At 49.1% G+C, this 115,343-nt stretch carries 106 protein-coding genes, 1 pseudogene and 1 riboswitch (1 of these 108 running past the window's edge); of the genes and pseudogenes, 36 read left to right on the top strand and 71 right to left on the bottom strand.

Annotated features, from left to right (window positions below):
• The 6 genes from C7R93_RS07445 to C7R93_RS07420 form a co-directional block, all read left to right on the top strand.
• Positions 1 to 2,141 carry the 3' portion of an S-layer homology domain-containing protein gene (locus tag C7R93_RS07445; RefSeq protein WP_106838217.1) on the top strand. 148 nt of this gene lie to the left of the window's left edge, so the window shows 2,141 of its 2,289 coding nt (coding positions 149–2,289); its start codon lies off the left edge, out of view; it ends in the stop codon at positions 2,139 to 2,141.
• A gap of 292 nt (positions 2,142 to 2,433) precedes the next feature.
• A complete protein-coding gene (gene rpsD / locus C7R93_RS07440; RefSeq protein WP_106838216.1) occupies positions 2,434 to 3,033 on the top strand; it encodes a 30S ribosomal protein S4 in 600 nt (199 codons plus the stop codon).
• 219 nt (positions 3,034 to 3,252) lie between these two features.
• Positions 3,253 to 6,393, top strand: a complete 3,141-nt coding sequence (locus C7R93_RS07435) for a penicillin-binding protein 1A (RefSeq protein WP_106838215.1) — start codon at positions 3,253 to 3,255, stop codon at positions 6,391 to 6,393.
• A 73-nt stretch (positions 6,394 to 6,466) separates the two neighbouring features.
• Positions 6,467 to 7,099, top strand: coding sequence for an N-acetyltransferase (locus tag C7R93_RS07430; RefSeq protein WP_106838214.1), 633 nt, complete (start codon positions 6,467 to 6,469; stop codon positions 7,097 to 7,099).
• A gap of 34 nt (positions 7,100 to 7,133) precedes the next feature.
• Complete coding sequence (locus C7R93_RS07425; protein ID WP_106838213.1) at positions 7,134 to 7,778, top strand: CBS and ACT domain-containing protein; 645 nt, start codon at positions 7,134 to 7,136, stop codon at positions 7,776 to 7,778.
• The gene (locus tag C7R93_RS07420; RefSeq protein WP_106838212.1) at positions 7,775 to 8,932 is read left to right on the top strand and encodes an acetoin utilization protein AcuC; all 1,158 of its coding nucleotides are present in this window, start codon (positions 7,775 to 7,777) and stop codon (positions 8,930 to 8,932) included. Before C7R93_RS07425 ends, C7R93_RS07420 begins: the two co-directional genes overlap by 4 nt.
• Positions 8,933 to 8,996: 64 nt before the next feature.
• Here C7R93_RS07420 and C7R93_RS07415 read toward each other — a convergent pair whose 3' ends face one another.
• The 4 genes from C7R93_RS07415 to C7R93_RS07400 form a co-directional block, all read right to left on the bottom strand.
• Positions 8,997 to 9,929, bottom strand: a complete 933-nt coding sequence (locus C7R93_RS07415; protein WP_106838211.1) for a 5'-methylthioadenosine/adenosylhomocysteine nucleosidase — start codon at positions 9,927 to 9,929, stop codon at positions 8,997 to 8,999.
• A 38-nt stretch (positions 9,930 to 9,967) separates the two neighbouring features.
• Complete coding sequence (gene ccpA, locus C7R93_RS07410) at positions 9,968 to 10,978, bottom strand: catabolite control protein A (protein WP_106838210.1); 1,011 nt, start codon at positions 10,976 to 10,978, stop codon at positions 9,968 to 9,970.
• Between the two features lie 116 nt (positions 10,979 to 11,094).
• Positions 11,095 to 11,403: a metal-sensitive transcriptional regulator gene (locus C7R93_RS07405; protein ID WP_016742100.1), complete on the bottom strand. Its 309-nt coding sequence runs from the start codon at positions 11,401 to 11,403 to the stop codon at positions 11,095 to 11,097.
• Positions 11,404 to 11,529: 126 nt separating this feature from the next.
• Positions 11,530 to 12,627, bottom strand: coding sequence for a bifunctional 3-deoxy-7-phosphoheptulonate synthase/chorismate mutase (locus C7R93_RS07400; protein WP_106838209.1), 1,098 nt, complete (start codon positions 12,625 to 12,627; stop codon positions 11,530 to 11,532).
• Between the two features lie 314 nt (positions 12,628 to 12,941).
• On the opposite strand from C7R93_RS07400, the gene C7R93_RS07395 reads away from it, so the two are divergent.
• Entirely contained in the window at positions 12,942 to 15,098 is a 2,157-nt protein-coding gene (locus tag C7R93_RS07395) for a cell division protein FtsA (protein ID WP_106838208.1), read from the top strand.
• Positions 15,099 to 15,226: 128 nt separating this feature from the next.
• Here C7R93_RS07395 and ytxJ read toward each other — a convergent pair whose 3' ends face one another.
• The 3 genes from ytxJ to C7R93_RS07380 all read right to left on the bottom strand — a co-directional run bounded on the left by ytxJ (position 15,227) and on the right by C7R93_RS07380 (position 16,794).
• Positions 15,227 to 15,553 (bottom strand): bacillithiol system redox-active protein YtxJ, encoded by a 327-nt coding sequence (ytxJ, locus tag C7R93_RS07390; RefSeq protein WP_106838207.1) that lies wholly within the window; start codon positions 15,551 to 15,553, stop codon positions 15,227 to 15,229.
• A 123-nt stretch (positions 15,554 to 15,676) separates the two neighbouring features.
• Positions 15,677 to 16,075: a hypothetical protein gene (locus tag C7R93_RS07385; RefSeq protein ID WP_106838206.1), complete on the bottom strand. Its 399-nt coding sequence runs from the start codon at positions 16,073 to 16,075 to the stop codon at positions 15,677 to 15,679.
• A gap of 485 nt (positions 16,076 to 16,560) precedes the next feature.
• Positions 16,561 to 16,794 (bottom strand): hypothetical protein, encoded by a 234-nt coding sequence (locus tag C7R93_RS07380; protein WP_106838205.1) that lies wholly within the window; start codon positions 16,792 to 16,794, stop codon positions 16,561 to 16,563.
• 226 nt (positions 16,795 to 17,020) lie between these two features.
• Here C7R93_RS07380 and C7R93_RS07375 point away from each other — a divergent pair, with 226 nt between their 5' ends.
• Both C7R93_RS07375 and C7R93_RS07370 read left to right on the top strand, forming a co-directional pair.
• Entirely contained in the window at positions 17,021 to 17,116 is a 96-nt protein-coding gene (locus tag C7R93_RS07375) for a YjcZ family sporulation protein (protein WP_106838204.1), read from the top strand.
• Positions 17,117 to 17,285: 169 nt separating this feature from the next.
• A complete protein-coding gene (locus C7R93_RS07370) occupies positions 17,286 to 18,398 on the top strand; it encodes an aminopeptidase (protein ID WP_106838203.1) in 1,113 nt (370 codons plus the stop codon).
• A 58-nt stretch (positions 18,399 to 18,456) separates the two neighbouring features.
• Here C7R93_RS07370 and C7R93_RS07365 read toward each other — a convergent pair whose 3' ends face one another.
• Complete coding sequence (locus tag C7R93_RS07365; protein ID WP_106838202.1) at positions 18,457 to 18,990, bottom strand: PadR family transcriptional regulator; 534 nt, start codon at positions 18,988 to 18,990, stop codon at positions 18,457 to 18,459.
• A 246-nt stretch (positions 18,991 to 19,236) separates the two neighbouring features.
• On the opposite strand from C7R93_RS07365, the pseudogene C7R93_RS31010 reads away from it, so the two are divergent.
• Positions 19,237 to 19,650: pseudogene (locus tag C7R93_RS31010) on the top strand (trypsin-like peptidase domain-containing protein); the annotation flags it as partial.
• Positions 19,651 to 19,708: 58 nt separating this feature from the next.
• On the opposite strand, the gene C7R93_RS07355 reads toward C7R93_RS31010, so the two are convergent.
• A complete protein-coding gene (locus tag C7R93_RS07355) occupies positions 19,709 to 20,803 on the bottom strand; it encodes a YheC/YheD family endospore coat-associated protein (protein WP_106838201.1) in 1,095 nt (364 codons plus the stop codon).
• A gap of 201 nt (positions 20,804 to 21,004) precedes the next feature.
• Here C7R93_RS07355 and C7R93_RS07350 point away from each other — a divergent pair, with 201 nt between their 5' ends.
• From C7R93_RS07350 to C7R93_RS07340, 3 genes are all read left to right on the top strand, one after another.
• Positions 21,005 to 21,325 carry a winged helix-turn-helix transcriptional regulator gene (locus C7R93_RS07350; RefSeq protein ID WP_106838200.1) on the top strand — a complete coding sequence of 107 codons (321 nt, stop codon included), beginning with the start codon at positions 21,005 to 21,007 and terminating at the stop codon, positions 21,323 to 21,325.
• Between the two features lie 112 nt (positions 21,326 to 21,437).
• Entirely contained in the window at positions 21,438 to 22,889 is a 1,452-nt protein-coding gene (locus C7R93_RS07345; protein WP_106838199.1) for a recombinase family protein, read from the top strand.
• Between the two features lie 22 nt (positions 22,890 to 22,911).
• Positions 22,912 to 23,190, top strand: coding sequence for a S1C family serine protease (locus tag C7R93_RS07340; RefSeq protein WP_007721243.1), 279 nt, complete (start codon positions 22,912 to 22,914; stop codon positions 23,188 to 23,190).
• A 29-nt stretch (positions 23,191 to 23,219) separates the two neighbouring features.
• Here C7R93_RS07340 and C7R93_RS30195 read toward each other — a convergent pair whose 3' ends face one another.
• Entirely contained in the window at positions 23,220 to 23,366 is a 147-nt protein-coding gene (locus C7R93_RS30195) for a hypothetical protein (protein WP_167402439.1), read from the bottom strand.
• Between the two features lie 63 nt (positions 23,367 to 23,429).
• The gene (locus C7R93_RS07335; protein WP_016742090.1) at positions 23,430 to 23,711 is read right to left on the bottom strand and encodes a DUF2325 domain-containing protein; all 282 of its coding nucleotides are present in this window, start codon (positions 23,709 to 23,711) and stop codon (positions 23,430 to 23,432) included.
• A gap of 330 nt (positions 23,712 to 24,041) precedes the next feature.
• Here C7R93_RS07335 and C7R93_RS07330 point away from each other — a divergent pair, with 330 nt between their 5' ends.
• The 3 genes from C7R93_RS07330 to C7R93_RS07320 all read left to right on the top strand — a co-directional run bounded on the left by C7R93_RS07330 (position 24,042) and on the right by C7R93_RS07320 (position 26,456).
• A complete protein-coding gene (locus C7R93_RS07330; RefSeq protein WP_106838198.1) occupies positions 24,042 to 24,641 on the top strand; it encodes an IMEF encapsulin system ferritin-like cargo protein in 600 nt (199 codons plus the stop codon).
• A gap of 37 nt (positions 24,642 to 24,678) precedes the next feature.
• Positions 24,679 to 25,527: a family 1 encapsulin nanocompartment shell protein gene (locus tag C7R93_RS07325; RefSeq protein ID WP_007721249.1), complete on the top strand. Its 849-nt coding sequence runs from the start codon at positions 24,679 to 24,681 to the stop codon at positions 25,525 to 25,527.
• A gap of 113 nt (positions 25,528 to 25,640) precedes the next feature.
• Positions 25,641 to 26,456: an alpha/beta fold hydrolase gene (locus C7R93_RS07320; RefSeq protein ID WP_106838197.1), complete on the top strand. Its 816-nt coding sequence runs from the start codon at positions 25,641 to 25,643 to the stop codon at positions 26,454 to 26,456.
• 70 nt (positions 26,457 to 26,526) lie between these two features.
• Here the strand turns inward: C7R93_RS07320 and C7R93_RS07315 are convergent, their stop codons facing one another.
• The 5 genes from C7R93_RS07315 to moaC form a co-directional block, all read right to left on the bottom strand.
• The gene (locus tag C7R93_RS07315) at positions 26,527 to 27,735 is read right to left on the bottom strand and encodes an aminotransferase-like domain-containing protein (protein ID WP_106838196.1); all 1,209 of its coding nucleotides are present in this window, start codon (positions 27,733 to 27,735) and stop codon (positions 26,527 to 26,529) included.
• Positions 27,736 to 27,931: 196 nt separating this feature from the next.
• Entirely contained in the window at positions 27,932 to 28,402 is a 471-nt protein-coding gene (locus C7R93_RS07310; RefSeq protein ID WP_106838195.1) for a hypothetical protein, read from the bottom strand.
• A 150-nt stretch (positions 28,403 to 28,552) separates the two neighbouring features.
• Positions 28,553 to 29,734, bottom strand: coding sequence for a pyridoxal phosphate-dependent aminotransferase (locus C7R93_RS07305; RefSeq protein ID WP_106838194.1), 1,182 nt, complete (start codon positions 29,732 to 29,734; stop codon positions 28,553 to 28,555).
• An 83-nt stretch (positions 29,735 to 29,817) separates the two neighbouring features.
• Positions 29,818 to 29,931: riboswitch (SAM riboswitch) on the bottom strand.
• A 60-nt stretch (positions 29,932 to 29,991) separates the two neighbouring features.
• On the bottom strand, positions 29,992 to 31,239 hold the full coding sequence (locus tag C7R93_RS07300; RefSeq protein ID WP_106838193.1) for an MFS transporter: 1,248 nt from the start codon (positions 31,237 to 31,239) through the stop codon (positions 29,992 to 29,994).
• A 3-nt stretch (positions 31,240 to 31,242) separates the two neighbouring features.
• Positions 31,243 to 31,725: a cyclic pyranopterin monophosphate synthase MoaC gene (moaC, locus tag C7R93_RS07295; RefSeq protein ID WP_106838192.1), complete on the bottom strand. Its 483-nt coding sequence runs from the start codon at positions 31,723 to 31,725 to the stop codon at positions 31,243 to 31,245.
• A 172-nt stretch (positions 31,726 to 31,897) separates the two neighbouring features.
• Between moaC and C7R93_RS07290 the strand changes: the two genes are divergently transcribed.
• The 5 genes from C7R93_RS07290 to C7R93_RS07270 all read left to right on the top strand — a co-directional run bounded on the left by C7R93_RS07290 (position 31,898) and on the right by C7R93_RS07270 (position 35,814).
• Positions 31,898 to 32,437, top strand: coding sequence for a methylated-DNA--[protein]-cysteine S-methyltransferase (locus C7R93_RS07290; protein WP_106838263.1), 540 nt, complete (start codon positions 31,898 to 31,900; stop codon positions 32,435 to 32,437).
• A complete protein-coding gene (locus tag C7R93_RS07285) occupies positions 32,430 to 33,143 on the top strand; it encodes a 2OG-Fe(II) oxygenase (protein WP_106838191.1) in 714 nt (237 codons plus the stop codon). Before C7R93_RS07290 ends, C7R93_RS07285 begins: the two co-directional genes overlap by 8 nt.
• Positions 33,144 to 33,155: 12 nt before the next feature.
• Positions 33,156 to 33,974, top strand: a complete 819-nt coding sequence (locus tag C7R93_RS07280; protein WP_106838190.1) for an SPL family radical SAM protein — start codon at positions 33,156 to 33,158, stop codon at positions 33,972 to 33,974.
• A 102-nt stretch (positions 33,975 to 34,076) separates the two neighbouring features.
• Positions 34,077 to 34,784 (top strand): molybdenum cofactor biosynthesis protein, encoded by a 708-nt coding sequence (locus tag C7R93_RS07275; protein ID WP_106838189.1) that lies wholly within the window; start codon positions 34,077 to 34,079, stop codon positions 34,782 to 34,784.
• A gap of 4 nt (positions 34,785 to 34,788) precedes the next feature.
• Positions 34,789 to 35,814, top strand: a complete 1,026-nt coding sequence (locus C7R93_RS07270) for a ThiF family adenylyltransferase (protein WP_106838188.1) — start codon at positions 34,789 to 34,791, stop codon at positions 35,812 to 35,814.
• Between the two features lie 63 nt (positions 35,815 to 35,877).
• Here C7R93_RS07270 and C7R93_RS07265 read toward each other — a convergent pair whose 3' ends face one another.
• From C7R93_RS07265 to C7R93_RS07255, 3 genes are read right to left on the bottom strand one after another with little or no spacing between them, the layout of a single operon-like run.
• A complete protein-coding gene (locus C7R93_RS07265; protein ID WP_106838187.1) occupies positions 35,878 to 36,936 on the bottom strand; it encodes a sensor histidine kinase in 1,059 nt (352 codons plus the stop codon).
• Positions 36,933 to 37,607, bottom strand: coding sequence for a response regulator transcription factor (locus tag C7R93_RS07260; RefSeq protein WP_106838186.1), 675 nt, complete (start codon positions 37,605 to 37,607; stop codon positions 36,933 to 36,935). Before C7R93_RS07260 ends, C7R93_RS07265 begins: the two co-directional genes overlap by 4 nt.
• 3 nt (positions 37,608 to 37,610) lie before the next feature.
• Positions 37,611 to 39,368 (bottom strand): ABC transporter ATP-binding protein, encoded by a 1,758-nt coding sequence (locus C7R93_RS07255; protein ID WP_106838185.1) that lies wholly within the window; start codon positions 39,366 to 39,368, stop codon positions 37,611 to 37,613.
• Positions 39,369 to 39,656: 288 nt separating this feature from the next.
• Between C7R93_RS07255 and acnA the strand changes: the two genes are divergently transcribed.
• From acnA to C7R93_RS07230, 5 genes are all read left to right on the top strand, one after another.
• On the top strand, positions 39,657 to 42,386 hold the full coding sequence (gene acnA / locus C7R93_RS07250) for an aconitate hydratase AcnA (RefSeq protein ID WP_106838184.1): 2,730 nt from the start codon (positions 39,657 to 39,659) through the stop codon (positions 42,384 to 42,386).
• Positions 42,387 to 42,627: 241 nt separating this feature from the next.
• Positions 42,628 to 43,809, top strand: coding sequence for an alanine racemase (gene alr / locus C7R93_RS07245; RefSeq protein ID WP_106838183.1), 1,182 nt, complete (start codon positions 42,628 to 42,630; stop codon positions 43,807 to 43,809).
• A 77-nt stretch (positions 43,810 to 43,886) separates the two neighbouring features.
• A complete protein-coding gene (locus C7R93_RS07240) occupies positions 43,887 to 45,479 on the top strand; it encodes an alkaline phosphatase family protein (protein WP_106838182.1) in 1,593 nt (530 codons plus the stop codon).
• Between the two features lie 110 nt (positions 45,480 to 45,589).
• A complete protein-coding gene (locus C7R93_RS07235; RefSeq protein ID WP_106838181.1) occupies positions 45,590 to 46,396 on the top strand; it encodes a DUF2785 domain-containing protein in 807 nt (268 codons plus the stop codon).
• Between the two features lie 70 nt (positions 46,397 to 46,466).
• Entirely contained in the window at positions 46,467 to 46,790 is a 324-nt protein-coding gene (locus C7R93_RS07230; RefSeq protein WP_106838180.1) for a DUF3892 domain-containing protein, read from the top strand.
• Between the two features lie 43 nt (positions 46,791 to 46,833).
• Here C7R93_RS07230 and uvrA read toward each other — a convergent pair whose 3' ends face one another.
• The 5 genes from uvrA to C7R93_RS29930 all read right to left on the bottom strand — a co-directional run bounded on the left by uvrA (position 46,834) and on the right by C7R93_RS29930 (position 52,723).
• On the bottom strand, positions 46,834 to 49,275 hold the full coding sequence (uvrA, locus tag C7R93_RS07225) for an excinuclease ABC subunit UvrA (RefSeq protein ID WP_106838179.1): 2,442 nt from the start codon (positions 49,273 to 49,275) through the stop codon (positions 46,834 to 46,836).
• A 341-nt stretch (positions 49,276 to 49,616) separates the two neighbouring features.
• Entirely contained in the window at positions 49,617 to 50,120 is a 504-nt protein-coding gene (locus C7R93_RS07220) for a DUF4188 domain-containing protein (protein ID WP_106838178.1), read from the bottom strand.
• 9 nt (positions 50,121 to 50,129) lie between these two features.
• Positions 50,130 to 50,762 (bottom strand): TetR/AcrR family transcriptional regulator, encoded by a 633-nt coding sequence (locus C7R93_RS07215; RefSeq protein WP_106838177.1) that lies wholly within the window; start codon positions 50,760 to 50,762, stop codon positions 50,130 to 50,132.
• Between the two features lie 576 nt (positions 50,763 to 51,338).
• Entirely contained in the window at positions 51,339 to 52,370 is a 1,032-nt protein-coding gene (locus tag C7R93_RS07210) for a radical SAM protein (protein ID WP_146142414.1), read from the bottom strand.
• Positions 52,355 to 52,723, bottom strand: coding sequence for a hypothetical protein (locus C7R93_RS29930; protein WP_146142413.1), 369 nt, complete (start codon positions 52,721 to 52,723; stop codon positions 52,355 to 52,357). The genes C7R93_RS07210 and C7R93_RS29930 overlap by 16 nt, the downstream gene beginning before the upstream one ends.
• Positions 52,724 to 53,059: 336 nt before the next feature.
• Here C7R93_RS29930 and C7R93_RS07205 point away from each other — a divergent pair, with 336 nt between their 5' ends.
• On the top strand, positions 53,060 to 54,022 hold the full coding sequence (locus C7R93_RS07205) for an NAD(P)-dependent alcohol dehydrogenase (RefSeq protein WP_106838175.1): 963 nt from the start codon (positions 53,060 to 53,062) through the stop codon (positions 54,020 to 54,022).
• 74 nt (positions 54,023 to 54,096) lie between these two features.
• On the opposite strand, the gene C7R93_RS07200 is transcribed toward C7R93_RS07205, so the two are convergent.
• Positions 54,097 to 54,843 carry an IclR family transcriptional regulator gene (locus tag C7R93_RS07200; protein WP_106838174.1) on the bottom strand — a complete coding sequence of 249 codons (747 nt, stop codon included), beginning with the start codon at positions 54,841 to 54,843 and terminating at the stop codon, positions 54,097 to 54,099.
• Between the two features lie 227 nt (positions 54,844 to 55,070).
• On the opposite strand from C7R93_RS07200, the gene C7R93_RS07195 reads away from it, so the two are divergent.
• Entirely contained in the window at positions 55,071 to 55,808 is a 738-nt protein-coding gene (locus C7R93_RS07195; RefSeq protein WP_106838173.1) for a YheC/YheD family protein, read from the top strand.
• A gap of 53 nt (positions 55,809 to 55,861) precedes the next feature.
• On the opposite strand, the gene C7R93_RS07190 is transcribed toward C7R93_RS07195, so the two are convergent.
• The 9 genes from C7R93_RS07190 to dpaL form a co-directional block, all read right to left on the bottom strand.
• On the bottom strand, positions 55,862 to 56,686 hold the full coding sequence (locus C7R93_RS07190; protein WP_106838172.1) for an aldo/keto reductase: 825 nt from the start codon (positions 56,684 to 56,686) through the stop codon (positions 55,862 to 55,864).
• 157 nt (positions 56,687 to 56,843) lie between these two features.
• A complete protein-coding gene (locus C7R93_RS07185; protein ID WP_106838171.1) occupies positions 56,844 to 57,482 on the bottom strand; it encodes a pyridoxamine 5'-phosphate oxidase family protein in 639 nt (212 codons plus the stop codon).
• A 74-nt stretch (positions 57,483 to 57,556) separates the two neighbouring features.
• Positions 57,557 to 58,897: a YjiH family protein gene (locus tag C7R93_RS07180; RefSeq protein ID WP_106838170.1), complete on the bottom strand. Its 1,341-nt coding sequence runs from the start codon at positions 58,895 to 58,897 to the stop codon at positions 57,557 to 57,559.
• A gap of 72 nt (positions 58,898 to 58,969) precedes the next feature.
• The gene (gene hutI / locus C7R93_RS07175) at positions 58,970 to 60,244 is read right to left on the bottom strand and encodes an imidazolonepropionase (protein ID WP_106838169.1); all 1,275 of its coding nucleotides are present in this window, start codon (positions 60,242 to 60,244) and stop codon (positions 58,970 to 58,972) included.
• A 5-nt stretch (positions 60,245 to 60,249) separates the two neighbouring features.
• Positions 60,250 to 61,920 carry a urocanate hydratase gene (gene hutU / locus C7R93_RS07170; RefSeq protein ID WP_106838168.1) on the bottom strand — a complete coding sequence of 557 codons (1,671 nt, stop codon included), beginning with the start codon at positions 61,918 to 61,920 and terminating at the stop codon, positions 60,250 to 60,252.
• A 163-nt stretch (positions 61,921 to 62,083) separates the two neighbouring features.
• Positions 62,084 to 63,580 carry a helix-turn-helix domain-containing protein gene (locus C7R93_RS07165; protein ID WP_106838167.1) on the bottom strand — a complete coding sequence of 499 codons (1,497 nt, stop codon included), beginning with the start codon at positions 63,578 to 63,580 and terminating at the stop codon, positions 62,084 to 62,086.
• A gap of 98 nt (positions 63,581 to 63,678) precedes the next feature.
• Positions 63,679 to 64,236 (bottom strand): signal peptidase I, encoded by a 558-nt coding sequence (lepB, locus tag C7R93_RS07160; protein WP_106838166.1) that lies wholly within the window; start codon positions 64,234 to 64,236, stop codon positions 63,679 to 63,681.
• Between the two features lie 101 nt (positions 64,237 to 64,337).
• Positions 64,338 to 66,119, bottom strand: a complete 1,782-nt coding sequence (locus C7R93_RS07155) for a sigma-54-dependent Fis family transcriptional regulator (RefSeq protein ID WP_106838165.1) — start codon at positions 66,117 to 66,119, stop codon at positions 64,338 to 64,340.
• A 116-nt stretch (positions 66,120 to 66,235) separates the two neighbouring features.
• Entirely contained in the window at positions 66,236 to 67,480 is a 1,245-nt protein-coding gene (dpaL, locus tag C7R93_RS07150) for a diaminopropionate ammonia-lyase (protein WP_106838164.1), read from the bottom strand.
• Positions 67,481 to 68,248: 768 nt separating this feature from the next.
• Between dpaL and C7R93_RS07140 the strand changes: the two genes are divergently transcribed.
• Positions 68,249 to 69,478 (top strand): hypothetical protein, encoded by a 1,230-nt coding sequence (locus C7R93_RS07140; RefSeq protein WP_208637795.1) that lies wholly within the window; start codon positions 68,249 to 68,251, stop codon positions 69,476 to 69,478.
• 122 nt (positions 69,479 to 69,600) lie between these two features.
• Here C7R93_RS07140 and C7R93_RS07135 read toward each other — a convergent pair whose 3' ends face one another.
• From C7R93_RS07135 to C7R93_RS07040, 20 genes are all read right to left on the bottom strand, one after another.
• On the bottom strand, positions 69,601 to 70,014 hold the full coding sequence (locus C7R93_RS07135) for a VOC family protein (RefSeq protein WP_106838163.1): 414 nt from the start codon (positions 70,012 to 70,014) through the stop codon (positions 69,601 to 69,603).
• Positions 70,015 to 70,092: 78 nt separating this feature from the next.
• On the bottom strand, positions 70,093 to 70,845 hold the full coding sequence (locus C7R93_RS07130; protein WP_106838162.1) for an RNA polymerase sigma factor: 753 nt from the start codon (positions 70,843 to 70,845) through the stop codon (positions 70,093 to 70,095).
• A gap of 120 nt (positions 70,846 to 70,965) precedes the next feature.
• Positions 70,966 to 71,835, bottom strand: a complete 870-nt coding sequence (locus C7R93_RS07125; RefSeq protein WP_106838161.1) for a putative RNA methyltransferase — start codon at positions 71,833 to 71,835, stop codon at positions 70,966 to 70,968.
• A gap of 312 nt (positions 71,836 to 72,147) precedes the next feature.
• A complete protein-coding gene (locus C7R93_RS07120; protein WP_106838160.1) occupies positions 72,148 to 73,107 on the bottom strand; it encodes an ATP-grasp domain-containing protein in 960 nt (319 codons plus the stop codon).
• Entirely contained in the window at positions 73,108 to 74,379 is a 1,272-nt protein-coding gene (locus tag C7R93_RS07115) for a type III PLP-dependent enzyme domain-containing protein (protein ID WP_106838159.1), read from the bottom strand.
• Complete coding sequence (locus C7R93_RS07110; RefSeq protein ID WP_106838158.1) at positions 74,372 to 75,544, bottom strand: DegT/DnrJ/EryC1/StrS family aminotransferase; 1,173 nt, start codon at positions 75,542 to 75,544, stop codon at positions 74,372 to 74,374. Before C7R93_RS07110 ends, C7R93_RS07115 begins: the two co-directional genes overlap by 8 nt.
• Positions 75,541 to 76,572 (bottom strand): GNAT family N-acetyltransferase, encoded by a 1,032-nt coding sequence (locus C7R93_RS07105; protein ID WP_106838157.1) that lies wholly within the window; start codon positions 76,570 to 76,572, stop codon positions 75,541 to 75,543. Before C7R93_RS07105 ends, C7R93_RS07110 begins: the two co-directional genes overlap by 4 nt.
• Entirely contained in the window at positions 76,541 to 77,188 is a 648-nt protein-coding gene (locus tag C7R93_RS07100) for a sugar transferase (RefSeq protein WP_106838156.1), read from the bottom strand. The genes C7R93_RS07105 and C7R93_RS07100 overlap by 32 nt, the downstream gene beginning before the upstream one ends.
• Positions 77,172 to 78,182, bottom strand: a complete 1,011-nt coding sequence (locus C7R93_RS07095) for a polysaccharide deacetylase family protein (RefSeq protein WP_106838155.1) — start codon at positions 78,180 to 78,182, stop codon at positions 77,172 to 77,174. Before C7R93_RS07095 ends, C7R93_RS07100 begins: the two co-directional genes overlap by 17 nt.
• Entirely contained in the window at positions 78,149 to 79,375 is a 1,227-nt protein-coding gene (locus C7R93_RS07090) for a glycosyltransferase family 4 protein (RefSeq protein ID WP_106838154.1), read from the bottom strand. The genes C7R93_RS07095 and C7R93_RS07090 overlap by 34 nt, the downstream gene beginning before the upstream one ends.
• Positions 79,344 to 80,546, bottom strand: coding sequence for an O-antigen ligase family protein (locus C7R93_RS07085; protein WP_106838153.1), 1,203 nt, complete (start codon positions 80,544 to 80,546; stop codon positions 79,344 to 79,346). The genes C7R93_RS07090 and C7R93_RS07085 overlap by 32 nt, the downstream gene beginning before the upstream one ends.
• On the bottom strand, positions 80,547 to 81,263 hold the full coding sequence (locus tag C7R93_RS07080; protein ID WP_106838152.1) for a phosphocholine cytidylyltransferase family protein: 717 nt from the start codon (positions 81,261 to 81,263) through the stop codon (positions 80,547 to 80,549).
• Positions 81,208 to 82,035, bottom strand: a complete 828-nt coding sequence (locus C7R93_RS07075) for a CDP-alcohol phosphatidyltransferase family protein (protein ID WP_106838151.1) — start codon at positions 82,033 to 82,035, stop codon at positions 81,208 to 81,210. Before C7R93_RS07075 ends, C7R93_RS07080 begins: the two co-directional genes overlap by 56 nt.
• 15 nt (positions 82,036 to 82,050) lie before the next feature.
• Positions 82,051 to 83,448, bottom strand: a complete 1,398-nt coding sequence (locus tag C7R93_RS07070) for a flippase (RefSeq protein WP_106838150.1) — start codon at positions 83,446 to 83,448, stop codon at positions 82,051 to 82,053.
• 23 nt (positions 83,449 to 83,471) lie between these two features.
• Positions 83,472 to 84,167, bottom strand: coding sequence for a CpsD/CapB family tyrosine-protein kinase (locus C7R93_RS07065; protein WP_106838149.1), 696 nt, complete (start codon positions 84,165 to 84,167; stop codon positions 83,472 to 83,474).
• The gene (locus C7R93_RS07060; protein ID WP_106838148.1) at positions 84,142 to 84,894 is read right to left on the bottom strand and encodes a YveK family protein; all 753 of its coding nucleotides are present in this window, start codon (positions 84,892 to 84,894) and stop codon (positions 84,142 to 84,144) included. Before C7R93_RS07060 ends, C7R93_RS07065 begins: the two co-directional genes overlap by 26 nt.
• Positions 84,887 to 85,975, bottom strand: a complete 1,089-nt coding sequence (locus C7R93_RS07055; RefSeq protein ID WP_106838147.1) for an LCP family glycopolymer transferase — start codon at positions 85,973 to 85,975, stop codon at positions 84,887 to 84,889. Before C7R93_RS07055 ends, C7R93_RS07060 begins: the two co-directional genes overlap by 8 nt.
• Positions 85,972 to 87,867 (bottom strand): polysaccharide biosynthesis protein, encoded by a 1,896-nt coding sequence (locus C7R93_RS07050; protein WP_106838146.1) that lies wholly within the window; start codon positions 87,865 to 87,867, stop codon positions 85,972 to 85,974. The genes C7R93_RS07055 and C7R93_RS07050 overlap by 4 nt, the downstream gene beginning before the upstream one ends.
• Positions 87,868 to 87,907: 40 nt before the next feature.
• A complete protein-coding gene (locus tag C7R93_RS07045; protein WP_244191467.1) occupies positions 87,908 to 89,188 on the bottom strand; it encodes a nucleotide sugar dehydrogenase in 1,281 nt (426 codons plus the stop codon).
• The gene (locus C7R93_RS07040) at positions 89,181 to 90,164 is read right to left on the bottom strand and encodes an NAD-dependent epimerase (RefSeq protein WP_106838144.1); all 984 of its coding nucleotides are present in this window, start codon (positions 90,162 to 90,164) and stop codon (positions 89,181 to 89,183) included. Before C7R93_RS07040 ends, C7R93_RS07045 begins: the two co-directional genes overlap by 8 nt.
• A 192-nt stretch (positions 90,165 to 90,356) precedes the next feature.
• Between C7R93_RS07040 and C7R93_RS07035 the strand changes: the two genes are divergently transcribed.
• Positions 90,357 to 91,895, top strand: a complete 1,539-nt coding sequence (locus C7R93_RS07035) for a glycosyl hydrolase family 28-related protein (RefSeq protein WP_106838143.1) — start codon at positions 90,357 to 90,359, stop codon at positions 91,893 to 91,895.
• Positions 91,896 to 91,952: 57 nt separating this feature from the next.
• Here C7R93_RS07035 and C7R93_RS07030 read toward each other — a convergent pair whose 3' ends face one another.
• Entirely contained in the window at positions 91,953 to 92,354 is a 402-nt protein-coding gene (locus C7R93_RS07030; protein WP_244191466.1) for a hypothetical protein, read from the bottom strand.
• 105 nt (positions 92,355 to 92,459) lie between these two features.
• A complete protein-coding gene (locus C7R93_RS07025) occupies positions 92,460 to 95,375 on the bottom strand; it encodes a DNA translocase FtsK (protein WP_106838260.1) in 2,916 nt (971 codons plus the stop codon).
• A 170-nt stretch (positions 95,376 to 95,545) separates the two neighbouring features.
• Between C7R93_RS07025 and C7R93_RS07020 the strand changes: the two genes are divergently transcribed.
• Complete coding sequence (locus C7R93_RS07020; RefSeq protein WP_106838142.1) at positions 95,546 to 96,820, top strand: hypothetical protein; 1,275 nt, start codon at positions 95,546 to 95,548, stop codon at positions 96,818 to 96,820.
• Between the two features lie 63 nt (positions 96,821 to 96,883).
• Here the strand turns inward: C7R93_RS07020 and cysC are convergent, their stop codons facing one another.
• From cysC to C7R93_RS06955, 13 genes are all read right to left on the bottom strand, one after another.
• Entirely contained in the window at positions 96,884 to 97,489 is a 606-nt protein-coding gene (cysC, locus tag C7R93_RS07015; RefSeq protein WP_106838141.1) for an adenylyl-sulfate kinase, read from the bottom strand.
• 38 nt (positions 97,490 to 97,527) lie between these two features.
• Entirely contained in the window at positions 97,528 to 98,667 is a 1,140-nt protein-coding gene (gene sat / locus C7R93_RS07010; protein WP_106838140.1) for a sulfate adenylyltransferase, read from the bottom strand.
• A gap of 45 nt (positions 98,668 to 98,712) precedes the next feature.
• A complete protein-coding gene (locus C7R93_RS07005) occupies positions 98,713 to 99,429 on the bottom strand; it encodes a phosphoadenylyl-sulfate reductase (protein ID WP_106838139.1) in 717 nt (238 codons plus the stop codon).
• Between the two features lie 22 nt (positions 99,430 to 99,451).
• Positions 99,452 to 100,963: a uroporphyrinogen-III C-methyltransferase gene (gene cobA, locus C7R93_RS07000; RefSeq protein ID WP_106838138.1), complete on the bottom strand. Its 1,512-nt coding sequence runs from the start codon at positions 100,961 to 100,963 to the stop codon at positions 99,452 to 99,454.
• 64 nt (positions 100,964 to 101,027) lie between these two features.
• Complete coding sequence (locus C7R93_RS06995) at positions 101,028 to 101,267, bottom strand: DUF3906 family protein (RefSeq protein ID WP_106838137.1); 240 nt, start codon at positions 101,265 to 101,267, stop codon at positions 101,028 to 101,030.
• A 31-nt stretch (positions 101,268 to 101,298) separates the two neighbouring features.
• A complete protein-coding gene (locus C7R93_RS06990) occupies positions 101,299 to 102,915 on the bottom strand; it encodes a nitrite/sulfite reductase (protein WP_106838136.1) in 1,617 nt (538 codons plus the stop codon).
• Positions 102,884 to 103,693 carry a sirohydrochlorin chelatase gene (locus C7R93_RS06985; protein ID WP_106838135.1) on the bottom strand — a complete coding sequence of 270 codons (810 nt, stop codon included), beginning with the start codon at positions 103,691 to 103,693 and terminating at the stop codon, positions 102,884 to 102,886. Before C7R93_RS06985 ends, C7R93_RS06990 begins: the two co-directional genes overlap by 32 nt.
• 423 nt (positions 103,694 to 104,116) lie before the next feature.
• Entirely contained in the window at positions 104,117 to 104,884 is a 768-nt protein-coding gene (locus C7R93_RS06980) for a potassium channel family protein (RefSeq protein ID WP_106838134.1), read from the bottom strand.
• Positions 104,885 to 105,032: 148 nt separating this feature from the next.
• Positions 105,033 to 105,470, bottom strand: coding sequence for a DUF350 domain-containing protein (locus tag C7R93_RS06975; protein WP_106838133.1), 438 nt, complete (start codon positions 105,468 to 105,470; stop codon positions 105,033 to 105,035).
• 21 nt (positions 105,471 to 105,491) lie between these two features.
• Positions 105,492 to 106,739: a glutathionylspermidine synthase family protein gene (locus C7R93_RS06970; RefSeq protein WP_208637794.1), complete on the bottom strand. Its 1,248-nt coding sequence runs from the start codon at positions 106,737 to 106,739 to the stop codon at positions 105,492 to 105,494.
• 4 nt (positions 106,740 to 106,743) lie between these two features.
• Positions 106,744 to 107,004: a hypothetical protein gene (locus C7R93_RS06965; protein WP_106838132.1), complete on the bottom strand. Its 261-nt coding sequence runs from the start codon at positions 107,002 to 107,004 to the stop codon at positions 106,744 to 106,746.
• A gap of 11 nt (positions 107,005 to 107,015) precedes the next feature.
• Positions 107,016 to 107,462 carry a hypothetical protein gene (locus tag C7R93_RS06960; RefSeq protein WP_106838131.1) on the bottom strand — a complete coding sequence of 149 codons (447 nt, stop codon included), beginning with the start codon at positions 107,460 to 107,462 and terminating at the stop codon, positions 107,016 to 107,018.
• Positions 107,463 to 107,605: 143 nt separating this feature from the next.
• On the bottom strand, positions 107,606 to 108,382 hold the full coding sequence (locus C7R93_RS06955; protein ID WP_106838130.1) for an inositol monophosphatase family protein: 777 nt from the start codon (positions 108,380 to 108,382) through the stop codon (positions 107,606 to 107,608).
• Between the two features lie 279 nt (positions 108,383 to 108,661).
• On the opposite strand from C7R93_RS06955, the gene C7R93_RS06950 reads away from it, so the two are divergent.
• Positions 108,662 to 109,039 (top strand): hypothetical protein, encoded by a 378-nt coding sequence (locus C7R93_RS06950; protein WP_106838129.1) that lies wholly within the window; start codon positions 108,662 to 108,664, stop codon positions 109,037 to 109,039.
• A 45-nt stretch (positions 109,040 to 109,084) separates the two neighbouring features.
• On the opposite strand, the gene C7R93_RS06945 is transcribed toward C7R93_RS06950, so the two are convergent.
• The gene (locus tag C7R93_RS06945) at positions 109,085 to 109,573 is read right to left on the bottom strand and encodes a PaaI family thioesterase (protein WP_106838128.1); all 489 of its coding nucleotides are present in this window, start codon (positions 109,571 to 109,573) and stop codon (positions 109,085 to 109,087) included.
• 220 nt (positions 109,574 to 109,793) lie between these two features.
• Here C7R93_RS06945 and ilvD point away from each other — a divergent pair, with 220 nt between their 5' ends.
• The 3 genes from ilvD (at position 109,794) to C7R93_RS06930 (ending at position 113,592) form a co-directional block, all read left to right on the top strand.
• Positions 109,794 to 111,470 (top strand): dihydroxy-acid dehydratase, encoded by a 1,677-nt coding sequence (gene ilvD / locus C7R93_RS06940; RefSeq protein WP_106838127.1) that lies wholly within the window; start codon positions 109,794 to 109,796, stop codon positions 111,468 to 111,470.
• A 138-nt stretch (positions 111,471 to 111,608) separates the two neighbouring features.
• On the top strand, positions 111,609 to 112,211 hold the full coding sequence (locus C7R93_RS06935; RefSeq protein WP_106838126.1) for a winged helix-turn-helix domain-containing protein: 603 nt from the start codon (positions 111,609 to 111,611) through the stop codon (positions 112,209 to 112,211).
• A 124-nt stretch (positions 112,212 to 112,335) separates the two neighbouring features.
• The gene (locus C7R93_RS06930; RefSeq protein ID WP_106838125.1) at positions 112,336 to 113,592 is read left to right on the top strand and encodes an MFS transporter; all 1,257 of its coding nucleotides are present in this window, start codon (positions 112,336 to 112,338) and stop codon (positions 113,590 to 113,592) included.
• Positions 113,593 to 113,734: 142 nt separating this feature from the next.
• Here the strand turns inward: C7R93_RS06930 and C7R93_RS06925 are convergent, their stop codons facing one another.
• On the bottom strand, positions 113,735 to 114,235 hold the full coding sequence (locus C7R93_RS06925) for a C40 family peptidase (RefSeq protein ID WP_106838124.1): 501 nt from the start codon (positions 114,233 to 114,235) through the stop codon (positions 113,735 to 113,737).
• 448 nt (positions 114,236 to 114,683) lie between these two features.
• Here C7R93_RS06925 and trmB point away from each other — a divergent pair, with 448 nt between their 5' ends.
• Complete coding sequence (gene trmB / locus C7R93_RS06915; RefSeq protein WP_106838122.1) at positions 114,684 to 115,328, top strand: tRNA (guanosine(46)-N7)-methyltransferase TrmB; 645 nt, start codon at positions 114,684 to 114,686, stop codon at positions 115,326 to 115,328.
• Positions 115,329 to 115,343: the final 15 nt, after the last annotated feature.

Below are 115,343 nucleotides of genomic sequence, written 5' to 3'. Positions count from 1 at the left end.
AAGCAAAGCTGTCCAAGGAAGCAGCCTTGGCTCTTGCTACAAAAATAGTTCCTACCGCCGGGATGACGGTGCAGAATGTGTCATTTCGTTCAGCGGATAGCTGGCGCCCATTTCCGGAATGGTCGTTTAGTTGGGTGAAGAAAGATCCAGAAAATGGTAGAACCCTTCTATCCTATAGCGTCAGTATCCACGCCAATACAGGCGAGCTGACTTCCTATTCGCATCAAGAGCAGGAAGCATCCCAGCTTCCCTATGCAAAACACATTTCCTATACAGAGGCGCAAGAACAGGCGAAGCGCTTTTTCGAGAAAAACAATGCAGGAAAAGCATCGGAAACAAGACTGTATACGCGCGATATGCCAGAGCCAAAAACGCCGCTGAACTCGGAAGTTTACTATAATTTCCGCTTTGTTCGTGACGTGGACGGCATTCTCTTTCCTGACAACGGCGCAGATATCACGGTAGATGCTTCTGGCAAAGTGACCAACTATTCTCTGTCTTGGAACGACGTGACTTTCGAGGACACGGATACGAAAATCTCAGAAGAAGAAGCCGAGAAACTGTTTAAAGAACAAGCGAATCCAAAACCAATTTACCTGCTGCCGTGGGATCGGGTGGAAACTCAAAATACCAAGCCATCTTTAGGGTATATGAATCCCTTCACATTCTACATGGATGCGGAGACTGGCAAACCATTGACACAATCGTTGACCCCGTATCAACCAACGAAAGATCCTGAGCCTGTTAGCAGCAAAGCCCTCCCTGCACGCCGCAGCGGACAACCGCTCTCTCAGGAGGAAGCTGTACAATGGGCATCGAAAGCATTGAATTTGTCCAACTATGAGCTTCGTTCTGCCAATTACAACGAAAGAGACTACCGCGGCAATCGTCCTGTCTGGGATCTCGAATTCGGCGAAAAAGGTAAAAGCGAAGACGGCTTTGCATATGTCTCCGTGGATGCTGTAACCGGGGACATCTACCGATTAAACAAGGACTTCCGTAGCCATAAAGAAAAAACAACCGCTTCTAAAAAACCAGACATAGAAAAATTCAAGGCAAAAGCGATGGAAACGATTCGTGATTTGGCGCCAACCATGGCCCACCAGCTTTACTGGACAGAGCCTATTGAAGAGGAAATCGAAAACCAACCTGTTGATTCCGAGCGGCAGCAGATCCGATTTGAGCGTTTTATCAATGGAATAGCTGCAGCTAGCGGCTCTGCCTACTTCACGTTTGACATAGAAACAGGCGATCTGTTGAATTACAGTGCTGAATTGGGCAGCGAAACATACCCGACACAAGTTCCCAAGCATCTGCCTGCTGCCGAAGCGAGCGAGAAGTGGTGGACTGAGACAAAAGCAGAGGAAGTATACGCCCTCGTTCCTCTTACTCCTGAGGATGCCAAACGTGCAAAAGAGCAGCCTTCCTACACACCGAAGCGAACGGCCAAGATCGTCTATCGCGCGACAATGACGCCGTTTGAGCAGCCTTATTACCTTGACGCTATAACAGGCGAGTGGAGCTCTACCTCTACTGGCAAAACGATTGCGCTGCATCGTCCGGCTCCTGCCGATTTGAAGGGTCATCCAGCGGAGAAGGAACTCTCGTTGATGTACGAATACGACGCACTATCGCTTGAAAACGGCAATATTATGCCGCAAAAACCAATCACACGTGGCGAAATGATTGAAATGCTCATGATCAGTCTCAACCAAGGCAGACACTATCCACAGTACTCTCTGGAACGCAAGGCCACTTATAGCGATGTGGCAAATGGTTCGCGCTACTTTTCAGCCGTAGAAGGTGCTGTTGATCGCGGACTTCTCGATAAAAATGCTTCCAAGCTGAACCCAAATGAGACGATTACACGTGAAGAGCTCGCGGATATGATTGTTCGTGCACTCGGTTACAAAAAACTGACGGACTTCCCTGGCATGTTCCAATCTGAGCTCTCAGACATTGCCAATTCGAAGTACCGCGGTTCGATCGTCATCGCGACTACACTCGGTATCGTGCCGACTGACAAACAAAAGTTCCAGCCGCAAAGCCTTGTCCCTCGTGCAGATGCAGCCATTACCTTTACCCGTTTCCTCGAAAAACGGGATAATCCAGACAGTACGGCTACTTTGTTGCGAAAATAATACCCAAAAAGCGCCATCCATCCCACTTCTTGCGGCGGATGGCGCTCTTCTTTTCCCTTGACTTTGCTATATCTCGCCTAGTATTATTGAATGTATGTGTACAGGGTAGCATTGATTGTAGGTAAAAACGGAAGGATGTACCCTCTTAGTTCCCTCCCTTGACAGACTGCGGCTGAACATCTGTGAGGAGCACGATGCGGAAACGCTACCGTCCGAAGTTCGTGTAGATAAAGTAGGAACTAACCTGCCGGAAGTAAACACCTGCGAATCCATATTAAAGGAGAATGAATACATGTCACGTTACACAGGACCTCGTCACAAACTTGCTCGTCGTCTGGGTATCTCCCTCGATGGTACAGGAAAAGACATCAAACGCAACTTCCCTCCAGGTCAACACGGTCACAACAACCGTCGTAAACTGAGCGAGTACGGAATCCAGTTGCAAGAAAAGCAAAAACTGCGCCACATGTTTGGCCTTAACGAAAAACAATTCCGCCGCACTTTCGACAATGCTAGCAAAATGGCTGGCGTAGTGGGCGAAAACTTCATGAAATTGCTGGAATCCCGTCTGGATAACGTGGTATACCGTATGGGCTTTGCTCCAACTCGCCCAGCTGCTCGTCAGTTGGTAAACCATGGTCACTTCCTGGTAAACGGCAAAAAAGTAAACATCCCATCCTACCGCGTACAACCGGGTGATGTAATCTCCATTCGTGAAAAGTCCCGTGGTCTGCAACTGATCAAGGACGCTCTGGAAAGCCGCACTTTCCTGCCGAACTACGTTACATTCAACGATGCTGCTGCTGAAGGTACCTTCACTCGTCTGCCAGACCGTGAAGAAATGCCAGCTGAAATCAACGAAGTTCTGATCGTTGAGTTCTACAGCCGTTAATCGTCTGAGGATAAAAAGAAAAAGAGTAGTGCCGCTTGTCGGCCTGCTCTTTTTTTTATGTATTTGTTGTGTTCCACGCTTTCGCCCGCTCCAACACCTCACGGAATCCTTTGACAACTTTCAACGGTTTTTGACACATTTTGCTATCTCCTTCGCATCTTCTATCCTCTAGGTTCCTCGTATGGTATAATCAGGTGGTATGCTAGGGGGTCGTAGACTATGTCGAATAACCACACATCTTCCTCTGAACCGACGAAGAAAAAGCGACGCAGAAGCCGTGGTAGAACGTTCTGGATCATCTTCCAAATCGTCTTCGTACTAGGGCTAATGGGAGCTGCATTAGCGGGAGGAATCGTGACAGGTTATGTTGCCGCACTCGTGAAGGACGAGCCTGTGCGCAGCAAGGAGGAACTGGAGAATAAAATCTTCACCAACTATCTGACTGGATTCGCCTACTACAACGACGGCTCTCTGATCGGCCAATTACGGGCCGAAGAAGGCGATCGACGTTTAGTGAAGAAAGCAGACGTTTCTCCCTATTTAATTAATGCCATCATCGCAACTGAGGACCATAACTACTACCACCACACCGGGGTTTCGCTTCAAGCTACCATGCGTGGAGCGATTCAGGAATTTACCAACCAGCCTGTCGTAACAGGTGGTAGTACGATTACACAGCAGCTTGTAAAAAATACGATCCTCTCTGCTGAAGTTAGCCACACCCGTAAGGCCCGTGAAATATTTACGGCAGTTCGGATCGAGCGCATGTTTTCCAAAGATCAGATTCTGGAAGCCTACATGAACGAAATTTACTTCGGAAAAAACGCCAACGGTTCAAACGTATACGGCGTTCAGGCTGCCGCAAAAGGAATCTTTGGCAAAGATGTAAAAGAGCTCGGGCTCGCTGAGGGCTCCTATCTTGCGGGCATGATTCAAAACCCAGGTGCCTACTCTCCATTCCGTGCAGAAAGTTATCAGCGCGGTAAGGAACGCCAAAAAATGGTGTTGGATCGCATGCTGGAAAATGGCTACATCACAAAAACCCAATACGATGGAGCTGTCATCAGTGATTTGAAGGAACAGCTAGCAAAACCGACGCAGCAAGCTTATCGAGAAGTGCCATTCTTGATGATGGAAATTGAAGATCGTGCCGCGCGTCAACTTGTAGATGCAGACCTCTTGGAAAAAGGTCGAGACAAATCAACTATCGGTCGCAACGAATACCGACAACTGGTTGAAGAGAAACGTCGCGACATCCTGCGAAAAGGGTACAAGATACATACCACAATCGACAAGAGCGTATATGACATCATGCAGGCTGTTGCAGCCGATCCGAAAAACTTCGGTAAGAATCGTACCTATACGATTCGTCGCTCAAACGGCAAAACAGAGAAAATCGAAAATGCTCTGGAAGAAGTCGGCGCAATGCTGATTCACAACAAAACAGGAGCCATCCTCGGCATGATCGGAGGACGTGACTTCAAGGTGGAACAGACGAACCACGCCACCGTACCACGCCAGCCTGGTTCGGCCATGAAGCCACTTGCAGCTTATGCTCCTGCTTTTGAACTGGGATTGCTCCAGCCAGCATCCCCAATCGATGACGCTCCGGTGCTACTCGCTGACGGCCAGAACGGTTCCCATTTACCTAAGAACTGGAACAACAAATGGCAAGGGATGATGAGTACCCGCGAAGCACTGCGGATGTCCTGGAACATTCCGGCGATCAAGACGTATTTGAAAGTTGGCATTCCAACGGCTCTCGAATACGTGAAGAAAATGGGAATCACAACATTGGTGGATGCTGACAACTATGCAGCCACTGGCGTAATTGGCGGTCTTACCTATGGAACAACTGTCGAGGAAATTACAAACGCCTATGGGACATTCGCAAATCACGGTTCTTTCGTGGATGCCTATCTGATTGACCGAATTGAGGATAACACCGGAAAAGTGATTTATCGCCATGAGAACAAACCTGTACAAGTGTACAGCGAACAAACGGCATACTTGATCACTGATATGATGCGTTCCGTCGTAAATAACGGTACAGGTACACACATCCGCAAATACGTGCCGCGCAAAGTCGATGTGGCAGGTAAAACCGGAACAACGAACAACAGCAACGACCTCTATTTCGTCGGTTACACGCCAGAGCTGTCCATGGGGGTATGGGTTGGTTTTGACGAGCCATATCCAATGCCAGACGCGGACAAATATGTTCCGATGGTTGTATGGGGTAAGGTCATGAAGGATGTCATTGCAAAGCATCCGAACCTTTCACCTCCTGATTCCACCTTCAAAAAGCCGGCAGGAGTTGTCAGTGCGACTGTTGACTCGAAATCAGGTCTATTGCCAAGTGAGCTTTCAAAAGAAGCTGGCCATTTGATTACCGATTTGTTCAACAGCAAGTTCGTTCCGACAAAGGTAGACGATACCCACCAAAAAGCACGCCTCATTACGTATAACGGCGAACGGTATTTGGCGAAGGAAGGAACACCGGAAGATTTTGTTACCGAAGGCGTCTTCTACCGCTCACCAGATCCGCTTCCTACCAAGGAGCAGATTCAAGCGAAAAACAGTAGGGTCGCCACCCAACCACCAGATTGGGAGCAACGCCTGCCTGACAAGGAAGATCCTCGTACAGAGCAAGGTGGAACGCCAGCTTCGCCAAGCGGTGTAACAGCTACGGGCTCAGGCAAGCAAATTACGCTTACCTGGCAATCAGCCAAAGAAGCTGACTTGGTCGGTTATCGTATCTACCGCGCGGATGTGCAGAATGGCTTTGTCAAAGTAGCGACTGTGAAAGATCCATCCGAATTGACTTTTGCAGATACGACTGCAGCCCACAGAGATTTAGGCTATTATGTCACTTCTGTGGATATCGCTGGCCATGAATCGCAGCCTTCCGCAATCGCTTCTGTCGGTTCCACGCAGACATGGCAGTTGCCTGATCCGAATCAAGGTACGGAAACAGGTAACTCGAATCCGACGGACAATAACGGGAATGGGCAAACAGAACCAGGTGGAACTGGCACTACCCCACCAGACGGATCGGAAGGCACGAATACAAACCCTGATTCGGCCACACCACCTTCTGCTCCGAAATCCTTGTCCATCAAGAATACGCCAAACGGCTGGCAGCTGCAGTGGAAAGGAAACAGCTCATCTGAGCAGATGTACAACGTATATTTTAGCCCCGACTCAGCAAGCGGCTATTTGCTACTCGGTACCGTTTCTAGCACAAGCTTTACACACGCAGCAGAAGTACCGAATGGCAGCAACTATTACATTACCGCAGTCAACAGTTACGGAGAATCGCCACATTCTAACATCGTAACTGCCAACACCACAGAATAAACTGAAATAACAACTGACAGAGATGGTTAGACGCCATCTCTGTTTTTCTACAAACGTAAGGGGGGGGGAACTGATGGAGCACGTCAAACGCTATCATTCATTGAGCCTAATGGTGAACAACAAAGAGCTGCTCATCGAAGGACCGATTACAGGAAGTCATCTGGCCTCATTACGCTTTGATGAGGGTCTGAAAGCTTTTCGTATACCTGAACAGCAGCATGAGGCTCTCATCGAAATCGCTGATTTACCGGAAGGGCGAATTATTATCGCACGCGAAGGTGACCTCGTACTTGGTTACACAACTTTTCTGCACCCCGATCCACTGGAACGATGGTCACAAGCGCAACTGCCCGATTTGCTGGAGCTGGGCGCAATTGAAATCAGTCATAAAGTTCGAGCAGGTGGCGTAGCCAAGAAGCTGCTGGAAGTCTCCTTCCTAGACGACGCCATGGAAGACTACGTCATTATTACAACCGAGTATTACTGGCATTGGGATCTGAAAGGAACAGGACTCGATGTATGGCAATACAGAAAGGTTATGGAAAAGGTCATGGGCAGCGCTGGCCTAAGCTGGATGGCAACAGACGATCCGGAAATCTGCTCACATCCCGCCAACTGTCTAATGGCAAAAATCGGCAAGCGTGTACCGCCAGAAACAATCGTCGCCTTTGACGCTATTCGGTTTCAAAATCGTTTTCTTTACTAGTTTGGATGCCTTTTGATTCCAGGAGGTCACTCTTATGCGTATCGAAGAGATTATGCGAAAAAAAATTGTCACGATCCAGACATCCACTACCATCGGAGAAGCGCTTCTCCTCCTCCGAGCAAACAGAATCAGGCATTTGCCTGTCATTGAAAATGACTCACTCGTAGGCATTATCTCGGACCGTGACCTGCGAGACGCGCTCCCCTCTCGCCTGCTGACGCATGACGATGACGACACCGTCCTGCACAAGCCTGTAGCCGATATCATGAATCAACAAGTCATTACTGCCCACCCTCTGGACTTCATCGAAGACGCAGCCCTCCAGCTATACGAGCACAAAATCGGCTCACTACCCATCGTCGAAGGGAAACGGCTCGTAGGATTGATCACGGAATCGGATCTTTTCTCTAGCTTGATCGAACTATTCGGCGTTAACAAACCTAGCTCCCATATCGAAGTCGAAGTAGACGACCGCGTAGGCATGCTGGCAGAAGTCAGTCAAGTCTTTCGCGAAGCCCAAGTAAATGTCACGAGCGTCGTAGTCTTTCCTGGGAAAAAGCCCGCGAAAAAGAACCTTGTTTTTCGGGTACAGACGATTGATCCGCGTATCGTGACCCAATTGCTCCTTGACAAAGGCTTTTCCGTGATCGGCCCTACGGAAGGAGGGATACTCCAGTGAGCCGAAATGCTCGTCTGATCTACTCTCCAGACTACACGCAATACTATTTTCATGATGATCATCCGTTCAACCAGCGTCGTCTGCTCCTCACACACGATCTGATGAGCAGTTACGGATTACTCAATGATTCAGACATCCTAACTCCACGCCAGGCGACAGATGAAGAGCTCGCACTGGTGCATGACCCACGTTATATCCAATTTGTTCGCGATCAGGGCCATAGTGAACACGAGCTACCACAGGCAGCCAGTTATGGTTTAGGAACGGAGGATGTTCCCTGTTTTTCGAACATGCATGAAGCGTCCTCGCTGATCGTCGGAGGTACGTTAAGCGCAGTGGACGCGGTTATGAGTGGACAAGCAGAACACGCCTTCAATCCCGCTGGTGGACTGCATCATGCTTTTCGTGGACGCGCCTCAGGATTTTGTATCTACAATGATTGCTCCGTCGCGATCGCGTATATGCGAAAAAACTGGAATGCGCGCGTGCTGTATATCGACACAGATGCTCATCATGGAGATGGTGTTCAATGGGCGTTTTACGATGATCCCCATGTACTGACTGTATCCATCCACGAAACGGGAAAGTATCTCTTCCCGGGAACAGGCAATTTGTCTGAGCGTGGAGATGGAAGCGGTTACGGTTACTCTGTCAACGTTCCGCTCGATGCTTTTACGGAAGACGATTCTTTTTTGGAAGTGTATGAAGAGCTGGTGTCAAAGCTAGCGGCTGGCTTCAAGCCTGATGTCATCTTGACCCAAAATGGTTGTGACGCTCATGCGTACGATCCCCTCACCCATTTGTCTTGCTCGATGAAGATTTATCAAGCCATCCCCAGGCTTGCTCACCGACTCGCTCATGAATATTGTGGGGGACGTTGGATCGCTGTAGGCGGCGGGGGCTACGATATTTGGCGTGTGGTGCCGCGGGCGTGGACGCTGGTATGGAGTGAGATGAGCGATCAGCCTCTCACGGACGGTGATCTTCCCAAAGGCTGGCTCAAGCGCTGGCAACCTGAGACGGATTTGCCTTTGCCACCTCGGCTATTTGACGAACCATTCCCAACAATCCCACGACGAGCAGAAATCACGGGAAAAAATCGGCTTACGTTAGAACGTGCGATGCTGTACGCACCAATTGGATCAGAGAAGTAATAAAAAAGCGTGCTGCCCTCGTACCTTTGGGTACTGGTCAGCACGCTTTTTTTCGTTCCAAACACTATTTCACAAGCTCTTCTAGTTCAGACGGTGCAAAGCCTTTTACCGCTTTATCGCCTACGACTGTTACAGGCACACCCATGAAGCCAAAGCGCTCCACTTCCTCTTGATAGGCACGACTCGTCATGACATCGCGCACTTCAAAAGAAACACCTTTTGCTGTCAGCCAATTCTTTACCATGTCGCAATCCACGCAGTTTTTCGTCGAGTAGACGATCACTCCGGCAGCTGTCGATGCTTGAGAAGCTGTCAGCATGTTACGGACAATCGCGTAGGAGCGCTGGGAAGCCAACTTGGTAAATTCTACGAAGTTCACATGCGCAGAACCGTCTGCTTTATCCGACATCGAACGAACCACGACAAATGGCACACCATTCATCGCACATACTTGTCCAACAGATGCCCCTTCCATTTCGGTACAGTGCGCTGCGAATTGCTCATACAGCCATTGAACCTTTTCCCGACTGGCTACGAACTGGTCGCCGGACAAGATACGCCCGCTCACTACCTGAACTCCTGCTTCCAGCTCCTTACCCGCATCGATCGCTTGCTGCGTCAGCCCAGCATCCGCTTGCCAAGTCCATTGCTCAGTAAACGGAATCTGTCCTGGTTCAAAGCCAAGCGGTGTCACATCGATGTCATGCTGGATGCAATCCGTCGAAACCACAATGTCACCGATATTTAATTCAGGATGAACAGCTCCTGCCACTCCTGTGAAAATGACACGTTCCACTTGGAAGGAATCGATGAGGATTTGTGTCGTCACCGCAGCATTCACCTTGCCGACACCTGATTTGCACAGCACGACATCCTTGCCTTCCATTTTACCCGTGTAATAGGTAATGCCTGCTTTGGTGGCAGTAGTCGTCTCTTGCATCGCTTCCAAGTAAAGCGCGATTTCTTCATCCATCGCGCCGATAATTCCGTACCGCATCTTCCATCCCCCTCTTGCTGTCCATTACGTTTGTTCGATCAGTTTTGTTCAGGCTTTGTGCTCTCCCGATACTCGATCCGATGCGGTAGCAGCACGACATGCTCTTCGACGTTCTCGTTATTCATGTACTTAGTCAACAGGCGCATCGCCACCGCACCAATGTCGTACATTGGCTGTACAACCGAAGTCAGTCGCGGACGTACCATTTCGACCAGACGAATATTATCGTGACCAATGACTTCGATGTCACCTGGCACATTCAGGCCAGAATCTTGAATGGCGTGGATCGCGCCAATGGCCATCTCATCATTTGCTGCAAAAATCGCCGTAGGCGGATTTTTAAGGGCAAGAAAAGCTTTTGTAGTGGACAAGCCAGATTCATAAAAATAGTTGCCTGTCGCAATCAGCTCTTCATCCAGCTCGATACCCGCATCTTTCAACGCCTTTTTATAGCCTTCATAGCGCATCAGCCCTGCCAATGGATCGTTTGCAGGACCCGCGATCATCGCAATGCGCTTGTGCCCCCGCGCAACTAATGCTTCCGTTGCGTCGTATGCGGCTTGGAAGTGGTCAATGCTAACCGACGGCAGTACGTTGTCTGCATCGCGCGTCGCGGCGAGTACAGTCGGTACAGACGTGCTTGTTAATGCCTGCAAATGATCTTCTTTGATTTCTGCTCCCAGGAACAGAAGCCCGTCCACCTGCTTTTCGAGCAAGGTATTAATGAGCTGCAATTCCTTTTCCATCCGCTGGTCAGAGTTACACAGGATGATGTTGTATTTGTACATGGTAGCGATATCTTCAATTCCTCGCGCCAATTCGGAGAAAAACAAACTGGAGATATCCGGGATGATGACACCAACTGTTGTCGTTTTTTTGCTGGCGAGTCCACGAGCAACCGCATTTGGTCGATATCCCAAGCGCTCAATCGCAGCCAATACCTTTTTTCGGGTCAAAGGCTTTACGTTGGGATTCCCGTTGACTACACGGGAAACTGTCGCCATCGACACCCCCGCTTCTCTTGCTACATCATATATAGTAACTGGCATCATACACCCTCACTTTCCCTATTTTTTGGTTTTCATAAGCGTTTTCATAAATATATGCACCTATGATACGACAAGCCGTATGCCGTTGCAATCGTTTTTGACGGCTTGTGCACCTGTTACTTCATGAGTTTGTTCATCGTTTTCAAAAGCTCATCAATCACTTCATGATCGCCTTGCTGAATGCGATCCATCACACAGCTTTTCATATGTCCTTCGAGGAGCATTTTCCCAACCGCATTCAGTGCAGATTGCACAGCCGCAATTTGATTGAGAATGTCGTCGCAGTAGACATCCTTCTCTACCATTCCGCGAATTCCGCGAACTTGTCCCTCTACCCGATTCAGACGGGAGATGAGATTAGCCTTGATTTTATCTGGCCGTTCGGTGGACCGATCAGTCGAGCAGCATTGATGGTTGTCTTCCATATGGCCTATCCTCCTTCACCAATATCAGCACGTAATTCTAGCTTACTTGGTCGCCAATGGTTCGTCAAATGAGAAAGGTCCTTCCGCACGCAGGAAGGACCTTTCTTTCGTACCCTAAGTGATATCTTACGCTCTTGTTGCCACGATCTCGCCTTTGTACAGGCCAGAAGCAAGCAGTTCATCAACGAACTCGTTGAACTGTGGAATGTTCAACTGTTGCTTCGCATCAGACAGTGCCACATCTGGATCCGGGTGAACCTCTACCATGACTCCATCAGAACCGACTGCGAAACCTGCTTTCGCGCAAGGCAAGAGCAGATCACGACGGCCTGTTGAGTGCGTCACGTCTACGAACACTGGCAAGTGCGTCTCTTGCTTGAGAAGTGGTACTGCAGAAATATCGAGTGTATTGCGTGTCGCTTTTTCATACGTGCGGATTCCACGCTCGCACAGCATGACTTGTGCGTTACCTTCGGACAGGATGTACTCTGCCGCGTAGATGAACTCTTCGATCGTAGCAGAGAGGCCACGCTTCAAGAGGATCGGCTTGTTCACACGACCTGCCGCCTTCAGCAGCTCGAAGTTTTGCATATTGCGCGCACCGATTTGGATAACATCGATGTATTTTGTCGCCATCTCAAGATCCGCTGGCGTCACGATTTCACTAATCGTCACGAGGTTGAATTCATCCCCGATACGCTTGAGAATTTGCAAGCCCTCTTCACCCAGACCTTGGAAGTCGTATGGCGAAGTACGAGGCTTGTACGCACCGCCGCGCAGTGTGCGCAGTCCGCGTTTTGCGTGGTTTTCTGCTACTGCTCTCACTTGCTCGTAGCTTTCCACAGAGCATGGACCTGAGATGAGAATCGGATTTTTTCCTCCGAACTCAACGCCTTTTACAGTAATAACAGTATCCTCTGCTTTTTTCTTACGGCTAACGAGGAGTACTTTTTTCTTATCGTCGTCTTGCAGAACTAATGAAGCTTGGAAAATTTGCTTGAACAAATGACGAATCGCATTGTCATTGAAAGGACCTTTATTATTTTCAACGAGCAGATTGAGCATTTGGCGCTCACGCTCTGGGTCAAAACGGTTGCTGCCCTGTTTTTCTTTTTCTTTGCCGAGCTCTTGAACCAAGGTAGCTCGTTTGTTGATCAATTCAAGAATTTGCAGGTTGATCTCGTCTATCTGCTTGCGCATAGTTTCGATTTGATCGTGTGCCATCTCTCTCCACTCTCCTCTTTTTATATAGGGATTTATCGATAAATTAGGGTAATTATAATCGATTCAAACACCCTTGTCAGCAGTTTAGCGCCAAAAAGCGCGAAAGTAAATTTTTTCTGTTTTTTTATCTTTTCCAATTATTCGTCAAACCGAAGAAGATTCCTTGCTTCGACAGGATTCTTTCCCTTTCGAATCGAATAGTTTTGGATATATGTTCTAGCTAAAAGTGATTGTTCCCCTCCGATACAGTCCAAAATCACCGATAAGTATTGTAAAGACTTTTTGAACAACCTCTTACAAGGAGTGACCTACTTTTGTCTGACATCACAGCCCCTGAGCTTATTTTTTCATTAGATATTGGAACGCGCAGCGTCGTCGGCCTGATCGTTGAAACCACCGGCGAGCAGTACCGTGTATTGGACTGCGCAATTCGAGAGCACGATGAACGCTCCATGCTCGATGGGCAAATTCACGATATTGTCGCCGTAGCTAAGGTGATTCAACAAATAAAAGAAGAACTGGAAGGAAAATATGGCAAACTGCATCAGGTAGCGGTCGCAGCTGCCGGTCGGTCATTGCGCACTCGCCGCGTTCGTGTGGACATGCCGTTAGCTAGACATGCTTTCATCTCCCGAGAAGATGTTGTCGCTTTGGAGTTTTCCGCTGTACAGGAGGCCCAAGCCGCACTAGCCCAAGAGCTAAAGGATCAAGACGTCACCCGCTATTATTGCGTTGGTTACAGCGTCGTCAATTACCATCTGGATGGAGAATTGATCGGGAGTCTGATTGACCAACGGGGTGACACAGCCAGCGCAGATGTGATCGCAACTTTCCTTCCACGCGTGGTTGTCGACTCGCTGATTGCTGCCCTGAAACGATGTGATCTGGAAATGCAGGCATTGACGCTTGAGCCTATTGCGGCTATTAATGTCCTGATTCCTGTGACCATGCGCCGACTGAATATCGCACTGGTGGATATCGGGGCAGGTACTTCTGATGTAGCGCTGACTGAGGAAGGGGCGATTACCGCCTACGGCATGGTGCCTGTTGCAGGCGATGAAATCACAGATGCGCTCATGAATGCCTTTTTAATGGATTTTCCGATGGCAGAAGAAGTGAAGCGCCTCTTGTCTACCGAGGAGTCCGTCACCTTCACTGACATTCTCGGCATGGAGCATACGATGAGCACTTCCGAGGTAACGAGTGCGATTGAAGCAGACATCCAGCAACTCGCCGATAAAATTGGTTTCAAAATATTGGAGCTCAACGGAAAAGCTCCGCAAGCGGTCATGCTGATTGGCGGCGGTAGTCTCACCCCTGGGCTTACTGGAAAAGTCGCACAGGTCTTGAATATTCCTGCCGCCCGCGTTGCTGTGAGAGGCGGCGATGCGATCAAGCAATACGTCGGAGACAATCCTGCGCTCAGTGGACCTGAGTTCGTAACGCCAGTCGGTATTGCTGTTGCTGCGCGCCGCCATCCGTTGCGCTATGTAACCGTTACGGTCAATGACACTCCTGTGCGTATTTTCGATTTACGAAAAATGACGTTGGGTGATGCCCTCATTGCATCTGGATTGGATATCCGCCGTCTGTATGGTCGCCCCGGATTGGCGATGTCAGTCACCGTAAACGGACGGATGAAAATGATTCCAGGTGGTCATGGGACAGCTCCGATGATTGAACGCAACGGGGAGGGCGTCAGTCTCGACACGCCAATCAATGACGGGGACCAAATCACAGTAGTGGCAGGTACACATGGCGATGATGCACGTGTGTTCGCCAAAGATTTATTCGATGAGTTGGATACGCTTGAGATAATCTGCAATGACCGTCCCTACTCGCTCGGTCCAGTCGTACATGTAAACGGAGCGGTAGCTACTCTCGATACGTTGATCTCTGATCGTGCCGAGGTGGACATCCGTCTTCCCCGCACTGTCTATGAAGTACTCGATCTCGCAGAACTGAAAACGTCAGTGGAATCAGGCTTGCATTTTTCTGTGAACGGACAAGATTATACGATTCCGTCCCGTATGGAGGTGATCGAGCTGAACGGAAGACCAGCAGCCTTGACAGATGTCGTCCGGCAAGGTGATGTCCTCGGATATCGGCAGGATGAAGTCCCCGCCCCTTCCATTCAAGATGTCATCCCCTTGGAAGAATGGGTCCAGGAGACAATGACCGTCCACTTCAATGGCGAACGGGTCGTATTGCCTGTCGCACAGGTAACGATTACTGTAGACGGAAAAGCGGCGAATGCCACGGATCCCGTGAGCGAAGGTGTCGACATCACGGTAAAATCCTCACCTGCGTCTACACCTGTGTTCAGCGACGTCTTCCGTTTTGTCGACGTTTCCTTGGAAAAGCCAGACCGTGAGAGTATCTCCGGATTCGTCATGCTCGTCAACGGCGAACAAGCCAACTTCCAGACAGAATTGAAAAGCGGTGACAAGTTGGAGCTATTCTGGGAATAGATTCTCCAGTACTCTTGTTCTCCATGCAAAAAGCCGGTTTTCACCTCGCTTATCGGATGTGCCGGCTTTTTGCATAAAACAAGAGCTGTCGACGTTAATCGTCAACAGCTCTTTTCTGTATGAAATGGTTACACGTTGAGCGCCTGGCCAATCGCGTCCTTTGTAATTTTCCAGTGAGACGTGTGCCATTTTACTTCGCCGTCTTCCAGCAAAAAGATTTGCGGGGATTCGTGCTTGATGGAAAAACGCTCCGCTACCGCATTGGAGACAGGACGATCCTCCCGTACCAGAATGACCGCAGATTCCACTTGATTGTCCAGCAAATACGCCTGAAACTCTTCATAGGCAGTGGTACTGATTGGGCAGATCGTGCTATGCTTAAACAATAGCTTTTTCCCATTTTTCGCTACGAACTCATCCAGTTCTTCTATGGAGTGAAGCTGTTTTTGTGACATGATTCATCTCTCCTTATCTTATGTGCCTATCAGTATACATAAGTCCAAGCAGCAAAGTCTACATTTGCGGTGCAGCGGAGAAATGAAAAAAGAGATACCTATCTGCCAGGCATCTCTTTATCCTTACACCATAATTTTCGTTAGACGCTCGCGCAGCTCCAGCATCCATTTTTCATCGCCAAGGGACTGCGCCAACAAAAACAGATCCAATAGCTCGTTGACTTTTTCACCAAGTAATTCTCTTACGGTCGAATTCACCTTCTCATTAGCAATCAATACCAATAAGTTGGATAACTCTGACATTTCTTCGAATTCGACTGCCTGTCGCTGCGGATGTTGGCCCAGTTCCTCCATGAGTGACTTCAAATCATCCTTAATCACTTCTACCACTTGGGAATGGTCACAGTCTTCGTCCACGCAGACGTGTACAGGTACATTCATAATTTTAACCCGTTTCCGGTACACGACGTTGCGCAGCTCGATCTCCATTTCGTTCCCGCAGCGGCTGCATTTCTTTTGCACGGTGTTCACCCCTACCTATCTACTTATGTATGACTCTCATACTATTCGAGAATCCTCCTTTCAATCCTGCTTGAGGACAGGTGGTACTTGGTGGGTATAGTGTCAGAAATAGACTAAGAAAGGCCTTCAGAGAAGTGGTTGGAGTCAACATTGTGGAGGAGAAGAAAAAGCACAGTTCTCTTCGACTCTGACACGCCAGCCCGGGGATTCACTGGCCGTCTCCACTTCCAAAAGGGGACCGTCGAGCCAAAGCCACCCTACGGGCGGAAGGTTCTCAGGGAAGAAGTGTTCGACAAGCGTGGTCCCCTTTTGGAAGTTCCGACTGGGTAGGCGTTGTCAAGGTCTGCGAGCCCTGTGCTTTTTCTTCACCAGCTTTGTGTGTTCATCGGTACCTTCTAAAACTTGCAACAACTGAAAAATTTATTTACTAAAAAAGACGATGCTTTTTGCAAGCATCGTCTTTCCTTTGCGATCCAACTTCAATCTCACGCGTAGATCGCGTTTACCTTTTCACAATGCGGACAAACAGCGACTTTCCCCGCTTTTCCGTCTTCATCTTCTACACGGTAGCCAGTAATTTGCTCGGAAAAACAAAACAGACATTCTGTATTGAAGTCCATGTCGTACTGCGCTTTCCATACAATGGATTTAAAGTCTTCTCCAACATTAATCGTAATTTGGACCACATCATGCTGCAGACTCGATAATGATCTTTGCATCTCGTAAACATCCTTTCATACTTGCAAAGTCTTTTGGTATCCTCTAGCTTTTCCTGCTTTTCAGAATAATAAACATCGATAACTGCAAGAGTATGAAAAACGATAGATTACCAAAACAATTTTCTCAAAAATGGGCGGATGCCCGGTTCGGTCCTATGCGATCACCCATATGTTGTAGGTGTAAGCACAAGAGGCTTAACACACATATGAGGAGGATGTTTATTCCATGAGCGGCATCTTTAATGGAGAATTCGACGGCTTCACTCTGGTTTTGATTCTTTTCATCCTGCTGGTTATTATCGGGTGCAGCTGCGACGATTAATCTTCCCCGAAGATATAGCCATATTCAGCAGGTCGTTGCATATACATGAAGTACCGAATCCTTCAAGTGCGTTTCCTCCGCAAGCTACCCTCGTCAGTGGGTAGCTTTTTTCTGTTTGAGTTGTGTACAATGAATAAGAATGATATGGAAAGCGAGGGATCCCCTTCCTATGAAAGATCCACGAATTGAAAAACTGGCTGACGTCCTCGTCAATTATTCGACGACTGTCAAGCCAGGTGAAAACGTTTTAATTTACTCCATTGGCGACGTTACCGATCTGACAAAAGCCGTAATTGCCAAGGTATACGAAGCTGGGGGAAATCCGTTTGTCCAACTGATCGACCAATCCGTTCAGCGCGAACTCTTGATGGGTGCCAACGAAACACAATTAGGGATCATGCGTGAAGCAGATGTTGCTTTTATGAAGCAAATGGATTGTTACATTGGCATCCGTGGCGGCGACAACATCAGTGAGCTCTCTGATGTACCTGGGGACAAAATGCAGTTGCACTCCAAGCTGCTAGCGCGCCCCGTGTTGGATATTCGCGTACCGCATACCAAATGGGTCGTGCTTCGCTATCCAAATGCATCCATGGCTCAGTTGGCTAACATGAGCACCGCCGCTTTCGAAGATTTCTATTTCAAAGTGTGCACGCTTGATTACGGCAAAATGGATAAAGCCATGGACAGCCTGGTCGAGCTGATGGAGAAAACCGACAAGGTACGTATCGTAGGGCCAGGCACCGATCTGACCTTCTCCATCAAAGATATTCCGGCAATCAAATGTGCAGGTGAAGCCAACATCCCTGATGGAGAAGTATTCACTGCTCCAGTTCGCGATTCCGTCAACGGTACGATCGCGTACAACACGCCATCTCCTTACCAAGGCTTTACTTACGACAATATCAAGCTGACCTTCAAGGATGGCAAAATCATCGAAGCAACCGCAAACGATACAGAGAAGATCAACGAAATCTTTGATACCGATGAAGGTGCCAGATTCGTTGGGGAATTCGCGATTGGCGTGAATCCGTACATCCAAAATCCAATGAAAGACATCCTCTTCGACGAAAAAATCGATGGCAGCTTCCACTTTACACCTGGACAAGCATACGATGAAGCGTTTAACGGAAACAAATCCTCCGTGCACTGGGACTTGGTTATGATTCAACGTCCTGAGTGGGGCGGCGGTGAAATTTGGTTTGACGATCGCCTGATCCGCAAAGACGGACGTTTCGTTGTACCTGAGCTCGAATGCCTCAATCCTGAAAACCTTAAATAAATGAAAATAAGCGAAGGGCTCATTGTTCATAAGACATGAGCCCTTCGCTTTATCTCGTTTAAACGGAATATGCTGGTTGCTTCAACAAGGAAGTCATTTTTTGTTCCATAAAGGAAATCGTTGACTCCAGATGATGAATGGTATACTCCCAGCAAAAACGTTGATATTCGTCAAAATTCACTTCCAGCTTTTTATAAGAGTCCTTACTTTGTTGGAGCAATTGACGTTGCGTATCCAAACAGCCTTCTAGCAAATCCTTTTGTTCGTCGATCGTGCGGCTCTTGCCGAAGAAAATCTTAACCAGCATGTCTGAACGCAATACTGGTGGCAAGATAGGCGTCTGGATTTCTTGACGGAAAGATTGTTTTCCGGCTTCTGTAATGCGGTACAAAATCTTGTTCGGCTTGCCAGACTGAATGATTTCTTGCTTCGTCACGAAGCCTTCTTCTTCCAGTTTGCGCAATGCTGGATAAATAGCACCAAAGCTAGCGTCATAAAAAAACCCAATGCTGTTTGTAAACGCTTGCTTAATATCGTAGCCACTCATTTCCCCATAGCTCAAGAAACCCAGTATGATCGTTTTAACATCCATCTCTTCGCATCCTCCGTTACCGTTCTTTTTCTCTCTCTAGCGGCTAGGACTTAGCCTTTATGTTCAAAATATTCTTTAACTACATGTTATTATAAAGGCATTTAAATAATTATACCAATGCTATTTCTTTATTATATCAATCAAAATTAATGATATATCCGTACACGCGACTAGAAATTGGGCGTCCCTTCCCTCTCCGCTCCCCATAAGATGATACATACCTATCTGCTGTAGGGGGAGAAATCGGTGAAAAGTAAAAAATGGTCCCAATATACGCGGGTAAAGTACCCTGTGAGCAGCAGCAGTCTGCACCCATTCAATTTCTTCGTTCCCATTGTCGAGCGAGTTCAAGAAGGAGTAGTCTCCATCGTTACCGAGGATGCTCCCCATTCCAAAGACGTGGATTCGTTAATTCGCAGCCTCATTGATCACGAAGATAATTCTCCACCCACGGAACGAAGCTTTGGCTCCGGATTTCTTTTTCATCCGAAAGGGTATATCTTGACGAGCGAGCATGTCATCGGCAAATCCAAAAACATTTTCGTGAAGCTATATAACGGTAGAGTGTTTGAAGCCAAACGCATTATAGCCGATCGAGTCCGGGATTACGCCGTCATCAAAATTGATGCAGACTGCAAGCTATATCCGCTGCCACTAGGCAACTCCTCTCATACAAAAGTAGGAGAATGGGTCATCAGCGTCGGTTCTCCATCTGTGTTCAAAGAGACAAAAAACGAGCCTGGTTCCGGGCCAAATACAGCGCAAATTGAACGGGACGAGCTATCGCCTTATTGTACAGCTCCATGTTACCCATCTGGCGAAAAACCTCTCTCCCCGGCTTGGGGTTCACTTCAATTAGCCATGCACGTCCGTCCACATCCACACCAATGTCCAGACCGAATTCCATCATGCGACCGAAATAATCCTCGAGCGTGTTTGCTACATCGAAAGCAAGCTGATAGCATTCCTGTTTGATTAGCTCTCCCCGCTCCCCTCCAAACCGCTTGGACATAAACCATTCAAAGGGAATCGCTCTTCCTCCCCCATGTAAATTGGAAGTAGCACTGCCGTTCTCCCCCATTCGTACTGCGCAGCCTGTCACCGCCCACTCCCCACGCTCGTCCTTTTGGATCAATAGCCGTACATCGACGACATGCTTGCGCAGCAGCCCCAGGTCTAAACCTTGCTGCACCAGGAAATTTCCATCACGAATCCGCTGTTCCTCCACCCACGTTTTGACCCATTTTTCAACGCCTTCCACCGTATCAATCCGAGTCACGTGATGGTTATGCTTTTTGTCACGTCCAGAGAGGCTATAATCCTTGCCGCTGCTCTTTACCCTAAGAATGCTTCTTCCCCCTGTGCCATTCCCCGGCTTGACATAGACGAGCCCATGGCGTGCGAGCATGTTTCGGACCAAGCCTTTGTCATAGATATGCGTCTCCGGAATCCAGCGTTTGACGCGTTCATCGGAAGCGAGCAGATTCGTCACTCTCCATTTCTTACTGAACGGGCTGTTTGCAAAGAAAAACAGATCGCTATTTCGCAGCCGGATATACTCCTTTACCCTGCGTCGGTACCGATCGATGACCACTTCTGGCCAAGGGACCGATTTACTCACCCAGCCCCCGTTCGGGTTGGGGATGAAGCCCTTAATCTTTTTCGCGGGAACATTGACGTCCTGATGCGAAAACAGGTAGATTTCTGCGCCTAGCTTTTGCCCTTTTTGAACCAGCTTTCGCAAATAATCTGGTTCCTCAAAGCGCACGCCTTCCCGCCAGGTTAAAATACCGATTACCCGTTTTTGGAGCATCCTAACACCCTCTTCGCTTCTTTTCTTTCGCGATTAGTGTATGTGTGGACACCTTATAGGGAAACATTTGTCCATGAAAACGGGCTCGACTTCTCAGCCATTAGTGAAGTGTCATTCCAGCTTTTCGTTACTTACTTTTTTCAAGCTAATCTGTTAGAATAAAGGGCAACAATAATGCTGCTAAATAGAGGTGACGCCGATATGAGTCAAGATTATTCTGGCGAACACATGTGTCCAAAATATGAATGTGCAATGAATGTCCTTGGAAAACGCTGGACCGGCCTGATTATTCATGTGTTGCTACGTGGGACTGTACGATTCAAAGATATCCGTGAAATGGTTCCGCATATGAGTGATAAAATGCTCTCGGAAAGGCTGAAGGAGCTGGAGGAACTGGAGATTTTGGAGCGCAAAGTGTACCCAGAGATCCCGGTTCGCATTGAATACGAATTGACCGAAAAAGGAAAAGATCTGCGTCCTGTCATTGATTCCATTCACGAATGGGGCCAAAAATGGATGTAGCATGACCCCACTTGTCCAGGGCGGATAAGCGGGGTTTTTTATTTGCGGACAGGCATAAGCACCTCCCTTTTGCTGTACACTCTAGCAACCCAAGGAGAAGGGAGGTGGGGCGATGCGAACGGCCGTCTACATTCGTGTCAGTACGGAGGATCAAGCACGCGAAGGATTTTCGATCCCCGCTCAAAGGGTAAAGCTGCTCTCGTACGTTCACTCCCAAGGCTGGGAAGTCCATGCAGTCTACGCAGATGAAGGCGTGAGTGCCAAAGATACAAATCGCCCTGCACTCGGTCAGCTCCTGCAGGATATCCGAACGGGTGAAATCGATGTCGTCCTCGTCTATCGACTCGATCGGCTCACTCGCTCTGTTCTTGATCTGTATCAGCTCCTGCAGGAGTTCGATCGATATGCGGTACACTTTAAAAGCTGCACCGAGGTATACGATACGACTACGGCAATCGGCCGACTGTTTATTACATTAGTGGCTGCTCTCGCACAATGGGAACGGGAAAACTTGGCGGAACGGGTCAAGCTGGGGATGAGCCAGATGGCAAGAGAACGAAAACGACCAGGAGGACCTGCACCGTATGGATACAATCTGGTGCGAGGAACTCTGGTCGTGAATCAAACGGAAGCAGCTAGCGTACGCAGCATGTTCGAGCGCTATGACCGAGGCGAATCTCCCCGCCAGATCGCTGAATGGGCCAATCATTCCGGTTTACGCGGCAAAAATGGCGCTTCATGGAGTGCAAGTGCCGTGCTTCGCCTGTTAAAAAATCCGGTCTATCATGGTGCATTGCGTTGGAATTACACCGATACCGATCAACAACGCAATGACCCCGAAGAATGGATTATCGAAGAGGCCACTCACCCAGCCATTATCGATCAACCATGCTTCTCGCGGGTGCAGGAGCGGATGAGTGCTCGCGGAACAACCCATCCCCGCATACTCAGCTCCCGCTACCTCTTTTCCGGCTTGCTGTACTGCTCTCGTTGCGGCTCCTCTATGCGCGGGAAAACAACCACGATCACGGGAAAAGGGGAAAAACGCTACACGCACCGCTATTACTTATGTAAAAACAAGCTGGCTGGTACGTGTGATGCTCCTGCCATACGTGAGGATCGCTTGGAGAAAGCAATTTTGCACGAGCTGATGCAGCATTCCCCAGCGTCAATCGCTGCTATGAAGGAAGTATATCAGACTATGTTACAGACGAATTCCCGCGCTCCCGCGAAAGAAACCGAGCAACAGCTGCAAATTCGAAGGCAGCGCTGGGAACAGGCTTATGAAGAAGGATTCCTTACTCTCCCTGCCTTACGCGATAAAATCAGTGCGCTGGAGCTGGCTGCAAAAGAACTGGAACGGACTTACTCCCCTTTTTCAAAACTACAACCGCTTGATCTAGAAGCGCTTTCCAATTGGAATCTCATTTGGACGTATGCAAATGAAAAAGAACGGCGATTGCTGGTATGCACGCTCATCCAGCGTGTTGACGCGGAAGCAACAGACGCTAGCACTGGTCAGAAAAATCGTGATGTCTGCCTGCATCTGTTGTCTTTTCACTAAAGTGCCCCTTGATTTTGCCTTTATGGCGACAGGAGGTTCCCCACTTGGTTTGGAAAATTCTGTGACCGCGGGAATTATCAGTGCCAAAAATCGCCGCTTACAGGTTGCGAAGCGTATGTACGAAGAAATTTTTCAGACGGATGCTGCCATTAACCCAGGAAATAGCGGAGGTCCACTCATTAATTTGAATGGGGAAGTCGTTGGTCTCAATGCCTTCATTATTCAATCCAGCCAATGCTTGGGCTTCGCCATCGGAATTGACGCTCTCAAAATGCAACTGGAGCAATACGTATTCAAGTGAGAAGCACACGCTACAACAAAAAACCCCGTCTAGGAGGACGGGGATTGCTTCTCTAATGCAATGAGATATACATTTGGACCTTCTGTGTTGATTTGTTCTTCTGCCTGTTTTAATTGTTGCAGCTGAGCGGCCGTAAGCTGTGCAATAGGCAAATCACCCAAACGATTCTGTTCCATGCGTCATTCCTCCGTTGGTGTCAGACTCACGATCGTAGTCTGCCCTATCGGGAGAGTATGTATTTACGCAGTGAGATCAAAAGCTTTGGCAATCGCAGAACACGAACGCTTGCAGAAAACGATGGGCAGCTCGCGATCTTTGGCTTGGTTTTTCACTGTTTTGGCCAAGTTGTGATTGACGAAATCAGTCAACACCAGAATCATGTGGATACCAGCTGGAATTTTCACCCCGGTTTGCGAGCTCTTCCGTCCTGTTACGTGGTGGATATCCTTGAAGCCTTGACCTTGCAGTAATTCGATAATATTGCCTAGGCGATCTCCGCCAATTACTAAAATGGATGACATAACGTGTTACCTCCTTAAATTTAGGTGAATGTAGAATTTATGTTTTCTTCTCAGAATGCTAATTGATAATGAATATCACTCTTATTGATAAATATTATCATTCCCAATTGGCTTTGACAATACTCTCCATGATAACTTTTTTGTCAAAAAACAAAACTAGAAACTGAGGCTATATGCAAAGCCATGGCGCTCTAGCGTTCCCGCCCTCTTTGCCAAATTAATCCTCACAATATTCTTCGCAGTTATAGGAAAATGTACATAGTAGTTGCCCGGGTGTTTTTTCCAACGTTATAATGAAAAAATAGATTGTGAATGAGGAGGTGGCGTAGGGTGCAAGAAATTACACAGCTGCACGCCATTTTTGATCGCACCAGAGGTTATATCAACAGCTTCATGGGCGTTATCCAGCCGATTATCGACGCGGCAACGGACGAGCATACTCGTCTTTACTACCATCATATTTTGGAAGAAGAAGAACAGCGCATGGGTCGCCTGGAGGAATTGATTCCCTACCTGGAAAAGGTGTCCACAGGAAAAAGCATGGACCAGTTAAGTGACCGCGACCTCTCGCAAATGCTGTCCGATGTCAATCTAGAACGTTTTGGACTGCACAATTTCCGCGAGCATCTGGAGCTTTCTCTGTATGAGTTCAAGGATGACGAAACACGTCAGCTCCTGGATGGCATGCGTGAAAAGACGCATACCGACTATTTGAAAGTCAAAGAGATCATGGCGAACATGAGCCAACGATTCTCTGATGCGGCTCATCCTGATCTCACTGATCACGATGAGGGGCACGACATTCACCAGGTAGATCATTTGAAAGCTTCGGCTTCCGCTCCTCACGGTGTTGCTTCCGTGATCAAGCATTCCGCCCCTGTAGTTTCTGGCAAAAAAGGACTGACAGTTGGAAGTTTGAAAGGAATGTAAGGAATCGGAAATCCTGAAATGACATGGAGGTTACACAATGGACAAGCTACGTAAATACCCAGACTCTCCCTTAACGACTGAAGAATGGAACCAGCTGGATGCAACTGTCGTTGACATGGCTCGCCGCCAATTGGTAGGCCGTCGTTTTATCGATATTTATGGACCATTGGGTGAAGGCATCCAAACCATCACCAACGATGTGTACGAGGAATCCCGTTTTGGCGGTCTCTCCCTGCGTGGAGAATCACTGGAAATGACACAGCCTAGCCGCCGTGTCAGCATGACGATTCCGATCCTGTACAAGGATTTCATGCTATACTGGCGCGATGTTGCTCAAGCACGCACACTGGGCATGCCTTTGGACATGAGCGCGGCTGCCAACGCAGCTGCTGGTGGTGCACTGATGGAAGACGATCTGATCTTCAACGGTGCGGCAGAATTTGACCTCCCAGGTCTGATGAACGTAAAAGGCCGCCTCACCCATCTGAAGAGCGATTGGATGGAATCTGGCAATGCTTTTGCCGATATCGTGGAAGCACGCAACAAGCTTTTGAAAATGGGCCACAGCGGTCCGTATGCACTGGTTGTTTCTCCTGAGCTCTACTCTCTCTTGCATCGCGTGCATAAAGGCACCAACGTGCTTGAGATCGAGCATGTTCGCAATCTCGTTACAGATGGTGTCTTCCAATCCCCTACCATTAAAGGCCGTTCCGGCGTTTTGGTAGCGACTGGCCGCCATAATCTCGACCTGGCGATTGCAGAAGACTTCGACTCCGCATTCCTCGGAGACGAGCAAATGAACAGTCTGTTCCGTGTGTATGAGTGCGTTGTATTGCGCATCAAGCGCCCAAGCGCAATTTGCACCTTGGAAGAAACAGAAGAATAGGAAGCTCTTTGGCACACCCATTGACGATTCTCGTTGTGGGTGTGTTTTATAATAAGAACGTCCGTTCCGAACTATCAAAACAATCTGACACAAATGTCATTGGAGGGCTTTTTATGAGATGCGAGGTCAATGGCGTCAACCTTTATTATGAGGAGATTGGAAGCGGTTTTCCTGTCGTGATGATTCACGGATTTTCGCTGGATCACCGCTGCATGACTGGTTGTATGGAACCTATTTTTGAGAAACGCCCAGGATACCGACGACTTTACATAGACCTGCCGGGAATGGGGCAAACGGAAAACTACGAGCATATCCACACCACGGACGATATTGTGGAGGTTGTCCTCGCATTCATTAATCAGCTCATTCCAGAAGAGCCCTTTTTCATTGCGGGTGAATCATACGGCGGATATCTTGCGCGAGCGGTTATCGAGAAGCGCCGGGATCAAGTAAAGGGCGCCCTTTTCATCTGCCCGAACATCATTCCTGATAAAGAAATGCGTACACTGCCGGAGAAACCCGTCCTAGTAGAGGAGCCTTCCCTCTGGGAGCAGTTGAGTGAGACTGAACGAGCAGAGTTTGAGTCGATGGCGGTGGTAGCTACCGAATATACGTGGAACCGCTATAAAAAAGAGATTGTCGACGGCTACATGCTGTCTGACCCTTCTTTCCTCAGCAAAATCAGACAGTCGTATGGTGTTTCCTTCCCATTAGATACGGCTCCCTTTGTCCACCCGAGTCTTTTTGTTGTAGGCAAACAAGATCATTCTGTCGGCTATCGCGATATTTGGGATATCATCGAAGGCTATCCTCGCTCTTCTTTTGCCGCTCTCGATTGTGCCGGACACAACTTGCAGATTGAGCAGCCGCTTCTGTTTACCGAGCTTGTGAATGAATGGTTGGATCGGACGCACCGAGACAGTAAATGACGAAGCACTGGTGTAATATGTATGAAAAAGACAACCCTCCTAATGGAATGGTTGTCTTTTCGCTTTTTTCCTATGAGTGTGCGACAAGCGTTTCGCTGTAGGCGTGGAATGCTTTGCCCAGTCGTGAAATCGCAAGCTCCGTGTCTTCGCGGTTCAAGAGCGTATAGTTCAAGCGCATCGTATTAACTTGCGGCTCAGCTGCATAAAACGGCTTCCCTGGCACGAATGCCACGCCTTCCTGTACGCAACGGGCCAGCAGCTTCTCTGCATCCACGTGCTCCGGCAGATTCACCCAGAGGAACATCCCGCCTCTTGGTTTTTCCCACTGTACACCCTCCCAGTTTTGCGCGACCAGGAGCTCATGCATCCATTCCATGCGCGCCTTGTAGGACTCACGGATTTTCTCAATGTGTCGCTCCAGATCAAAACGGGACAACAGCTCATACAGGGCGTACTGGTCAATTGTGCTGGACTGCAAATCTATTGCTTGCTTCGCCTTCACCATCATTTGAATCACGCGTGTATCTCCAATGGCCCATCCGGTACGCAAGCCTGGCGCGACAATTTTGGAAAATGTACTGGTGTACACCACACAAGAATCGGTCGGATGTTCATCCAGTGAGAAAATCGAACGGTACGGTGCTTCCCCATCGAATTGGATCTCTCCATACGGATCATCTTCTAAAATGAGAATGTTTTGCGCCTTACATTGACGAAGCAAACCGAGACGGCGTTCGAGACTCCATACCTTTCCTGTCGGATTGGCAAAGGTAGGAATGACGTACACCATTTTCGGACGGTACTGGGCAATTTTTTTCGCCAGATCGTCCAAATCCATCCCATCAGCATCACCGTCTACGGGAATTGCTTTGATTCCCCGGAATTGGAACAATTGAACCGCTGCCAAATAGGTAGGGTTTTCAACGAGAACGACATCGCCTTCGTCTAAATATACGCGACACAACAAGTCTACTGCTTGCTGAGAGCCCGTTGTGATGATCATATTATCTACATCGACGTTCATATGCTTCTGCTTCATGCGGGATGCAATCCACTCCCGAAGCGGTAAGTATCCATCAGTCAATCCGTACTGGAGAGCTTTTGCTCCTTGATCGAATGCACGGTTAAACGCCTCGCGCATCTCCGCGATTGGAAAAGAATCCTCTGCTGGCAGTCCACCCGCGAGCGAGAGCACTTGATTACTTTGGGTAAGCTTCAAGATTTCCCGGACAGCCGAGGAGGATAGTGCTTCGACAGATTTTGAAAATTTGTACTCCATGTTCCGTTCCCCCTTGATTTTGCTTATCCTTGTTTTATCACTCTCCCTCGCGTAAGTCCAATCCTTGCTGGCTATGGGTAGATAGGTTTTGACTATGTCGAGCGGTTGTTCAATCGATAGTTTTGGCACAACGCATGCAAAAAACCCCTCTTCGCATCAAACGAAAAGGGGTCCATATGTATATGGCTAGGTCATTCTAGGCGATGCGGAACACACGCGGTTTTTCTGTGTGTGGCAGGAAAGACAGGTCTACTTGCGTGGACGCTTCTTCCATTCCAATATCATTTGCCAACAGCAGTGCCTCTTCCTGGAAGGTCGGCGTACAGCTGCCTTCATTCAGTTCACAGAGACGCTTCAATCGCTTCATTCTCTCAGCACATTTCTCTGCTCTCATGCATTCATTGGTCAGTTCACAAACATTGACGTGACGTGCATCAGCGATCATGCTGATATCATTGACATGAACAATCAGTCTTTTGCCTTCTTCTGTCACGAAGCCGATCGAGCAAAAATGCGCACCTGACATTTCCAAACGAGTGAGAACAGCATTGGCGTAAACTTCTCCCGTCCGCAAGCGAATCTGGCCTGCTTCAATGGCTCCACCGATCTTACGCTCGTTGGCGATCACCGTATACATATCCGTGTAACCGTTAATCTGATAGCGCATGGTACCCTCCCGCTCTCGTTGAGACTAATTATCATTAACAATGACATCGTATAATGAAAATCATTATCTGTCAATAATGAGAATGATTTTTATTCTACACAAAAAAACCACACCCCATTTACAGGGGAGTGTGGCCGAAATTCCTTACACTTACTTTGTTTTTGTAAACAACCCCAACCGCTCAATCCGCTGAACCGCCTCCGCGAGACGCTCTTCATTTGATAACAGGGCCGCTCGTACATAGCCCTCACCTGTCGGACCGAAGCCATTACCTGGTGCTACGACAACATGCGCTTTTTCCAAAAGTAGATCAGAGAATTCAACGGACGTGAAGCCACTTGGTACGGGAAGCCAGGCAAAAAACGAGCCTTGTGATGGCGGCGCCTGCCAGCCAATTCTGTGAAGATTGGAGTACAAGGCATTGCGGCGGCTTTCGTAGACTGCGACGAGATCGCGAACGCACTGCTGCGAATCCGTCATCGCCTTGGCTGCCGCCATCTGTACCGCTCCGAACAGACTGACGAAGTAATGGTCTTGAATGAGATTGATCAAACGAACCAGCTCGCGATTTCCTACCATAGCACCAACACGCCAGCCTGCCATGTTGTACGTCTTGGACAAGGTATAAAATTCTACGCCCACTTCTTTTGCTCCCGGAACCTGCATGAAGCTGACCGGCTTTTTCCCGTCATAGCTGATCGCCCCATAGGCGAAGTCATGGCAGACGACGATTTCATGCTTTCTTGCAAAACGAATCGTTTCCTCATAAAACTCCAGTGGCGCGTTGACTGCTGTCGGATTGTTCGGATAGTTGAGAAACATCAGTTTCGCTCGATCCAGATCAGCTTGGGAGAGCTGGCTGTAGTCTGGCAGGAAGTCATTTTCCGCCTTCAGCGGCATCATGACCATCCGTCCGTTGACAACAGCAACACCCGACCAATAATCCGGATAGCCTGGGTCTGGAACCAGCGCAACATCGCCTGCGTTCATAAGGACTTGGCAAATCTCTACGAGTCCAGTTTTGCTGCCGAACAAAATCGCTACTTCTTCCTCCGGATCGAGGTCCACATCAAATTCTTGCTTATACCAATGAGACACTGCCTGTTTCAGTTCCACACGTCCCTGAAAAGGCGGATATTTGTGATGGAGTGGTTGTGCCGCTTGCGCCTGTAATTCTTCAATAATATGCGGCGGCGTCGGCAAATCGGGATTACCCTGGCCCAGGTTGATGACGTCATGGCCTTGCGCAATGACCTTGTTTACTTTTGCCACCAGCGTCGCAAAAAACTGGGTAGGGAGTCTATCAATCATGTCGGAGGGTTGGATACGCATCTTTCTTCCATTCCTTTCTTCGGGCCAATACAGTAAAACCCCCTTTTTCCATACAGAAAAAGGGGGAGATCAGCTTGGTCACGTCCTTATCTGTCAGGAAAAATCCTGCTGGAATTGGCACAGCATCTGTCCATCACATGGAACAGATCCGCTGCCGGGCTTCATAGGGCCAGTCCCTCCACCTCTCTGAATAAGTCAAACACACGGAATATACTGTTTTTTCGTCTATATCATACTACTTGAGCACGTAAACCGTGTCAAGATGCTTGATTCTGTACGGGTACCTGATGCCTTCTTTTTTGAAAAGATGTGTGGAAGGCAAAGAATGCGACAGACAACAGACACAAGCCTGCCATCACGAACAATAGTCCCTGCGCATGAATCGATTGGAAGATAAATGCGCCAAGTAATGGGCCGACCATCCGCCCTGCCGAACCAGTCCCTGCAATCAATCCCTGAATGAAGCCTTCTCGTCCCTCTGGCGTAAACTGTGCCGCCACTGCGGGTACTGCTGGCCAGACGAGCATTTCTCCCAGCGTCATAATGAACATGCCTGCGACAAAGCCTGCATAAACCGTCGACTGAGACAAAATTAACATCGACAAGGCAAAAATATAAGCACCCAAGAGCATTTGTGCTTTTAGCGTGCGGGCAAAGCGTCGAATCACCCACGCAATCAGCGGCTGACCAAACAGGATCAAACCACCATTCAATGTCCACAACAGACTGTATTGACGAAGAGAAATGCCCAAGGATTGCATGTAGGTAGACAGGACCGTCGTCCATTGTACATAGACAATCCAGCTAATGAGCAACCCTCCGCATAAGAGCAGCAGCGCTCCCCATACGACCTTGGTCTGTTGCTGTGGTTGTCGTAGAAGTTCGCCCTCTGCTTGTTCGGGAGCAATCGCCTGCAATTGACGTTTTTGCTCTGCCAGTTTTAACTGACGCGGCAAAATGAGCATGAACATCGTCAGCACAATTACTTGGGAGATCGCATTTCCGAAAAACGTCCAAGCAAACGAAACACTTGCCAAGAAGCCGCCTAAAGCAGAGCCGGCGGCTACACCCACATTGAGGGAGACGTAAATCAGATTGATTCCTTTCCGACCTCCCTCCGGCCATAAAACCACTGCCAGTGCATTCATAACGGGAGAAAGGGATCCATAAAACAGTCCATTCAATAATAACAGGAGAACATATACGGTAAAATCTTGTGTAACACCTAAACTGACGGAAATAAGCATTCCCCCGATGGAGCCAACAACAATGGTGCGCATTTTGCCCCAGCGGTCAAAGAGCATACCACCGATAATACTTCCGATTAGGAATGCGCCTTGATTTAAAAGCAACAAGAAGCCGGCTACGGTCAGCGGCTTTCCAAGATGATTATGAATATAGATCGTGACCAACGGCCAGATGCAAGCCATTCCGGTAGAAAAAATGACGGCAGCAATCGCCAATAAACGAATGCTGCTCGGATAGGATTCCCATTTTTGCCTCATGGCTTACTTCTCTCCCCGATGGAAATCGCCGCTTTTTCCGCCTGTTTTGGATTGCAGACTGGTCGGACCGATTATCATTTCTTTATCCATGGCTTTGCACATGTCATACACCGTCAAAGCAGCTACGCTGACAGCGGTCAACGCCTCCATCTCGACGCCTGTTTTCCCTGTCGTCTTCACGGTTCCTGTAATCGCAAGCGTCGTTTCATCTACAAAAGCAAATTGTATGTCGATGCCAGTCAATGGCAGCGGATGACACATCGGGATGATTTCCCACGTCTTTTTGGCAGCCATGACACCTGCTACCTGTGCAACAGCAAGCACATCGCCCTTTTCGATTCGACCTTCGCGGATTCGGGCGAGTGTTTCGGGTTTCATGCTAATTTGGCTCTCGGCTACAGCCACCCGTTTTGTAATGTCTTTCTCAGATACGTCCACCATCCGAGCCCGATTTTGTTCATTAAAATGTGTTAATTGATCAGTCATACTAGTATCGTTCCTCCTCTATCTCCTCCTACCTTACCCCCGCTGCAGGATAAAAGCAATGGGAATGTAGAGGACATTGTTTCATTATCTTGCTCATCTACTCCTAAAAACGTACGAAGAACAGGTGCTGGAGGTATACTGTGCCTACACAGCTCAAAGGAGGCGTATGGAAGTGGAAACGATGAAAGATCAGACGATACGTTGGACCATGCTGACGAATGAGGATTGGACGATTTATTTGGCTGCAACGACTGCCGGACTTTGTTATGTCGGCTCGGTCAACCAGCCTTTTGCTGAATTGGAAACGTGGGTTAAAAAGCATCGCCCACAAAGTGCTCTGGTGCAAGACGATCAATGGCTAAAGCCTTTTGCAGCAGAAGTGATGGAGTATTTGCAAGGAACACGCGAGCACTTTTCCATGGATTGCGACCTGTCTGGAACGCCTTTTCAGCTCGCTGTCTGGAAGGCACTGCGCCAAATCCCATACGGTCAAACGGCATCGTACACCGACATTGCAAACATCATTGAAAAGCCTGCTGCTGTTCGTGCAGTCGGTGCAGCAATCGGTGCCAATCCGGTTCTCATTACAGTCCCCTGCCACCGTGTTGTTGGTAAAAACGGTTCACTGACCGGCTATCGTGGAGGACTGCCTATGAAGACAACTCTACTTGATCTGGAGAAAAAGACGAATCGGGGTGTAAAGCATGGCTAGTTCTCTGCCAGAAAGGATCGCTGCACTTGACTGGCATTCCCTGCAACAGGAGTTGGACGAACATGGGTATGCTTCTTTTCCTTCCTTAATAAGCACAGATGCGTGCGAAGAATTAATCGCTACGTATGGACAGGATGACTTTTTTCGCAATACGATCCAGATGGCACGCTACCGTTTCGGTGAAGGAGAATATCGGTATTATCAGGCTCCCCTTCCCTCGCTTTTGCAGGAGCTTCGCGAAGGCTTTTATCCGATGCTAGCACAGACTGCGAATCGGTGGCTGGAAATGCTTGGACGCGAAGCTAATTATCCTGCTACCCTCCCTGAATTTTTGGCGCAATGTCACGACCAGGGTCAACTGCGCTCCACTCCATTGATTTTGAAATACGAAACGGGCGGCTACAATTGTCTACATCAGGATATGTACGGGGAGGTGTTCTTCCCGTTTCAAGTCGTGTTTGCCTTGAATCAGAAGGATCAGGACTACACTGGTGGTGAATTTTTGCTGATGGAGCAACGACCGCGCGCACAGAGCCGGGGACATGTGATAACCTTGGACCAAGGCGCTGGACTGATTTTCCCAACATCCTATCGTCCTGTTCAGGGAACGCGAGGCTACTATAAAAATACGCTGCGCCACGGCGTCAGCACGATTACTTCAGGAAAGCGCTACAGCCTCGGGATTATTTTTCATGATGCAAAGTGAGGAACGCCCCATATGAAAAGCATCCTTTCCTATAAAACGCCGAAAACCCTCCTTAATAAAGGAAGCGGATTTCTTGCGGACTATACCCACTCGCTCAATCCGTATACGGGCTGTTCTTTCGCCTGCTCCTATTGCTATGTTCGACAAATGCCTGTCTCATTGTTTCGCAACGAGCAATGGGGCAACTGGGTCGACATTAAGCAGCAAGCCGCCGATTTATTGCGCAAGGAGCTTTTGCGGGCAAAGAAAAAAGGAAAGGTGACCATCTTCATGTCTTCTAGTACAGACCCCTACCAGCCCATCGAACACACGGAAAAGGTAACGAGGTCTTTACTCGAAGTCATGGTAGAGAATCCACCCGATTTTTTGCTGGTCCAGACGAGAAGTCCCTTGGTTTGGCGAGATACCGACTTGTTGCTCCTGCTGGGTGATCGCGTACGCGTCAGCATGACCGTCGAAACCGATTTGGAGGAGATTCGCAGGCACTTTAGTCCACAAGCTCCCCCCATCCAAGCGAGGATCAAAACACTTCAACGTTTGGCGGAAGCAGGTATCCCCACACAAGCAACCATTGCGCCAGTTTTGCCAAGCAGTGAGTCGTTCCCACAGATGTTGCGTCCCTTGGTAACACGGGTCTGTATCGACGATTTTTATATGGGAGATGGCAGCGGCGGTAAACGAACGAAGCGAAACGGCATTCCCGCTCTCTATGAACAGCTTGGACTGGAACAATGGTATGATCCTTCCGCCTATCGGATCGTCTATGATCGGCTAGTGCGTGTTTTTCCCCCGGACCAGATCTATTTAAGTCAAGAAGGCTTCGCCCCTTAGAATCAACCGCTGTTGAAACACCCCATTCATTGGCAACTTTGATCGGTTTATGATATCGTCTAGCCTAGAGTGTAGTATCATCCAGGGAAATGAGGAATTGTCTTGACCATTACAATCTTGTTATTTGCCGGACTCGCCGAGCGTGCGAATGCCCGGGAAGTACAGTTGACCCTATCTGAAGGCGCGACCGCTAGCGATCTTCTGCAAGCAGTGGAAAAAGAATATCCTGCGCTCTCTGCGCTTTTGGGCAGTTGCTTTGTCTCTATCAATCATGAATATGCGGCGAAAAATCAGGTCATTTCAGCTGACGACGAAATTGCCCTCTTGCCTCCTGTAAGCGGCGGAGAAGAAGACCCGCGCTTCGCCATTACCGAGGAGCCTATTTCCGCGGACAAGCTGGTTCGTCTGGTGAGCAACCCGCATGCAGGCGCGGTCCTTACTTTTGTCGGAACTGTTCGGGAATTTACCCATGGTCAACGCACGGTGTATTTGTCCTATGAAGCTTATGCCCCCATGGCTGTTGAAAAAATGAAGCAGGTCGCAGCAGAGATCGAGGAACGATGGCCGAAAGCTCAAGTCGCAATGCACCATCGTATCGGTAATTTGGCTGTAGAAGAGATTGCGGTTGTTTGTGCCGTTGCAACAGCGCATCGCAATGAATCGTTTGAAGCAGGCCGTTATGCCATCGAGCGACTCAAGCAGATCGTTCCCATTTGGAAAAAAGAAATGTGGGAAGATGGCAGTGAATGGAAGGGACATCAGCAAGGACCGTGGAATCCGCTTGCGATGCCAGAAGGAAAGGTGGAGTAACGTTTTGGATACTCGCTATTCCCGTCAGATATTGTTTCATCCGATCGGGCGCAGTGGGCAGGAAAAGCTCGGGCAAAGCCGTGTAGCGATCGTCGGCATGGGAGCGCTCGGAACCGTACTCTCCAATCATATGGTTCGTGCTGGAGTAGGTTTTGTCCGCATTATTGACCGCGACTTCGTCGAACCGAGCAACCTGCAGCGTCAAATGCTCTACGACGAATCCGATGCAGCCGAACATTTGCCAAAAGCAATCGCCGCTCACGCCAAGCTGTCGAAGATCAACTCAGCCGTCACCATCGAACCGATTGTTGCAGACCTCACCGCTTACAATGCGGAGGAATTGCTGGCAGATGTCGATCTCATTCTGGATGCGACTGATAATTTTCAGGTGAGATATCTCGTAAACGATGTTTGCGTCAAGCATGGTATTCCGTGGGTGTACGGTGGTGCTGTGAGTGCGACCGGAACCTTTACCGCGATTCGTCCGGGGACCACGCCTTGCTTGCGCTGTCTTTTCCCTGAAGCACCAAACCCGGGTGAGATGCCTACGTGTGACACAGCTGGCGTCATCGGACCGATCATTCACATCGTCGCCTCCTATCAGGCAACAGAAGCATTCAAGCTGTTAGTTGGTGCGACTGATGCGCTTAATCCAAATTTGGAGCACTTCGAGATTTGGCATAACTGCCATCAGCAAATCAAGGTGGTCAATGCCCGCCGAGACGACTGCCCGACATGTGGGCAGAAGCAATTTTCGTTTTTGCAGCCGGATACTCAGGATGGGCAAGCTGTTTCGCTTTGTGGTCGAGACACCGTACAAATCTCGCCCGCCGCTGCCATCACACTTGATCTGAATGCACTGGCTGATAGACTATCCCCCTTGGGACAAATCGAGCAAAACAAGTTTTTGCTGCGTTTCCGTGTCGATACGTACACGCTCGTCATTTTCCCGGATGGTCGTGTCCTCGTGCAAGGCACTGATGATATCAGCGTAGCACGCTCGCTCCATGCCAAGTACATCGGCGCGTAACTGGTTTATCCCTAATGAAAATAAGCTGTCCCAGACCGTCACCAAGACGAAGGGGCAGCTTTTTTATGCGGTTTGATCAAATACAATCGTAAACGTCGTCCCTTTCCCTACCTCACTATGAACGGTTATCGTGGCTTGATGTAAATCGATTATTTTTTTCACGATCGCTAGCCCCAGGCCACTGCCCGAATTGGCTCGGTTCCGCGATGGGTCCGCCTTGAAAAATCTTTCGAAAATGCGCTCCTGATTTTCCTTGGATATCCCGATTCCCGTGTCGATCATTTTCACGAGCACTTGTCCATTTACTGTCTCCAGCTTCACGCTGATTTTCCCGCCTGCTCCCGTGAATTTGATGCTGTTGCCAAGCAAGTTGGTCCAGACTTGGTTCAGCATATCTTCGTCGGCAACGATTTCGACTTTTTCCAAGTCAATGTCCATTTCGATATCTTTGTCCATCCATTGCGGTTCGCATGCCAGGATGATTGCACGTAGTTGCGTGTCCAAACGATACCGTTTCCGCTCTAAATCATGGTGGATGCCCTCTAGTGCCGTGAGCTTTAGCAGGTTGTCACTGATTTTGGACAGTCGCTTGCTTTCCGACTCAATAATCTCCAAGTAACGCTTACGCTCTTCTGGGCTAAGTCTTTCATTGTGCAGGGCGCGAGCAAACCCACTGATGGACGTCAAAGGCGATTGAATTTCGTGGGAAACATTGGAGATGAACTCCTGCCGCAGTTTCTCCATCTCGTTTAATTGCTCCGCCACGTGGTTAATGCCCTCCACCAGCTCCCCCCATTCGTGCGCCAGCTTGATATCGAGGTTGACCCGAAAATCCCCCATGGCAATCCGTCTGAGCGCATCAATTAATGGTTGAAACCTGCCCCGATGCCTCGGCATGGTGAAGAAAGAAATGATCATGCCTACCCCGATAAACAAAATGCAGCTCAAAACTGAATTGACCAACGCTTTTACAAGATCATGGGGATGATAGCCCATATAGCCATAAAAGAGAGAGGTAATCCCGTATGCACCTAGCCCGCACACGGCAAAAACAGCACATAAGCCCACTACGCCTGCGATTTTCAGCAAAATATGGGAACGTTCTGGCCTTCTCTTTTTCATACGACGATCTCCAAACGATAACCAAGTCCCCGGACCGTCCGGATTAAAAAGCCGTACTCGGCTTCCGGAAAACGCTCCCGCAATCGGTTGATATGCACGTCTACTGTTCGCTCATTTCCTTCAAAATCATACCCCCAGATTTGTTCGATCAGTTGCTCGCGGGAAATGGTCTGCCCCGGATAGCTGGCCAGTTTGAACAACAGCTCGAACTCCTTTAGCGGGATGGTCCATGTCCTCGTACCACTGCCGACTGCAAACGTTTTACGATCGAGTAACAGTCGTCCTGCCTGAACCTGATGCAAAGCGGCAATCCGGTAACGCTTGAGCAGCGCTTTTACCCGAACTACCAGCTCCTGCGGATCAAACGGCTTCACCAAATAATCGTCTGTCCCTAGCTCGAAGCCTTTGATTTTTTGTGATGTCTCTCCCTTTGCAGTTAGCATGAGCAAGGGAAAATCATAATGCTTGCGAAGATGCCGACACAGCTCCCAGCCGTCCATGTTCGGCATCATGATATCAAGAATCACCAGCTGTGCGGCAACCGACTCCAGTTTATCCAATGCCTCCTGTCCGTCAGCGGACTCCACGATATCAAAACCTTCATTGCGTAAAAAGACACTGACGAGCTCGCGAATATGCGGATCGTCGTCGACTACCATAATCGTGGTCACATTCTACACCCTCTCTTTTACGAGCAATTGCTGACTAGCCAATTCCTGGTACATCTCATGGGTTTGAAAAAGCTCTTCATGTGTGCCCATACCTGTGATTTTTCCCTTTTCCAAAAAGATGATTTGATCGGCATCCACTACCGTCGACAAGCGATGGGCTATCACGAGTGTGGTACGTCCCTTCATTAAATTTTGCAAAGCCTTCTGGACGATCATCTCGGAGTTACTGTCCAAGCTAGAGGTCGCTTCATCCAGCATCAAGATTTGCGGGTCCCGAAGCAGTGCACGGGCAATGCCGATTCGTTGGCGCTGTCCGCCCGATAGCTTCATACCTCGCTCCCCTACTTCTGTCTCATAGCCATTCGGCAATTCCTCAATAAATTGATCGGCATAGGCCATCTTTGCCGCCTGCTTCAGTTCCTCTTCGCTAATCGCCCGTGAAATCCCGTAGCCAATATTTTCTCGGATGGTTCCGGCGATCAATGGACTTTCCTGGGACACGTAGCCGATTTGACTTCTCCACGACTTCAAGGAAACATCCGTGATAGGATCATTGCCCAGCCTGATTTCTCCACTCAGTGGCTGGTAGTACCTTTCAACCAGGGAAAACAACGTCGTCTTGCCGCTGCCGCTCGGTCCGACAATCGCATTTACTTTTCCGGCCCCAATCGTAAAGCTGACATCATCGAGAATCTTTTCCCCGTTCTCATACGCGAAGCTCACATGGTTCACATGAATCGGCAGCCCTGCGTTTTCAAGCGTCCTTCCTGTCAGGAGATCTTCTTCCTCGGCTTCCAGAGTCGCAATGATTCTTTCTGTGGCCCCCATGGCTTTTTGCAAGGAGGTGAAAAACTGTGTGAATTGCCCCATCGGTATGACAATTTGCACCAGATACAAAATAAACGCCACCAGCTCACCAGCTGTCAATGCTCCCGAGGACACCCGCATGCCTCCATAGCCGATGACAACCACGAGCAGCACCATCAGGATAAAGGACATTAACGGTCCAATGACAGCTTGGACTCTTCCTTCTTTCAGTCCGAATCGGAATAAATTCCCGATTGCCTTTGTTCCCATCCCCAGTTCGGGTGTTTCGGCATTGGAAGATTTGACGAGCCGCATCTCTTGAAGCACTTGATTCATAATCGTGGTAAAGCTGGCTGTCTCATCTTGCAGTCCTTTTGAAATTTTGTACATCTGACTGCCAAGCGGCATGAGAATCCCGATGCACAACGGCACAGCAACCAGCATCGTTAAGGTCATTTGCCAATCGAGGTATAGCAAAGTCACAACGGAACCAACAATCGTGATCAATCCTGTGAAAAAGCCGGACAGTTGATCACTAATCAAGTTTTTCACGACGCCTGTATCATTGGTCATTCTACTGATCGTTTCACCTGTCCGGTTGTTATCATAGTAAGAGATGGGCAGAACGAGCAGTTTTTTCCAGAGACGTTCACGGAGTGAGGCCACCACACTCTCACCTACATGATTTAATAAGTAGATAGACAGCCCTCCCGCAATGGCTTGTGCGATAAAGGCAACGATTAAAAGAATAATCTGTCCTGTCGTAATCGTAGATAAGGAAAAGCTGTCCACCAAATCCTTCGTAAACAACGGAATAACTAGGCTAACCAGTGTGGTGGCAATGCTCATGAACAACGCGACACCGATTTTTAGCTTGGAAGGCTTTGTTTCCGTGATTAATCGAAAGAAAGGGCGCCAGTTTCCCCATTTCGCTACGCTGTTTGTCTGTTCCATTCGTTCATTTCTCCCCTTTTCCTCCACTCTTTTCACTTACAAGAGATAAGATACGGCATGAATGTAAACGAAATATAAACGGGATAATAATTGAAGTGCGCGCAATTTTCTTCTTTATAATAAGAAGACGTTCCTGATCCAATTTTCTTTACCTATGATTTTTGTATATAAATGATGAATTTGGGGTAGAAGCCGGGAAACAAATCGTATATAATAGGTTCGTAATGAAGAAACGAAACAACGTTTCACCAGATGAAACTCCAAGTTATTATAGGGAGGTTGTATACATTGGCTAACAAAGATGCTTACAAAGTAAAGTCATCCCTGCAAGTAGGCGACAAGTCTTTTGCTTACTATCGCCTGCAAGGGTTGGAAGAACAAGGTTTGGGCGATGTTTCCAAACTGCCATTCTCCATTAAAGTTCTGCTCGAGGCTGCTATTCGTCAGTTCGACGGCCGTGCAATCACGAAAGAACACGTACAATCACTGGCGACCTGGACAAAAGGCCGCGACGAAAACCAAGAAGTACCTCTCATGCCAGCTCGTATCGTTCTGCAAGACTTCACCGGTGTACCGGCTGTAGTTGACTTGGCAGCGATGCGCATCGCGATGAAGCGCGCTGGTGGAGATCCAAAACGAATCAACCCATTGGTTCCAGTTGACCTCGTTATCGACCACTCCGTCATGGTTGACGATTTCGGTAACGCGTCCGCTCTGGACAACAACATGAAATTGGAATTCGAACGCAACCAAGAGCGCTACCGCTTCCTGCGTTGGGCACAAACTGCGTTTGACAACTTCCGTGCGGTTCCTCCAGCTACTGGTATCGTTCACCAAGTAAACTTGGAGTACCTCGCAACTGTAATCGCTACTCGCGAAGTAGATGGCGAACTGGTTGCTTTCCCTGACTCTCTCGTAGGTACTGACTCCCACACCACTATGATCAACGGTCTTGGTGTTCTTGGATGGGGTGTTGGTGGTATCGAGGCAGAAGCAGGAATGCTCGGCCAACCTCTGTATTTCGTAACACCAGAAGTAGTTGGTTTCAAACTGACTGGCACACTGAATGCTGGTGCAACTGCAACCGACCTCGCTCTGACTGTTACGCAAATGCTGCGTAAAAAAGGCGTTGTAGGTAAATTCGTGGAGTTCTACGGACCAGGCCTGTCCAACATCTCGCTGGCTGACCGCGCAACCGTAGCGAACATGGCTCCTGAGTACGGCGCTACAATGGGCTTCTTCCCAGTAGATGCTGAGACACTCAACTACATGCGTCAAACCGGTCGTGAAGAAGACCTCATCTCCTTGGTTGAAACTTACACCAAAGCACAAGGCCTCTTCCGTACTGACGAGACTGTAGACCCAGTATTCTCCGAAACATTGGAACTGGATCTGTCCACTGTCGTACCTAGCTTGGCTGGTCCAAAACGTCCTCAAGACCGCGTAGAACTGACTGCTATGAAGGAATCCTTCAATAACAGCTTGCGTACGCCGATCGACAAAGGCGGATTTGGTCTCTCCGAAGAAAAAATCGCAGCTAGCGCACCAGTTGCTTATGCAAACGGTGAAACAGCTACGCTGAAAACAGGTGCGGTTGTAATCGCAGCGATCACTTCCTGTACCAATACATCAAATCCTAGCGTAATGCTGGGTGCAGGTATCCTGGCGAAAAAAGCTGTAGAAAAAGGCCTGAAAAAGCCTGCTTTCGTAAAAAGCTCCCTGGCTCCAGGTTCCCGCGTAGTTACGCAATACCTGACTGACGCTGGTCTGATCGACTCCTTGGATGCTATCGGATTCAACGTAGTTGGTTATGGTTGCACCACTTGCATCGGTAACTCTGGTCCATTGCCAGAGGAAACCAGCAAAGCAATCGCTGACGAAGATCTGACAGTTGCAGCGGTACTCTCCGGTAACCGTAACTTCGAAGGCCGTATCCATGCACAGGTAAAAGCGAACTACCTCGCTTCTCCTCCATTGGTTATCGCCTATGCACTGGCAGGTACTGTAGATATCGACCTGACTACAGAGCCAATCGGCACTGGCAAAGACGGTCAACCTGTATTCTTGAAAGACATCTGGCCATCTCCACAAGAGATCGCAGCAGCAATGGATAAAGCGATGAATCCAGCTCTGTTCCGTGCTGAATACGGCCAAGTGTTCACACAAAACGAAGCTTGGAACAAAATCGACGTTCCAACTGGCGATCTGTACGAGTGGGATGAAAAATCCACGTACATCCAAGAGCCGCCATTCTTCCAAAACCTGGCTGGAGAAATCGCTAAAATCGCAGACATCAAAGCAGCGAACACCATCGCACTCTTCGGTGATTCTGTGACAACTGACCATATCTCCCCAGCGGGTAACATCTCGCCAACTAGCCCAGCAGGTCTGTATCTGCAAGCAAACGGCGTAGAGCGCAAAGACTTCAACTCCTACGGTGCTCGCCGTGGTAGCCACGATGTAATGATGCGCGGTACATTCGCGAACATCCGTATCCGCAACCAAGTAGCTCCTGGCACTGAGGGCGGCGTAACGAAATACCTGCCAACTGACGAAGTAATGTCCATCTACGATGCTTCCATGAAGTATCAAGCAGACGGTACTCCACTCGTTGTACTGGCTGGTAAAGAGTACGGTACTGGTTCTTCCCGTGACTGGGCAGCTAAAGGTACATTCCTCTTGGGTATCAAAGCAGTTGTCGCTGAGAGCTTTGAGCGTATTCACCGTGCTAACCTGGTTGGTATGGGCGTTCTGCCTCTGCAATTCGCTGGTGACCAAAGCTGGAAGTCCCTTGGCATCGACGGTACTGAGTCCTTCAGCATTGTTGGTCTCTCCGATGATGTTCAACCTGGTCAACGTGTAAAAGTAGAAGCGACCAAGAAAGACGGCAGCACTTTCGAATTCGAAGTAATCGTGCGCCTCGATTCCATGGTAGACGTAGACTACTACCGCAATGGTGGTATCCTGCAAACGGTTCTGCGTCAATTGCTGGATGAAGGTAAACCAGTAACTGCGTAAGCAAACGAATAAAAAATAAGTTCGTATCAGCACCCACCCAACGAAAAGGGCAGACTCCGAGTATCTCGGCAGTCTGCTCTTTTTTACGTTTCTAGTCCAACTCATTGTTGTAGTTTGCAGGCCACCGTGCAGATGGCCTGCTTTTTGTTTTCTCTTCCTGATAGGCCACGCTTAAGTGGCAAGGGCGGCGAATACGCATGGAAGAGGGAACAGGTTTCCTAGAAAAAGGGAGGGATTCGTGATGAAGAAGCTGTTTCGCGAAACCTGGATTGAAGTAAATCTCGATGCCATCAAGAAAAATATTCATGCGATACGTCGGCATATTCCTAAACAGACCAAAATCATGGCGGTTGTAAAAGCGAATGCCTATGGCCATGGTTCTGTCGGAGTAGCACGCCATGCCCTCACCTACGGGGCTACTTCCCTCGCTGTTGCCATCCTGGAAGAAGGCATCGTCTTACGAAAGGCGGGAATTGTAGCACCTATACTCGTGCTGGGATTCACTCCTCTTTCACGTGTCAAAGAAGCGGTCGCCTGGAATATAGAACTGTCCGCGTTTCAGGCCGATTGGATCAAAAAAGCCGATAAAATTGTCAAATCAACGGGTTTTCCCAATCGTTTGAATATCCATATCAACGTAGACACCGGCATGGGACGTTTGGGCGTACGAACAAAATCCGGGTTGCTTTCAGTCGTGAAGGCGTTAACGGCAAGCTCTGCACTTGCATGGACGGGAATCTTCACTCATTTTTCCACTGCGGATGAACCTGATCACACATTGACCAGAGTGCAACATGAATTATTTGTAAATGATCTTCGTTATCTAAAGGAACGAGGCTTCGAGCTTCCGACCGTGCACATGTGCAATACCGCTGCTACTATTGCCTTTCCCGAATTCAGCGCCGATATGATCCGCCTCGGAATCGGCATGTACGGGCTGTATCCATCCGCTTATATCCGACAATTGAATCGTGTCAAACTAGTTCCGGCACTCAGCTTAAAATCTCGCTTCTCTTATGTAAAGACCATGCTGACCGCACCGTTTACCATCAGTTACGGCGCTACATACATAGCAAAGCGTGGAGAGGTCATCGGGACGATTCCAATCGGTTATGCCGACGGTTATTCGCGTGCACTCTCTAACCGAGGTTTTGTTCTGTATCGCGGCAAACGTTTGCCGATCGCAGGGCGAATAACGATGGATCAGCTGATGGTCAGCTTGGGAGAGGGCAGTGGAAAGCAAGGCGATGAGGTCGTGATTTACGGCAAGCAAGGAAAGGGAGAGATTACTGTCGACGAGATTGCCGAAATGCTCGGGACGATCAACTATGAAGTCGTTGCCACCCTCAGCAATCGCATCCCTCGTTTGTTTTTGGAAAAGGGGGTGGCTGTAGAGATCTCTCATCTGTTGCCGGAAGGTTAAATGAGGCAGCCATGTGAATAATTTTTCCGTGAAAACAAAAAAATAGGGAAAACCAATTCGCGGAAAGGAACCGAAACATGAAGTCGCGATTCGCATACGCCACCCTTCTCCTGCTGGCGCTGAGTCTGTCTGTGATCGGCTGTAAGCCAGACTCAGCTTCCCACATCCGTCAGCATAGCCTTAAGACCCAGCCCTCAGCCGAGAGATCTGAATCGCAAAAGCCTATCTTGCTCATTCTCATTGATTCATTAATGGACAAATCACTCCAAGAAGCGATCCGGCAAGGCCGCGCTCCTGCTTTGGCTTATTTGATTGCAAACGGGCGCTATTACCCGCAGGTGGTGAGCTCATTTCCTACCATGTCGGTAACCATCGACAGCACCCTCCTTACTGGGACGTATGCCAATCAGCATCATGTACCGGGATTATCCTGGTTCAGCAACAAGGAAAAACGGATGATTTATTACGGGTACGGTCCCAAAGAGGGTCTGAAAATCGATCAGCCACAAGTGCTACTAGATATCCTTCAGCAATTGAACCTGGTCCAGCTCAATCCGAAAACGAAAACCATTCATGAAGAACTGGCGGAAAAAGGCAAGGATACCGCTTCGATCAATGGAATTATATGGCGAGGCAAAACAGCACACACCTTACAGATTCCCCGTCTCATTGAATTCAGTACGCGTTTGCCGGGCGAGGTGAATGTGAATGGGCCAAAACTGCTGTCGTATGCAGCATTTGCCCAGCTTGATCCAAATCAAAAGAGTGAAAAGCGCATTTGGCGAAAATACGGAATGAACGATGAGTTTTCCGCCCAGGAGATCAATTATCTCATCACCAACAAGAAGCTCCCTCCTCTTACCATTACGTACTTTCCGGAAAACGACATGGAGGTACATATGAAGGGAACCGCTACCATTGAAGGGGTTGAAAAAGCAGATAAAGCGCTGCAAACCGTGCTTGATACTTTTGGTTCGTGGGACAAGGCCATCAAAGAAGCGCGGTGGATCGTCATGGGAGACAGTGCCCAGAGCGCTGTCCTTGATGATCGCCAGGCGGCTACCATTGACTTGCGCAGCTTATTGACCGACTATCAAATAGCCAAAATTAGTCAGCCTGTCACACCCACTGACCAAATCGTCATTTCGACCAACGAACGGATGGCCTATATTTATGCCCTTGACCCGAGTATTCCATTACCCGATATCGTAAAACGTTTGCAGCGTGAACCGAAGCTGGACATCATTGCGAGGAAGGAAGACAAAAAAATTGTCGTTACGGCAGGCAAGATCAACCGGCAGTTTACCTACCGACCAAACGGACCCTATACTGATCCATATGGTCAAGCATGGACCTTCAGCGGTGATCCGACTCTGCTCGATATCACCATCAACAAGAACCGGATCACGTATGGGAAATATCCGGACGTCTTGGCGAGGCTCTACGGCGCGATGAATTCTCATGAAGGTAGGTATGTGATCGTAACTGTTCAGCCTGGGCATGAGCTCATTACGGAAAGTTCCCCCACCCATATCGGCGGAGCGGCACACGGTTCCTTGCACGAGGTGGATTCACTCGTTCCCCTGCTGGTAACCGGGACAACCACACGACCCCAAACACTGCGACTCGTCGACATGAAAGACTGGCTGCTGCGCCTGACAACCGAATAAGTGAATCAGCTTTTAGGGAAAGGGCGGGCTCCAGCTATCTGCCCTCTTCTCTTTTTATTCCTTCATCACCCTCATTGTTGTAAAATTAGGGAAATAAAGGAGCTGAGAAGATGTCATTAAAAGAATCCTTGCTCGCGATTCGGGCGAATAGCTTTCTCGCGCCGCCACATGCTTTTGAATTAACCCTCGAAATGATTGCACACATCGGTTCACCCGATCCCCAGCTGCGTGATGAACTCATCTATTCTACGTTTTCTCATTGGATCGAGGAAGGAGTGCTCTCCCCTGAACAACTGCAAGAGCTGCTAGCAATTGCACTTGACGACCAGCATTTATTTTATCGGATAGGTGAAAATGGAACAGACTCGGTATTCACGCGCTCTTTTTCCGTTTTATTGCTTCCCCTTATCCTGATCCTGCATCGGAACCATCCCTTTCTCGCCAAAGAAGCGATCTATTACGTAAAAGACAAACTTTTCTCTTACATACGACAAGAAACAGACCTGCGAGGCTATGTGGAAGAAAAAGGCTGGGCACATGCTACCGCTCATGCTGCAGACGCTCTCGATGACCTGGCCCAATGCAGTGAACTGGATAAGACTGACCTGAAGCAAATTCTCGGAGTCATCCGTGAAACAATCGCAGGGGCGAAGTCAGTTTATGCGCACGAAGAAGATGAGCGCTTGGTGACTGCCGTCCTTTCTGTCTGGAATCGTGATGAACTCTCTTTGGATGATATCGATGGTTGGGTTCGGAGTTTTGCGAATCGTTTGGATAATAGCTATTCCATTGAAGCGTATACGGTGCGAATCAATGTGAAAAACTTTTTGCGGAGCTTGTACTATCGCATTCACGATCAGGAAAAGTATAAGCGGATAGCAGCGACCTTACTTCCTCTAAGTGCACAGCGAGCATAGTCCCTGAAAACCAAAACGAATACATGTTCTCCTCTATTTTAGACACCCTACTAAAGAGGAGGGATGATGCATGGATCAACAGAGCTTTGAACAAATTTATGAAACGTACAAAAATGCTGGAGAACAACAGGCGATCCAGGAAAATAAAGGTAACCGTCCGCTGGCGAATACAGGAAAAGAGCAAATCGTGGCCGTAAGGAAAAACGACGATGGAGACTTGATCGCCTTTAAAACAGACGCAGGCCGTGAGCTCGACTATATCACCGCACTCAACGATGCAAAGGCTGGCAAGCTGGCTCATGTAGATGTGTTTCACAAGTACGGGAGAGACATTCTACGGAGTGAGCCTGACGGAATCAAGGAAAACAATTTGGATCGTCTGCCCGACTTTTGACAGCAAAAAGGTCGCCCACAGCAGAATCGGGGCGACCTTTTTGTTAGTGGATAAACTTTCCGGTAATCGATTCTTTCGTGGCTGCTACTTCTTTTGGCGTTCCGCTCGCAACGACGCTCCCTCCAGAAGTACCTCCTCCAGGTCCCATATCAATCACCCAATCAGAAGCTGCGATCAATTCTGTGTTGTGCTCGACCATAATCACTGTATTTCCGGCATCGACCAATTTGCTCAAGAGTACATGAAGCTTCTCGATGTCAATCGGATGCAGGCCCGTCGAAGGCTCATCCAGTAGATATAGCGTATGACCTGTAGAAGAAGCACTCAGCTCCCTGGCTAGCTTCAACCGTTGTCCTTCACCACCGGACAAGGTCGTCACGGACTGCCCCCATTGCAAGTAGCCGAGTCCTACCTCACACAGCAGGGTCAGCAATTGCGCCATCTTCTTTTGCTCGCTGAACAAAGAGAGGCTCTCCTCAATACTAAGCATCAATATATCGGAAATGGCATAGTCTTGGTACATTACCTCCAAGACCTCAGAACGAAATCTTTTTCCTCGACAATCCGGGCAGACGACCTGCAAATTGGATAGAAAATGCATGTCCACTTCCACTTGACCCAGTCCCTCGCAGCGCTCACATCTTCCACCCGGCGTATTGAATGAAAAGTGCTTGGCATCCAAACCACGCTCTTTGGCTGCTGGCAAGGCGGCGAATATTTTGCGCAAGAGCGTATACAAGTCGACGTACGTAGCGACATTGGAGCGCTGCATGCGTGATAGAGGCGACTGATCCACTGTAATCACGCTTTGAATGGCTTCAAGTCCCGTAATCGCACGGCACCCTGCTGCTTTTCCGATTCGCTTCTCGGCAGCCACTGCCAGCAAATCGTAGACAAGTGTCGATTTACCCGAGCCTGAGACACCCGAGACTGCTACCAGCCTTCCCAGTGGGAACGATACCGTCACATCGCGCAAATTGTGCAATGTGGCCCCTTGAATGGTGATCCACTCGCCTGTTCCTTTGCGCTCTTTGGACGACAGTACTCGCTGTTCTTTCAAGTAGCGCCCTGTGACAGAATGCGGTTGGTTCAGCAATTCTTTCAACGAACCTTGCCCGACGATTTCGCCGCCAAAACGTCCTGCTCCTGGCCCCACATCAATCACGTGATCCGCTTCTTGAATCACTCGTTGATCATGCTCGATGAGTAACACGGTGTTACCCAAATCACGCAGCTCCTTCATGACCTTCACGAGTCCATCCGTGTCTTTTGGATGCAGACCCGATGTCGGTTCATCCAGCAAATAGAGAACACCCGTCAAGCCAGAGCCGAGTATGGAAGCGAGCCGCAATCGCTGTGCTTCACCACCAGAAAGAGAGATGGCTTGCCGATCTAGGGTCAAGTAGCCCAGCCCCACATGGAGGACTCGCCTGATTTTGATGAGCAAATCATGAAGGACAGCCTCCAAAATCGTGTCTTCTTCGTCAACAGATCGCGTGTGGACACTCTCCACCCAATCCCCCAGCTCCTCCAACGAGCTTTTCGATAGGCTCGGCAGCGTCCTGCCTTCGACTGTGACGAGGCGACTCTCCTCCTTTAACCTCTCACCATGGCAGTCGTGACAAGGTTGGGTAAGAAAGTAAGCAGCTTCGCCGGATTGCCCACCTTTTTCCTTATATCGTTGCCACATGCCTGTGATGACCCCTTTAAACCTTCCTTTTCCTACCGTTTTCGGGGGCTGAACAGAAGGGAAGTGTCGAGTAAACTCCTCGCTCTCCACGCCATACTTGAGCAAATCCCACTGTGCTTCGTTGTACTCGTTCAATGGCAGATTCATCGGCAGGTCGTAATGTTTTCCTGCCCCCTCCAGTACGCTAGCCTGATATTCATTAATCGCCTCGTACCAAAAGGTAACCGCTCCTTCTCGAATGCTCTTCGTTTCATCAAACACAGCTTCCACATCAATATCGACGACCGTTCCCAATCCACTGCAAGTCGGGCAAGCACCTTGGGGCGTATTGAACGAAAAATCTGCTTTGGTCAGAGGGAGATGGATATGGGCACATACGGGGCACGTAACGGCTTCTGTTTCTCCGCCATTGGCCGCAGGTGCTATGGGTACGTGACACTTATAGCAGCGTCTCTCCCCCTTCTTTTCATAGATTGTCCGCAGATAGGTATACATGTCTGTGACGGTTCCCACTGTCGATCTGGGATTACGGTTGGTCACATGTTGACTGATCGCAATGGAGGGAGACAGTCCTTCGATCGAATCCACACGAGGTTTCGCGAGTGATTCCGATGACATTCCACTGGACTCCATATATTGTCGTTGGCATTCTCGTTGCAGAATATCAAGTGCCAGCGTCGATTTACCAGATCCAGATGGTCCCGTTACCACCACGAGACGATGCTTGGGAATATCAAGAGATATGTTCTTCAAATTGTTTTCTCTTGCTCCCCGAATGCGAATCAAGTCTTTCATGCAAAAAACCTCCTTCATGATTGAAATGTCAGTCCCTTTTCCTGACGAAGACTGACCTGCTTGATCTACTATATAACATTCATGCAAGTGCCAAGGTTATTGCAAAAATGGCTCTATGACTACTGTTAAAATGAAAAAGAATCCCGTCACGGAACTTAAAAGTTTTTCTCGAACAACTTTCTAGTCATGCTTCGTCTTAGCAATAACGAAGCACGAAAAAAACGGCCCTCTTCTCCTTAGACCTTGCAGCAGATGGACAACCGATCCAATGCTGCAAGGTCTAAAAAGAAGAAGGGCCACTAGTTTGCGGCAGGATGTATCATAGCTTCCGAGGTGCCTTTTTATTGTGTAGGAGTTGGAATCGCTGGCTCGTTCTCACCGCCCAAGCGACGGCGTGCCGTCTCCCTTTTTCCCACGGCCGGTAGATGCTCTCCTGCCTTGGCCAATCCCCAGACAGGCATATTTCCGTAAAGGCATTCATATTTTCCCGCTTCAACCAAATACGTCTCGTGAAAAATCCCAACCGTTCCATCCGTCCCTACCGCTTGGTTGAACTTCCTCCACGCGCTCAGATGATTGTGGCTTTTTCTCGCGTAATTTTCCAGATGCTCATAGGATCGCCAGTACTGGATTTGGGTGATTTCACGCAGATTAAAATGCGAAGTATGACCCAAAAGTCCGAGCTCCGGGTGCTGATACAATTCTCGCATCATGCCTCCCATCGCGTTGGCCACTGGCATCCACTTGTGAACCGCAAGCATACGGTTGATTCGCATCCCGATGATAAATACGACGAAAGGTCCTTCCATTTGTGCTGTAAAACGCCCTGGAACTACTTTTGCCATCCGACTCCCCTACCTTAACAAAGATTTGAGGTGCAGCTCGTAACAACCCATATAATCAGTGACATGGAACAAATGTGCAGTCAGATAGGCTCCGTAAAACATCGAGAATAGCAAAATAACGGCTTCCTCCTCTGACAGGTGAAGGGCAAGCTGACCATCTTCGGCTGCTTCTTGCACGCACTTTTGCAAAATTTGATGCAGATCAGTGGCTCTAATGGCTTCTCTCTCTTCATGCTCGGAAAAGCGCAAATACAATTCAGCATCAGATAAAATCTGTACACACGGGTGCATTTTTTGCTCGGCTAAAAAGCTGATAAGGCTAAGCATGATCCCTGGTTGCTTCTCGCTATCACGCGTAACCTTGGCAAAAATATGCCGAACGGCTTCCCAACCTCTCTTGCCAGTACTCCGCAACTCAACGAAGCACTCTGCTTGCCATATGCTCATGTAATAAATCAAGAGCTCTTCCTTCTGCGGGAAAAATTTAAAGAACGTGACCTTCGACACCTCTGCTCGTTCGCAAATGTCATCAACCAGTACATTTCGGAAGCTCCCGTCGCCCATCAGCTCCAAGGCAGCATCCAGAAGGGCGAATTTGGTTTTTGCTTTCTTTTTCTCACGTAACGATAATGCTTCTGCCATCTTGTACTCCTTTTTCCACATTTCCGCTTTTATTTATCATAGTACATAAATTAACTTAAGTAAAGTTTTTATACAACCCTCTTTCATTACACATGACACATAATAGGAAGCACTCGAAAGCATGCCAACCTATTGATGTGAGTGTCAAAAATGTAATGGATATTATCTCTACCATTGACAAAATTCCGGTGAGGACAATCCGAGGAAAAGTTGAGAACACATCTTGTGCGAGTATGAGGAGAAAGGCACTTTGCCAAGTAAGAAAGTCCACCTTCCTTTTCAAATCGTCATACCTGTTTTCTTATGTATCATCGGCTGGCTAAAACAAAAAAGGAACACCAACCCGTGGTAATCCGGCTTTGATGCTCCTATTTGTTCTGGTTGTTTTTCAAGTACTTATTTGATGTAGATAAGATGAGCGGGAGGAAAAACACAAAGATCAACATCATTTCGTCCGCCCCGGCTCTCTTCATTATTTTTTAAAAAAACCCTTACCGTTTCGGAAAGTCGGATTCCCTGAACCATCTCCCTGAAAAGAATCACGCTTATACGTATTCCACATACTTCTGGTTTTTGTCACCCCTGCTCGCGTTCGCTGGTACCAACGGCATGCTTATATTCTACTTTTAGCCAGTCTTCTAATCTCTCGCCTGTGGGCCCCTTGATCCTGTAGCAGGCGGGGAAAGGTGCGTTGCGGACGGCATGAGCCTCTGGAGAGTGCCACACATCATAGAAGGAACGATGGCGAACGTTCCCCATTCTTATATAATCTTTGGCAATGTCACATCCCAACACATCAAAGTCAGTCGTGATATTTAGGTGTGTCCAGCCAGCCGAACATGAGCTGCACTCAAAGCCTGCCTCGTCACTCAGAGAAAATTCCGGCTCTACATGGGCGGAACCACGGGACCGCATCTGTATGCGCAGAGAAGGAAGGAACAGGTCAGGCGGAAACTGCCGCGAATACTCATTCAGATTCATCCAAAACTGAAAAGCATCCTCTTCATCGAGAAGCAGCTCAGGGTGTTTGAGTGCCTGCACCGTACGCTGAATATTCAAAAAATGAAAGCGTTTAATATCGGGGTAGAACTCTTCAATTAGGAGATGGGCAGTGGCCGCGTTGAGTTTGTGGACGACACAAGAGAGTTGAACTTGCATCTTTGTCCCTTTTAAAGCCCGGATATTGCGAACCACTTCCTCAGTTCGGCCTCTTGAAACATCATTGATCGTCGGATCAATGGAGTCGAGCGAAACCTGGAGAATAAAATTTTTTTCACTGACGAGCTCTTCCAGCTCTTCGCAAAATTTCTGATTGACCATCGTTCCGTTCGTCAGTACACCAACCCGGAGCCCGCCCTTTACGCTATGATGTATGATGTCCATTACATCAGGATGCAGCAACGGTTCCCCTCCGGCCAATGTCAAGTCGAAGACACCTAATTCGATTAACTCATCAATTAGTTCCAATACCCTTCCCGTATCAATCCTCTTGCCTTGAAATGGCATGGCGTAGCAGTATTTGCACGCCAAGTTGCAGTAGTCTGTCAACCACAGACATACGGCGAAGGGAGCCCTCAACGGGGCACGAGTGTTTATTGCGGGATCCACAGGCCTGCCCCCTTTAGAAACGCTACAAAACAAGCCACATCGTGTTCTGAGAATAATTCAGACGTGAAGTTCTCGAAGTCTCGGTTTCCTCTTTGATAGGCAATTCGAAGCTCATAATAGAGTGCCAAGCCAGATTTGTTCAGCTTAAAAACACGGTCGGATCTGGGTTCAAATAGGATTGCTCCAAAATCCTCCTTGCGAACGATAGCTGTGTACATCGGGTCAACATCTTCTCTTAATCCCATCCCAGCCAGTTTCGTGTAATTCGTGATCCACTGGTTTGAAATCCATTGCACACTCCAATCCATGACAGGCAGCCGGAAAACCTCGGATTCCACCGTTTCAATGCCCATTAAGTCCCCCGTCACGTCAGCCTTGACCTCGGAATGTCGCTTTAGGAAGCTTGCATGCCCTTTGCCAACGGGGAATTCCTGATTCAAAGAATACATATACAGCTCAATTCTTGGAGGTTCGACCTTCTTGCTTCCCTTCTTCCCACTATGATCCATTGTGCACGGCTTGCACCCTTTACCTGTTTTTTCTTTCATCCAATCAAAACATGCAACATCGTATGGGATAAACTCACTTAAAATTACAAAATACCCCATACTATTCTTATGTTTGGGAACTATCATCTACTTACACCGTATAAAATAGGAATACAGCTGAGGTTGATTGGAGGGAAAGAGATGAAAGCAATCGTATACGAGCAATACGGGCCACCAAATGTCTTGCAGCTTCAGGATGTTGCCACGCCAGTACCAAAGGACGACGAGATATTAATCAAAGTCTATGCTGCAACCGCAGCAGCGGGGGATTGGCGCTTACGCAAGGCAGATCCTTTCCTGGCACGCATGTTCAATGGTCTGTGGAAACCGAAGAAAGTCAAGATTCTCGGCTTCGAATTAGCCGGGGTGGTCGAATCAACGGGCAGTGGTGTGACCCAGTTTAAGCCGGGGGATGCCGTCTATGCTGCCTGCGGAAACGGCTTCGGCGCGTATGCCGAATACAAATGCCTACCTGAGACCGGTTGTATTGCACTGAAGCCTGCGAACATGACGTTTGAGGAAGCAGCAGCGGTTCCGGTCGGTGCCTATACAGCTATGCAATTTCTCCGGAAAGGCAATATCCAGCCCGGCAGGCGCGTGCTCGTATACGGTGCTTCTGGCAGCGTCGGGACGTATGCGGTGCAGCTCGCCAAGCATTTCGGTGCGGAAGTGACCGGAGTATGCAGCACATCCAATGTGGAGTTGGTAAGATCGTTGGGGGCCAATCGGATCATTGATTATACAAAAGAGAACTTCGCGGACGACGATACGGTCTACGATATCATTTTCGATACGGTTGGAAAGAGTCCGTTTCAGGCATGCGTCGAGCGACTGACACCGAACGGCTTCTACCTGCGAGCTGTCCATTTTAGCCCTCTTCCAATCATCCGCGGGATTTGGACGAACATGACGAGCGGTAAGAAGGTGATTGGCGGAACCGCGAAGGAAAACGCGGAAGACTTGAGGTATGTAAAGGAGCTGATCGAGGCTGGCAAGCTGCGTTCCATTATCGATCGCATTTATCCGCTAGAGCAAGCAGCAGATGCCCACTCCTATGTGGAGCTGGGGCACAAGAAAGGCAACGTGGTGTTAACCGTCCGATAATGAGTACGTATCGATCGGACAAAAAATAAAGCCAATCAAAACACATTCTCTTCGTGTTTTGACTGGCTTCTTCGTTATTTCATCATTTTTCCCATCCGATAGGCTGCCTCCATGATGTAAGGCGCATATTGGCTCATTTTTTCAGGAGTTAGGCGGTTGGAAGGACCCGACGCCGCAATAGACGCTACCAATTGTCCGTTGCGGTTGAATATCGGAACGGCAACAGCTGCTGTCCCCAGCTCCCGTTCCTCCACGCTGGTCGCGAAGCCTTGCTTCCTGATTTGATCCAATTGTTCAATAAAAGACTCCTTGTTCACATAGTCAGGCCAATTCGGGTCACTGATGACTTCCTGTAAAATGTAAGGCTCTGCATAGGCAACAAGTACTTTACTGGATGCCCCCACCGCAAGTGGCATACGCGCTCCGATTGGCGCCACCCTGCGAATCGGTTGCTTACTTTGGACTGCCTGTACGCGTATCCGCTCGTTTCCATCCCGCACGTACAGACTGATCGTTTCCTCCACCAAATCCCGCAAGCGCTCCATCTCCGGCAACAGCAATATCGCTGGATCATCGTTTTGCGACAGATTGGCGGATAACTCCCAAACCCGAAACCCAAGTCGGTACTTCTCCGTTTGAACATCTCGTATCAGAAACCCTTTGTTCTCCAGCGTTGCCAGCAAACGATGCACGGTACTTTTATGCAAGGAGAGTCGACTCGCTATCTCGCTCAGGCCCAGATCCGTAGCGTCCGTAAAACAGAGCAGGATATCCAAAGCCCGATCGACTGCCCGAACGTTTGCTTTTTGTTCTTCTTCCATAAGTGTTTGACACCTGCTTCCTACTTTGTTCCGATCGTTTCGTCTGATGAAACGAATATGCTACTTTTCAGTATACGAAAAAATAAAGCATAGTAAAGAGCGAATCCGGAAGCTCCCCTACCTATTTTCTGTTCACGAGGACATTCCCACAAGCGCTGAAACCAGACAGGACATACACTGACAGCAAGATTTCACCGTTTCCATTCTCGATTGGGGGAATGAACTCATTGAGCAAAAAGAGCGAATCCAAACTGACCAAGCATAGCGTGCTCCGGGCAAGCCCTTCGCTTGTCTCGGCCTTACCCCAGACACGTCGTTTTTCCAAACAGTCTTTGCATGCTTTTCTGGATCAATACAAAAAGGTGATCGTCAAGCCAGCAGGCGGAAGTGGTGGTGCTGGCGTCATGCTCGTCACACGGAAAGCCAAGAGCCGTTACCGCGTCCAGCGTGGACCTTCACACCGCACATTGCGTGGCAAGTCGGAGACATACAGATATCTGCGCAGCAAAATAACGACCCCTTACCTGATTCAGCGCGGTATTTCGCTGGCACGCGTCAATGGTTCCTTGTTCGATGTAAGAGTGATGGTCCAAAGAAGACCAGGCTCTCCTTGGGTCGTCACGGGAATGCTTGCAAAAGTAGCAGGCCTGGGCTATATCATCACCAATGTCAAAAGAAGCAAGGGAAGGGTGCTGCCGATCCGCACAGCTATTCAGCGCTCTTCCATTCGCGGTGCTTCTTCCTCCACGATCATTGCCCGCCTGCGAAGAATCGCCCTACTCGCTGCGAATCGATTGGCACGCTATTACACGAACCAGAAAGTCTTTGGGCTGGATATGGGCATTGACGCAAGTGGACGAGTGTGGATTATTGAAGCCAATCTGCGACCGGACATCACTCTGTTCCTGAAGCTTGCCGACAAATCCATGTACAACACCATATGTGCATACCGACGACACGTATAAGAAAAGGGAGCCGTTCTATTGCGGCTCCCCTTTTATGCGCTATCGTTGTCCGTTTAAAAATCAAAATTGTCCGGGTCTGGCCCAAATCGCTTGCTGTCATTCAAGGCATAGATTTTTTCTACATCCTCTGCATGGAGAGAGAAATCAAAAATATCTGCGTTCTGGCGAATCCGCTCTGGTGTGATCGACTTCGGAATCGTGACCACTTGGTTTTCCAAATCCCAGCGAAGCACAATTTGTGCAGGAGACTTGCCATATTTTTGTCCCAGTTCTATCAAAAGAGGATGATCGAGGTTTCCTTGCATCAACGGGCTCCATGCTTCTAGTTGAATATGCTGCTCTTTGCAATACGCATGTAATTCTTTTTGGGTAAGCAATGGATGATACTCGACTTGGTTGACAACAGGAATGATCTCGCTATGTTGGCGTAAATCCTCAAGGTGGTGGCTATGAAAATTACTGACGCCAATCGCTCGTACATATCCATCGCGGTACAGCTTTTCCAAGGCCCTCCATGTATCTACATACTTGCCTTTTACGGGCCAGTGAATCAGGTACAAATCCAGCGTATCGATGCTCAATTTTTTCATACTTTCATCAAAAGCCTTCAGCGTTGACTCGTAGCCTTGATCCGCATTCCACACCTTGGTCGTGATGAACAATTGATCGCGATCAATCCCGGCTTGACGGATTCCTTCGCCTACGCCGGCTTCGTTGCCGTAGATGGCAGCCGTGTCTATACTGCGATAACCTGCCTCAATCGCGGAACGGACGGCTAACGTTTCATTTCCGTCTTTTGCCTTCCAGACACCCAGACCCAGCCAGGGCATCTTCACCCCGTTGTTCAGAACGGAATGATTTGTGATAGATGTTGCCATTGGATCTCCTCCCGTCTTACGCTGATATGTACTTACATTAAGAAAGTGTAGCATAAATACACAATGAAGCAAACCTTGCTACTCTTGCGAATGCTTTAATAGATGCATGCAAGTACGCCTACAGGCGGAACAGATGGCTGCCGTTACTTTTTCAACATTAGTATAATCTTTTCGTATAACTGTCTTGCAGGCCCTCCGCCACTTCTTTTGCCGTCACACCTGGAAGCTTCACATGATCCGCCAGCATTTGCGCGACATTAGGAGTCGTCCCTTCTGCCGGCCACGACTCCGGCTTCCATAATCCTGAGCGCATAAATGCCTTTGCACAGTGGACGAAGCACTCCTCTACCTTTACGCCGATCCCAAGCGTAGGTACCTTCCCGTTGACCGCCATCCTCGCCAGTATTTCTTCATCCTGAATAATGCAAGCCTTGCCGTTCACACGGAACGTCTCTTCCAGCGTAGGAATCAAAAAGATAAGCCCAATTTGCGGGTTGACCAAAATGTTCGTGATGGAGTCCATCCGCTTGTTTCCCGGCCGCTCGGGAATGACCAGGTGATGATCGTCGATGACATGCACAAAGCCAGGCGCATCTCCACGTGGCGAAGCATCGCAATGACCATCTTTGTCTGCTGTGGCAATGATGACAAATGGCGCTTGGGCAATAAACTTGCGGCTATGATCATCCAGCTGGGATATCGCCTTGTTCTGTACGAGACGACTTGGCTCTCCGACCATTTCGCGCAGTTGTTGTTCTGACGTCACAACATCACGGAAAATTCCGAATCCTGACATGACTAGCCCCTCTTTCCTCTGCTTGTTCGAACCTGCCACCATCATACCATATTTGTCCATTCTCTTTTTCATGCTTAGGGCAGAAGCAGGAAAGCCAAAGGGGTCACAAACAGCAGGGTTAAGATCGTACGCTCCACCCAAATCAACAGAAGCTTTGGAATACTAATCGGAATCTCGGTGGACAAAATGCAGGGAATCGTCGCTGAAAAGAACAGGATGGAAGAAACCGAAACAACTGCAATTACAAACTTGGTGACCAGCGGAGCTTTTACCACAAGCAGCGCAGGTAAAAACATCTCGGCAATTTCGATCGCTGACGCTTTTGCAGCCAGCATCGGCTCTGGAATTTGCAAAAGCCATGTAATCGGATAAAACAAGTAGCCCAGCCAGTCAAATAAAGGGGTAAATTCGGCCAGCACCAACCCGAGCAAGCCGACCGACATGATAGACGGAAGAATACTCATGGTCATGATGAAGCCATCCCGCAAATTCTCCCAAATATTCCGCGTCAAGGGCAGCGCTTTTCCGGCCGCTTCCATTGCTTCCGTCCACGCTTGGCGCAACCGCTTTTCCTTGATCACTTTCTCAGGATCACCGTTGTCTTGGTAATAGGCATCACTCATGTTGGACAGTGGCCAAATACGCACTGTCACTGCCGTTACGAGAAACGTCACCACGAGCGAGACCCAAAAATAAAGATTCCAGTAATTCATCAAGTCCAATGTTTTCGCAATTACGATCATAAATGTCGCAGAAACGGTGGAAAAGCCTGTCGCGATAATAGCTGCTTCTTTTATCGTATATTTGCCTTCTTTGAATACCCGGTTCGTGATCAAAAGACCGATCGAATAACTTCCCACAAAAGAAGCCACCGCATCTACCGCAGAGCGTCCAGGTGTTTTCCAAATCGGGCGCATGATCGGCTGCACCAGTACACCGATAAATTCCAAAAGGCCGTAGCCGACCAGCAACGCCAAGAACACGGAGCCGATCGGGACCACCATGCCTACTGGAATCACCAGCTTTTCGAAGAGAAATGGCCCCATATTCTTGTCCAGCAGCCATGCAGGACCCGCCTGAAAATAAATCAACAGAGCGATTGGCACACCCAGTACTTTTAGCGCAGAAAAGACGAGGTTCACTTTGCTCAGCTTCCAACTGCCAGTCACAAACGGATAAATGGCTCCAAGCACTATCACAAGCAAAGCATATACCGGTACCGCACCCGGCATGATTTGTCGAACCCATGTCACGATGTGATCGAGCATAATCGAGCTTGTGTTGTTAATGGTAACCGGAATAAAAAAGACGAAAATGCCAATGAGGCTAAAAACAAAAAACTTCCAAACATGTGCGGTGGAAACGGCTTGCTGACCAGGATGAGGTGCTAGATTGCTGTTCGTAAGATTGCCCATACATGTCCCCCCATTTCAACGACAAGCCGGTCTCCCCCACTTCTATCCATTTTTCTTTTGCTCTCTCTAGTATTACGCCAGTCTTCCCTCAGCAACGACAATCGTTCCGTTTTTGATTACGGTGTTTACATGGTTGATCCCGTAACGATATTGCAAGGTCATGAAATCAGGAACGTCAAAAATCGTGACATCTGCTTTTTTCCCGACCTCAAGGCTGCCGACTTCATGCGCGCAGCGGATTGCGTGAGCAGCATTGATCGTAGCTGCCGTCAGCACCTCGGCTGGTGTCATCCCCATTTTCAGGCACCCCAGATTCATGATGAGAGGGAGCGAAACCGTTGGAGACGAGCCCGGATTGCAATCCGTCGAAATCGCGACAGCCACGCCACGATCAATCATTTTCCTGCCATTAGCTGACTCTGCCATCAGGAAAAACGCCGTACCGGGCAGTAGCACAGCAATGACACCTGCTTCTGCCATTTGTTCAATTCCCTTGTCAGAGGCACGCAGCAAATGATCCGCAGATACCGCTCCAACCGAAGCTGCCAGCTCTGCCCCTTCATACGGTTCGATTTCGTCCGCATGAATTTTCGGCAGCAACCCATGACGGACCCCTGCTTCGAGAATACGTCGCGACTGCTCAGGGGTGAACACACCTCTTTCACAAAACACATCGTTAAAGACAGCCAGCTTGCGACGAGCGACCTCCGGGATCATTTCCTCGATGACCACGTCTACAAACGCATCTGGATTTTCCTTGTATTCACGCGGCACCGCATGTGCACCCATGAAGGTACTGACGATGTCGATGGGATGTGCCTCATGAAGCTGTCTGGCGACCTCCAGCTGCTTCAGCTCATCTTCCAATGTCAGGCCGTAACCGCTTTTCGCCTCGACGGTTGTGACCCCGTGCAACAGAAACTGGTCCAGACGCTGCTTGCTCTGGGCAAACAGCTCTTCGTGAGTAGCCGCGCGCGTCGCTGCGGTAGTCGAGTGAATTCCGCCGCCATTGTTCATAATCTCCATATAGGTCGCACCGTTTAGCCGCATGTTAAACTCGTTTTGCCGACTGCCCGCGTGCACCAGATGGGTATGCGGATCGATCAGCCCAGGCGTGACCAGCTTGCCCGAAGCATCGATGATTTGCGCTTCTTTTGCACGCTCGCGATAGTGAAGCTCCAGCTCTTCATCTGTTCCCACACGCTGGATAACGCCGTCTTCCAGCCAGATGCTTCCGTCTTCGATGATCGACAACTCATTCATTTTCGCTCCTACAACCGGGGAAGAGGAGCCGCCAGCCAGCGTGGCAAGCTGACTGGCGTGGCGAATCCATACAGGTTTTGTCATGGCTCTTACTCCTTCATCATCGGAATGTTGACGCCTTTTTCCTTTGCTGTTTGAATCGCGAGGTCGTACCCTGCATCGACATGTCGGATGATGCCCATGCCTGGATCTGTCGTGAGAACGCGCTCCAGACGACGTGCTGCTTCTGGCGTACCATCTGCCACGATGACCATGCCTGCGTGGAGAGAGTACCCCATTCCAACGCCGCCACCATGGTGTACAGATACCCAGCTCGCTCCGCCTACCGCATTGATCATGGCATTGAGAATCGGCCAGTCTGCAACCGCATCGCTGCCATCCTTCATCGCTTCCGTCTCACGGTTTGGCGAAGCGACAGAACCGGAGTCCAGATGGTCACGTCCAATGACGATTGGAGCCGAAAGCTCACCGCGCGCCACCATCTCATTGATAATTTGACCAAAGCGTGCACGTTCGCCATAACCTAACCAGCAAATACGGGAAGGCAGTCCCTGGAACTGAATGCGCTCCTGCGCCATGCGAATCCAGTTGCACAGATGCGTATTGTAGGAAAACTCGCGAAGGATGACTTCATCAGTCTTGTAAATATCCTCAGGATCGCCGGATAGCGCTACCCAACGGAACGGCCCCTTGCCCTCACAAAACTGCGGACGGATGTAGGCTGGAACAAAGCCAGGGAAACGGAATGCATCCTCTACACCCTCGTTTTTTGCCACCTGCCTGATGTTATTGCCATAGTCGAAAGTGACGGCTCCTTTTTCCTGCAATGCGAGCATGGCGCGAACGTGTTCGGCGATGCTTGCTTTTGCACGAGACTCGTATTCTTTCGGATCGCGTGCCCGTAGTTCCGCTGCTTCCTCCATCGACATGCCGATGGGAATGTAGCCGTTGAGTGGATCATGCGAGGAGGTCTGGTCCGTCAGTACATCCGGGATAAAGTCACGAGCGAGCATGGCATTCAGCACTTCGGGTGCATTGCCCAACAGACCGATGGAAATGCCTTTCTTGTCGCGTTTCGCTTCCTCCGCCAAACGGATCGCTTCGTCCAGACTCTCTGTCATCACATCCAAATATTTCGTGTCCAGTCTGCGTTGGATACGGGTCGGGTCCACCTCGATATTAATGCTGACGCCACCATTGAGCGATACAGCCAACGGTTGCGCACCACCCATGCCACCCAAGCCTGCGGTAACAGTAATCGTTCCGGTCAGTGTTCCTTCGAAATGCTGGCGTGCCAGTTCTGCAAACGTCTCGTATGTCCCTTGCACGATGCCTTGGCTGCCAATGTAAATCCAGCTTCCTGCTGTCATTTGTCCGTACATCATCAAACCCTTTTTGTCCAGCTCGTGGAAATGCTCCCAATTTGCCCAGGCAGGTACCAGATTCGAGTTAGCCAACAGCACACGAGGCGCATCTGTATGCGATTTGAATACAGCTACCGGCTTCCCTGACTGGATGAGGAGTGTTTCATCGCTCTCTAACGTTTGCAATGTTTTGACAATGGTATCGAAGCATTCCCAGTTCCGTGCCGCCTTACCAATTCCGCCGTATACAACAAGATCCTCTGTACGCTCCGCTACATCAGGATTAAGGTTGTTCAACAGCATGCGCAACGCCGCTTCCTGCACCCATCCCTTTGTATGTAATTTAGTACCTGAAAAGGCTTGGATCATTTGCTCAACGGATTGTGTCGTCGTCATCATTTCCACCTGCTTTTCTAAAAGGATGTATTTCTTAGCTCTATTGTAAAAAAGCGTAGAAATACAAAAAAGGCACCGCGCATTCGATTTGGTGCCTCTATTTTCGATTCACTTGCAACCGCATTCATGGTTTGACAAAAAAATCTGTCTTTTCTTTCGATTTCTATCTTTTCTTCTGATTTCGTAACAAACGTGGAGTTGTCCCTGTCTTTTCCTTAAAAATTTTACTGAAATAATTGGCGTTGATGAATCCACATCTCTCAGCTACCTCTTGGACAGACAAGGAAGTTTCGAGAAGCAATCGGCGTGCTTCCTTTACCCGCAACGATGTGAGTATCTGGCGAAAAGAGTTTCCTTGCTTTTGCGCGAGCAGCGTACTGAAATAGGAGGGGCTGCGGTCGATATAGCGTGCGACCTCCTCCAGTCGCAGTGCAGGATCGGTGTAACGTCCTTCTATATAACGAATCGCCTGTTCCACGACATCTGCACGGGACTCGTCGCTGGGATGATGAGCGGCATCAAGAAGCTGATTGATGAACAGCAGCAGTTCCACGACGATCCGATACAAGATCGGCGAGTAAAGAATCGTTTCGAAAACCCGGTGATACTCCTCTTCCAATGGCCCAGAGTCAAGACCATGCGAGATCATGTAGCGCCTGACTTGTGCCAAAATACTCGTCAGCCGAATACGCAACAGTCCCGGCTCCGGATACGGCTCTTCCTTGTAAAAGAAGTGTGTATACAGCCACTGCTTTAGCTCTTCTCGATTGCCTTCATCCAGCATTTCCACCCACGCGCGCTGTTCGGCGGGCGTCAAAAATGGATCAATCATGGTCCAATTCACACGATTATCCACGACCGTCACTTGCCGATATCCTTTGAAAAAGCGGACTTGCAGGGCTTGGCTCGCTTCCGCATACGTTTCGTTCAAGCTCTGCTCATGATTACTTGCGTCGTACATGACCAAAAAGAGTGGCGCATCATTGTTTGCTTCCCAGTCCATCAGCAAACGCTTGCCAATTTGGTTGAGCCAAGAAGGCGAGACGGCAGCATCCATAGGAAAAACCCCCACAATGGTCTCCCCTAGGGGCAATAGATCGGGTTTGTCGCGAAACGGATATTCCTCAAAAAAGCGCAGGAGTTCCGGATGACGCTTTGGATCTTCCAGTTGAGCCAGCATGAGCGAATAAGACTTGGCCTGTGCATGCCCGGGGAAAAACAGGTCAAGATACGAGACATCCCTGCTATTGCCCGATCCCGTTCCCTTCTCTTCGGTCATTCGCTTCCCATCCAAGTGCTCCTGGCAGCATCTCGTCAGGATTCTCCTGATGTATTCCGGGGTCTGTGGCTTCAACCATAGATCGCGTGCAAAAAGTCCAATCCCCTGCATCGCCCGCTCAAACGTCGCCTCTGAAGTGGTCACCACAACGGTCGGACGATACTGTTCCACCAGAAGCTTTAGCCGGTCCCACTGCCCGCGACCGATCATGTCCAGCTCAAGACAGATCACTTCCGGTGTATGCGCTTCCATCATTTTGAAAACGTCTTCCATAGTCCCGGCACTATGCACCTTGTCATACGGAATGGCATAGCTGTTGATGAGCCAACCGATCCCGATTCGTTCGTTCTGGTCCCGATCTGCTATCAAAATGCTGGGCATAAGCTGTCCTCCTTTTTAGAGCTATCAGAAGAGTGGGACATCTTCCTCTATGAAACAAAGGTTGCCCATAAATGGACAACCTTTTCTCCTTCACGTTCTTACTTCTTGAGAGGATTTTCGATCATGGTTCCCATCACATGATCCAGCGGAATAAAGCCAATTTCGCGGGAATCCGTGCTGTGATTCCGGTTATCTCCCATGACATAAACATGGTCGGCTGGAACCGTAATCTTCCCGTCCGCTACATAATCCATCGTTTCTTTGATGTATGGTTCGTTTAATGCCTCACCGTTTCGAAATACCTTGTTGTCTTTGAACTCTAGTACGTCGCCTGGTCTTCCGATGACCCGCTTGACATACATTGTGTGATCATCGCCTTGACCTGTGACCAGTGACACCAAGGGATGCCCCACGATATCGTCCAGCAATGTACGGTCTCGCTCTACCCGACTGTCGATGACGACAATTTCGCCGTAATCTGGCAAATAAGAAAACGTGTGTGATAGTTTAGACACATATATGCGCTGTTCATCTTGTAAGGTAGGGTCCATGGAATGCCCATCAACCTTGAACGGTTGAAATACAAAGATTCCGAGGACAAGAGCAAAAACGACAGCAAAGGTTATCGATCGAATCCATCCCAAAACTTCTCTCATTTTCTTTTGGCACTCCTTCCTTTTACCATTCTCTCTTCCTGTATCGAAACCATCATACCACATTATCCGCGCAATCCCAAAAAATCGGCCAGAAGCAAAGATCAGGTGAGACCGTACTCGCGCAGTTTGCGAAACAGCGTTGCCCGACTTATGCCTAATAGCGCAGCTGCTTCTTCTTTTCGTCCGTTTCTAACCCGGATTTGCCGCATCGCAGTATCGATTGCTGCTCGTTCCAGTTCTTTCAGCGTAAGTCCTGGCTTTTGCCAGTCGAAGGACCCCTGGCTTTCTTTAACGGCATGCGAGGGAGATTCACGCAGCATTCCCGTTCGAATGGGCAAGCTCGAAGGCTGGACCCAAGAGGTTGCTTCCATATTGACGGCGTACTCGATGACATTCTCCAGCTCTCGGACATTTCCTCTCCAGTCGTGATGAAACAGGACATTTTGCGTCTCTTGAGAAAAGCCATGCAACTTCTTCCCCACCCGATTCGAATGCGCCGAAAGGATATCATTCGCCAAAGGCAGTATATCCTCCCTACGTTCTCGCAGCGAGGGCAAGTGGATGGGAATCACATGCAATCGATAGTACAGGTCCAACCGAAACAACCCCTCGTCTACCCGCTCCTGCAAATCCAGATGGGTCGCTGCAACGATCCTTGCCGCCAAGGGTATGGGCTTGCCGTTACCTCCGATTCGGTACAGTTCCTTTTCTTGCAACACGCGTAGCAGCTTGCTCTGCAAATGCATGGGCATATCCCCGATTTCATCGAGGAACAGCGTGCCTTTTCCTGCGACCTCAAACAAGCCCGGCTTTCCACCTTTTCGCGCTCCTGTAAATGAACCTTCCTCGTAACCGAACAACTCGCTTTCCATCAAATGCTCAGGGATTGCGGCGCAATTAATCGAGAGGAATGGCTCGTCATGTCGCGGGCTTGCCTGATGAATGGCTCTGGCAAAGAGCTCCTTTCCGGTTCCACTTTCCCCTTGGAGCAGGACAGTCGAATCACTGGCTGCCACACGTCTTGCCACTTCCTTTGCCTGTACAATCGCAGGACTGTTTCCACCGATCATCCGAAAAGGGTCGGGCTCGGAGTATCCACTCACTTGCCGTGCAATTTGCACGACTTCCTGTACATCATCTAGCGTAATCACCCATTCTCTGATCGTTCCTGCCAGTAGAATGGGCTTGATAGCAAACAAAAATGTCTTGTCTTCCTGCCCGATTGACAAAACGACCTGCTTTGGCGCCGACTGCGCGACATCTGCACGGCGAATCGCAACGATCCATTCTGCCGTTTGACTATCATCGTGATCGAGCTGCAAATATTGACGGGCGCGCTGGTTCGCCTGAATAATCCGATTGTCTTGATCGACGAGAAACATGGCTTTGTCCATTTCATCCATGACGACACGCAGCTTTTCTACCGTATGCAACTGCTCGACGTACAAGTAGTGCTCTTTTAGCTTAATGGCGATCAGCTCGGCCATTTTTTGCAAATAAGTCAAAATCGCATCCACATCTACAAACAACCGCTCGCGCTGCTCCTCATCGAAAGCAAGCAGGCCGATCACACCTATATTTTCATTGTCTAATTGAATCGGGCAACAAATCTCTCCCGTCTCCGCGCAATTTCCATAATGCATACAGGGACGACACCGCTCATCCTGCCCCGGATGCCTAATCACAACAGGATGCCCAGCGAGCAAAGACTCCCGGTATATATGATCCTCTCCTGCCATCGTCAGCAAAACGCCAGCCTCAGTCTTCCCCGTCCCTGCGATCCGCAAAAACTGACTGTCCGCAATCTCTACCTCTACGCGTAGAACGGACGCAACTGCCGACGCAATCTGTTGGACACTTTCTTGAATTTCACGTAAGGGCATCTGGCTCCCCCTCCCCGTCAATCTCTTGCCTACATTATAGCGCATCACAGGAGAGGCCAGCCCCTATGCAGTTTTTCACCTGCAAAAATCACAAATTATCTCCACCAAGATGTCACTCATCTTGTCATATCCTCCTCTTCTCGGCATGCCCCTTCCCAGATGATGCGTCTGTAAATATCCCGATCCGTATCACCTTCCGTACTAAAGCACAGAACAATGGAATTTTCATTCAAGCCGAGCTGCTCACGCTGTTGATGATATATCTGCTTGCTCATCAAGGCAGCGAGAAGACCTACCCCGACGGCTCCACTTTCCCCGCTCACAATGGAAGGGTCGTCTCCAGTCGGTGCCGCAAGTACACGCATGCCGTTTGCCGCCACATAATCGGCACAGCTGACGAAAAAGTCTGCATGCTCCTGCAAGATCTCCCATGCCAGCGGATTCGGCTCACCACATGCTAGACCTGCCATGATGGTTCCAAGCTCTCCCGTAGCTGCATGTGGACGTCCGTCGTTCTCTTCTGCTGAGAGGACCATGCAATTGGCGCTATGCGGCTCGACGATCACAGTCGTTACGTTTTTGTTTGCTGACGTTGCAACGAAATGTCCCAACACTGCGGCGGCCATGGAACCTACTCCTGCCTGCAAGAACAGATGCGTAGGCTGTTTGGAGTCGATGAGGGCTGATAGTTGTTCCATAGCCTCTGCTGCCATCGTCGTATAGCCTTGCATGATCCAGGTAGGAATGGTCGTGTAGCCTTCCCATGCCGTATCTTGAACCACCTGCCAACCACGTTCTTTGGCCATTTGTTCAGAGAGACGCACGGCTTCATCGTAGTTTCCATCGATGACGTGGGCTTGTGCGCCGGCCTCGCGTATCGCAGCTACGCGTTGCTGGGCGGAGCCTTTGGGCAAATAAACAACGGCATGCTGCCGGAGTGCCTTAGCCGCCCATGCAACTGCTCGTCCGTGATTGCCATCTGTCGCGGTGACGAAGGTGACTTCTCCGATTCGGTCTCTCATTTCTTGGGAACATAATGCTTCAAAGGTCATCTCTTCTGTTGATTTCCCCAGCTTCTCGCACAAGAAACGGGCCATGGCGTAAGAGGCTCCCAGAACCTTGAAGGCATTGAGGCCAAATCGCTTGGACTCATCTTTTACAAGTACCTGTCCTACGCCCAGCTCACGTGCTAATGTAGGCAACGTAACGAGGGGTGTTGGCTCGTAGTTTGTGAGAGATTGGTGAAAGGCTTTGGCAAAACGGGTTTCTTTTGCGGTCAAATAGGTAGGAATATATGAACTCTCGTTATTCTTTCTCTTGTTTTTCACAACGTAGATTGGTGGTCTCTTACTTTTATCCATCGATGGGTTCCTCCTCGGGTGGTTTCACCTATTTGATAAAGCAAGGATCGTGCCAACGGTGTGAGGCGTGGATGGCTTATTATTTCGGTGGCAATCGTATCAAAATGAGATTCTATTGTATCAAATTGATACTAAAAGTCTTCTTTTGAGACTTATTATTCCAGCTGCTGTGGTGGGAGGAAACAGGAGAAAACGCTCCAGCTTCTTGGGTCACCAGCTAGGGGGATTGACTGCACGGCTCCATGGAAAAAGCGAAACCGCGTCCAAAGTAGAGGCTCAAGGATGCTTCTCAGAGGTGGACGCTTAAGGGCGTGTTTCGCTTTTTCCATTGCGCCTCGGTAGGTGCCCCAAAGATCTTCGCTTTTTTCTCCTGTTTCCTTGCGAGCGGATGGTTTTCAGATAGGCTTTGAAAGATTGAGTAAACAATTAGCTACGTCAGAGAAGAATATTTCCAGTCCTAGCGACTTTCGAAGTCCAACCCAGCTTTGCGGTGATTTGCGGGCAAAAGAAATGCAACGTGCCCACGCGACGAAGCGGCTACCACTTTTGCATTTCCCCGCAAATCGCTGCGGAGCGGACAGTGTCCACTTCCTAGTAGGACGTAGCCCGGAGCGTAGACTGGAAATATTCTTCTCTCCACCGCGGCCAAAAGCAGCTATCCTAAACAACTACAAGTTCGTCTTGGTTTTATATGCTATATTTTTATTAAGCTCCAAGGTATTGAGATGGCTGATACATAGCGCAGAAGTCAGGAGTAAAGAAGGAAGGATGAAGGAAGTGCCAATTCATAAGCAATCTCGTTCTCCTATTGGTTCTATTAGAGAAGATGGTCGTTATCCCATCGACCTGACTGGCCCACAGAGCCACACGCTTATTCTTAAGCCCGGCGTAGGGAGCCTCTCCATTGGACCGTCACAATTGGGCAATAAAGCAGACCTGCACATCGATCCCTATACACCTATCAATTGGAACGTATTCGATTCCTTTGCCACACCAGCTGGATCGCCCTGGCCGCGAGTTCTGTACTACACAGGTAGCGACACGGGCTTCTTCGACTGGGCCAAAGAACGCCCCATTGAAGCAATGTCATGGGTTCCGATCCTGCCTAATGACATAGTCGTGGACGCCAGCCATTCCAAATTGCACGATTTGTCTATCGAACTGGACCAGTTTGAAAGCCGTTTGCATCTGAAACTCCCGAAGCACCAGGTCTTTGAATATTTCCGTCTAAGTGTAGCTGGCGATCTATCGCGCTTCTCTGTCGATGGCGACATGCCATACTCTCTTTCACTGAAGCCACGAACCAGCCGCCGCAAGAATAATGATCCCTTCTTGCTACCCGATCTGGGCGAGCTGCACCAGGTCACGTGCCTGACACTTCGAAACGAACCGCTGGCGCAGCCTATCTCGCTGGAGTGTCTAGATCGATTTCAGAATCTTACATCACTGAGTTTGTGGGGGAATTTCTGCGATTTGGAGCTGCTAGCTGGTCAGACCCAGTTAACGAATTTGGAGCTGCGCTTCATGCCTGATCTGGGTGACTTGCCGCCATTACATGTGTGGCCGTTGCTTGACAGATTTATCGCCTATAACGTGGAGGAGATTACGGGCAAGCGACTGAGGCAGCAAATGAAAACGCGAGCTAAGACCCGCCCGTGGACTGACTACGCTTCCGTGAGCCAATTACGGAAGCCTGAGTGGTGGACGACCGAGTTTGGCCGCCCATTTTCGTCCTGGCCTAAACGTCTGGCCAAGCTGGCTAATGAAGCCTATGACGTTGCACAAGCGGCCTTGGCCCAAGCCCGCAGCCTTGCTGATGCGGAGGCAGCCATTACCGCCTTCACCGTGCGTTTCAACTCCCTCAAAGGTATCGAAACCATTGAACGAGAAGACCTTGGTGAAGCTGTGTGGCAACTAAGCCAGTCTGACCACCTAATCGGCCAGCCTATAACGGAGGAGACGGCTCAACGCTGGTTCGACGCAGCACGCGATTACTGAATGAAGTGAAGTAATGTTGATAGCAGGTTTTAAGGCCATCCTTTGCGGGATGGCCCTTTTTGAGTTCGCTGGTCATAACCACCTGCTTAACTCTCACATGTGGCTTTTTCGAACAGAATGACTTAAGCGTTTCTCTCTTCATCCTCAGCAGAAGGCCATCCACCCCATAGGTGATTCAAATGCCCATCTGGATCACGAAATCTAAAGCTGTAGCCTCCGCCTCGCTTATACGTCATTTCACTTACTTCGATTCCTTTGCTTTTCAGCTCCTCATAAACCTCATGGATTTGGTCTACCTGCAAAGAGATGATCGGCTGGTCTTGTCCTGCCATATCGGTAAAGTCCAAACACGGAACTTCTGGACAACGAATGAGTCCGAGACCTACTCCACCTACGTTCAACCAAGCCTCATTGTCTCCAGTTGAAAATTCGAAAGTAAACGGAATGCCGAGCACATCGCGGTACCACTTTATGGATACCTCCAAGTTTTTGACTGGCAGCTGTACAACCGCAAAATTACGCACATGAATACTCATTTGTGTTCGCTCCTTTATTTCAAATATGTACGTTCTCACTCTTGAACGAAAGAAAAGAACAAAAAGAAACGGGTACCTCTACCATTTCTGAAAAAAATGCAGCAAATGTCCATCCGGGTCGCGAACAGCAAAGAAAAGACGATCGCCTGCTACCGAAACCTTTTCCACGCTCACGCCCTGTTCGGCGAGGCGCAGGTACGTTTGACAAATCGCATAGGGATCCCCAGCACGAAAGGCAGCCAAAAATTGCTCGAACCCTTCTTTTGATACAAATCCGGACGAATCACGACGGCCAGCTTTGTCGATTTTCTTTTTGCTGGATGGGATTTCAGCCTGTCTGGATTGCTCTGCCAACATGAACAAGCGCTGGCGTGCCCTCTTCACCCCTTCCTTCACAGCGCCTACTGTCGTATGCAGCAATGTGGCTGTTTCCTGCGCCGTAAACGAAAAAATGTCCATCATGAGAATCAGTACCATCTGTCTGGCATTTAGTCGATCAGCCAGTTGCTCGAACACCTCTCTCTGCACAAACGCATCGGATACAGTGGACTGATGCAGATAGATCACTTCATCAAACAGGGCGGGATGCTCATTCGTCTTTACTTTCCGACAATGATCGATCCAAGCATTCGTGGCAATTTGCCTCAAAAATGCCTTGGTCAGTTCTCTGTCTGGAGTCTTCTGCAAGGAACGATGCACCTTCGTCAATGTTTCTTGCAGGAGATCCTGCGCATCCCACTCGTTTTTCGTGAGGGACAAGCAATGCTTTTGGATATCTGCAAGAAAAGGTTTTACGCGCAAAAAGGAAGCCTCATCTTGATCCGCCCCCATACGATCCCTCCGAAACCTTTCTGACTATTCATACTTATTTTTAATAAAATAAGGAACGCTGTCAAACAAAAGAAAACGACCGTCCAGAACGGATTTTTCCCGCTCTGGACAGTCGCTACGTTATTTCCTACCAATCAACACAACCAAGTCTATCGTCACGTCCACTCCTGCCAAGTCAGACACCCTCTCCAACTGCTCAGGTGCCGCCCCCCATGCCAATGGAGTCATTTGGAGCAGGGAAGAAAGACTCCTTTCATCCAGTCGGAACTGATACTGAACTCTTTCCTTGCCGATTAGCTGGAAGCTGGCTTGGAAGTGGTCGATCGTACGATGATTCGTATATTGTGTTTTCGGTGTCTCTTGATATAAGGCTTCTCGTAACTCTCGCAAATAGTTGGCCGCTGGAATGACTTTGATCATGCGTCCATCATCAGCCAATAGTCTATGAAACTCATCCGTATTGGATGGAGATAACAGATTTAAAATGTAATGGAACTGTCTGTCGGCAAACGGCGCCTTCGTCAAATCGCCGACGCACCAAACTACTTCTGGATCGCTCTTCGCCGCAAGCATAACTCCCTCTTTGGCGAGATCGACACCCACTCCGATAAAGGGGATTTGGCTTGTTTGCATCACTCTCTGCCGAACCTGCGTCAGATGATAGCCTTCGCCACATCCTGCATCCAGTACATACATCTGGTTTTCCTCGGGCTCTGTCGTATGCAGGATGACTTCGCTCAACACTGCATACAATGGATCGAAAAAACCTTGCTCCCCTATCGCCCTTCTCGCTGCGAACATTTGCTTGTCATACTTTGTTTTGTAGGTTCGCGCAGCCAAGTGAACGTAGCCGTGCTTCGATAAATCAAAGCTGTGATGATTGTTGCATACCAAGCTGGTCGCAGGTACGTTGTGCATAGACGCCTGGCAGATTGGACAACGAAAAATCTCCGCATGTAAGGAGATAGCAGTAGAAATCAAAAAAAGCACCCCATTCATTCGTATTTCGGTGAATGAAAAAAGGCACAGTCAAATAAACCCCAAGCATTTTCGGAAAAATGCGGGATTATGTTGATCTGCACCTCACATTACCGATTACGAACGAACTGGATCATAACCATAACAAGTAACACTCCTGACCTTCAATCAAGTGAGCGACTATAATGGACGCCCAACTATGATTGTAGCACAGTAGAGAAATATACTGGTACAATTATATGTTGGTGCCGGAATGCAGGGAGAGGGCAGGAACTCCGTTTTGCTTCCTGCCCATGCCCCGCTCATGAATGCCGATGGTTGCGTTCACTCCAACAGCATGACCTCATCATATTTCATCATGATGCTTCCTTCTTTGTACTCCCCTAATTTTGGGACATTCACCAGACCTTTTACGTTTTGGAGAAGCGCACGTACGATGTTCACTCCACTTTCGTGAGCATGCGGATACCCGCCGCCAAAACGGGGATTGATCTCCGACACAACGTACTGATCTCCCACCAAAAAACAATCGATGTCAATTGGCCCACGCGGCTCTAGGGCACGAATGAGTTCCTTCGCTAGTGATAGCAAACGCGGATCTTTTACCGCAAGGGAGCGATCCGTCTCCCCTGCCCTCATACGCAGCTTTTTTCGGGTGAAAAGTGTCACCAGCTCCCCCGAGATCAAATCCACATAGCCATCTACTCCGTACTCCTCCGACTGTAAGAAAGGTTGAATGACGACCTCCTCCGTGTTTTCCATGAGTACAGTCCAATCTTGATCTTTCTCCACACGTGTGATGCCCAAACTGGCACTTCCATACCGCGGCTTGACGATCAATGGATACGTAATCTTCCCTGCTAAAAGCGCGGCTTGTACCTCATCCATTTTGGTAAAGGTAGGAATCGCGGGAATCTGGTGCGCGGACAAAAAGTCATACGTTGCCATCTTATCCAAGCACATCTCGACAACATCCCGGCTGGACACGATCACCTCGATGCCCTGCATGTAGAAACGCTCTGCATGCGCAGCCAACAGGGTCAGCTCAGGGTCTATAAGGGAAAGGATTGCCTTGATCTCGTACCGTTGGCAAATTTGCAGCAGAGCATCGAGATAGCCAGGATCATCGATACGCGGCACCTGCTCGTGATGATGGGCAGCGTACAGGGCCGGGGCCGTCGGATCGCAGTCGATTGCTATGATTTTGCCAGTGTTACCCCATTCGCGTACAAAATAGTGGAGCAGCTTGACTCGTCTGCCTACACTGGTCACAAGTACGTTCATTCAGTTCACTACCCCCTGCTTGTCAACGTGAAAACGATATACCGATTCGGGAATGAATTGGTGGAGAGTCTCTTTGCCCCTGACAATGATTGCTTCATTTCCGTCGATGGCAAGAACTGGCGGCCTCTCCCGAATAAACGGTGGATTAAAGACGAGCGTATAAGCCCCAACATGTCCGAAGACAAAATAATCCCCGATATCAGGCAAAGGCCCCGTGTAGCCTTGAAGCAGATAATCTTTTTCCATGCACGTATACCCGACGACATGATAGCTCGCTTCAGGGACTGGCTTGCGGTTGCACACAAGTCGTGCTGGCAAAAGGTGCGTGTGCATCGTCGGCTTGACATTGTGAATGCTCCCATCCACGAGAACAAACCGCTCTCCTCTGTTTTCTTTTACATCGATGACTTGGCAAACGAAATCAAGGGCATCTGCCACGAGTGAAATACCCGGCTCCAGAATCAACATTGGAGCATGATCCAGCTCTGCCAGCTCCTCCTTCACGACAGACGTAATCGCTTCGGCGTACTCCTCAAAGGTGGGAGCAGCGGTCATCCCAAACGAGGTCGGGAGCTCACCATAAAATCCGCCTCCAATATCGATAAAAGCAAGCCGCTCTCCCAAATGTTCTTTCCCCAAGCGGCATAGATGGCGCGTAATTTGGCGATACACACCGACACTGCGATTGGTGGAAAAGTGCCCATGCAGCCCGACTACGTGTACATTCGGGGCGACAGCCAACTGGCTCAAGGCTTTTTCCAAATTGCCGTTTTCGACGCAAAAACCAAATCGGCTGACCTCGTACCCATTTTGCAGAGGACTCACTCCACCCCTAGCCAAATCCACATTAATCCGTAGCCCAATTCGAACCGTCTGCTCGGGATACTGCTTGGCATAGGCCACAACCCACGGTATTTCCGAAAAGGAATCCAGATTGATCAGGCTCCCCTGCTGCAGGGCAAGGTGGATGTCCGCTTCTGTTTTGAGCGGGCCGTTAAAAATGATGGACGCAGGATCGACGCCGAGCTTCTGGGCCAATTCGTATTCCAGTCGAGAAACGACCTCTGCATGCGCCCCTAACTGATGCAGCTTTTGGCATAAAAACGGCAAGTAATTGGTCTTATAGGAATACGCGATGACTACATGCTCATAGCGTCGAGAAAAAGCCCGTTGGAAACGACGATAGTTCTCCGCGAGCTTCACTGTGTCCAGCACGTAAAAAGAAGACGAGCAGAGACTACGCCATTTTTCTAACTGCTCATAACTATACACGGCGCACCCCCTGTTCCTTGTTCAGGAGGCAGTTCGTGATAACACCGATGACTCGCTCTTGTTGTTCAATGGTCAAGCTGGAACCGGACGGCAAGCAAACACCTTGCGCAAATAACCGATCTGACACACTCTCATCTGGCTGGTGCGGATAGTATTGGCACTGCGCGAACAACGGTTGAAGATGCATCGGCTTCCATACGGGACGGGCTTCGATATTTTCTTTGCCCAGTGCATCGATCAATTGTGCAGCAGAGAGTGCTGTGTCCGCTGGATTCAGTGTCATCACCGTCAGCCATCGTGTGGATCGCCCTGTTGCTGGCTCTGGCATGAACGAAATACCAGGCAATTGTCCGAGAGCTTGTTCATAACGCTTGTAAATCGCTCGCCTTGTATGGATTCTCTCCTCCAAGACGCGCAGCTGCCCACGGCCTATCGCCGCCAGTACGTTGCTCAACCGATAGTTGTAGCCCATCTCTTCATGCTGGTAATACCTGGCTGGCTCCTTCGCCTGCGTCGCCCAAAAGCGCGCCTTTTCGATCGCCTCAACGTCATCGGAGACGAGCATTCCGCCACCTGAGGTCGTCATGATTTTATTGCCATTAAATGAAAAGGTCCCAACATGACCAAAGGCACCGCTCATTCTCCCCTTGTATACAGCCCCTAACGATTCTGCTGCATCTTCCACCACGCGCACTCCATACTGCTCACAAAGCGCAATTAACGGCCCCATATCTGCACTCTGCCCATATAAATTGACGATGACAACCGCCTTGGGCAACTCGTCCGCCCCCGCTGCTTCCCGCAGGGCTCGCTCTAATGCCTGCGGCGACATATTCCAAGAACCTTCTTCGGAATCAATGAATACCGGAGTTGCTCCTTGGTACAAAATCGGATTGGCACTGGCGACAAAGGTGAGGGTAGAGCAGAACACGGTATCACCCGGAGCGACTCCCGCTAGCCTAAGTCCGAGATGGATAGCAGCCGTACCAGAGGAAACCGCCAGTGCAGCTTTTACACCCACATATTGGGCGATCTCTCGCTCAAAAGCATCGACGTGTTCCCCCAACGGAGCGATCCAATTGGAGGCAAAGGCATCTGCCACCAAGTCCCGCTCATCCTCCCCCATATGTGGCGGTGATAAAAAGATCCGCTTGTTCGCACTCATTGCGATGTCCCCCCATTGCGATAGGCAGGAAAAAAATCTTGCTCGCCAGCCTGATCGACCTGTAGTTTTTGGCACAAGGCCAAATACGCTTCCTCATCGTGCACTTTTTTGCCCATCCAGTACGGAAAATGATTGCCATTTGCAAACGAGGACTTGAAACGGAACAAGCCATCTCCGTCCAGATTTCCTCCTCCAAGGAGAAGCAGCTCCGCTCCATCCAGCTTTGCCTGTTGGATCATAGCGTCGAAGAGGAGGTGGTTGACGCCAAGCGCCATATCTTCCGTATGAGATGCCCCTAGCTGATAATGGGCGAATTGATTTCCACTGAGCAAAAGCACTCCCGCCACTGGCCGATTCTCATGCATGGCGAGCAGAAGCCGCGGCTTGCACAGCACTGTTTTTTTCATGAGTCCCACAAAAAATTCCGGTGCATAGTAGTAGTGCGCTTCGGCTTGATTGCGGTCCATCGTCTCTTTATGCAGCTGGATAAAAGAATGAAGCCAATCAGTTCCGCCCAATGTTACCGAGACATCGTTTGCCGCGGCCTTCTTCATATTTCGTCCGACGTTTTGCGTATAGTGGGCGCGAATGTATGCGAGTGTAGGGCGCAAATCAACCGCCGTTACCATCCTCACCAGATCCAGTCGCATTTGACCCGCGAACAGCTCTGCATTTCCGAGCAACGGATGAAAGCGAACCGTTTCCGTCAGATAGTTTTTGTACCGACAGTAGACGTGGAACTGCTCTTGGAACAATCGAGCAGCCGTCTGACCCCCCATGACGAAAGGCCCTCCGTATCCAATCGAAACCAAATCGGCATAGCCGGGAATCAATCCATCCAGACGTCTGACCAAATACGGGTAGAAAACCTCGTTCTCCCCACTCTTGAAAAAAACAGCTTCTGGTGTGCCCTGCTCCATTTTGGCGTACAGCTGTACGTATTCTTTCGTGTAGGTCACGTCCAAATGAACAAAGCGTCGCAAATATTCGGTCCAATCATCCTGTTCCGAAAGTACGATCAGGCTCACATGCTTCCCTCCCAGCGCGCTCTGTGTTTTCACTCCCTCTGAAGTCTTCTACCGTGACGCTGCCCTGCTGATTTATGCCTGTCGATTGAAAAACACGCTTGATCGTCAGACCGATAATCCGCATATCCAGAAAAAAGCTGCCATTTTCTACGTACCAGACGTCCAGCTCGAACTTTTGCTCCCAGTCAATCGCATTTCGCCCGTTGACCTGCGCCCAGCCTGTAATCCCAGGCTTCACGTCGTGTCGCTTCAACTGCCGCGGCGTGTACAGAGGCAGATACTCCATCAGTAGCGGTCTCGGCCCTACAAGGCTCATTTCACCCCGAAGCACATTCCATAATTGCGGTAGTTCATCCAAGCTATACTTGCGCAAAAGCGTTCCGAATGTTCCCAGTCTCTGCTCGTCAGAGAGAAGCTCTCCAGTCTCATCACGCTCATTGGTCATCGTGCGAAATTTATAGATGAAAAAAGGTTTTCCGCGCAAACCTGGCCGCTCTTGTACAAACAATACCGGAGATCCCAGCTTCCAGCGGATGAGCAAACTCACTAGCAAAATCAGCGGGGACAGCATGACGAGCATCAGGAAAGAGACGCAACGATCAAACAAGGACTTCATGCCGCACCTCCTGTTGATTCCACTTCGCTGACGCTTCCTCCATGCTGAGGCTTTGCATGCCGTACCTTTCGCGTAACAAGGAGTAATGCTGGAGTATTTCCTCCAAAAAGGACAGATTCTCTTCGATGTGATTCCCAAAATTCTCCGGATGCCACCACAAATGATACAAACGATTGTGCTTCGCCGTATGAGTCAGATCCCTTTTGATTCTTTTCAAGCGCCATTTTTCCAACCAGTGCAGCCGTGGATGATAAGGGCGCAAAAACCGACTGGATGGAACATCAACCATTCCCTCCGGACTTCGCCGCAAGGTTTCATAGTTGTTATGACCGGATAGATTTACATACGTATCCATCAGTCGCATGGCTCGTTTGAACAATGTCTCTTCGGCAGCCCCTCTTGTGTGGTACATCCAAGACTGCTCATTGCCGCGATAGGAGCGAAACCCCTTTTTCTTGCACAACGATAAATAGGCAGGCTGCACCTGATTTCGCGGAAAAACGATGCTCGAAGGGGAGTATCCTTTTTTGCGAGTCACTCTTTGAAAGGAATCAAGGTCAGCAGCAAAAGCTTCGGGCGTCTGGCCCGGCTCTAGACAATAATAGTGGGAAAGAGTGTGACTTCCGATGAATTGATGCGGGTAAGAGGAGATCAGCTTGATCAAGGAAGGAGCAAAGTGATACGGATCGACCTGCTCATGCTCTCCTATCGCCTCTGCCTCTATATAAGGATAGGGTGACAGCTTTCCATCGGAATACGCCGGAAGATGCCGTGGGATGACGCCTGAAAGCTCCATGCGCGACTCGCAAAACAAAAAACCGACAGTAGCCCAGGTGACGTGCATTTCATACTTGGCAAACAACTCCAAAAGTGCGGGGATCACTTGACGAACGCCTACCAAATTTTGCTCATAGGACTGAATGGTTCTCTTGTCTCGGACGCCCCAGTAAAGTTCAAAGTCTAGGGAAATGACGAATGCTCCCGTCTTGTCCAATCTTCTCCGCTACCTCCTTTCTCCTGCCCGCTTTCTTCTCGCTGACCAGTCAGTTGGGCAAAAAGCGCCGCCTGCTTCGCAAGGACAGTTCTTTCATCGAAGTGCTCAAGCGCGATACTACGGCTGTTCTGTCCGAATGCTTCTCTGAGTCTGGAATCGACTACGAGCCTTTTTAATGCTGTATACAATGGACCTACCTGTTTCGGTTCTACTAAAAATCCGTTTACACCGTCCCTGACTTCTTCCCGACATCCACGGATATTCGTGGCGACGATCGGTTTCGCCATAGCCATCGCCTCGATGATGGAACGAGGCAGCCCTTCGCGGTGAGAGGGAAGAACAAATATATCGCTTGTGGCCATCAGCTCTGGGATGTCCGTGCGAAATCCAGTCAGAATGATTTGCGGATGCTGGCGGCAAAGCTCTACGAAGTCTTGCCCTCGTTGATCGCGTTCACTGGAAGACACGTCTCCCACCAACAATAGGCGCAGGCGCGGAAATTCAGCAGCCAGCTTGCGAAAGGCTTCCAACAGCTCAAAAATGCCTTTTTCCGAAACCATACGTCCTACATAGGTGATCACCACATGATCATCACGCAGCCCCAGTGAGGCCTTGATAGACTGGATCTCTTCTCTCGTTACGTGTCGCGGGTGAAAGCGTTCTGTGAGATCAACGCCGTTGCCAATGTGCATAATCCGCTCCTTCTGAGAGGAGAAACCATCCTTCACACTTAACTCGTAATCTTCTTGACTCTGAAGCAAAAGATAATCGGTCATATGCCGGGCAAACCATTTTTCCAGCGTGTAGTACATCTGATACGTTCTTTTGCTCATACCCTCATGAAAGAAGTAGCCATGCGCTGTGTAAATGACATGCGGCACTCCTGCCAGCCGTGCTGCCACGCGCCCGAGAACTGCGGCAATCGGCGTATGAACATGCACGACATCATACTTCTCCCTTTTCATCAGTCGATACAATGCCCAAATCGTTACCAAATTGGAAATTGGATCGATCTTTCGCTTAATCGGTATCCTTCTGAGCGTCAATCCCTTTGCTGTTAGCGCATCAAAGCGCCCCGTATCCGAGCATGCGGTATGCACCTCGTAGCCTTCGCCCATCAGCTTTTCAATCAGAGGAAACAGCAAGCTTTCTACAGAGCGGTCAATTGCGCATACTTGCAAGATTTTTTTCATGCAGATCACCGCCATTTTTGATCTGACGCGTATTTATTTCGGCTGTCACGAAATACAGCGCGAGCATGATCCAGAAAAATGTTTCGCGAATCCCGTTATGAGTGAGTCCGTACAAAATTTGGAAGACAAGCGGATACAAAGCAACCAATCGATGCCCGCGCACCGCCCCATAGATCACGAGAATGAACAGCACCGTGCCCATTACACCGTAGGAGAAGAACAGATTCGCTAAGGTAGAATGGAGCTCCAATGAAATACTGCTGTTAAATCGCTCGTACATCCCTTCCCCTGCTCCGAACAAAATGTACTCCGGATGGTTGGCAATCCGGTCATAGCCCCGCGCTGCCAAATTATCATCCGAATCTTCCCCGAGTGATACCATCCGCTCTTCGATTTGTGTGTAAATAGATGCATCGCTCAGCACGTTTTCGTTGGTGTACAAATAGATGAAAAAGACGGTGAAGGACGAGACGAGCACACACAGCAGATTCATCCAAAACAAGCCCGTTCGTTCTTTGATGGAAAGGAGCAAAAAAACGAGGTACATCCCTACGGCACTAATGATCGCTGCTTTCGACAAGGACGCTGCAATAATGCTGAACGCCGTGCCGATCGCAATAAAGAGAGGAAGGGTCTTCACGGATACGAAGCGTGCACACAGCAGACAAATTCCCATGCACAAAAGCCCAAAATAGCCGAGCTGGTTCGGATTGTTAAAGAACAACGATTGCCTGAACTCGTCGCTATCCGGTGACAGTCCTGACACGAGGATGAATGCCTGAACGAGCAAGGAAGTGGACGTTGCCAGAAAGACCCATTTCACGTACTCTTGAGGATTGCGCCTGAACAAAATTACCAGTGCAAGCATCACGGCTCCGTTGTACAAGTACCACTTGGTCGAACTGAATACATCCATTTCCCCGCCGAGTGCAATCGCCCATAAGCCATTGACCATCATAATGTCGTACAAAAACAGAAAGGTAACGAGAAGAAAAAGTCCGAGTCTGCGGTTGACCCGCCCCAGGCGAAACAGGAAGCTGTAGGCGATCAAGATGAGCATAATAAAATCGGCGATTTGCGGACTGCCGCTGGAGAAGAAGTAGAAGGGCTTGAGCACCACATAGAGCAAAAGAAGGATCTTGTCCGGTGAGAGCTTCTCCTTGATCATCATTTACCTGTGCGCCAGATGGTTGGTGAATTGCAGGATTCGCCGATAATCCTCCCACGTATCAACCTCTGCCCAAAACAATTCCGGTGGTATTTGTGCGACATACACATTCCTTTCGCCCAAAAAAGAATAGAGAACATTTTCCCACCACAAATCATACTGCTTCTCCTGAATCAACCTCTGTAATCGACTTAAAAATATCGGCAGAAAGCTCTCTTGAAGTTTGGCGATGCCTACGTATTCGCCAGTTGTCTCCTCCAGAGGAAGATCCTTTCCATGACAGAGCAGCAGTCCGTTTTCATAGCCAAATTTGTAATCTCCCTCATGGCATCGTGCTGGATCAGCAAACATGACAGGACTCGCGGTCTCTTGCAAAACGACTTCCAGCACCTTCGATTCAAAGTAAACGTCAGCGTTCAACAGCAAGCAGTCGCTGCCTTGCAAAAACTCGCGGGCGAACCAGAGAGACACCATACTATTCGTCCGATCATAAAAAGGATTGTGATAAAAACGAATAGGTTCATCTCTGAGCAGCTCGGTAATCACGTTGGCTTGATAGCCAACCACAATCGCGATCTCATCAATTCCGTGGCACTTTAGCTCAGCTATTGTATTTTCAATGAGCGCTTGGTTTCCAATATTCACTGTACACTTGGGAATTCCATCAATTTGCCCGTTGATTCGTGACCCGAGACCTGCTGCCATGAGCAGTGCCTTCATCCGACTCCCCTCCTTCTTTCAGAGATGGCGTGACGTATTTGATGTTCAGCTTCAGCTTGTACATCGATCTGGCCAGTCCGACGAACAGGTGGTAGAAGGTCCATAGGAGCAAAAATAGCATCTGACCGCTGATTGCCCACAGAAACGCAGTAATCAGCACCCCCAACTGATAGCCCGTTTGGGTAAGAAAAAGGAAGACAAAAGCATCGATCCATTTGCTGCGCTTTCTCATAGAGACCGTTTCGTGAGAGATTTTCCCCTGACTGAATACGAGATCAGAGCCATTGGTCGCTAGAATCTCTGCAAAAATAGTGAGCAGGATCAAATAGAGCAGCCACGGACCCAGCATCGCGTGGTGATTCGTGATGCCGTATATCACCCCGAATGACACCAGGTAGAGTGCATAGTTGAGCCCGATGTCCAGCCATTCTCCTCCCTTGCTCTTCTGGTTGCGCATTCGAGCTACTTCCCCGTCGACGCAATCTGCCAAGTAGCACACCTGACAGAGTAAGCAGCCGAGCAGAAAGGATGCCGCCGTTCCGTACATAAATGCAGCGGCGCTAAAGAGTCCGGCGACAATCCCCCCAATCGTAATCGCGTTGGGGGATATTTGTGTTTTTCGGGTCAGCAATAAGCTCACGTAGATGGAGATGCGACGTGTAAAGTAGTACGACCAAAACTCCTCCCTGCTCCACGGCTTCTGCACCTGCCCACGGCAATGGCGTGTCTCTTCACTATCCCAAAACATAGACGGATACAGCTCATCCTTCACGGTAAGCCACCTTCTTTATGACCTCGTCTCTTGGAGCGAGACGGAATATTTTTCAGACAAAAACGGGATATACCACGTGCGAAAACCAAAATATTTGGATGCCCAATACGAAGCACAAAGATCTCGACAGATCAGGCTGATCGAAGTAGCAATGGCGGCCCCGATAATTCCATACAGCGGGATGAGACAAGCGTTTCCGATTATGTTTAGTGCAGCTGAACAGACAAGAATGTTACGGGCCGTTTTTTGATGCCCAGTCATCGTCAATAAGGGGATAACACTGCCTGTGCAAAAATTGACAAACTGCCCCATGCACAGAATCACAAGGACGAGGCTCTCACTCGCAAATTCTTCGCCAAAAAAAGTGAGCAACGGAACAGCAAATATAGCCACAAGTAGATTGAGAGGAGCAGAGGTGAAGAAAATTAAGCGGTTGGCGAACACAATCATCTTTTTCAAACCGTCCATATCATTACGAGCGTACAGTTCAGAGAACTTGGGAGAGAGGATTGTATTGATGGAAATCAGTGCGAAGCCCGTCACCATTGCCAGGCGAATGACCACACTGTATACTCCGACTGTTTTTGCATCCGTAAAAATGCCCAACATGATCATATCTGTCCACGTCATAATCAATTCCATCGACGCACTGAGATACATGGGCAGCGCGACTGCAATAATTTCCTTCATCCCAACGCCCGGCTCTCCCGTCTTCGCCTGTACACCTTTACGGAATCCTCGGCTGGCAGCATACCACTGCCCCATCCCATATACGGCATTCAAGATAACAGCAGCCGCGAGCAGTTGAATCAAAAGCATCGTACTGGGTTCGAATAGAGGAATGGCGATGAAAAGAAACACCAAGTGCAGAAAACGCATACCGACGATATCGACAGTGATAGAGATGACAACCCGATGCAGTGCACGAAACGCAGAAGCATACAGTCTTGCGAGTGACACAAACGGAAGCATCCACGCAACGACTCGCAGTGCCTCTGCTGGCAGTTCCCCTGCAAACACGTAGGTAGACACCTGCTCCGAGAACACATGCAAAAGTACTCCGAGTACAAGCGAAATCAGCGTCGTCCATAGCAGTACTTTATTGAAGACTTCGGAAATCTGGTAAAGCGAACCTTTCGCGCGAAACTCCGAGAGAAAGCGGATCATGGCTGTATCCGTCCCCAATACGGCCAGCACCATTCCAATGTTCATCAAGGTGATCGTCAGCGAATAGATGCCAAGGCTCTCGGCTCCATACTCTCTGGCAATATAAAACTGCAAGAGATAGAGCAGCACGAAGCCAAGGAGCCGAAACAAAAACGTGAAGGCCGAACCACGAATCACTTCGAGAACATCGCGATCTTTATGCAGACGGCTCCATTGTCGTTGCCAAGCCAATTTGAGGGCATGCATGCCTACAAACGCCCCGCTTTCTGCTAAACGTTGTACCCATAACCGTAGTAGCCTTCTCTCTTCCCTACCTTTTTGTTGTTGAGAACAACACCGAGCAGGTTGGCTCCAGCCGCTTTCAACTGCTCTACCGCTTTGACAGCAGAATCCCGCTTCGTCTTGCTTGCGTCTACGACCATGACACAACCGTCCATTTCCCTCGCCAGCACCATTGCGTCGCTTACGATTAATGGCGGGCTGTCGACAATCACAAAATCAAAGTTTTGGCGCAGGTATGTCATCAATTCCAAAAGCCTTTGCGTACCGAGCATTTCCGCCGGATTATGCTGGATCGGCCCGGCTGTAATGATCGACAGCTCTGATACCCCAGACGGTTGAACAATATCGGAAATTTGGCACATATCCGAAAAATAAGAACTGATCCCATAAAGATTCGGCATATCAAAGGTGAAATGTACTCGCGGATTGCGCAAGTCAAAATCAAGCAGCACCGTTTTTTTGTGATCCTTTGCCATCATCAACGACAGGTTGGCAGCGGTGATCGTTTTTCCCTCAGAAGCCCCTGGACTGGTGACTAAAATCGTTTGCATCATCTTGTCGCCCATGGAAAACTGAATGTTTAAGCGAAGGGTACGGTAGCCCTCGACCAGCGGAGACAGCGGTTCCCAATGGGCAATCAGCTTTTGGTAACGATCATCAGGCTTCTGCCTTCTCATACTCATTCCTCACTTCCTCCACCTTGGGCTGGCGAAATGCCTTCCGTGTTTTTTTGTCGATCACCGCAATGGTTGCCAATACAGGTAAACCTAAATACTCCTCCACTTCTTTTTCCGATTGAAGTCGGGTATCCATTTGTACTATCAAGAAGACGACGACTACAGACGTTGCCAAGCCGAGGACAAAGGCGATCACCGAATTGAGGATAGGTTTTGGGCTCACTGGAACGGCCGCCGGATTGTTTCGGGCTTCTGCCAAAATATGCACGTTATTCATGCTAAGCATTTTCACTACTTCTTCCTGAAAGGTCGTCGCGATTGTATTGGCGATGAGCACAGCTCTTCCCTGATCCGGGTCTTCCACCGTAATAGAAATAACCTGCGAGTCTTTGACTGGCTCCACCTTTGTTTGAAGCAGCAGATCCTCCATCGTGGCGCCGGCCCCTATCACTTCGAGCACGCGTTCCATCACCCGCGGACTTTCAATAATGACGCGATAGGTCTCAATCAATTTCAGGTTTGAATCAATTTCCCCGACGGATAGCACGCTCTCTACGGTTGAATCAAGCGAGCGATTCACTAATATTTCCGTCTTTGCCTGATAAATCGGTGTCAGTAAATAGAAGCTCACGAGCGCTGTTCCGATGGTGCACAAAAAGGTGATCAAAAGGATCAGCTTCCAGCGCTTCAACAACACCAAGAGTATTTCTCGAAGATTAAGCTCCTCATTCATTCTGCTTCCCCCTTTGCCCCGCCATGCTGTCACTTCCTTCTTTCGGCAGTTGTACGGGAGGTTCGATTTGTTTGTAAAAAGTCGAAAGACTCTCGGTCAACTTCTCACGCTCTTGCGGGCTGACGATATAGTAGTAGATTCCATTGATCATTTGTCCCTTTCCTTCCAAACGAATCGTTTCGACGGAGGTAACTGCCGTGCTGTAGCTCAAGGCAAGCTGTTTCATCACATCAAAGGTCATGTTTGTTTTCACGTATTGCTCCATCGTCGTAAGGACGTCATTCAATCTGGTAGGCGACGCAAGGGTCATGCCTTTATCCAGCAATGCCTTGATGATTTCCTGCTGTCTTTCATTGCGCCCGAGGTCGCCTCTCGGATCTTCGTAGCGCATGCGAGCGTAGACCAACGCTTGCTTCCCGTCTAACTGGATGGGACCGATTGGAAAGGTGTAATCCGCATAAGTGAAGGCAAGCTTGTTGTTGACTTCCACTCCTCCCAGCGCATCGATCACACCTGCGAATCCTTCCATATTCGCGGTCACCACGTAATCAATGGGAAATTGGAGAAACTGCTCGACGGTGTCTACTGCCTGCTGCACTCCGCCGAATGCATATGCGTGATTGATCTTATCCTGGGTATCTTTGTGAGCCATAGCTGTTCGCGTATCACGCGGTATGCTGATGAGCAAAGCAGATTTTGTTTTCGGGTTGACGGAGAGTACGAGGATGACATCAGAGCGCCCCTTGTCATTCTCGCGCTCATCAACGCCAAGAAGCAGCAGGGTGATCGGTTCTTTGGGCAAGATAGCGGAGTTCTCCACTTCAACCGCAGGCGGTGTAGCTGCTTCTTGTGAATTCATGGTTGGCGATTGTCTCACAGATGCTGGTTCGGTCGCTACAGGTATGTCGATCGATTTCTGCGTGCGGACAGGGAGGTACATTTTACTGGCCGTTTCTTTTAACGACAGATAGACATACACACCATAACCACTCAAGCTAATGAGACAAATCAACCCTCCCCATGCGATCAGCCGCTTCCACTTGATCGTGGTGATCCTTTCCTTCCATTTGCTGACGCTCATCCGATCGCCACTTGATAAGGGACTGTCGTAGATTCTTCCTTCACGTAAGAAGTGGATTGATAGCCAGGAACGATCCCTTGCAAAATCTCGATGATGGATTGTTTGTCCTCCATCGTCGCTCCTTTGTCTGCAATTTGCTCCAACCGAGCGATTCCTGCCAATAGCTCATTCCATGAAAAATCGAGCGGCTTCCCAATGAAAATGCGATTATGGCAGGTAGACGACAAGCCTTCTTCAGCCGTCAAAATTTCTTCGTACAACTTCTCGCCCGAACGAATTCCCGTGAAGACGACTGGAATATCCGTCACCGGCTCCAAGCCTGCCAAGCGGATCAGGTCGAGGGCCATATCGACAATTTTGACCGGTTTCCCCATATCGAGAATGAATATCTCCCCTCCCTGAGCGAGTGCTCCCGCCTGGATGACGAGCTGGGCAGCCTCAGGAATGGTCATGAAAAATCTCTCCATATCAGGATGTGTAATGGTAACCGGTCCACCTGCGCGTATTTGATTGAGAAAAACGGGAACGACACTTCCCCTGCTCCCCAGGACATTTCCAAAACGAACAGCCGCAAACCGAGTAAGTCCGAAATGGTTATAACCCTGAATCAGAAGCTCAGCGATCCTTTTTGTGGCACCCATCACACTGGTTGGATTCACTGCCTTGTCCGTCGAGATCAGGATGAAATGAGAGACGCTGGTTTCCAGCGCGCATTCCGCAACGTTTTTCGTACCCAGAATGTTATTTTTTAATGCCTCACACGGGTTGTTCTCCATTAACGGCACATGCTTATGAGCTGCCGCATGAAAAACAACGGCGGGACGATACTCATGCATAATGGAAGCGATTCTTTGTCTGTCACGAATATCTGCAATCAGGCTGACTGTCTCCTGCTCAGGAAACAAACGCGTGAGCTCCAGACTCATTTCAAAAATGCCGTTCTCTTCGTTCCCCAAGAGAAGTAGTTTCCTGGGGCCAAATCTAGCTATTTGTCTGCAAAGCTCGGACCCAATCGAGCCACCCGCTCCTGTCACAAGTACAACTTGCTGCCGCAAGTACCCCGTAATCTCTTCCAGATTGACCTGAACAGGCTCTCTTCCCAGTAAATCCTCCAACGCTACATCTCGGATCATGTTCATCGTTATTTTTCCGTTAATGATGTCTGCTACGTGCGGCAAAATTTTGACGCTCGCTCTCGTCGTTTTGCAAATATCGAAAATCTCCTTAATCGTCTGCTGAGAAGCGGATGGCATTGCAATGACGATGTCTGATATGGACAGTCGTTGCACGACGCGGGCGATGTCATCCCGATTCCCTACGACGGGCAAACCGTACACGCGCAGATTTTGTTTACTGGTCTCATCATCGATAAAGGCTACTGGGCACAGCTCCGACAAAGGAGAGGTTTTCATCTCTCGGGCTACGAGCACACCTGCACTGCCTGCCCCGATAATTAATGTGCGCCTGCGATCCTGGGTTCTTTTCTCCCGCTCTTCATACCACCATTTCCATACAAACCTGGAGCCTGTGATCCCGAGCAAGACAAAGGCTAGCGTCATGAGAAAGAGTGAGGTGGGAAATCGGATGGACCAACCAAACACGTACGTCATTTTTAGTACCAAACAGAGAGCCAAAACGGAAAAGCTCGTGGCTAAAATGATCGAGACCAGTTCGCGTACACTGACATAGCGGAAAACAGGTCGATAGAGTTGAGCAAAATGCATACCTGTCACAACGAACAGTACGTGGCCAATCATCAAATACACAGGTTGATATTCGCTTATCTCAGTGAAAGAAAAATCAAATCGAACTAGGCAGGCCAACCAGACAGCCAAGCTGATAATTCCTGCGTCCGATAAGCTTAACCAGAATCTTCTCTTCCGGTAGCTCATATTCATCCGCTCCAGGTGATCGTTATTCAAAGATTGGTCATCATAAACGCCACAGACTAATTTCTGCCGGGCATGTTTCGCGATTTAGCACGCTTTTCACGTCTGCGATGACACCTTGCCCCTGATGCAAGAGCCCGGCAAACTCCTCCCATCCCAGGTGTAAATATCGCTCATGAGGTACGGCCAATACAATTCCGTGGGCAGGCTGCAGTTCATCCCACTCTCGCAATTGAATACCGTATTCCTCTCTCGTCCGCTCTGGACAAGCCAATTCATCGGTCACTTGGACCTCTACTCCGAACTCCTTCAGTTCCTGAACAATGTCGATGACTCGACTATTGCGAATGTCCGACACGTTTTCTTTAAAGGTGATGCCCATAATCGTAATCCGCGAGCCTTGAATCGCAATATTTTGCCAGATCATTTGCTTCACGAGTGAAGTTGCGACGAACTTGCCCATTCCGTCATTGATGCGTCGTCCAGCCAGTATGACCTGCGGATGATAACCAACACTCTCCGCCTTGTATGTCAAATAGTACGGATCGACGCCAATGCAATGACCACCGACGAGTCCTGGAGAGAACGGTAGGAAATTCCATTTCGTTCGAGCGGCTTGGAGCACATCTGCCGTAGAAATGCCCAAGCGGTCAAAAATAATCGAGAGCTCATTAATCAAGGCAATATTGATGTCGCGTTGCGTGTTCTCAATCACCTTGGCTGCCTCAGCCACCTGAATCGAGGGCGCTTTGTGGATACCTGCCTCTACAATCAACCCGTACATCTCGGCAATCGTTTCACACGTCTGGCGATCTTGCCCTGAAACAACCTTGACGATCTGGGACAATTTCCGCTCCCGATCCCCTGGATTAATTCGTTCAGGTGAGTAGCCGACGAAAAAATCAATCCCCGCCAGCTTCCCGGACGCTTGTTCCAATACAGGAATACAAATTTCTTCTGTTGCCCCCGGATAGACTGTGGATTCATAGACGACGATGGTCCCTGAAGTCAGATGTTGCCCAACGCTTTCAGATGCGAGAATGAGTGCCCGCATATCGGGCCGTTTCGCAGAATCGACAGGAGTGGGTACCGTTATGATGATAAAATCGCACGCTGCGAGACTTGCGGGGTCATCTGTATACGTGATGTTGGCCCGTTTCAGCTCATCTGTCGACATCTCACCCGTTTCGTCCATTCCGCTCTCTAGATTGCGTATGCGTCTTTCATCGATGTCAAAACCCACCACCGGAAGCATCTGGCCAAAAGCAATCGCTACAGGCAGTCCTACATATCCAAGACCTACTACCCCCACTTTTTTACGCATGAGCGACACCATAATAGCTGACGTACCAGTCTACAAAGCGGGCTATCCCCACATCGACTGGTGTTTTCGGCCGAAAGCCTGTCGCCTCATACAGAGCTTCCACTGACGCATAAGTAGCAGGAACATCCCCCGGCTGGATGGGTAAATAGTCGCGAACAGCCTTTTTCCCCAGCTTCTCTTCTAGTATCGAGAGAAAGACAAGTAAATCGATTGGCTGGTGATTTCCGATGTTAAACACCTCATGCGGTGCCTTACTCCCCTCCCTTCGGGGAATTCGATTCATCAGTCGCATCATCCCTTCGACGATATCGTCCACATACGTAAAGTCCCTGGTCATCTTGCCGTAGTTGAAAATGGGGACAGGCTCTCCCGACAAAATCGCCTTGGTAAACGTATAGAGCGCCATATCGGGTCGTCCCCAAGGCCCATATACTGTAAAGAAGCGAAGTCCCGTCGCAGGCAATCCGTATAAATGACTATAGGTATAGGCCATCAGTTCATTGGCTTTTTTCGTTGCTGCGTACAAGCTGACCGGCTCATCTACGGGATCGTACTCTGCAAATGGTAGCTTTGTATTCCCTCCATAGACGGAGCTCGAGGATGCGTAGAGCAAATGCTTGACTTTCGTCCGTCGGCATCCTTCCAAAATGTGCAGAAACCCGGTGATATTGGAAGTCGTATAAGCATGAGGATTTTCCAGACTGTACCTGACACCCGCTTGAGCGGCCAAGTGAATGACAATCTCCGGCTCCATTTCTCGGAACAACTCGTCCATTTTGCTCTGATCCGCAATATCCGCTTTGACAAAACGAAATGATGGATACGCTTGGAGGATTTCCAGTCGTTTGCCCTTCAAAACCGGGTCGTAATACTCATTGCAATTATCTACCCCCCACACCGTCTGTCCTTGTTCCAAAAGCTGTCGTGCTACATGAAAACCAATAAATCCAGCAGCGCCTGTCACCAAAATCGACATACTATCCACCTCTTTGCTTATTCATACGGAGGTTCTAGGACAAATATGCCAGTGGCTGCCCAATGTTTAGGGAACACATTTTTTATGGAGTCCATGCCCTTTTTACGAAATGGTTGTCAACATTTGAGAAATGGTTGAATGAAATGAAAAGAAGACAATCTTGTCTACCAAATTTTGGAGGAGAATACTTTTATGTGGATTGATGTAAAGACCTACGGAGCAAAGGGGGATGGAGTGACCGACGATACCCAAGCAATCCAGGCTGCCTTGACTGCTGCTCTGAACTTGCAAATTCCTCTGTTTTTCCCTTCCGGCACCTATATCATCGAACCAAACAGGCTGGAGGTCATCCTAGGATCAGGAAAAAGCCTAGTGATGCAGGGAATCGGTCCTTTTTCCGTGCTAAAAAGGAAAGCCAATTCAACTGCCGCAGATTGGCGCTGGCTCTTCTCGATTACGTCCACGGGTGGTGATGCTGATTCGTTTGTGGTCAACAACCTGAAGATTGATTCCAATGCCAGAGCAAACCCGCTGCCTCCCGATCCTTACGATTACGAGCATAGCGCCGATTTCTATATTCGTGGTGCTGGTCCTAGCAGCTATATTAATTACGTAGCGCTTCGACAAGTATGGTGTACGGACGGAATCGCCGACCATTTTTACTTTGCCGGGGTAACGAACTCCTATGTCCGCTCTGTGCAAATTACCGATTTTTACAGTGACAACCGCAAGCGTACACGTTCTGATGTTACGGTGACAGGTGGCCTGGAACGGCTGAATGCAGCGAATGTCGCGTGTGATCGTTTTGAGGTCGAGCTCAATGGAGGGTATGACGGAGCCACACCCATGTTCGTAAACCTGAGCAATGTCTCTTGCCGTCAGCAGCTCGACCTGGAAGGCGACCTGTCCTCCCCGATGGTCGTGCAGGGCAGTCAGCTTGTTTCTCTCAGCAGCTTCAGTCTCACTGGTATGACAGGCTGTATCAGCTCATCCGTTTTTTATACGGCACCCGATCAGAAAAATCGAGTGAACTATATGAAAAACATGACATTCAGCAATTGTCGCTGGGTATTGCACACAACCGAACAAGGAACTACGAAGACAGTCGGTACCGGTCTTACGGTGGACTATTCGGATGTAGGACTTGTATTTGATGGCTGTAGCTTCGAGGCCAATGATACGGCGTCTTCCATCGGCGGCTACGCCTTGAGCTTGGAGCCATGGGATGTGCTCGCCGAGAGACAAGTGACCGTGAGAAACTGTGCGTTTGACCCCAGGCTGATCCAAAATATTTCGTTGAACCGCTGTGGAAATGTCTCCCTCGTAAACAATCGTTATTCCGGTTCTGATCACGCGATCATGTTCTACGGCACCGGAACGTATCCAGTGGTAGTCACCGTGGATGGAGGAGACTTCAGCCAGGTTACTGGAAAAATGTTTTATCACCAGTCTTCGGATAAAATAACCCTCTCGATGAAAAACCTCCCTGTTCCTGTTTCCCTCACTAGCGGCTACAAGTCCGAAAACTCTTCCTATATCCCAACTGTTTCAATCAACGAGCGTGTCGTGTATGTGGCAGCAGCCCCCAGCGCTTCCGTCAAATACGGCGGGATCAAAGGCGATACACTGCGCTTGATCACTCCTGTGAACAATCAGCCATGCGAATGGATTGCGACTACGACAAATAAGACTGCCTGCACCTGGATGGCGACCAAAACGGCCAAAAGCTAAGGGTAATGAAAAACATCCATCTGGCCCCCTCGTTGTGGGATAGATGGATGTTTGTTATTACGCAATACGCTCTAAATCCGGATTGTAGCGTTTCACATAGGTATAAATTTCTTCCCCAAGCAATTGTGCTCTCACAAGCTCATCTGCCTGTTGAGTCAAATGCTGGGTGAGTTGATTGGTTCCATTTTCGATTCGTCTTTTGGCAGCCTCAGGCAAGGTCAGCACATGCGGTACGAGCAGCTGCAGGTACCAAACGCCCTTTTCTTCCTCCGACACATCGATCTCCAGCTCCATATCTGGGCTGTCAAAATCGTATAACTGGTTAAAGAGCGACTCTCTTTTTTCCAGTGTCATTGCGGCAATGTCGATTTTTTCCACGCTCAAATAATACTCTTCATTGAACAAGACAATTTTGTCGTCAATTTCCTGATACTTTTTCGCCAGCGGATTCATCGTCATCGATCCTTTCCATCTCACATCTATCCTATAGCATACTACCTCACTGAATATTTAGGCAACTCGTCTGATTAGAAAGGGCCTTGCTCCATGCAAGACCCTCGTTTTTTACAGAAGTGTCGATCCTTCCACAACAGCTTGTGCGTCCTCCTTGGAAATAAGGACAGCGCGAGCCTTACCGCCGCTTTGTCCTGCGACGTACCCATCTCCCTCCATCATTTCGATGAGACGGGCAGCGCGGTTATATCCAACGCGGAAACGGCGTTGCAATCCTGATGCAGAAGCTTGTCCCTGCTCGGCAACGAACACGAGTGCTTCCAGATACAGCGGATCATCTCCGCTGTCAAATGATGCAACCTGCTGCTCCAAATCTTCCTTGCTGAAAATGTACGCAGGCTTTCTTTGCTTTTTGATCATCTGCGTGATTCGCTCGATCTCGTCATCCGAAACGAAGTTCCCTTGCAGACGAACCGGAGTCGTGCCGCTCTCAAGGAACAACATGTCCCCTCTCCCCAACAGTCGTTCTGCCCCAGACTGATCGAGAATCGTACGAGAGTCAACTTGGGAGAACACGGCAAAAGCAAGACGAGTCGGTACGTTTGCTTTGATATTTCCGGTAATGACATCTACGGATGGGCGCTGTGTCGCCAGGAGCAAATGAATACCGCAAGCACGTGCCTTTTGAGCAATCCGGATAATGCAATCCTCTACATCCTGCGGCGAGACCATCATCAGGTCAGCCAACTCATCAATGACGATCACGATATAAGGGAGCTGATCATCTGTCGTCTGATTGTAGCGGTCAATATCACGAACTCCCGCATCTACGAACAGCGCATAGCGCTTCTCCATTTCCTCCACGGCCCACTTGAGAGAAGCCGTTGCCTGCTTGGCCTCTGTCACGACAGGCGTAACCAGATGCGGCAAATGATTGTAAGGAGCGAGCTCTACCATTTTCGGATCGATTAAGAGCAATCTCACTTGTTCAGGAGTCGCCTTGTATAGCAGACTGACGATGATAGAGTTGATGCAGACACTTTTACCTGAGCCTGTCGAGCCGGCAATCAAACCGTGCGGCATCTTTTTAATATCCGCAATAATCGGGTCTCCGCCGATGTCCATACCCAGTGCGACTGCCAGCGGAGATGAATGCTCCTGAAACTTGTCTGAGCCGATGATCTTCTCAATTAACACAGGCTGACTGGACATATTCGGGACTTCGATTCCGATGGCATTGCGTCCTGGAATCGGGGCCTCGATGCGAATGTCTTTTGCAGCCAAATTCAGCTTGATATCGTCAATCAATCCCGTAATCTTGTTCACTTTTACGCCGGGAGCCGGTTGCAACTCAAAGCGTGTTACGGATGGACCTTTGACAATCCCTACTACTTGAGCACTGACATTGAAATTCGCGAGGGTCTCTTCCAATAACAGCTTTTGAAGTTGGGTATGCTCATCGTCGTCACCGCTGACTGGCGGGCTCGGATTCAGCAGTCCCAAATCCGGCAAAATGTAAGGTGGATCTGCTGATTCTGCTCCTCGGTCTGCTCCTTCATTGGACGAGTCTTTTAACGGAACCGACACTGGCTGCCTAGTAATGGATGCCTGAGACATGCTAACCGGCTGTGCAGCAGATGAAGTAGGGACAGGAACTGGGACGGTTTCAACAACTGGTTCTGCAACTGGTTCTACAACCGCTTCTGCAACCGCTTCTGCAACCACTTCTGCAACCGCTTCGGCAACTGGTTCTACAATTGGTTCCACAATTGGTTGAACAGTGGATTCAGGCTCTGATTGTTCTGGAGTATCTTCGGTGACCGAATCCGCTCCTGCTGAAACGAGTTCCTGTGACGAATCTATTTCTGCTCTATCTAGCAAACAGCTGATAGCAGATGCATAGGCAGGCTCTTCCACGTCATCACTCACTAGCTCCATATCGGCTTCTTGAATCTCGTACTCAACAGAATGAGACTGCACATGATCGCCATCATTCTCGCTCTCCACCTGCACAACCGCACTGAGAGTAGTAATCAGTCTATGCTCGGCTTCCTCATGGGCTAGCCGCTCTTCAATAGACTCCGATTCCTCCTCTTCGGAATTCACACTCGCCATTGATTCTACGAGTTCGCTCTCTTCTGTTTGTGCCTCTTCTTCATCTATCACTTCAGCTACCGTCTCTTCCATTTGTACGGAAGTAGCAACCTCTTGTTCTGAATCAAGAGCTTCTGTTACAGCAGGCTCTGAAGGAATATCTTCTCCTTCGTTATGTACAGACTCATTTTCAACAAAAACATGCTGCGGTTCATTTTGCTCAAAAGAAGCAGACTCTAGCTCCTCTGGAAAATATCGATCGCTCATCTCTTGTTCCCACTGCTTCATCTGCTGCAAATGCTCTTCTTGCTCCAAACGCGGATAAATGATTCCCGCTGTCGTATGAATCCGATGCTCTGCCTCGCGCGTCGCCGGGGTAATCTTCCCATAAACAGGGGAAACGATTTCAGACGGCTGGTAGGCACGCTTTTCTTCGGCAGAAAAAATGGGTCTCGTAACTTTCTCCGCTTCTTTTTGCGGCGTACGGTTTGGACGCTGCGGTATTTCGTTGTTGTTCTTGACAAGCTCAGGTTTCTTTTTCTCGAAAACGGGCTCTGTCTTTGTTTCCAACACACGATCATTAGCTGTACGCACCGTTTCACGCTTGGGCTCGAATCGCTCACGAGGTGCCTGCTGGCGAATGCGTTCATTCGATTCGGCAGGATTCACGCTTTGATTGCGCTTCTTATCCAAATAGTCATCCGGAACAACTGGAAAACGAAATTGACGCTCTCTTCTTTGACGCACATTGTCTTCTATATCTCGATTGTTTACCCGTTCTTTTGGGTAGATGCTTTTTGTTTTCGCCTGAGGCTGACGGGGAGCGGGAATACCTGTTGTGTTACCGGTTCCTACTGGACGGCCTTCTTCCTCTATTTCTTCTTCTCTTTCTCCCTGAAAAAAGTTCATCAGCTTTTGAAGCCACGACCACATGTTGCAACGCCCTTTCTTCACTAACCATCTTTTCCCCTTCATCTTACCACGAAAATGGGGCAGAATTAGCTGGATTGTGATTTTTTTCCGTTTTTGCGAAACCTTTTCTCTATTTGTGCGTAGAAGAAGAGGGGAATAAAAAAATAATATACATAGGGGAGGAACACATCATGTGGAAAAAAGGAAGCGCCCTTCTGGTAGCAGGTACAGTATTGCTGACCGGTTGTGCGGGCGAGGCATCCCTGGTGCGTGATTCTATCGTAGCGACAATCGACAAGCCAAACTATGATTTTGAAGGCACTTTGAAGCTGACAGGTGACGTTGAGAAATTGCCTGAAGCATTCGGAGAAACGGCTGACAAAGAAGGAACGGCGTTGTTGTCCGCTTTGAAAGCAGGCGTAACAGTAAAAGGTTCCCAGCTGGATCTGGACACTGTGAAGTTTGAAGTAGAAGTAAAAGACGACAAGCTCCTGCGCGACAACAAGCTCTGGACAGGTGACAAAAAAGCATCTGTTGAAACGATCGTTGACGAAGATAAAGTTTACGTGAAGTCTCCACTGGACAGCAAGTATTTGGTAATCGATTCGAGCGCATCCAATCCTTTCATGGCTGAGTTGGGCGGCTCCGATGCTGCTAACGCTGCGAAACTGAAAGACTACCAAGACAAAATGAACGACCTTACTTTCAACTTTGTTAAAAAGTATGTAAGTAAATATGGTTATACATTGACAGACGCGAAAAACCATGGCAAACAATCCGTTACATTGCCGAACGGTGAAAAAGTAGAAGCGACTCACGTAACTGTAAAAATCGATGCAAAAGAACTCGTGAAAATGTTCTTCTTCACAGCTAACGATGCAGTAGCTAGCAAAGAAGTAAAAGATTTTGCGATCGATATGATGGTACTGACCACTTCCATGACAGAAGATCTGTACCCAGAAGCTGGCAAGAAAACCACAGAAGCTGAGAAGCGCGCAAATGCAGAAGCGATGATCAACGAAAGCATGGTTGAAGCGAAAAAATGGCTGGATGAAACAGGTAAAATATACACACCTGAAAAAATCGTAGAAGAAATGAAAAAAGAAGGCTTCCACAATCTCGCTTGGAACCTCGACTTCTACATCGACAGCAACAAAATGCCTGTGAAACAAACAAGCGATCTGAGCGTAACTTTCCAAGCTCCTGAAATGAAGCAAGCTGTAACAATCGGTCTGGCTGCTGATCAATATGCATACAACTTCGGAAAAGCATCCAAGTTCGATGCACCAGCAAAAGATGCTGGTCTGACTGTACAACAGCTGGTGAAAGATGAAAAAGCAATCAACAGCTTTAGCGACAAAGGCTTTGTTCGTCCAATCGCTGAAAGCATGGTTGAACAACAAAAATGGATGGAAGAAATGACTAAGGATCTGGAAGCTGAAGAAGCAGCGACCACTACGAAGTAATATTTTTCCTCACGAAAAAAGCACGGCGCCTCTCGCGTCGTGCTTTTTTACGTCCCCATGAAGCTAGAGAATATTGTGCTTTTCCAGGTGTGTAAGGACAATCTGGACAGCCTCTTCAATCGTCTGCTTGTCGCTCTCGATGACCAACTCCGCTTGAACAGGCTCTTCATACGGTGCTGAAATCCCCGTAAACTGACCAATCTCCCCGCTTCTCGCTTTTTGGTATAGTCCCTTCACATCCCGGCGCTCACACTCATCCAATGAACATTTTACGTATACCTCGATGAATTCTCCCGCCTCTACTAATCTGCGGGCAAGCTCCCGGTCTTCCCGATACGGAGAGATAAATGCCGTCAGGGTAATCACACCTGCATCTACGAACAGCTTCGCGACCTCGCCAATCCGGCGAATATTTTCCCGTCTGTCCTCTGCCCCAAACCCCAAACCGCGGTTTAAACCGTGACGAATATTATCCCCATCCAGTACGTAACTGGCTAATCCTCTTTGATGCAGTTCATGTTCGACTGCATTGGCCAACGTCGATTTGCCAGCACCAGACAGCCCCGTAAACCATAAGACACAGCTTTTATGGCCCGCACGCTTCTGACGGTCTTGTTTGGTTACCGTCGTCGGATGCCATACGATATTCGCGGTACCCTCTCTACTCATCGTCTCTCTCCTCTCTTACAACCGATTTTTCCTGTGGATTATACGGACACCGGTCGCAGCCCTTCGATCAAGACCCGTGCGACCTCTGGACGGCTGAATTCAGGTGGCGGAGCCTCTCCCCGCGACAGCATTTCTCTCACCTTCGTCCCGGACAGCGCGACATGATGCTCACTATCATGCGGGCACGTTTTGGTAGAGGCCATGTTTTCACAGGTCTTGCAATAAAAGCTGTTCTCGAAAAATAAAGGCGTAATCCCTAGCTCCTCTGGTTGGAACTGGCGGAAAATATGCTGGGCATCGTATGTCCCGTAATAGTTGCCAACGCCTGCATGGTCCCGGCCTACAATAAAATGGGTGCAGCCGTAATTTTTCCTCACCAATGCGTGAAAAATCGCTTCCCGCGGTCCTGCGTAACGCATGGCAGCCGGGAACACGGCCAACTCTACCCGGGTAGCCGGATAGTATTTTTCCAGCAATACCTGATAGCTGTTCATCCGCACATCAGCAGGGATGTCATCTGCCTTCGTTTCGCCCACGAGAGGATTCAAAAAGAGACCGTCGACGATTTCGAGAGCTGACTTCTGAATGTATTCATGCGCGCGGTGGACTGGGTTGCGCGTCTGAAAGCCGACGATCGTTTTCCAGCCCTTCTGGGCAAATCTTTCTCTCGTTTGTGCCGGATCGAGGTGATGGCTGGCAAAAGGCCCTTTTTCTGTACGTTTTACCAACGTAATGGGCCCACCCAGATACACAGCAGGACGCTCCAAAAGCTTCTTGACGCCGGGATGATTCGTATCGTCGGTTCCATAGACGAGCCGAGCCTCTCGCTCTTTATCCGGCGAATAAATATCGGTAATCTGCAGAATACCGTAAACCGACCCTTGATAGCTCAACCGCACCTTGTCTCCGATCTGCAATGCACCTGCTACAACAGTCGAGACCGGAAGCGTAATCGGAATGCTCCAAACGGCACCATCTGCGAGCCTCATCTGCTCCACGACGGAAATGTAATCGGCACGATTTAAAAAGCCTTCAATGGGACTGTAGCCCCCAATCCCGATTAACTCCAGGTCTGAGAGTGCAAATGCATCGATCTCCACCTCATGCGTAGTCACCGACAGGTCTGCCTGTGGATCAAAACGATTCACCAGCTCTCTCCCGTGAGGTTTTCCACTCATACCAAAATCCCTCCTATCCTCGATTCGTTTTCTTTTGCTCTCTATCTACTTTGCAAGATGCAGTCCGCATTCCGTTTTGCCCACTTGCGCCCAGCGCCCTGCTCGGGAGTCCTCGCCCGCTTTTACCGGACGAGTGCATGGCGCGCAACCGATGCTCGGATAGCTCTGGTTGTGAAGGGAGTTGTACGGCAATTCGAATGTACGAATGTACTGCCACACTTCTTCTGACTTCCAATGAATGAGCGGGCAGATTTTCAGTGACTGGAACTTTTCATCGCGATTAATAAACGCGACATTCGCTCTCGTAGCCGACTGCTCTCTGCGAAGCCCTGACATCCATGCAACTGTTCCTGTCAGCACGCTCTCCATCGGCTGAACCTTACGAATATGGCAACATAAATCCGGTTGCCTGAGCCATAGCTCTTCGCCATACAAGTCCGCCTGCTGTGACAGTGTGATGTCCGGCTGCTTGATCGTCAGACGCAGCTCGGGATACCGTGCTCTCACCTGCTCAATCAAGCTGTACGTCTCGGCAAAATGCAGATTGGTATCCAAAAAAGTGACTTTGGCATCCTTTTTCACATCACTGATCATATCGAGCAGCACCATAGCCTCGGCACCAAAGCTACACGAATAAATCAAATCATCTGAAAACGTCTCGTAGGCCCATTTGATTACGTCTATGGTGTCGCCCTTTGCGAGACTATTATTGATGGAAGCGAGTTGTTCTTCTGTAGCTGACGCATAATTTAGCTGGCTCATGTGCCCCCTCCTTGCCCATTCATCATACTACCTTCCCTGTGGACCTAGCTGACAACACGGGATGCACCCCGCGCTTGGCATTGTCGATCCACGCCAAGAGCCCTTCTATATCTCCTGCATGCTCTACAGGACTGCTCACGATTTGCCAGCCCATTTCTCTCGCTGCAGCTACTGTTTCCACATCGGCGCATACTAACGGTGTCTTCGCCCAAGCATCGCCTGCGAATTGCTGCAATGCTGACAGCGCATAAAGATCAGACGTGGCAAGCCAGTCAAATGGCACTCCTCCCCCATTGGTACCGGAGTTCGCCTCTTCCCATTCCACCGTGCCCGCTTGGTTCACTTGAATCACCCTGCCGTGGGTTAACGGAATGGTTTGCGGCTGCCTTGCCCCTAGGTAAAGCACCTGCTCTTCTTTTTCCAAAGCTAGTAAGTCGGGCAAAGCCAGCAGAGATGTGTTTTTTTCCAGCACCAGCTCTGGGTATATCCCGCTTTTTTCGAAAGCCTCAAATGCCCCTTGCCCACAAACAGCCAACTTACTCGTCAATCGCCGGATATCATATCGCTGTTGTCGTAAGCCAGCAATAAATAGTGACACCTGCCGCTCATCCGCGAAGACGAGCCAACGATATGCAACGAGCTCTGTTAACGGTGCGTCAAAAGTGAAGCGTTCGATCAGAGGAATCGGCATGACTTCAGCGCCCAGTTGCTCCAGCATACCCACGAGCTTGTTTCGCCCTTCGTCGCTCGCTCTGCCAGCAACGGCTACCCGTTGACCGAACAACGGAAGCGATTCGTACCAGTTCAGCGATTCGCGCAAACGAACGACCTCACCGACGATGATGATGGCCGGTGCAGCAAAACGAGCTTGCTCTACTTCTTTATCTATCGTCCCAAGCTGGCCGATCAACGTCTCCTGCTCACGCACCGTCCCCCAGCGCACGAGAGCAACGGGTGTTTGGGCGTCTTTTCCATACGCAAGAAGGCGCTCCCTGATGCGAGGCAAATTTTTCACACCCATGTAGATGACCAACGTTTCCATCGAGGCGAGGGCTGCCCAGTCCGGTTCCTTCCCCGCATTTTTTTCACACAAGTGACCAGTGACAAAAGCGACGGAAGAATTGTAGTCACGATGAGTAAGCGGAATACCCGCATAAAGCGGAGCCGCCATCCCGGAAGTAATCCCCGGCACGATCTCAAATGGGACGGAATGCTCCCGGCACATCTGCGCTTCCTCTCCTACCCGCCCAAACATGCTCGGATCTCCGCCTTTCAGTCGAACGACGTACTTCCCTTTTTGTGCTTCCCGGATGAGCAAGAGGTTGATCTCCTCTTGCGGCAATGTATGATGATCGGCCTCTTTACCGCAATAGATGAGGGTGGCTCCCTGTTTTGCGTATGAGAGAAGCTGCGGACTTGCAAGGCGATCGTACACAATCACATCCGCATGGCGAAGCGACTCCATGCCGCGAATCGTCAGCAGCTTGGGGTCACCTGGTCCAGCCCCGACAAAAACGACTCTGCCTGTGTTCATTATGGATCCGTCCTCCTTGCTGCTTTGTACCTTCACAGGAAGAGCCCTCGCCGTATCGGCGACATTATCCAAACTTGGAGGTCTCCACTACGTACCCGACTCCTTGGCGTCCGAGCGGTTTCTTTTCTACCAGACTCAGCTCTTTTATACGAAGTGGCGCTATCGTATGTCGCAAGAGATTGTTCTCAGCTGAAGAGAAGGCTCGCTCATCCGTTTTGGCGATCACCACAACCGTCAGTAGCTGCCCTTCTTCCAGCACGGCTTCCAGCTTGTACAGGTAGCTCTCTGTTTGTTCCTCTGCCATGAGATGTCACTCCTCGCTTGAAAGATAGCCATTACGCCGTTTGAAAAATCGAGTCTACCTGCTCTTGAATGTGAGAAAGTCCTATTCGTTCCACGTAACGCCAGTATGGTTCTCCGTCTTGACGATCCGCCTTGTAAAGTGTGATTAATTGGGCAAGGAACGGACCGAGTCTGTCCACGGTGATCCGTGCGTTGAGCTTACGGTTGAATTGCGGCTCTTCCAGCGTCCCGCCTACGTGGATGTCAAATGCCTCTACCATGCCGCTCGGTGTCTTGACCAATGCGCCTTGCAGGCCGATATCCGCAATCTGGCGCTGACCGCAAGAATTCGGACAACCGATCATATGAATGCGCAGCGGCGTTTCGAGAACGACTGTATCATCCAAGTATTGAGCCAGCGAACGCATCCGCTCCTTAGTCTCCACGATAGCCAGATTGCAATATTCCGTGCCTGTGCACGATACAGCGTACCCAACAAACGTATTGGGCTTCCATTTGAAACGGTTCACAATAATCGGCTCATTACGGAAAGCTGCGACCTTCTCTTCGGGAATGTTGCGAATCAAGACGTTTTGCGTGTTACAGGTGCCAATCGTCCCATCGCCGTATTCGTCCGCCAGACGGGCAAGTTCATTTAGTTCCCCTGCATTCATCCGCCCAACGGGAACAGACAAGCCTGCGTAGTACAGTCCTGCTTGACTCTGCTCGTGAATGCCGTAAAAATATCCGCCATTCCAGCCTGAGGTTAAATCGATACCACTCGGCTCAAGCTCGCCAACAAGCTCCATTAATTGCTCCTTGAACTTTTCCGGTCCCCAGTCAGCGACCAAGAACTTAAGACGTGCATGCGTACGTTTTTGACGGTAACCGAAATCGCGGAACAAAGTCGTAACTCCTGCCGCTACTTTGACGACCTCTTCTGTTCGCACGAAAACATCCAGTTGCTTCGCCAAGTATGGCTTCGCTGACAAGCCGCCACCAACCCAGACGTGGAAGCCGATAACATCCTCGCCAGCAATGACCTTTTTGGCCGGAGTGAAAGCCAGGTCGTTGATTTGTGCATGCGCGGCGTTATGGATATTAGCGGAAACCGATATTTTGTACTTGCGTGGCAGATTCGAGTAGTCGCGATTGAGCAAGAAGAATTTTTCCAACTCGGCAACAATGGGGCGCGTATCCAGCACTTCATGCGGATCAATTCCTGCCAGTGGGTTCCCTATGATTTGCCGCGGGCAGTCTCCACACGCTTCAAAAGAGGAAAGTCCTACTGATGCGAGTCGCTCAAAAATATCAGCGAGCGATTCTACTGTGAGCCAGTGAAATTGCACGGCCTGACGTGTGGTCACATCCACCAGATCACGTCCATAATCTTCCGCGATTTTGGCGAGCACCCGAGCTTGCTCACTACTCAAAATGCCTCCAGGTATGCGCACGCGCATCATGAAGTGGCCGTCCTTAGGTCGCTGCTGATAGACACCTGCCCATTTAAAACGATCCATGTCAGAAGATTCAATCGATGCGAAACCTTCTTTGGAATAGGTGTTTACGATCGTTTCGATGACGTCCAGTCCGTCTTTTTCCAGCTTCGTAAACTCCATTTTGTTGAGGGAGGGATCATCAGCCCATTTCCACTGCCTTCTCTCTGCCATGCTCATACATGCTCCTTTGTGAGAAGATGTCCGTTACCAATGCCATTCGGATCGACTGGGTCATCCAGTCTGCAATCAGTGGGTGAGGCAAGTACGCACTACCTTCATAGCGATAAGCCAAGCCAGCAAGCCGTTTCGGGATCGCTTGTCGCGTGAAGTAGCCCTGGCTGACGAACAGTGGAAGCACAAGGACTTCCCCTTTTTGTGCCAGTGAACAGGCTTGTTCGTACAGCGTATCGGGTCTCAGTGTCGCATATCCGGCGGCAGTGAATGCGTAGCGGTTTTGCAAGCGGAATGTCAGGCGCAGGAGCAGCTTTTCCCAGCGCTCATGACATCCTGGCAAGTCACTGCCGTGCCCGACGAGCAACAAAGCTTCCTGACTAGGTAAGCGTGATAGACTTGCGATTCGCTCTGCTACAATCTGCTCGACGATTGGGTGATCCTCCAATGGCGGACACCAGAGAATTCTTGCCTGAACCGGAACGCGAATCAGGTCTGTCTCTCCTGTCGGCCACGGGTCCAGTCCCAGCATTGCGCGGATTTCCCCTACATGATTGCTTCCTGCCGTAGCGAATAGCGGAACGACGACAATCGTTGTCGCTCCTGCTGCTTCCAGACGTTTCACTTCATCGCTGATGCTTCGGCCTTCCACTCCTCCCAAGTAAGCTACCCGAATTGGCAAATCAGTGCGGCACTGCCGAACGGCTGATTCCACCAGCGCCAACCAGTCAGGATCGGGCGAACCGTGAGCAATTACCAAAACCGCTGTTTTCGCCATCGGATAATCCCTCTTATCCAAACTTATTTTGTAATTCTTATATGTTTACTCGGAATTATAATTGGGATGAATTGTCTCGTCAATAACAAAATCATCTTTCACTTGAACATACTGTTTGGGACGTTGCTATAGGTGAGGGAAGAAGTTCATTTCCAGTCTGCGCTTCGGCCTACGCCCTGCACTGGGGATTGACTGTCCGCTTCGAAATGAATGGCGGGAGCGCTTCAAACGTAGAAGTTTCGAGGAAGTATACCATAGGTGAAGCTGAAATTCCCCGCCATTCATTTCGAAGCTAGGTTGGGCTCCAGAGGCGCTTGACTGGAAATGAACTTCTTCCTACGCAGCTTTTGTAAACACTATGAAAGTGATTCAAAGTGGGCAAAAAAACTGCCAGGCCTGATGCCTGACAGTTAGTTGTCTCCCTTATTCCTCACTCTTTTTCCTCGTTCGACGATACAGCAAATCCATACTTTCTTTGAGCGTCTCATACTCGCGCTCGGTCAGGTTTTCGATCTGTTGTATATTTGCGATCGTCTGCTTTTTGATCTCGTCGGTCAAGCGATCTGTCTCATCCTGGCTTTTGCTTTCATGTGTCTCTGTCCAATGCGTAGCAAAATTCGCCGTCAAAGCTCCAAGCATTCCGATCCCCGTTATCATCAAGATCGTCGCCATGATCCTTCCACCTGCCGTCACGGGCGAAATATCACCGTAACCGACTGTCGTGGTTGTCACAATCGACCACCACAACGCATCCGGGAAGCTTTTGATGTTCTCGTTTACACCGTATTCGAGCAAATAAATAGCAGTCGAGCTCCACAGCATGATGATCGTGACGACACCAACTACTTGACGCATCGGGCCTGAACGAATGATTCCCAGCAAAAACGGCGAAGCACGCACAATGCGTACCAGCCGAAGTATGCGCATGAATCTAGCTAAATACAAATACGAGTCCAATGGAATCATCGCGATCAGATCGAACCAGTTGGCAAAAACGAATTTTCGCTTGTCTTTCGCCCTCCATAGCCGGAACAAATACTCGACAACCAGCATGATGATCAGCCCATTGTCGACCTTGTTCATCAGTTCATCAGTCAATAAAGGATGGTTAGAGAAGTCCGCGAACAACAGAATCGCATACGTAATCACAAGCATAATGATAAAAATCTCATACATGACGCGCCAGAACAAAAAGACTCCTCCCTGTGCTCATAAGTGCATGTCCAAAACATGTTCTGTTCAGCATCGAAAAAGAGGCGAAGAACCTGAAGCGGGAGGAGCCAAATGTAGCGAATCTACATGAGCACCGGACTTCGAAGGTGAACGCCTCTTTCCATGCTTAGTAGCTGATCAGCGCAGCCATTAACAAGCCCGCTGCAATACTCAACCGCGAAGCGAAAATACCGACGGATACGTTCCCGTTCGGAATTTCAGACACGACTTTGAATGGTGTAACCCATTCGAACAAATAAAAAATGATGACTTGGAATACCATTCCTACAATACCCCAGATGACCAAATCCCACAAGTTAACAGAGTGGTAAACGGCCGAAGCGAGGACGATTGCCAAACCGATGATTTTTCCTCCCAAATCATGTGAGGCTGCTTTTGCCGCTGCCACTTTCTTCGGATCGTCAGTCTGCGCTCCCTGCTTGATCAGATCAAACTCCTTGTAAGGAGTCGTAATCGTAAAAACAAAAATCCCCACAGCCAATATCGGAATAGTTACTGCCAAATACACCAAAAAATTTAATACGTAATCCAATTGTCCCAACATGTAAGTTGTTCTCTCCTTTCGCTACCTGTCTATGCCGACCGGCAAATAATAGGATAAGTTGTTTGTAATCGGTCCTCCGACACGGGCTACAATGGCCGATGCCTCCGTGCCGATCCAAAAGGATCCCCAGAGCAGCCGTCCAGCATAAGCTCCCTTCATCGTCTGAACCGTTATCTCTGGAAGCTCTACCCGTTTCTGAAAAATCATCGGCTGCTCCCAGTAAAACTCTTCCTGATCTTTCTCTTGCAACGTACCATCTGATGCAAACAGCATGACACCGCCACCTTCCCGACCAAAAATCGGCTTCGTGACGTAGTCCTCCCTACCTGCAAACCGATTTTCAAAATAAGTAGGCAGCATATAAGCTTCGATGATCGCGTGTTCCTCTTCTGTAAAAAACTCATTCGCCTCATGCAGGTTCCAGATGAGCGCCTGCAAGGCCTTTGTCTGAATGAGAAACGCAGAAGGAGGATTAATAATGGCCAGCTTTTTTTGGGCAATCAGCGAAAGCACATGCTCACCAGTCGGGTAGCCATCTTCATCCTGTTCTTCCGCCAATTTTTCCAAAGCATGCAGGCGGTACAGCACATCGACTGGCAGTAACTCTTCCTGCTCTTTTACATAGAGGCGGTCTTGCCAAACACGCAAATGCTCCAAAGCAGCAAACCGGGCAGACAGACCTGATTGGTTTAGTAAGTACAATGTTGTTCCCTTGTCTTCCTCATGCCAGTCGAGCGAGCTAAACCAGACAGAATCCGTATCATAGCCCTGCGCTCGATACGCGCCGATCACCTTGCTGAACGCCGAACGCAACTGCCGCTCCATCCCTTCATTTGGGTCCTCGCGCAGGAAATGGCGACAGGCACGACCGTTTACGTAAAATGCCTCGACGATTCCGGTAGGAGTATCACTATTGCACTCAAGCATCTTCAATCCTTCTGTCGTCTGGGCAAAATCAAAGCGTCCAACCACAGTGGGCACTGTTTTGGTAACGACAATCCTCACCGCCTGCAACGCCTGCTTTGGCACTCCTAATTCCAATAACAGGGAGTCCTCTGCACGCTGCAATACCGGAACGACCTTGGTAAAGATTTGCCCAAGTCGCTCGGTCGCCATCGCAATTTCCTTTCGAAATGAGGGAGGGATCAGGTGGATATCATAAAGCGCATATTCCTCGCCATACATCCAATCCCAGGTAAACACGCCCTCTTCCCGTATCGGGCCGTACAGTGCCTCTCGATCTCGTCGGTTATGATCCTCCACTTCCATCACCTCATCCAGAGCTGGAATAGCCTGAGCTGCCGATACCGCCCTTGGAGCTGCTCGTGCTTATCCCACTCGATACTCCGGATTTGCTCTTGTAAGACCTGTAAGTGGAGCCAGAACTCCCACTGCTGCTGCTATCGTCACAATAGCCGTCATTGTCGTTATCGTAGCAATCCTCATCATAGTCGTCCCCGGATGAACACCCGCTGATCACAAGTGCTGCCGCGACGAACAGACCGACTACTTTCTTCGATTTCGTTTGTGCCATTTTTCTTCCTCCTACACTGGCTTCGCGTAGTAAACATAAACCTGCCGATCTTCATCCACTTCGGCCGATGTCTTCTCCCATTCGCGTCCATTTACATACAAATAGTCGCTTTGCAAATGCAAGAGAGCATCGTCATCGTCTTTGAAAGAAAACGTGTGAACAAGCGGATAAACGCGTGCATTTTCTTGATATTCACGCATTTCGATCTGGATGCTGCCCCAGCGTGCAGACACAGCCTCCGCGTAATCGACAGCCTGCTCTTCTGTAGAGCGCTTGACGTAAATCACATATGTGCCGTTTTCGATTGCACAAGACGTTTTTTCATAAACGACATGCCCCTTCACCAAATAATCGCAGGCGAAACGCAAGGAGACCTCATCTTTGTTTACGTTGTCGTAGTAAAACAGAACAGGGTATCCCAAGGCCTCATCCAGCAACCGGTATTCCATCCTTGTCATTTTTCTCACCTCTTTTACCTATCACAGAATAACAAATCATGCGCAACAATTTTATACGTACGCCGAAACATTTGGTTGCCAATAAATGAAAAGAAATCCAGCAGAGCCATAAACCGCTACACAAGTCCTACTTCTCTGTTCCGTTACTGTCGAATCATACCGCGAATCGTTTCATGCAAATGTCCGTTGCTCGCTACTAAGGAAGGAGTATGATCTTGTTGGAATGGCTCATGCTGATACGGCTTTCCAGACCAGTCAGTAATCGCTGCACCCGCCTCCTTGGCGATGACAATTCCGGCTGCCACATCCATAATATTGGAGCGTTGCATCACGATATAATCGAGCCATCCGTTCGCCAGCAAGCACCAGTCCAGTGCAGGTGCAATATTTCGCATGAGACGCTTGGTCTGGAAGACAAACGGTTCTGTAAAAGCCATCTCTTCTTCCTTCGTTACCGTGTCGCGTCCACGAATGTATGTACCTACTGCACGTGTGAGGTCTTGGCGGTTATTGACATTCAAGCGTTTTCCGTTCAGATAAGCTCCTTTTCCTTTTTCCGCCCAAAACATTTGACCCGCTACAGGATTGTAGACGACACCAAGCACCAGCTCACCCTTGTGCTGCAACGCAATCGAGATCGAGAAATACGGATAGCCGATAAAATAGTTATTCGTTCCATCTAAAGGATCGATAATCCACAAATACTCTTCCTCGCGAGAAACCATTCCGACCTCTTCAGAAAAAATCGTATGTGTCGGGAAGTGGCGATGCAGTACTTCAATGATGCGTTTTTCACTGCCTTTATCCTCTGGCAGCTTCACGTCGTTATGCAATTCCTCATCGGGCACGAGCTGTTCGAGAAAACGTTCCTTCAAAAACGCACCCGCGACACTTGCTGCTTCTTTTGCAATTTCTATCATGATATTTCACTCCTTTTTACGTTTGGAACAACCTTTCAATAAATGTTCAAAAAGTCGGCTTTTCAGCACCGAGAAGATAACGTGAATCGAACGAAGGAGGAGCGGAATGTAGGCAGTCTACATGAGCACCGGACTTCGGAGATGAACGCCATATTCGATGTCGAATTCGCTTTCTGGACTACTTCGTGATCAAAAGACGACTTTTGGAACAACCTTTCACTTGCACTTGTATAGGTAACATTACTATCATAGAAAGACACCCGAAGGAGGGGGATAAATATGAACACCGACTTCATTCGGCTGAAAAATATGGAGGGTGAGCTCAAATTCACCCAGATGAACAATAGCTACGGCTTCTCTGTCACCACAAAGGAGCTCGTTTTTTTCAAGCCACACATGACCTATCATTTGTTTTTGCAGGACATCATCAGCATGGTCCCATTGAAGCTGGACGCTGCCCCCGTTACGTTCCGTCATCAAAACGAGACCGTTCACGCCTCATTTGGTTCCGATTACTACAAGCTGACAGCCAAGTGGGCGCGAGTTGTTTCGCGGTCCGGTATCGTCGAAAAAGAAGACATGGAGTTCATCGTGCCGCTTTCCACCAAAATGCTCAATTATGTTTCGGAATACAGCGGCCTTGTTGTCATCAAATAACACTCGTTAAACCTACGTTCTCACCTGCTGGTGTGGAGCGTTTTTTTATTTTTGCACATTCCTCGACAAGACGATGAACGTTCCTGTACCGTGGGCGATCCGCCTATTCCGATCATCGTAGACACTGCTCTCCATGACCACTAACGTGCGTCCGCGATGCAAAAAGCTCGCTTCTACGCGTAGCCGCTCCCCTGTTCCCGGAAGCAAATAATTGAGCTTCAGCTCTGTTGTCACTGCATACTGATTTGGTGGCAAGGACCGGTTGATCAAGGAGCCCATCGCTGAATCGATCAAGGTAGCGAGAATTCCTCCATGAACAACTCGACCTGAATTGTGCATAAAAGGGGTCATAGGCAATTCAAAGCGATACGACTGCCTTTCTTCATCTATGAACTCTCCCTTTAATCCAAGAAACCCAGAGATAAACGCGCTATTCCGCTCTCGCTTCTGATGAATGGCAGCAACAGCCAGCTCGAGTATGCGGCGTTCCTCTTCATTCCCGTCCGACCAAATATTTTTTAACTCATCTAACATTTTGTTCACTCCAATCAAAACAAAATCGATTCTTCTATTTTATCCCAAACCCGTTGATTTCGCTATGATTCCTAAGCTTATGGCAATCCAGAGCTGCTGTCCGAATCAGTAGAGACTGAGCAAATGTTCAGACTTTTAAGGTTGTTTCTGTTATTAAAAATTGATAAGATAGTCAAAACATAAGACAGGCATTATCCGTATTGGAAGGGAGTTTTTCAAATTGGCCAGACAACGAAGTGATATGATCAAAAAAGGATTCGACCGCGCACCACACCGCAGCTTGCTTCGTGCAGCAGGTGTAAAGGATGAGGATTTCGATAAACCGTTTATCGCCATTTGCAACTCGTACATCGACATTATTCCAGGTCACGTGCACTTGCAGGAGTTTGGAAAACTGGTCAAAGAAGCCGTTCGTGCTGCTGGCATGGTTCCATTCGAATTCAATACAATCGGTGTTGACGACGGGATCGCCATGGGACATATCGGGATGCGCTACTCCCTCCCGAGCCGCGAGATCATCGCAGACAGCTTGGAAACCGTTGTCGCTGCTCACTGGTTTGACGGCATGATCTGTATTCCGAACTGTGACAAGATCACACCAGGGATGATCATGGGTGCGCTTCGTGTCAACATTCCAACCGTATTTGTAACCGGTGGTCCTATGAAAGCAGGAAAAACCAGTGATGGTCGTTCCATCTCCCTTTCCTCTGTATTCGAGGGTGTTGGCGCTCACCAAGCAGGCCTGATCAACGACCAGCAACTCGAAGAGCTGGAGCAATATGGATGTCCGACTTGCGGTTCCTGTTCTGGTATGTTTACAGCGAACTCGATGAACTGTCTGCTCGAAGCCATCGGTTTGGCTCTACCTGGCAATGGTACCGTACTCGCTGTCTCGCCTGAACGTCGCGAGCTGGTACAATCATCTGCTGAAAAACTGAAAAATCTGATTGAGCGTGACATTAAGCCACGCGACATCGTGACACTAGAAGCAATTGACGATGCATTCGCGCTCGACATGGCAATGGGTGGGTCAACCAATACGGTTCTCCATACACTGGCCATCGCACAAGAAGCAGGCATCGAATACCCGATCGAGCGCATCAACGAAGTAGCGAAGCGCATTCCGCATATTTGCAAGCTCGCGCCTTCCTCCGACTATCATATCGAGGATTGCCACGAGGCAGGCGGTGTATCTGCCGTACTGAAAGAAATCTCGAAAAAAGCGGGCGCGATTCACCCTGACCGCATCACTGTAACAGGTCAAACTCTCGGTGAAAACTTCGCCAACGCTGAAATCAAAAATGATCAAGTCATTCGTCGCCTGGACAACCCGTACAGCGCTTCCGGCGGTCTCGCTGTCCTGTTCGGAAACTTGGCGGAGCAAGGCTCGATCATCAAAACAGGCGGTGTCGATCCTTCTATTAAAAAGCATGAAGGTCCAGCGATTTGCTTCGACTCTCAGGAGGAGGCACTCGCAGGAATCGCCGCTGGCAAGATCAAATCCGGTCATGTTGTCGTTATTCGCTACGAAGGTCCAAAAGGTGGTCCAGGCATGCCAGAAATGCTGGCTCCGACCTCGCAAATCGTTGGAATGGGACTCGGTAAAGAAGTCGCCCTCGTCACAGACGGACGCTTCTCCGGTGCTTCCCGCGGGATCAGTATCGGTCACGTGTCTCCTGAAGCCGCAGAAGGCGGTCCAATCGCCTTCGTTCAAGACGGAGATATCATCTCGATTGACCTCGAAGAACGCACGATCGAGCTACATGTGGATGAGGCAGAGCTGGCTAGCCGTCGCGAAGGCTGGAAAGAATTCGAGCCAAAAGTAAAAACAGGCTATCTGGCCCGCTACTCGAAAATGGTAACGAATGCGAGCATGGGTGGTATTTTGAAAATCTAGCGTTTCAAGTAAAGGCAAACCCCTTCCTTTGTGAATCACCGTCACTTAGGAAGGGTTTTTTTGTATTGACTTTTCCAGCTCTTCCCTTCTACAATCAAGTTAATAAATCTTAACTGGTTAAAAGGATTGTGATAGATAGTGGAGCAAAAGTCGATTTTTATAATCGAAAACTACGATCAGCTAAAAGTGATCAGTGATCCTTTACGCACGAAAATGCTGATGCGTCTGGTGGAAAAGCCGCACACGGGGCAACAGCTCTCACAACTTTTCGGACTGTCCCGCGCGAAGATTCTCTACCACCTCCGTGAGCTGGAGAAGCATGGCATCATCCAGTTAGTGAAAAAGGAAGAAAAGGGCGGGAACATTCTCAAATACTATCAGGCAGTGGCCAGGGGCTTCATACCTGCTGATCATCTGCTCACGTATACGGAGTCTAAGGAGGCTACCAGACAATCCTACGTCGAAGTCTTGCAACGGGCGAAAACAAGAGCGCTCAGTGCTCCTGAAGAAGCCTTTGCCCTGACGTCATCCGAAGTCGAGAAATGGCCGCGCATCTCCTTGCAGTCTGAACTCAGAGTCAGCGAGCAAGCGTTTGTATCCTTTTTGCAAAAATACCGGGACCTGCTCCACGAATTGCAGCAAAGCTCCCTAGATGACCCAACTACGAAGCAGGATTACTACTTGATGATTTCGGGATTTCAAATCGATGAGCCGTTATTCAAAAAGGATGGGCAGGAGTAACGAAGCAAAATGCAATACGCTGCGTCCAATTCATGTCTAGAAAAAACCTATTAGGCTAGGTTTTTTCTTTCGAACGATCAGTTAATATTTTTTAACCGGTTAATATTAAGGAGCGTGAATTTCCATGGAAGCAGTCCCCAAGCAATCTAGTCTTCCTTCGGCGGATACATCCCGCTTGTTTACAAAACCTTTTACTCTACTTTGGATGTCCGCACTTTGTTCCGGACTCAGTATCTCACTCTTTCTATTCTCGCAAACCTGGTATATCATTCAGGTTTTATCTCTGGAGGCCTCAATAGGTATCGTTTTTATGGCTGCAACGATTCCCAGGATCGTCTTCATGTTGATAGGCGGAACGATCGCTGATCGGATGAGCAAAAAGAGAATCCTGTCGATCACCAGCATGCTGAAAGCATTTTTGATGCTTCTGCTTGGAGGAATCATCTGGTGGGGGTATTCCTCGTTTGCGCTGTTTGTTTGTTTTGCTTTCTTATTCGGTACCATCGATGCCTTTTATTGGCCCGCTCAAAATTCGTTCATACCGTCAATCGTACCCTCTTCTTCCCTTTTGCGTGCGAATTCTGTGCTGCAAACGACAAACCAAACCTCACAGCTGCTCGGTCCTGTTCTTGCCGGTTTTGTGATTGAGTGGGGAAGTTACCCCCTTTTATACGGATTCGTTGGATTGCTACTCCTGATTGCAAGTGCATCTGCATGGTGTATGCCGAAAGAGGAACCAGTCCTTCTATCAAAACCACAGCAAAAGCTCAAGGAATCTATAAAGGAAAGCTTCTGTTATGTCAAACAATCTGATTTCCTGCCCTTGCTATTGACCGCCATCATCTGCTTGAACGTATTTTTAATGGGCCCCTTATACATCGGCTTACCGATTTTTGTAGATCAAGTGTTATCTGGTTCTACCCTGCAGTACAGCTTTTTGGAAGGGGCACTCGCTTTTGGCATGCTTGCTGGGGCAATCGTGCTCGCATTCACGACACGGGGCCAAAACAGGTTACAGATCGCCTTTCTTTTCATGATGATGCAAGCGCTTGTCTTTTTTGCTTTTAGTCTCACCCAACAGTTCTGGCTGAGCTTGATCATTCTTTTTACGCTTGGAGTAACGTTTTCTCTCATTAATATATCGATTCTCTCTTTTGTTCAGGAAAAGGTGCCAAAAGACTCGTTGGGGAAAATCATGAGTTTGGTCTCGCTCTCCTCTTTGGGCTTGCAGCCGATTTCACAGGCGCTGACGAGCCTATTGATCGCATGTGGACTTACGGCCAAGGAAGTTATGCTGCTTGCCTCCATCCCCCTCTTTATTGCTTCTTGTTTCTTTTATTGGCGGCAAAAGTACGCTCGACCTGCAAAGAAATCCGATTGAGTTTTGCGCGAAAAGCAAAAAGGGATGATCTGTCATGGATCATCCCTCTCCCCTATTATGTATTTACAAAACTTGCATATTCGCTCATCGCAACTTCACAGAGTATGAGACGTATTAGTAAGTAGAGAGCCAGACGAGTAGATTACAAGACTCGTCGTGCCGAAACGAAGCGCTTCTCCCAGGACGTGCCTTTAAAGGTCGAATACGTCACTCCTGGTTTCCCATATGTATGTAAGAGTTTGTTGTTGCCTGCATAGATCGCCACATGCGTAATCCGTTTGGATGTCGTTGTCGTACTCGCCTTGAAGAACACCAGGTCGCCCTTTTTCAAGTTCGACTTGGACACACTCGATCCCACCTTGGCTTGATCTCGCGATGAGCGCGGCAAGCTCTTGCCCACAGCTACCTTGAATACACGCTGTGTAAAAGAAGAGCAATCGAATACAGCTGTGGTACTGCTGCTCGCACCGAATTTATACGGAGTACCCTGATACTTTCGGCCAGTGGCAATGACCTTGTCCGCCCTAGATTGCGACCATGCAGCCTCGGCTACATTTTGCTCTCCTGGTAGTGGAGCGACAATCGCTGTAACTCCCAATGCTACTCCCATTACGATTCCTATGAGGGCTTTATGTAATTTCATGCTGTTCATCCTCCCTTTTCTTTTGAAAAAGATCCCTGCTCAACAAAGGACCATTTTATGCAAAGTTTGGCTGACCTCTCACTTGTTCTCTACTTTACCAAAGCTCACCCTCTATGAAATTACCAAAAAGTTACCAATAACTATTTTCTCAACTGGATACCATTACCACTTGACGCCTCCGCGCCTGATTTAATAGGCACTCCTCAAATTTTCAGTTTATTTTCTTACCAGAATGTCCCTCCCAATTTGGCAAAATCTATCCAGCTCCGAATTGCGAAAACCCCCATACCATGCGACTTTTGTCCTACTTCAATTTACAAAAAACCCCTTTCCCTTCATTTATCACGTGATGAACGTATAAATCTCGCTTCTCTTTCTTCTCTCTCTACTTGCAACTAGCAGGGAGTCATCGTAAAGTAGATAGGAGTTCGTTTTGAAGGAGGCACATATGCGACTGCGTAACATTCCAGGTGCCGAAGCGGCCCTGAGAGAATATCCGACGTTCGTAGACAATCCCCTTTCCTATAAAGGTAATTGGAAGGAACGCTTCGGGAATAACAACCCGATTCATGTGGAGATCGGCTGTGGGAAAGGACGCTTCATTAATACATTGGCCGAGCGTCACCCTGACATCAATTTCATTGCGGTAGAACTGAAGGCGGAGGTCGTTCTGCGCGCTGTTCAGCGCACGGAGTACAAGGCTGTTCCAAATCTGGCTTTTGTCCAGTTCGACGCTTCCAAATTGACCGATTTGTTTGCTGATCATGAAATTTCTCGCATCTATCTGAACTTCAGTGATCCGTGGCCAAAAACCCGTCACGCAAAACGCCGTCTTACTTATGCAAGCTTCCTGAACACCTATCGTCAGGTACTTGTCGCAGACGGTGAGATTCATATGAAGACAGACAACGAGAAGCTGTTCGAGTTTTCCCTCAACCAATTCGCTGCCGAGCGCTTCCAGATGCGCAATATCACTTTTGACCTGCACCAGTCCAAACTGGCGGCAGATAATGTGATGACGGAGTACGAGGAGCGCTTTTCTTCTCGTGGGCAGCGTATTTATCGGGTGGAAGCGAGTTGTGTGATTAAGTAAACGTTTGAGTCAACA

Source organism: Brevibacillus fortis, from assembly GCF_003013395.1.
Lineage (GTDB): Bacteria > Bacillota > Bacilli > Brevibacillales > Brevibacillaceae > Brevibacillus > Brevibacillus fortis.
The sequence above is the reverse complement of the archived record's forward strand: the minus strand, read 5'-3'. Positions and strand labels throughout refer to the sequence as shown.

Coding starts and splice junctions, on each gene's coding strand:
- rpsD (WP_106838216.1), top strand. CDS start 2,434: ATGTCACGTTACACAGGACCTCGTCACAAACTTGCTCGTCGTCTGGGT.
- C7R93_RS07435 (WP_106838215.1), top strand. CDS start 3,253: ATGTCGAATAACCACACATCTTCCTCTGAACCGACGAAGAAAAAGCGA.
- C7R93_RS07430 (WP_106838214.1), top strand. CDS start 6,467: ATGGAGCACGTCAAACGCTATCATTCATTGAGCCTAATGGTGAACAAC.
- C7R93_RS07425 (WP_106838213.1), top strand. CDS start 7,134: ATGCGTATCGAAGAGATTATGCGAAAAAAAATTGTCACGATCCAGACA.
- C7R93_RS07415 (WP_106838211.1), bottom strand. CDS start 9,929: ATGCGGTACGGAATTATCGGCGCGATGGATGAAGAAATCGCGCTTTAC.
- ccpA (WP_106838210.1), bottom strand. CDS start 10,978: ATGCCAGTTACTATATATGATGTAGCAAGAGAAGCGGGGGTGTCGATG.
- C7R93_RS07405 (WP_016742100.1), bottom strand. CDS start 11,403: ATGGAAGACAACCATCAATGCTGCTCGACTGATCGGTCCACCGAACGG.
- C7R93_RS07400 (WP_106838209.1), bottom strand. CDS start 12,627: ATGGCACACGATCAAATCGAAACTATGCGCAAGCAGATAGACGAGATC.
- ytxJ (WP_106838207.1), bottom strand. CDS start 15,553: ATGTCACAAAAACAGCTTCACTCCATAGAAGAACTGGATGAGTTCGTA.
- C7R93_RS07380 (WP_106838205.1), bottom strand. CDS start 16,794: ATGCAAAGATCATTATCGAGTCTGCAGCATGATGTGGTCCAAATTACG.
- C7R93_RS07375 (WP_106838204.1), top strand. CDS start 17,021: ATGAGCGGCATCTTTAATGGAGAATTCGACGGCTTCACTCTGGTTTTG.
- C7R93_RS07370 (WP_106838203.1), top strand. CDS start 17,286: ATGAAAGATCCACGAATTGAAAAACTGGCTGACGTCCTCGTCAATTAT.
- C7R93_RS07365 (WP_106838202.1), bottom strand. CDS start 18,990: ATGGATGTTAAAACGATCATACTGGGTTTCTTGAGCTATGGGGAAATG.
- C7R93_RS07355 (WP_106838201.1), bottom strand. CDS start 20,803: ATGCTCCAAAAACGGGTAATCGGTATTTTAACCTGGCGGGAAGGCGTG.
- C7R93_RS07350 (WP_106838200.1), top strand. CDS start 21,005: ATGAGTCAAGATTATTCTGGCGAACACATGTGTCCAAAATATGAATGT.
- C7R93_RS07345 (WP_106838199.1), top strand. CDS start 21,438: ATGCGAACGGCCGTCTACATTCGTGTCAGTACGGAGGATCAAGCACGC.
- C7R93_RS07340 (WP_007721243.1), top strand. CDS start 22,912: ATGGCGACAGGAGGTTCCCCACTTGGTTTGGAAAATTCTGTGACCGCG.
- C7R93_RS30195 (WP_167402439.1), bottom strand. CDS start 23,366: ATGGAACAGAATCGTTTGGGTGATTTGCCTATTGCACAGCTTACGGCC.
- C7R93_RS07335 (WP_016742090.1), bottom strand. CDS start 23,711: ATGTCATCCATTTTAGTAATTGGCGGAGATCGCCTAGGCAATATTATC.
- C7R93_RS07325 (WP_007721249.1), top strand. CDS start 24,679: ATGGACAAGCTACGTAAATACCCAGACTCTCCCTTAACGACTGAAGAA.
- C7R93_RS07320 (WP_106838197.1), top strand. CDS start 25,641: ATGAGATGCGAGGTCAATGGCGTCAACCTTTATTATGAGGAGATTGGA.
- C7R93_RS07315 (WP_106838196.1), bottom strand. CDS start 27,735: ATGGAGTACAAATTTTCAAAATCTGTCGAAGCACTATCCTCCTCGGCT.
- C7R93_RS07310 (WP_106838195.1), bottom strand. CDS start 28,402: ATGCGCTATCAGATTAACGGTTACACGGATATGTATACGGTGATCGCC.
- C7R93_RS07305 (WP_106838194.1), bottom strand. CDS start 29,734: ATGCGTATCCAACCCTCCGACATGATTGATAGACTCCCTACCCAGTTT.
- C7R93_RS07300 (WP_106838193.1), bottom strand. CDS start 31,239: ATGAGGCAAAAATGGGAATCCTATCCGAGCAGCATTCGTTTATTGGCG.
- moaC (WP_106838192.1), bottom strand. CDS start 31,725: ATGACTGATCAATTAACACATTTTAATGAACAAAATCGGGCTCGGATG.
- C7R93_RS07285 (WP_106838191.1), top strand. CDS start 32,430: ATGGCTAGTTCTCTGCCAGAAAGGATCGCTGCACTTGACTGGCATTCC.
- C7R93_RS07280 (WP_106838190.1), top strand. CDS start 33,156: ATGAAAAGCATCCTTTCCTATAAAACGCCGAAAACCCTCCTTAATAAA.
- C7R93_RS07265 (WP_106838187.1), bottom strand. CDS start 36,936: ATGAAAAAGAGAAGGCCAGAACGTTCCCATATTTTGCTGAAAATCGCA.
- C7R93_RS07255 (WP_106838185.1), bottom strand. CDS start 39,368: ATGGAACAGACAAACAGCGTAGCGAAATGGGGAAACTGGCGCCCTTTC.
- alr (WP_106838183.1), top strand. CDS start 42,628: ATGAAGAAGCTGTTTCGCGAAACCTGGATTGAAGTAAATCTCGATGCC.
- C7R93_RS07240 (WP_106838182.1), top strand. CDS start 43,887: ATGAAGTCGCGATTCGCATACGCCACCCTTCTCCTGCTGGCGCTGAGT.
- C7R93_RS07235 (WP_106838181.1), top strand. CDS start 45,590: ATGTCATTAAAAGAATCCTTGCTCGCGATTCGGGCGAATAGCTTTCTC.
- C7R93_RS07230 (WP_106838180.1), top strand. CDS start 46,467: ATGGATCAACAGAGCTTTGAACAAATTTATGAAACGTACAAAAATGCT.
- uvrA (WP_106838179.1), bottom strand. CDS start 49,275: ATGAAAGACTTGATTCGCATTCGGGGAGCAAGAGAAAACAATTTGAAG.
- C7R93_RS07220 (WP_106838178.1), bottom strand. CDS start 50,120: ATGGCAAAAGTAGTTCCAGGGCGTTTTACAGCACAAATGGAAGGACCT.
- C7R93_RS07215 (WP_106838177.1), bottom strand. CDS start 50,762: ATGGCAGAAGCATTATCGTTACGTGAGAAAAAGAAAGCAAAAACCAAA.
- C7R93_RS29930 (WP_146142413.1), bottom strand. CDS start 52,723: ATGGGCATTGAAACGGTGGAATCCGAGGTTTTCCGGCTGCCTGTCATG.
- C7R93_RS07205 (WP_106838175.1), top strand. CDS start 53,060: ATGAAAGCAATCGTATACGAGCAATACGGGCCACCAAATGTCTTGCAG.
- C7R93_RS07200 (WP_106838174.1), bottom strand. CDS start 54,843: ATGGAAGAAGAACAAAAAGCAAACGTTCGGGCAGTCGATCGGGCTTTG.
- C7R93_RS07190 (WP_106838172.1), bottom strand. CDS start 56,686: ATGGCAACATCTATCACAAATCATTCCGTTCTGAACAACGGGGTGAAG.
- C7R93_RS07185 (WP_106838171.1), bottom strand. CDS start 57,482: ATGTCAGGATTCGGAATTTTCCGTGATGTTGTGACGTCAGAACAACAA.
- C7R93_RS07180 (WP_106838170.1), bottom strand. CDS start 58,897: ATGGGCAATCTTACGAACAGCAATCTAGCACCTCATCCTGGTCAGCAA.
- hutI (WP_106838169.1), bottom strand. CDS start 60,244: ATGACAAAACCTGTATGGATTCGCCACGCCAGTCAGCTTGCCACGCTG.
- hutU (WP_106838168.1), bottom strand. CDS start 61,920: ATGACGACGACACAATCCGTTGAGCAAATGATCCAAGCCTTTTCAGGT.
- C7R93_RS07165 (WP_106838167.1), bottom strand. CDS start 63,580: ATGCCCAGCATTTTGATAGCAGATCGGGACCAGAACGAACGAATCGGG.
- lepB (WP_106838166.1), bottom strand. CDS start 64,236: ATGAGAGAAGTTTTGGGATGGATTCGATCGATAACCTTTGCTGTCGTT.
- C7R93_RS07155 (WP_106838165.1), bottom strand. CDS start 66,119: ATGCCCTTACGTGAAATTCAAGAAAGTGTCCAACAGATTGCGTCGGCA.
- dpaL (WP_106838164.1), bottom strand. CDS start 67,480: ATGGATAAAAGTAAGAGACCACCAATCTACGTTGTGAAAAACAAGAGA.
- C7R93_RS07140 (WP_208637795.1), top strand. CDS start 68,249: ATGAAGGAAGTGCCAATTCATAAGCAATCTCGTTCTCCTATTGGTTCT.
- C7R93_RS07135 (WP_106838163.1), bottom strand. CDS start 70,014: ATGAGTATTCATGTGCGTAATTTTGCGGTTGTACAGCTGCCAGTCAAA.
- C7R93_RS07130 (WP_106838162.1), bottom strand. CDS start 70,845: ATGGGGGCGGATCAAGATGAGGCTTCCTTTTTGCGCGTAAAACCTTTT.
- C7R93_RS07120 (WP_106838160.1), bottom strand. CDS start 73,107: ATGAACGTACTTGTGACCAGTGTAGGCAGACGAGTCAAGCTGCTCCAC.
- C7R93_RS07110 (WP_106838158.1), bottom strand. CDS start 75,544: ATGAGTGCGAACAAGCGGATCTTTTTATCACCGCCACATATGGGGGAG.
- C7R93_RS07100 (WP_106838156.1), bottom strand. CDS start 77,188: ATGAAGTCCTTGTTTGATCGTTGCGTCTCTTTCCTGATGCTCGTCATG.
- C7R93_RS07090 (WP_106838154.1), bottom strand. CDS start 79,375: ATGAAAAAAATCTTGCAAGTATGCGCAATTGACCGCTCTGTAGAAAGC.
- C7R93_RS07085 (WP_106838153.1), bottom strand. CDS start 80,546: ATGATGATCAAGGAGAAGCTCTCACCGGACAAGATCCTTCTTTTGCTC.
- C7R93_RS07080 (WP_106838152.1), bottom strand. CDS start 81,263: ATGAAGGCACTGCTCATGGCAGCAGGTCTCGGGTCACGAATCAACGGG.
- C7R93_RS07070 (WP_106838150.1), bottom strand. CDS start 83,448: ATGCATGCCCTCAAATTGGCTTGGCAACGACAATGGAGCCGTCTGCAT.
- C7R93_RS07065 (WP_106838149.1), bottom strand. CDS start 84,167: ATGAGTATGAGAAGGCAGAAGCCTGATGATCGTTACCAAAAGCTGATT.
- C7R93_RS07060 (WP_106838148.1), bottom strand. CDS start 84,894: ATGAATGAGGAGCTTAATCTTCGAGAAATACTCTTGGTGTTGTTGAAG.
- C7R93_RS07055 (WP_106838147.1), bottom strand. CDS start 85,975: ATGAGCGTCAGCAAATGGAAGGAAAGGATCACCACGATCAAGTGGAAG.
- C7R93_RS07050 (WP_106838146.1), bottom strand. CDS start 87,867: ATGAGCTACCGGAAGAGAAGATTCTGGTTAAGCTTATCGGACGCAGGA.
- C7R93_RS07045 (WP_244191467.1), bottom strand. CDS start 89,188: ATGCGTAAAAAAGTGGGGGTAGTAGGTCTTGGATATGTAGGACTGCCT.
- C7R93_RS07040 (WP_106838144.1), bottom strand. CDS start 90,164: ATGTCGATTTTGGTGACAGGCGCTGCTGGATTTATTGGTTTTCATGTA.
- C7R93_RS07035 (WP_106838143.1), top strand. CDS start 90,357: ATGTGGATTGATGTAAAGACCTACGGAGCAAAGGGGGATGGAGTGACC.
- C7R93_RS07030 (WP_244191466.1), bottom strand. CDS start 92,354: ATGACGATGAATCCGCTGGCGAAAAAGTATCAGGAAATTGACGACAAA.
- C7R93_RS07025 (WP_106838260.1), bottom strand. CDS start 95,375: ATGTGGTCGTGGCTTCAAAAGCTGATGAACTTTTTTCAGGGAGAAAGA.
- C7R93_RS07020 (WP_106838142.1), top strand. CDS start 95,546: ATGTGGAAAAAAGGAAGCGCCCTTCTGGTAGCAGGTACAGTATTGCTG.
- cysC (WP_106838141.1), bottom strand. CDS start 97,489: ATGAGTAGAGAGGGTACCGCGAATATCGTATGGCATCCGACGACGGTA.
- sat (WP_106838140.1), bottom strand. CDS start 98,667: ATGAGTGGAAAACCTCACGGGAGAGAGCTGGTGAATCGTTTTGATCCA.
- C7R93_RS07005 (WP_106838139.1), bottom strand. CDS start 99,429: ATGAGCCAGCTAAATTATGCGTCAGCTACAGAAGAACAACTCGCTTCC.
- cobA (WP_106838138.1), bottom strand. CDS start 100,963: ATGAACACAGGCAGAGTCGTTTTTGTCGGGGCTGGACCAGGTGACCCC.
- C7R93_RS06995 (WP_106838137.1), bottom strand. CDS start 101,267: ATGGCAGAGGAACAAACAGAGAGCTACCTGTACAAGCTGGAAGCCGTG.
- C7R93_RS06990 (WP_106838136.1), bottom strand. CDS start 102,915: ATGGCAGAGAGAAGGCAGTGGAAATGGGCTGATGATCCCTCCCTCAAC.
- C7R93_RS06985 (WP_106838135.1), bottom strand. CDS start 103,693: ATGGCGAAAACAGCGGTTTTGGTAATTGCTCACGGTTCGCCCGATCCT.
- C7R93_RS06975 (WP_106838133.1), bottom strand. CDS start 105,470: ATGTTGGGACAATTGGATTACGTATTAAATTTTTTGGTGTATTTGGCA.
- C7R93_RS06970 (WP_208637794.1), bottom strand. CDS start 106,739: ATGGAAGTGGAGGATCATAACCGACGAGATCGAGAGGCACTGTACGGC.
- C7R93_RS06965 (WP_106838132.1), bottom strand. CDS start 107,004: ATGGCACAAACGAAATCGAAGAAAGTAGTCGGTCTGTTCGTCGCGGCA.
- C7R93_RS06960 (WP_106838131.1), bottom strand. CDS start 107,462: ATGACAAGGATGGAATACCGGTTGCTGGATGAGGCCTTGGGATACCCT.
- C7R93_RS06955 (WP_106838130.1), bottom strand. CDS start 108,382: ATGATAGAAATTGCAAAAGAAGCAGCAAGTGTCGCGGGTGCGTTTTTG.
- C7R93_RS06950 (WP_106838129.1), top strand. CDS start 108,662: ATGAACACCGACTTCATTCGGCTGAAAAATATGGAGGGTGAGCTCAAA.
- C7R93_RS06945 (WP_106838128.1), bottom strand. CDS start 109,573: ATGTTAGATGAGTTAAAAAATATTTGGTCGGACGGGAATGAAGAGGAA.
- C7R93_RS06930 (WP_106838125.1), top strand. CDS start 112,336: ATGGAAGCAGTCCCCAAGCAATCTAGTCTTCCTTCGGCGGATACATCC.
- C7R93_RS06925 (WP_106838124.1), bottom strand. CDS start 114,235: ATGAAATTACATAAAGCCCTCATAGGAATCGTAATGGGAGTAGCATTG.
- trmB (WP_106838122.1), top strand. CDS start 114,684: ATGCGACTGCGTAACATTCCAGGTGCCGAAGCGGCCCTGAGAGAATAT.